We start from the raw sequence: 112,043 nt of genomic DNA, 5'->3' as shown, positions 1-112,043 counted from the left end.
CGGCGACTTGGGTGATATCCGCCACGTCAATATCACCAACATCGGCGCGTCATGGGCCAACCCCGCCTCGCGTCCCAAGGGCGATTGGTGGTCTGACGCCGCCATGGGCGGTGGCCGGATGGGGGCCAATGGCTCGCACCAAGTCGATATGCTGCGCTGGTGGTTGGGAGAGCCGACTTCGGTGATCGGGCAGGCGCTGACGATCGTGCCGGATCGGGTCTGCAAGAACACTGGAGAGGCGTGGACAGCCACCGCGGATGATCTGTCCCACATGACGCTGGAGATGAAATCGGGCGCGTTGGCGCAGATCTTCATGAGTGGCGTTGCCGCCGCCAACATGGGTAACGAGACGCAGGTCTTTGGTAGCAAGGGCACCATCACCCTGTCCAATAGTGATGAGAAACTGTACTTCGCCAAGGCCGGTGAAAGCTTCAAGGATATCAGCGTTGAAGATCCGAATGCCTCGCTGGACGGGCTGAACAAAGGCATCTGGAACGTCTCGGTTCTGGCCGCCCTGCAAGAATTGTGCGGCGCGATTGCCGAGGATCGCGGGCTGGCCCGTGGGGCCAGCTTCGTGGACGGTTTGCGCAACCAGATGGTGGTGGACGCGGTCTTTGCCTCGACGAAAAGTCGGAAGTGGGAAGACCTCGACATGGACGGCGCGGTCTGATGCCGGCGTTGTCGGATCAGAGGGTTGTGATTACTGGGGCTGCGCAGGGCCTCGGGGCTGCCATTGCCCGCGTTTTCGCGGGCCTCGGCGCGGACCTTGTGTTGATGGATGTGGACGCCGCCGGGCTTGAGGCGGTCAACGCACAACTCGCAGATACAGCCACCGTAATCGCCGTCGATCTGGCTGATGCGGCAGCGACCGAGCGTGCCATCGCGGCAATCCCCGGTCCGGTAGATACGCTGATCCACAACGCCGCTATCTTGCGCCCGGAGCCTTTGGAAGAGGTCAGCCTAGCGACCTTCCAGGCAACGATGGACGTGGGCATTCAGGCCGCGTTCCAATTGTCCAAAGCGGTTTGGCCCACGATGAAAGCCAACGGCGGGGCGCTGATTTTCGTGTCTTCGCAATCGGGGATCAAAGGCTTTGTGGATGAAACCGCGTATTGCGCGGCGAAACATGCGCTTGAAGGTTTCTCCAAATGTCTCGCCATGGAGGGCGAGGGGCAGGGCATCGTGTCATGCACAATCACCCCCGGCAAAGCCATGCACACCCCCATGTCCGAGCGGAACTATCCCCCCGAATTGAAGGCGCAATGGATCGAGCCAGAGGCGCTTGCGCCCGCTTTCGTCCACATCGCCACCTCCCGCGACGCGTCCCTGAATGGTCAGCGATTGAACGCGTGGGAATTGTCGCAGGAGCATCCCCTATGAAAGACATCTACGACTATATCGACGCCCATGCTGACGAATTCGTCGCCGATTTGCAGGCGTTTGTGCAGCAACCCTCGATCTCGGCGCAGGACATTGGCCTTCGTGAATGCGCCGCACTGATCAGCGACATGATGCACCGCGACGGCCTTCCGGCGGAGTTCCATGAACTCGAAGAAGGCCCGCCCGTCGTTTACGGCGAAGTGCCCTCCAAATCGAAAAAGACGCTGCTGTGTTACTCTCACTACGACGTGCAGCCGCCCGAACCGATCCAGGCATGGAGCCACGGCGGCCCATGGTCCGGCGCGGTGGTCGACGGCATCCTTTATGGCCGCGGTGCCACCGATAACAAATCCGGCGTCCTCGCCTTCAACAAAGCCGCGAAAGCCTTCCTTGCTGTGCGCGGCGAGGTGCCCGTGGGGCTCAAACTTCTTATAGAAGGAGAGGAGGAGATCGGCTCGCCAAACCTTGGGCCATGGGCAAAAGCCAATGCCGAGATGCTGGAGGCTGACGGGATGCATTGCCTCGACGGCTCGCTCGAGATCGGGGTGGACGTGCCGGACGTTTCGCTTGGTCTGAAGTCGGTCCTTTTTGTGGAGTTGATCGCACGTGGCCCACGCACCGATGTGCATTCGCTCAACGCGCCGCTCGTCCCGAACCCAGTGTGGGATCTGGTCCATGCGCTGGCCACGATCATGGACCGAGAAAAGAACATCCTGATCCCTGATTGGGCTGAGGGCATTTATGTGCCCAATGACGAGGATATGGGATATTTGGCCGATAAGGCCGCGCGGATCGACTTCGGCATGCTGAAGGATGAAATGGGGGTCGATGAATTCGCCCTAGGCCGCGACGGCGTGGACGCGCTGAAGGCCCGCACCTACGAGCCGACCGCAAATATCCAAGGCATCACCGGCGGCTATACCGGCAAGGGCACCAAGACGATTGTGCCGTCCGAGGCGCGGGTGCGGATGGATTTCCGCCTGATTCCCAACATCTCGCCCGCCAAGGCGATTGTGAAGCTTCGCGATCATCTCAAGGCGCAGGGGTTCGACAACATCGAAGTGAAGGGCGAAGCGCGCACCGAGGAGCCTTACAAAATCTCGGCCCGCGAAGACATCTCGGTCTCGATCATCGCCGCCGCCCATGAGGTCTACGGAGAGCCGCCGATTGTAAACGGTATCTCGGCCGAAGGCGCGATCCTGAAACATGTGTGGATCCCGTGCGTGCTGACCGGCTTCGCCAACCCCGGCTGTAACCTTCATGCGCCTGACGAGAACATTCACGTCGATAAATACATCCAAGGCATCAAATACGCTGCCGCCATCATGGAACACTTTGGCCGCACCTAAGCGCCCAGTTGCGGCCCCGCCGCGATCCGAACTGCTGAAAGGACCACGGTCATGACCGTCAATATTGCCTTCGACACCTACTACAATTACGAACAGATGACCGCGCATCTACATGCGTTGGCTGATGCCTACCCAAAGCTTTGCAAGCTGACTTCTATCGCCAAGAGCTTCCGCGATCGGGACGTTTGGTTCATGACGATCACCAACCCTGATACCGGCCCCGCGCTGGAAAAGCCCGGTTTCTACATCGACGCGCAAATCCACGCCGAAGAACACGCTACCAGCGCCACGGCGCTCTATGCGTGCTGGTATCTGTTGACCAAATACGGCGAGGATGAAGAGGTGACGCGTTTGGTCGACAGCCAGGTGTTCTACATCATCCCGCGCATCAACCCAGATGGGGCCGAAAACGCGATGACCGCACCCTATCATCCGTGGTGCGGCAACGGGCGTTTCTTGCCCGGCGAAGACCGGATCGAAGGGTTGATCCCGCAAGACATCACCGGCGATGGCTATATCGTCCAGATGCGCGTGCCCGACAGCAAGGGCGAATGGAAATGCGATGATGTGAACCCTGACATCATGGTGCAGCGCGAACCCGGCGAGGAGGGGGGCGAATACTTCCGCCTCTATCCCGAGGGGATGATCCGCAATTACGACGGCGTCCACGTGCATATCGAGATGCAAGAAGACGGCAATATGAACCGCAACTTCCCTACCAACTGGACACCGCAGGAATACGGCGCGGGGCAGTATCCGTTCTCGGAACCGGAAACGGCGGGTATGCGTCAGGTCATTCTGGACCATCCCAACATCACCGGCATGTGCGCCTATCACACCCACGGCGGTATCATTCTGCGCCCTTCTATGTTGCAGCTTGATAGCGAGATGAGCCCGCCCGACCTGTCGCTCTACAAGGCATTGGGCGAGGTCGGTGAACGGCTGACAGGCTACCCCACGATCTCGGTCTATGAGGAATTCACGCCCGACAAATCCAAGGCCCGTCACGGCACATTGACTGACTGGACCTATGAAGAGATGGGCATCATCTCGTTCGGGACAGAATTGTGGGATCTGGAGCGCACGGCGGGCGTTCCGAAAGAGGGGTATTACAACCTCGGGCCACGGGACGCGGCGACACAGCGGCTGGTTCATGATTGGGTGGTGGAGAACGTTGGCGACCACGGCTTCCGCCCATGGACCAAGTTCGATCATCCGCAGCTTGGCCCGATCGAGGTCGGCGGCATGGTCTACATCTGGAGCTACCGTAACCCGCCCGGCAAACTGCTGGAGGAGATCTGCCACAACAACGTGTTGTTCAACCTGCGCCACGCCGCAGCCGCGCCGCAAATCGCGATTGATGACGTGACGGTGGAAGCGCTGGGCGCGGACTTGCACCGCGTCACGGCCGTGGTCTCGAACCACGGGTACTTACCCACCAACCTGTCTGACGTCGCCGTCAAGAACGGTGTGGCAAAGCCGGTGACGGTTGGGTTGCAGTGCGAGGGGGCCGAGTTGGTGATGAACCCAGCCGATGTGAAGCTCGGCAATCTGGCTGGGCGCAACGAGCGTCGCTATGCCTACTCCAACTGGGGCCAGCAATGGTCGCCTGTGACCAAGAAAACAGAGTGGTTGGTGAAGGCCACCGGACCGGACGCCCAGATCACGGTGGAGGCTGTTTCCGAAAAGGGCGGCGCATGCCGTGCGACGGCGAAACTGGGCTGACACGACGTAGAAACAGCGAACTGGCCCGGAAATGAATCGGGCCGGTTATGCGTCGAAGGTTCGATCTGGATGCTACGTGGCGGCAGTTCCCTTGGCGCGGGTGCTCAGGCCACATAAGTGGGGTGGTAAGGAGCACGCCCATGCAGAAATTCTCATTGTTGGACCTTTCGCCAATCCCGGAAGGCCAAACCGCTGCCGATGCGCTGAGCAACACCGTGTCGCTGGCACAGGCAGCTGAAGCGGCGGGGTATCACCGTTTCTGGCTGGCTGAACATCACAACATGCCTGGCATCGCCAGTGCCGCGACGTCGGTCGTGATCGGCCATGTGGCGGGCGCGACCTCTTCCATGCGGGTCGGGGCGGGGGGTATCATGCTGCCCAACCATGCGCCGCTTGTGATTGCCGAACAATTCGGCACGCTGGCCACGCTGTACCCGGCCCGAATCGACCTTGGCCTTGGACGTGCGCCCGGCACGGACATGGCAACGTCACGGGCGCTGCGGCGTCATATGGCGCCGGAAGACAGCTTTCCGCAGGACGTGCAGGAACTGATCCACTACCTTGGCGACACGCCAGCGGATGCCCCCGTGCGCGCCATTCCGGGTGTGGGAACCCACGTGCCAGTCTGGATCTTGGGCTCCAGCCTGTATGGGGCGCAACTGGCCGCGCATCTGGGCCTTCCCTATGCCTTTGCGTCTCATTTCGCACCGGACATGTTGGCCGAGGCTTTGGCAATCTATCGTGCCTCCTTCCAACCGTCGGCGCATCTGGAGAAGCCCTATGCCATGATGGCGGCCGGCGTATGCGCAGCGGATACCGATGACGAGGCAGACTATCTGCGGTCCTCGCAATATCTGGCGTTTGCTCGGCTACGTACCGGAAAGCCCGGCAAGCTGCCCGCACCAACCCATGATCTTGCGTCACAGATACCAGGCGCTGTGATGGCCGGGGTGAAACATGCGTTGTCCGTGTCTGCGACGGGATCGGCGGCGACGGTGAAGCAGCGATTGTCCGGTCTGATTGATACATATCAGCCCGATGAGATCATGGTGACAGGCATGATTCACGACAGCGCCGCACGGGTGCGGTCATTCCAGATCGCGGCAGAGGCGTTGACGGACCTGCGTGTGGCCTAACCAGTGTCGCCCATCGGGCAGCTCTGGCGGCCCGGCTGCGGGTTCGGCGCGAAAATAACGCCATCGGGCCGTTTGTCGTGGCGTGTCCAAATTTCATCGAAGGGGCTAGAAAGGCGGTCGTTTTTCTAGCAATGTCTGCCACCTGTCCCGCGCATTGATGGCGCTTTCAGGGCCTGCCGGTTGGCACAGTTTTGTGCGTCCGGAGCCCCATGAACAGCAAATCAAAAAGGCAAAGGCCAAACCTGCGGGCTGCATTTACGAGATAACTTCTAACAAAGGCTAAGATCCATGTTGACTGTCGGACTACTTGGCGCGGGCCGCATCGCCTTGGTGCATGCAACCGCCATCACCGCTCATCCCGAAAGCAAGTTGGTCGCGGTATCGGATTATTTGCCTGAAAACGCGCAGAAACTGGCCGCGCAGTTCGGCGCTGAGGCACGCAGCACCGAAGAGATCATCGCAGACCCCGCGATTGATGCCGTGCTGATTGCCACACCCACCAACACCCATTCCGATCTGATCGAAGCGGCGACACGGGCCGGAAAAGCCGTGCTGTGTGAAAAGCCTGTCGATCTGTCCCTGGACCGCGCCCGTGCGTGTCTCGCCAACGTAGGAGAGTCGCAACAGCCTGTGATGATCGGCTTCAACCGCCGTTTTGACCCCAACTTTGCGGCCCTCAAGGGCGCATTGGACGCCGGTGAAATTGGCAAGTCCGAGATCCTCGCCATCACGTCCTACGACCCAGCACCGCCGCCGATTGAATACATCAAGGTATCGGGCGGCCTGTTCCGCGACATGATGATCCACGACTTTGACATGGCGAATTTCATCATGGGCGGGCCGCCAGTGACGGTTTCTGCCGTGGGCACCTGCCTTGTTGATCCAGCCATCGGAGAGGCGGGCGACGTGGACACCGCCGCCGTCACGCTGACCTATGCGGACGGGCGCATCGCTGTGATCCGCAACACCCGCCGCGCGGGCTATGGGGATCAGCGGGTTGAGGTGCAGGGCTCGGAAGGGATGCTGCAAGTGGGCAATCTGGGCGAGAACCTGATGGTGAAATCCACCGCAGCAGGCGTTGTAAGCGCCAAGCCAGTGCTGTTCTTCCTTGAACGCTACATGCCTGCCTATGCCGCTGAATGGGGTGCGTTCGTTGCCGCGGCGACCTCGGGCGAGGCGATGCCGGTAACGCTGGAAGACGGGGTCGCAGCCCTGGCCATGGCAGAGGCCGCAACGAAATCTGCGCAAACCGGGCAGCCTGTGAACCTAGCGGATATCTGATCCGGTTGCGTCAGCGCTTTGGCAGATCGGTTCATCTGCCAAAGCGCTCTGGATTACGGCAGCCGCTCAGGCCTTTACTGACAATTCAGCGGCGATGGATTACTCGGGAGGGCAAGCCACAGAGGCAGCCAGATGGTCGATAGCTTAAAGGACAATTCCCAATGCCAGATCTACTTCGCAAACCTTTTGGACGCCACGGGAAGGTGCATGACATCACGCCTGCCAATGCGGGGTGGCGCTATGTGGGCTTTGCCCTGCACCGCCTCCGTGCTGGCGAAACGGTGGCCGAGGCTACGGGCGACCGCGAAGTGATCCTTGTCATGGTCGAAGGCAAAGCCCGGATCGAGGGCGCGGGCCAGGATTGGGGGGAACTGGGCGACCGGATGGACGTGTTTGAAAAAACACCGCCCCATTGCCTTTATATGCCCAACGGCAGCGATTGGCAGGCGCAGGCCACAACCGATTGCACCATCGCCGTTTGCTCGGCCCCCGGCGTCGGCGGGCACGAGGCACGGCGCATCGGCCCCGATGGCATCACGCTGACCGAACGCGGCAAAGGCAGCAACACGCGCTACATCAACAACATCGCGATGGAGGCGGAAGACTACGCCGACAGCCTGTTGGTGACCGAAGTCTTCACCCCGAACGGCCACTGGTCATCCTACCCCAGCCATCGCCATGACGAAGATGATTACCCCAACATCACCTACCTTGAAGAGACCTATTACCACCGCCTGAACCCCAGGGACGGCTTTGGCATCCAACGCGTCTATACCGAGGACGGCACCCTGGATGAAACCATGGCCGTCAGCGATGGTGATGTGGTGCTGGTGCCGCGCGGGCATCACCCCTGCGGCGCGCCCTACGGGTTCGAGATGTATTACCTGAACGTCATGGCCGGGCCGCTGCGCAAATGGCGCTTCATTGCGGACCCTGCCGTGCAATGGATCATGGACCGCGACGCATAGGCGGCTCGGAAACGTCGGGCGGCCACCCTTGGGGATAGCCGCCCGGATAGGCGCTTACAGGCAGTCTGCCAGAGTTTCCGCAAGGTTGCGGATCAACTGAGGGTATAGGTCGGAGCCGAGCTCCAGATCAGAGCCGAGAGGGTCCATGATCCCGGTGTTGGCGGTGGTGCCGTCCAGAACGGTCTCGATCAGGCCCATGTTGAATTGTGGTTCAGCCAAGACGCAGTCCACCCCTTCTGTCGCGATCCGGTGTTGGATTTCAGCAATACGCGCGGGGCTCGGGTCCGACGCGTCGCTGAGAGAGATGGCACCAGAGGCCGGGAAGTCAAAGGTCGTCTCGAAGTACTGATAGGCGTCATGGAACACGATGAAGTTCCCGCCACGCACAGGATCAAGGGTCGCGTTCACCTCTTCCGTTAGTGTCACGATCTCAGACCGGGCGCTGGCGGCGTTGGCAAAGTAGGTGCCCGCGTTGTCAGGGTCCGCCGCAGAAAGCTGCGCGGCGATCACGTTCAACCAAGCGGCTGCATTGTCAGGCGAGAGCCAGACATGGGGGTCATGCGCGCCGTGGTGATGGCCTGCGTGGTCGTCATGATCCTCATTCCCGTGCTCGTCATGATGGTGCCCTTCGTGGTCGTCATGATCCTCGTCTCCATGTGCGTCGTGGTCCCCATCCCCGTGGCTGTGGGCTTCAAACAACGCGCCCTCACGAAATGGCAGCTCGATCGTGCCTTCGGCTTCCATCAATTCGGTCACAACGGCACCGGTGGCGATGGTCTCGATCGCACCCTCCAGCCAAGGGGTCAGGTCAGGGCCAACCCAGAACACGAGATTCGCGTTCTGAAGGGCTGCGGCCTCGGACGGGCGGAGCGAATATTCGTGCGGGCTCGCGCCGGACTGAACGATCAAGTCCGGCGTGCCGACACCTTCCATGACACGGGCGACCAGCGAATGGATCGGGGCTACATCCGCAGCGACATTGGGCACATCGGCAAGGGCCGCGCTGCCCATCAACGAGGCGGACAGCGACAGGGTGAGGAGCGTTCTGGACATCGGCATACTCGTGTGATTGTATAACATTGCAAACCGCATAATTGAAATGTGATAACATGACAAGTCAATCCAGCGACCTTCCCTTGGGCTTTGCGCGGCACGACCATACGGCTTGCGTGGCCGAAGCCGTTGACGCGGCCGAGGACCGTTGCGCCCGTGAAGGTCTGCGCTTCACACCTCAGCGCCGGAAAGTGCTGGAAATCTTGCTTCAAGAACACCGGGCCTTGGGGGCTTACGCCATTTTGGACAAACTGCGCGAAGCGGGCTTCGGCTCGCAGCCACCTGTGGCGTACCGGGCGTTGGAGTTCCTTGTCGATAATGATCTGGCCCACAAGATTGAGAGGCTCAACGCCTTCGTCGCCTGCGCCCATCCCGGCGAAAACCATGCGCCTGCCTTCATGATTTGCCGTCTTTGCGAAACTGTTGCAGAAGCCCAATCTGGTCCTGCCAAGGGCGCATTGGGCGACGTGGCCCGCGCGACCGGCTTCCAGATCGAGCGGACAGTGGTCGAGGCCGAAGGCATCTGCCCCGCATGTGTGGAAAAGGCGTAACGATGAGCGATAATCAAAGCCTCGTGGTCGTCAAAGGCCTGAGCATCAATTATGGGGCAAAGAAGGTTCTGGCTGACGTTTCGCTAGAGGTGTCCGCCGGAGAGATCGTGACAATCGTGGGCCCCAACGGGTCCGGCAAGACCAGCCTCCTGCGGGCCATCATTGGCGCGGTAAGGCCGGTGTCGGGAACGGTCACCCAAGGGCCGGGCCTGCGCATCGGCTATGTCCCGCAGCGTCTGCACATTGACCCGACCTTGCCGATGACCGTCGCGCGGTTCCTGCGCTTGGCGGGCAAGATCGCGGCCCCTGCGGTTGAGGCGGCCCTGACCCAGGCGGGCGTGCCCAACCTTGCTGCCGCGCAGATGTCGCAACTATCGGGCGGCCAGTTTCAACGTGTCATGCTGGCCCGTGCTCTGATCGGTAAGCCGCACCTCTTGTTGCTGGATGAGGCGACGCAGGGACTCGACCAACCGGGCTCTGCTGCGTTCTACCGCCAGATCGAGGCCGTGCGCACCGAGACCGGCTGTGCTGTCTTGATGATCAGCCACGAATTGCACGTCGTGATGAGCGCCTCGGACCGGGTGGTCTGTCTGAACGGTCATGTCTGTTGCGAAGGCACGCCGGATATCGTCGCCTCCGCCCCAGAATACCGGGCCTTGTTTGGCACCGGCACCGGCGGGGCATTGGCGCTGTATCGCCATGACCACGATCATGGCCATGACCATGGCCATAGTGACCACAACGGACACGTTCATTCTGATGCCTGCGGGCACTCCCCTTCCGAGGCAGCTGAATAATGCTTGATGATTTCATGGTCCGCGCCGCCCTTGCCGGTATCGGTGTCGCGATAGCGGCCGCACCTTTGGGGTGCTTCGTGGTCTGGCGCCGCATGGCGTATTTCGGCGATGCCACCGCCCATGCCGCGATCCTTGGGGTGGCCTTGTCCCTTGCCTTGTCGATGTCGGTCTTTGCGGGGGCTTTGGTCGTGGCGCTGGTCATGGCCTTGGTTGTGAATGCGCTGACGGGGCGCGGTTACGCGATGGATACGCTTCTGGGCGTTCTGGCCCATTCGGCATTGGCGTTCGGCCTTGTTGCCGTGTCGTTCCTGTCGGGCATTCGCATTGATCTGATGGCGTATCTTTTCGGCGATATTCTTGCGGTGTCGCGGGGCGATTTGGCGGTGATCTGGGGCGGTGCTGCCCTTGTCGTGGCGCTGATCGGCTGGCGTTGGTCGGCGCTACTGACTGCCACCTTGAATGAGGATTTGGCTTACGCCAGCGGCATCAACCCCAAGCGCGAGCAATTGGTCCTGACCCTTGCCCTCGCCATAACGGTTGCCGCCGCGATCAAGGTCGTGGGCGTGCTGCTGATCGCGGCCATGTTGATCATCCCTTCCGCCGCTGCACGACCCTTGGCGCGGACGCCTGAAAGGATGGCCTTGGTCGCGGCGCTTATCGGTGCGGTTTCTGCGGGGCTTGGCCTGCGGGCCGCATTCGTCCTGGACACCCCTGCGGGGCCGTCGATTGTTTGCGTCGCCGCGTTGATCTTTGCCACGACGAGCTTGCTGCGGGGCATTCGGTCCATGGGGTGACGGGCCCCGACGGCGATGGCGCACACAGACGGAGGGCAACAAAAGGTGTCACCGCTGTGCCGCAGGGATGGGAGATAAATTCCATTCCGCCGGATTTCTTGCGCGACGCCCTCAATAAGTGCTAAAAACGCCACAAATCATCGGCACTACAGCCGTAAAGATAAGAACATACGGGCAGAAAACATGGCTTTTTCACCACGCAGGGCAATTGCCCTCTCTCTTATGGCGTCCCTTTTGGGTGGTGTCGCGCAGGCGCAAGATAGCGGCCTGACGCGCCTTGGCATCGTGCAAATTTTTGACAACGATTGGTTCGGCATGCCTGTAGGTGACCGATACGACCGTTGGCGCACGGGCTCTTATCAGGTCAGCGGCATCTATGGCCGCGACGAATGGGATGGGGCGCTGCCCTATGCGCCCTTCGCCCTGCTGGAGTTCCGGTTCCGGAGCGAGATCATCGCGCCCGACAACCTTGCCGCTCCCGCCGCAGGCGATCGCCGCTATGCGCCGGTTCTGTCGTTCGGTGCGACAACGCACTTCGATTACCGCGGGCTGGACGTATCTGCCGGGCTCGATCTGGCCCTGACCGGGGAGCAGACGGGCCTGATGGACGTCCATGACGGCATCCACCGCACCTTTGGTGGCTCGGACGTGGACCTGTCCAATTTCATGATCGAAGACGGCGTATATCTGAATGCCACGGTCGAAGGCGCACGGTCCCTTGAATGGGGCAATAGCGAAGTCCGCCCCTTTGTGGAGGCGCAGGCCGGATTGGAAACTCTGGTGCGCGTCGGCGCGGACCTGCGGTTTGGCAATTACGACCCCGAGGCCTTTTTGGTGCGTGACGCAACCACGGGACAACGCGTCGTTGCCATCCCCGGCGAAAGCGTCGGCGGTTGGAGTTTCACTTTGGGCGCCGACGCGGCCTATGTCAGCGACTCAGTACTATTGCCCGCCAATGGCCCCGCCGCGGAAGACATGCGGTATCGGGTTCGGGGTGGCGTCGGGCACGGTTTTGGCCCGGTCGACTTCTTTTATGGGGTGACCTACCTCTCGGAAGAGTTCGAGGGTCAGGACGAAGGTCAACTGGTCGGCACACTGTCCCTATTGTTGCAGTTCTGAGGCGCAGAAGACTCACCTAGGCGCAGTTTCGTTAATCAGACTCTTTCCACAGCGAATCACCTCTGTTAGCGTCAGCGACAAGGCCCGGGGATCAACCACCGGGTTACGTCAAAATGACGAGGCAAGGGCATACATATGGGTACGGGCTTTCAGGGCGCGTTCGTGATTGCATGGGCGCAGACCTGCATCGAAGGGTTTCCGGCAGAACCAGAAATAGAACTGGTCGAAGGGATGAGTTGGAGCTGGCATGGTCAGCTAATGCCGTTGGATGGCGATCCGGCGGCCCTGCTTCTCACGGCCAGCCGGGACCAGGATGAGCTCCGTTCCCGTGCGGCGCGGGTGGTGCGCAAACTCTTGCAGCACCCCGCGCCGGGCGCTGTAGAATTCGCCGCTTCAGAAGCGGATCCGTTGTTCCGGGGCGCGTTCATCGTCAGCGATGGCGCAAAGTTTCACACGATTGTTCCGATCCTTCTGGAAGACGGCGCCGCGCCGCTTTTGCTGTTTGCAGGCAACCCGCCGCCCTCGGGGCGCGAATTGACGGTTGTGCACCGCAACGAAGAAACACTGACGCCAACGCCCTCTGATGCGCCCGCCGTGATCTGTTTCACGCCTGGTACGCGCATTCGCACGGAAAATGGCGATGTCGCGATTGAGGATCTGGGCACCGGTGACCGCGTGTTGACCCGCGATAGCGGCCCGCAAGAGGTTTTGTGGTCCGGGCATCGTCGCATGTCTGGCGCGCGTCTCTTCGCGATGCCCGATCAACGGCCCATTCGGATGCGGGCAGGGGCCCTGGGGATCGACCGGCCAGACGCCGATCTGATCGTCTCGCCTGAACACCGCGTGTTGGTCACTGGCCGCGCTGCGATGGACCTTTGGGGCGAGGATGAGGTGCTTGTGCGCGCCGCTGATCTGGTGGGCGATAGCCGTATTACGGTCGATCATTCCCTGCGCGAGACCTTCTATATCCACCTGATGCTGGACCGGCATGAAGTGGTGTGGGCCAACGGCATGGAAGTCGAAAGCTTCCACCCCGGCTTCATGGGGCTGGATCATCTGACCAACCTGCAGCGCAACTCGATGCTGGAGATGCGGCCCGAGCTTGCGGCAAACCCCCATGCCTATGGCGCCCCGGTGCGCCGGATGCTGACCCGGGCCGAGGCCGCGATCCTGATCCATGGCGCACCGACCAAACCGATTGCCGCGCGCTCCATGTATGGCACTCATTGACAGCCCCCCAAGCGCGCTCTAAAGACCGCTCAGATCCCGGCAGAGATGCCGGGGTTTTTATTGGTGTTGGTGGCCCTCGCAAGGGGATCCCTGTCAGAGCTTCGGCTCAGAGGACAACGCCCTTTTAACCGGTGCCTTGCTCGGCCCGAAATACGATGACCAACGACGGTTGGGGCACGCAGGTGTCCGCGACCCGAAAAGTGGGAAACGGTTTTCGGATCAAGTTGCGGAACCACATAAAAAGGAGAACAGCCGTGACCAAACGCACGTCTGCCAAGTACAAAATTGACCGCCGCATGGGTGAAAACATCTGGGGCCGTCCGAAATCCCCAGTGAACCGTCGTGAGTATGGCCCCGGCCAGCACGGTCAGCGCCGCAAGGGCAAGCTGTCCGACTTCGGTCTGCAGCTGCGCGCCAAGCAGAAGCTGAAAGGCTACTATGGCGACCTGACCGAGAAGCAGTTCCGTCGCATCTACGCCGAAGCCGAGCGTCTGCGCGGTGACACCGGTGAATTCCTGATCGGTCTGCTGGAGCGTCGCCTTGACGCCGTTGTTTACCGTGCCAAGTTTGTCCCGACCGTTTTCGCAGCGCGTCAGTTCGTGAACCACGGCCACGTCACCGTGAACGGCAAGAAGGTCAACATCCCTTCCTACCGCGTCAAAGAAGGCGACGTAATCGCCGTTCGCGACAAGTCCAAGCAACTCGCCGTTGTTCTGGAAGCCGTACAACTGGCCGAGCGTGATGTGCCTGACTACATCGACGCCGACCACAACAAGATGACCGCGACCTTCGTTCGCACGCCGCAATTGGGCGATGTGCCTTACCCCGTCGTGATGGAACCGAACCTCGTCGTGGAATTCTACGCGAAGAACTAATCTTCGCCGCCGACGCAGAATTCAGAAAGGCCGCCCCCAACCGGGCGGCCTTTTTCTTTGATACTGGCCCCGCAAGCGGAACCCAAACGTCACCCCAACCGTTCCGTTCGTGAACCGACAGATAGGAGAACGACCATGGCCGATTTGAAACGCGAATTCTGGGACCGTATTGAAGATGTCCGCTCGGGCATGCTGGGGATCAAGGGGGAAGGCCGCTTGGTGCCGATGTCCCCCAAAGCCGACGATGATGCACCGGGTGCATTGTGGTTCATCACTGCTAAAGGCACGGAGTTGGCCCGGTCTGTGGCCGCAGGCCCACGGGACGCACAGTTTGTCGTCGCCGACGATGGCGAGGGGCTCTATGCCGATCTGGATGGCACGCTAGAGCATTCCACAGACCGCGAGGCCCTTGATGAAGCCTGGAGCTTCGTTGCCGACGCATGGTTTGATGGCGGTAAGCACGATGCAGCTGTATGCTTGCTGAAGTTTACCCCATCCAAGGGAGAGGTTTCGGTGACCGAAGGCGGCGGCGCAAAGTTTCTTTACGAAATCGCGAAGGCTCATCTCACCGATGAAACGCCCGATATGGGCGAACATGGCACCGTCACGTTCGCTTGACGCTACGCAATGTGTTCGAAAGGCCGCCCCATCCCGGGCGGTCTTTTTGCGTGGCGTCGGTGTCGGCGTGTCTGACCTTCTCTGCGGCATCGTTGGTTTCTTTTTCAGCCAGCCCCGCTTATGAAGCCAACACTTATTGAAGGGGGTACTCTCATGGCCGAAACGCATCCAGTTTACGCGAAGATTGACGGTCCGATCGTGATGATCGGCTTTGGGTCGATCGGGAAAGGCACTTGGCCCCTGATTGAACGCCATTTCGATTACGACCGCAGCCAGTTTACCGTGATTGAACCCGATGCGCGCCAGCATGACTTCCTGCGCGACCAAGGCCTGTCCTTTGACGCCACGGCACTGAAGCCCGACAATTACCGCGAGGTGCTGGGACGGTTGCTTACGCCCGGCAAAGGCTTCTGTGTGAACCTTAGCGTTGATACGTCCTCTCTTGATCTAATGCGCTTTTGTCGCGAAATCGGCGTGCCCTACATTGATACCGTGGCAGAGCCTTGGGCCGGGTATTACTTCGGCACCACCGACAACGCCGCGCGCACCAATTACGCTCTGCGCCAAGCCGTCCGCGATGAGAAAGCCGCCAACCCCGGCGGCACGACGGCGGTGTCGTGCTGTGGCGCGAACCCCGGCATGGTCAGCTGGTTCGTGAAGGAAGGTTTGCTGACTCTTGCCAAAGACACTGGCCACCAGGTAAATGCTCCGACGACGCGCGAAGAATGGGCCAAGCTGATGCAAACCCTCGGCGTCAAAGGGGTCCACATCGCAGAGCGGGACACTCAGGTCCGCCTTGCGCCGCGCCCCCGCGGGTCGTTCGTGAACACATGGTCGGTGGAAGGGTTTATCTCGGAAGGGTTCCAACCGGCGGAGCTTGGCTGGGGCACCCATGAACCTTGGTTCCCCCCAAACGCCCACCGTCAGGAAACAGGCTGCAAGGCCGCGATCTGGATGGAACGCCCCGGAGCCGTCACGCGGGTGCATACGTGGTGCCCCACGCCGGGGCCGCAGTTCGGCTATCTGGTCACCCATAATGAAGCCGTGTCGATCAGCGATTACTACACCGTCGGCGAAGGTCACGAGCCCGAGTATCGCCCCACCTGCCATTACGCCTACCACCCCTGCGATGACGCGGTTCTTTCCCTGCACGAAATGTTCGGCTCGGGCGAGACCCAAACCACCCACCATATTCTGGGTGAGGACGAGATCGTTGAAGGCATCGACGAGTTGGGCGTGCTTCTTTACGGCCACGACAAGAACGCCCTTTGGTTTGGGTCGCGCCTGTCGAATGAAGAAGCCAAGACCCTTGCGCCGTACCAGAACGCAACTGGGTTGCAGGTCACCAGCGCCGTGCTGGCGGGCATGGTTTGGGCGCTGGAGAACCCCGGCGCAGGCATCGTGGAAAGCGACGAGATGGACCACGCCCGCTGCCTGGAGGTACAACGCCCCTATCTGGGGCCGGTAGAGGCCCATTACACCGATTGGACCCCTCTGCAGGACCGGTGGGAATTGTTTGATGAGGATCTGGATCAGGATGAGCCCTGGGCCTTCCGCAACGTGCTGGCGACCTGATCGGTCGGATCTTCGAAAACCACGCGCCGTCTCTCGCCATTCCCTGCGGATGGGCGTAAGTCGGTGCCATGGCTCTCGGCGACTCCCTTAACACGATGACCCTGGACGAAGGGCGCACGCTGCCCTTCTGGCGGCGGCCCATTGCGCTGTTGGCATTGATGGCCTTCGCCATGCCTGTGGCGTTTTCGACGTGGTCCGCCTTGCTGAACAACTTCGTGGTCGAGGTCGCCAACTTCGATGGCTCGGACGTGGGCTGGTTGCATACGGTACGCGAAATTCCGGGCTTTCTGGCAATCGGAGTCATCTTCCTTCTGTTATTCGTGCGCGAGCAGGTGTTGGGGCTGATGTCCCTTCTGCTTCTGGGCGCGGCCACGGCGATGACGGCGCAGTTCCCTTCCATGGGCGGCCTTCTGATCGTGACGCTGCTTAGCTCCATCGGGTTCCACTACTACGAGACCGTGAACCAATCGCTTCAGTTGCAATGGATACAAAAGAACCGTGCGCCCCAGGTGTTGGGTATCTTGATGGGCGTCGGGTCCGGCGCGACGTTGCTGGCCTATCTGTTGATCATGGCGACGTGGGACACATTCGATCTGAGCTATGATCTGGTCTACTGGGTGTCGGGCGGGGCCACGGCGCTGATCGCGCTGGCCTGCTTTTTCCTGTTTCCCCAGTTCGAAAGCCCGAACCCCCAGAAGAAAGAGATGGTCCTGCGCCGTCGCTATTGGCTGTATTATGCGCTGCAATTCATGTCCGGGTCGCGCCGCCAGATCTTCATGGTCTTCGTGCCCTTCATGATGGTGGAGCGCTACGGTTTCGGCACCGATGACATGACACGCCTGCTGATGGTGGGCTTTGCCGTCAACATGGTGGTCGCCCCCCTGTTCGGGCGGGTGGTTTCCTGGGTCGGAGAGCGTTTCGCTTTGATCGTGGAATACTCCGGCCTTGCGGCGGTGTTCTTGGGCTATATGGCGCTCTATTTTCTGGAACTGGGGTGGATCTTCGCCTCGGTCCTATACGTGCTGAACCAATTGTTCTTCGGGCTGGCATTGGCGATCAAAACCTACTTCCAGAAAATCGCCTCTCCTGAAGACATCGCGCCCACGGCGGCTGTGGCCTTCACCATCAACCATATCGCGGCCGTGTTCCTTCCGGCGGGCCTTGGCTACCTTTGGTTGGTGTCCCCGACATCGGTGTTCGTGGTGGCGTGTGGCATGGCGGCGGTGTCGTTTGTGCTGTCGCTTCTGGTGCCGCGCCATCCGACAACGGGGAACGAGACGGTGTTTTCCCGAGGCGTCGCGCAGCCCGCTGAATAATATCGCCTAAGGCCGACGTCAGATGTCAGTGCCGTTCCGGGGACAAAGGGGCGTGATGTCAAACGCCTGAATGCGGCTGTTGCGCAGGTTGATTTGAAGCTCGCTTTCGCAGCCGGAAACGGCCTCTCCCACTCCGTACAGCTCGGTTGAACGTGTATCGCCAAAGCCGTTGGTGCTGCGCGACGAAAAGCCGATGTGATCCCATGGTTCGATGGGGCTGAATAGCCGCCGCAACCCGCCCGGGCCGACACGCTGGATCAGCGCCGCCGTCATGAGGTCTTCTGCCTCGCCGTATTGCTCTGCCGCTATATGGGTCAGGAATGCGCGAGCAATGGCTACGTCTTCGCGCTGGCCTTCAAATGCTTTCCATCCAAGCGCCCCCATGGCGGCCACAGCCACCAAGGCCAGCGAGATCGGCACGATGGCGCGCCGAAAACCGCCGGGGCGAGGGGCGGGGGGCTGGTTGTCCAGATCAGGCATCGCTGGCGCCACCCCGGCAGAGGGGGGAGATGTCGAAGAAAGTGATAACGCCATCCCGCAGGTCGAACCGAAGTTCGCTTTCGCATCCACTGTCGGTTGTGCCCGTGCCGGTCAGCTCGGTGGAGCGTGACCCGTTGGACGAGGAGAAGCTGATCGAGGGGAAGCTGATATCCGTATAGACCTCCATCCCGGAAAGCAGGTTGGCAAGGTCTTCCACGCTGTGCTGCTCGCGGATCGAGGCGGACAGAAGCGCGTGCGCCTCGGCGGTTTCACCGGCAGCGGCGTGGGTCATGAACAGACGAGACGTCTCTGCGTCATCCTTTTGTCCCTGAAAGCCGAAGTAGAACGCCCCCGCGATGATGATGGCCGCGCCCAGTAACGTCACAAGTAGGCCACGTGGTCCCTTAAGCATCGGTTTTCCTTCCATCCAGATGTTTTCTTATGCCTACACTATTAGGCTGTGCCGCCATATCTGCGGAAATCCACCAGTTAAATCGCGGGGGATTTGCCATGGGCCGCCAAAGCGGCTACCGAACGGCGAAACATCGCATCGGAGCCCCCATGCCTACTTGGACCGCCTTGACCACCCTGCCACAAAAACCCCCCGCTGAAGCTTTGGGGGAAGCCTTGGAGCAGCTAGAGCCCGCGCCCACCGGCGTCGGCGTGTTTGAGATGGAAGACGGCTCGGGCCTGTTCGAGGTGGGCGCCTATTTCATCGAGGCCCCCGATGAGATCGCCCTGGCAATCCTTGCCGCCGCCTATGGTGCGAAGGACTTCGCTGTGTCCGAGATCCCGGAGACAGATTGGGTCGCGCACGTTCGCCGAGAACTGCACCCGGTCGAGGCGGGGCGCTTCTTCGTCTACGGCAGCCACGACGCTGACAAGGTGCCTGAAGGGGCGATTCCCTTGCTGATTGAAGCGGCAATGGCGTTCGGAACGGGGCACCACGGGACCACAAAAGGTTGTCTCGAAGCCGTGGACAAACTGTTTACGGACGGATTTTCGCCACATTCCGTGGCCGATATTGGCTGCGGAACGGCGGTGTTGGCGATCGCTGCGGCGAAGGTTTTGAACCTTCCGGTCATGGCCTCTGACATTGATCCCCAAGCGGTCGATGTGGCCCTTGTGAACGCGTCCGCCAATGGCGTGGCCGGACTGGTTTCCTGCGTGGAGGCGGCTGGTTTCGATCATCCGGCGATTGCGGAGATTGGCCCCTATGACCTTGTTTTTGCTAACATTCTCAAAGGTCCGCTGGTAGAACTTGCCCCCGATGTGGCCTTGCACACGAAAGACGGCGGGTATGTCATTTTGTCGGGTATTCTGAATGCGCAGGCTGATGATGTGATTGCAGCCTACAAGGCGCAGAACCTTGGCTTGCACGCGCGTGATGAGATCGGAGAATGGACGACATTGACGTTGCGGAAGGCGTCCTGAGGGGCGCGCCTCGCGGCGAACCAATACCGCCTAAAAGTTGTCGTATTTATACCGGATCATCGCTATATTCATCCTTGGTGGGGGCAGTTAATGAGTAGAGCTGTCCCAATGGCAAACGAAACAGAACAGTTTAACGATCGCTTGAATCGTATTGAAAACGTCCGACGTCGTAATCGGGGCGGTATGGGTTTTGTTGTCCATCCTGACGGAGTGGTCACATCCATCGGTAAGCCATCATCCAGATTGCGCTTTGGATTCCCGCTGAAAGGTCTCATCTTGGGATTCATCGTGGCAGTTGCCGTGAAATCCTATCTGATGTGGGCGGTTGGATCGGAAGTCTACTCTCTCCAAGTAGAAAGCATGTTGACGGGCCAGGCGTTTGAGCAATTGGCCGCGATGGTCCTCATGCCGGACGCGATCTCGCTTTGGATGGTAGACCGCTACGACGCGATTTACGCATTTGTTCAAGCTGGTCTGGCGGCGGGCGAGCCCGCCTGACGACTTGGTCAGATGTGAAGCGAGCCTTTCGACAAGGCTTGGTCACGGCCTGTGCAATTTGACGTTGCACAGGCCGCTTCCTTTTCCGGGACACAAAAAAAGCGGCTTGGGGATGCACCCCAGCCGCTTTTTACGTTTCAGCTGTTTCAGCCGATTAGCCGTAGTAACGACCATGTGCGATATCGTCGATGTCGCCGCGGCACAGGCCGAGGTCGTCAAGTTCGCGATTGGACAGCGACGACAGCGCTTTACGCGTGACGCGTGCGTCGTTCCAGATTGCGATGCGTGCCACCAGATCGGAGAGCACACGTGTTACATTGAAGCCTGCGCCGAGAGGGCGATTGGTGATCGAGGCCATAGGTCTCATCCTTTCCAGTTCGTGTTGGTAGAAGTGACGGGGGATAATTCCGTTCCGCCGATGAACCGCAGATAGAGATGCGATTTGCCCCAAACAAGCCGATTTTATTGCATGGGTCCCATGCGTTTTCTGCATAGCTGAATTCCAAGTTAACGCGCGGAAAGTAAACGATTAATTTGGGATTTCATGTCGCGAATGAACCCAGGAATGTCGTTATCGGCGCTCAAAAAACCGGCATGTCGAAAACGTACCGGAAAATGTCGAAAACGACCCGCTTTGGGCATCGGTTCTTGGCGATGTTCGCGTTTCGTGCTAATGGAGTGAAAAGCCGGAAACAGGCATACCCACGGGCGGAGCGGGCGACATGCGAATTATTGGGATCGACCCGGGGCTCAGAACGCTCGGCTGGGGGGTGATTGAGGCCGAAAATGGCCGCCTGAGCCACGTCGCCAACGGTCAATGCCGGTCGCAGGGAACCGATTTGGCGCTACGTCTTCTATCGCTTCATACGCAACTCAGCGCCGTTATGGCGCAGTATCACCCCGACGCTGCCGCCGTGGAGCAGACCTTCGTGAACCGAGATGGCGCAGGCACCCTGAAGTTGGGTCAGGCACGGGGCATCGCAATGCTGGTGCCCGCGCAGGCCGGGCTGACCGTGGGGGAATATGCGCCCAACGCGGTGAAAAAGGCTGTCGTGGGCGTGGGTCATGCCGACAAGAAACAAGTGGAACATATGGTGCGGCTGCAACTGCCGGGCTGCGCGCCCGCGGGGCCAGACGCGGCGGACGCGCTGGCGATTGCGATCTGCCATTCGTTTCATGCCGCCACGGCCGGCCGTTTGGCCGCCGCGATAGGAGCAGGGCGATGATTGGGAAGCTGACGGGACGGTTGGACTACAAGGGCCCGGATCACGCGCTGATCGACGTGCGGGGCGTGGGCTACGTTGTGCATTGCTCGGAGCGTACCCTTGCCTCGCTGCCGGGCAGCGGAGAGGCGGTGGCGCTTTATACCGAGATGCTGGTGCGCGAAGATTTGTTGCAGCTTTTCGGGTTCCTAACGCCATACGAAAAGGAATGGCACCGGTTGCTGACCTCGGTGCAAGGGGTGGGGGCGAAGGCCTCGATGGCGATCCTGGGCACATTGGGGCCGGAAGGGGCGGCGAGAGCGATCACTTTGGGCGATGCCACGGCAATCAAGGCGGCTCCGGGGGTGGGGCCGAAACTGGCGCAGCGCGTGGTGATGGAGTTGAAAGACAAGGCACCCGCCGTCATGGCAATGGGCGGCACGCTGGATGCAGCGATGGACGCGGTCGTGGCCGATGACCTGCCCGCGACCGCAACGCCTGCAAGCGCCCCGAAGAAACCGGCCGCAGCCAAACGCCCCGCCTCCAACATGCAGGCCGAGGCGCTTTCGGCGCTACAAAACCTGGGCTACGGCCCCTCCGACGCGGCGCAGGCCGTGGCGCAAGCCGCCGAAGATGCCTCGGACACGCCCGATTTGATCCGCCAAGCCCTGCGCCTGCTGGCTCCGAAAGATTGATCGCCCATGCCCTCGTCTAGCCCCCAAAGCCTTGCAAGGCTTTGTGCAAACCCTTGCAAGGGTTTGCGGCACCCCATGGCCAATGTCGCGCTCGGTTGCCATAAGGTGGCTCCATGACCGAACCTGACCCAACCCTGCGCGCAGAGCGTTTACCCGACGACGACCGCGCCCTGCGTCCGCAATCGCTGGATGACTTCACCGGGCAGGAAGAGGCCCGCGCCAACCTGCGTGTGTTCATCGAGAGCGCCCGTAAACGCGGCGAGGCGATGGATCATGTGTTGTTCCACGGCCCTCCTGGGCTTGGGAAAACGACGCTGGCGCAGATTATGGCGAAGGAATTGGGGGTGGGCTTCCGCATGACCTCTGGTCCCGTACTCGCCAAGGCCGGCGATCTGGCGGCGATCCTGACCAACCTCGAGGCCCATGACGTCTTGTTCATCGACGAAATCCATCGCCTCAACCCGGTGGTCGAGGAAATCCTCTATCCCGCGCTTGAGGATTTTGAATTGGATCTGGTGATTGGCGAAGGCCCCGCTGCGCGCACCGTGCGGATTGAGTTGCAGCCCTTCACCCTTGTCGGCGCCACCACGCGCCTTGGTCTGCTGACCACGCCCCTGCGCGACCGTTTCGGCATCCCGACGCGCCTGAATTTCTACTCCATTGATGAGCTTGACCAAATCGTTGCCCGTGGAGCGCGTCTTGCTGGGATCGAGGCGGACCCCAAAGGCACCGCCGAAATCGCCAAACGCGCCCGTGGGACGCCTCGGATTGCCGGGCGGCTTTTGCGGCGGGTCATCGACTTTGCCGTCGTTGAAGGAAACGGTCGACTGACCCAAGAGATTGCCGATAGTGCGTTGACGCGTCTTGGGGTCGATGTCTTGGGCCTTGATGGGTCGGATCGGCGTTATCTGTCGCTGATCGCCGAAAACTACAACGGCGGCCCTGTGGGGATCGAAACGGTGGCCGCCGCCTTGGCCGAACCACGCGATGCCCTGGAGGAAGTGATCGAGCCGTTTCTGCTACAACAGGGCCTGATTGCACGCACCCCTCGGGGGCGGATGCTGGCCCATAAGGGGTGGAGCCATCTAGGCTTGCCGCAACCGCGAAACGAAGGTTTTATCTAGCGCGTCGCCGTTCGGAAGGTTCGAAACCAGAAATACGGCACCAAAACGATGCGCCCCGAGGAGATCCCCATGACCCGCTTGTTGATCGCTGTCCTTGCAGCCATGCTCTTGCCCGCGCCCACTGTTGCGCAAATGGACTTTCTGTATGACGAGGTCCTCAGCACCCGCTTTGGGGACATTCACGCAGTGGGTTCGGACTATCAGTTTACCCTGTGGCACAATCAAACCCAGTTGCCGTTGCCGGAAAACGCCCGCTGGTGGGTGCAATGGGTCGGTGAGCCCGCGCAGGGGGATATTGATTGGGTGGTGGCGGCGCATCATCACGGCGGCAATTCCTGCGGTGGTGGCTACTATATCTTGCGGGTAAGTGCGTCCGCCGTGGTGCCAAGCCGCGAGATTTCCGACTGCGATGGCCGCTTGATGGATATCCGCTTTGGTGAGGATTGGATCGAGGTTGACCGCTTGGACCGCGATATCGAAGTCGCGCTGACGACAATCCGTTGGCAGGGCGATGCGTATTCCGAAACCGATCACTACGCGCCACGCGAAGCACCGGCGGGGCCGGGGGATGACGTTACGCGGTGGATTGGCGAACATGCCTATTCCATTTTGCAAGACGCCAGCGAGCGGGCGCGTTTCGGCACTGCGATGCAGGTTTGGGAGATGCAGGACCTCGCGATCCGCTTGAGCGTTGGCAACTCTGTGGCGCAGGCCGGAGATTGGGTTGTCGGCACCGGTTGTATGCCCCATGCCTGTGGTCTGGAAATGGGGGCAATTGGTATGCGGATCAGTGACGGTGCGGTGGCCGCGATAATTCGGTCTCATGGCGAAGCAGAGCGGGCGTTCGGCCTTGCCAGTGATCCGGCCTTCCGCGCGGCCGTGGCGGAGGGCTTTTAATGAACGATCCAGCGCAGGTTGAAGCCCTGTTCACCCGGGCCGACGGGCAGTTCCTGTTCGCCCGTTGGGGGCGTCCGATTGTGCCGATTGTCTTCGGCGTGGAAGATAGCACAATCTCGGTCTTCAAAGGCGCGATAGAGGCGGTCGTTGCTTTGGCCGGCCACAAGATGGACGAGCAAGACGCCGAATTGGGCGCGAACCTGATGGTGTTCTTCCTGCGTGATTGGGACGAGTTGACCGCGACGCCCAATCTGGACCGGTTGATCCCGGACGTGACCCCCTTGGTTGCCCGCCTGAAAACGGCGCAGGCCAATCAATACCGTAGTTTCCGTTTCGATGAAGACGGCGCAATCAAGGCCGCTTTCGTCTTCATCCGTATGGATGCCGCCATGTCGCAAGCCGGGGCCGACACAATCGCCCTGTCGCAAATCGTCCAGACGATTGTGCTCTGGAGCGATACGGCGTTCCAGGACGCCTCTCCACTGGCAGTGCTGAAAGAAGACGGCCCCGCCGTGCTCAAGCCCGAGATCGCCGAAGTCATTCGGGCCGCTTACGATCCCGTCTTGCCAGCTTCGGCCACCGACAAATCCCACGCCTTGCGCCTATTCGCCCGGATGGGGCAGGCGCAATGATCCATCGCTGGCCCCTGCGCGTGTACTACGAAGACGTCGATCTGGCGGGCATCGTCTATTATGCAAACTACCTCAAATACCTTGAGCGCGGCCGGTCCGAGATGGTCCGAGAGGCGGGGATTTCGCAACTCGACATGAAGGCGTCGGGTCTTGTTTTTGCCGTGCGCCGGGTCGAGGCGGACTACCTGAAACCCGCCAATTATGACGATGAATTGGTGGTCGAGACGCAACTCGATACGCTGAAAGGGGCCAGTTTTGACATGCCTCAGCGGATTCTGCGCGGTGAAGAAGTGCTGCTTCAGGCCCGGATCAAGGTCGTTATCCTCAACACACAAGGGCGTGCGGCCCGTCTTCCGGCGGATATTCGCGCAAAAGTCACAGCGCTTACGGCAAGTGATGGCCCGTGACACGGAATTATTCGCCATAGCCCTTCCGACCTGCTAAACTAAGGCCCAATTGAGGCGCATCAAAATCAGCGCCCTATCGTGACATACGGTGTTGAGGCCGGGGCAGAGGACAGCAGAAGACTTATGGAAACGGAAACGCTCGCGTTGGCGACTGAGGCGGACTTTACCCTCATCGCTCTTTTCTTTCGTGCAAGCCTGATCGTTCAGTTGGTCATGATCGCTTTGATCGTGGCCTCTGTTTGGGTCTGGGCAATTGCCTTCTCGAAATTCGCCATGTTCCGGCGGTCACGGGCCAATGCGGCGGCGTTTGATGTCGCCTTCTGGTCCGGTGAGCCGCTGGATGAGTTCTATGACAAGGTGGCCGATGCGCCCGGTTCGGCCTCGGAACGGGTCTTCGTGGCGGGGATGACGGAATGGCGTCGGTCCCTGCGCGATGACGGCGCGTTGATCCCCGGCGTGCAGCAGCGGGTGGACCGCTCCATGGACGTCGCTATTGCGCGGGAATCCGCGCGGATGACAAACGGTTTGACGTTTCTGGCAACCACCGGTGCGACCGCGCCCTTCGTGGGCCTGTTCGGCACCGTCTGGGGCATCATGCGGGCGTTCCAGGAGATCGCGATTTCCGGGCAAACGTCCCTTGCCGTCGTGGCACCGGGCATTGCCGAGGCGCTTTTGGCTACCGGCCTTGGCCTTCTGGCCGCGATCCCTGCGGTGATCCTCTACAACAAATTGTCCAACGATGCCGATGGGATCATCGGCACCTATGAAAGCTTTGCAGACGAATTCTCGACCCTGCTGAGCAGGCAGCTGGACTGATGGGCACGTCGGTCGCACAGCGCGGCGGCGGGGGCCGTCGGCGGGGCAGGGGGCGCCGCAGTGCCGCGCGTCCCATGGCGGAAATCAACGTCACGCCATTTGTGGACGTGATGTTGTGCCTTCTGATTATTTTCATGGTCGCCGCCCCCCTGATGACTGTGGGCGTGCCGATTGACTTGCCCGATACCTCTGCCGAAGCTTTGCCGAGTGAGCAGGAAGAACCGCTGACCGTGACGCTCGCCGCCGATGGTCGGGTGATGCTGCAAACCACTGAAGTCGCGCGGTACGAGATTATTCCCCGCCTTCAAGCGATTGCCGCAGAACGCGACAGCCCGCGCATTTTCGTGCGGGCCGATGGGGGCATCCCTTACGAGCAGGTGATGGAAGTCATGGGTGCGCTGAACGCGGGCGGCTTTCGGGAAATCGGTCTGGTCACAGATGCGGGCGGTCCGCGCCTGAATGGCGCCGCGGAAGTAGGGGAGTGACGCGACGATGCGCCGGTCTCTCTATGCCTCTGGACTAGCACACTTGGCACTGCTCGCATGGGTGGTGTTCGGTGGCATGCTGTTTGATCGCAGCCCCGAGGCAGAGTTTCAGGTGACAGGCGTGACGCTGATGTCAGTGGCGGAATTCGACGCGCTGACCAACGCCGCCCCCGCACCCCTGGCCGACGTGCAGCCCGCCGCGCTGGAGCAACCCGCAACGCCCGAAGAAACCTCGGCCCCTGCCGCCGAAGCGCCGCCACCGGCGCAGGACACCCCCGCCGAGACCCAAGCCCCACCGCCCGAGCAAACGCCGGTCCCGGTAGAGCCCGTGCCGGATACCGCTGTCATCGACGACGTAGCCCCCTTGGCCCCGCCCCCCGGGGCGCCGGACGCTCAGGTGTCGCCGACGCCGCGCCCCGACAGCGCGCCGCGCGTGGCCCCCGTCGCAGCCCCGTTGCCTGAACCCGATGTGGAAACCGCCCCCGACGTGTTGGAGCAACCCACCGAACCGCTGGTGGCCGAAGAAACGCCGGTAGAGGAAACCCCGGACACCGCGCCCGAGGAAGCCACAACCGAGATCGTGACCGAAGCGGAGGAGCCCGCCGCAGCACCTCTGGGGCCGACATCATCGCGTCGGCCCACAGCCCGTCCGGCCCGGCCCGCACCGGTAGAAGAACCCGTGGAAGTCGCGGCTGAAACGCCGGTTGAAACCCCGGCAGAGACACCCGCGGCGACCGAAACGCCGTCGGAGGCTGAAACTGACCCCTTGGCTGCTGCCATCGCTTCGGCCGTGGCCGATGCCGTGGCAGCGCCTGATCCGGCCCCTGCGCCCGCCGCGACCTCTGGCCCGCCGCTGTCGCAAGGGGTGCGCGACGGGTTCCGCGTCGCCGTGCAGGCGTGCTGGAACGTCGGCGCGTTGTCGACCGAGGCACTGGGGACGACCGTGGTGCTGGCCTTCGACATGGCCCGCGATGCCCGTCCTGATGCGGGCACGATCCGCATGATTGAATCCTCAGGTGGATCGGATGCCGCCGCCCGCCAAGCCTATGAGGCCGCCCGCCGCGCGATTATTCGCTGTGGTGCCAACGGCTTTGACCTGCCTCTCGAAAGTTACGACCGTTGGAGCCAGATTGAACTGGTCTTCAACCCTGATGGAATGCGCCTGCGATGACCCGATTTGCCCTGATCCTCAGCCTTCTTGCATCCCTTGGCGCGGCGCCCGTTGCCGCCGATGTGGTGCCACAGATGCGCCCCGATGACCTGGTGGAGCGGAACCGCGCCGCGGCTACCGCTGCGGCAGACGTGCAGGAACAAGTCGCGCAAACAGAAGTTGAGGCTGCCACCCCTGATCGCGCCGCGATTGCCGCGCGGATTTCCGGCGCGATCCGCAGCTGCTGGAACGTCACCAACCTGGCCGACGAAGCGTTAGCGGTTCGCATTAACGTCGCGTTCGAGACAACGCCGGAAGGCCAATTGATCCGCGAATCCATCGAAATGACCCATTATGAAAACGGCACCCAAGACGCCGCTGAAGAAGCCCTTGGCGCGGCCTTCCGGGCGATTATGCGCTGTGCGGAAATGGGCCTTGATCTGCCGCCCGAAACGCATCCGATCTGGCAGCGGGTCGAGATGATCTTCGATGCGGCAAGTATGGTGACGCGATGATCCGATTTGTAATTGTATTCAGTATTTTAGCCGCACCGTTGGCGGCACAGACGGCCCTGCAAGACCGGCCGGGGCGGTGGATTGGCAACCCCCGATTGTCAGAACCGTCGGCCACGCCCGCTCCGGTGCTGGAAGCGCCCGCATCCGGTCCGCTTATTTCCGCAGGCCCTGCGTCCGGTCCCTTGTTGGGCGCCACATCGGACCCTGAGCCGGTCATCGTGCTGACGGCTCCTGAAACCTCGATCCTTTTGACGCCGCCGGTTGAGGTTTCAACAGCGGCGCGCCCCGCGGTGCCGGATACCCGGCCCACGCCCCGCCCCGCCCGTGCGGTCGCGGATGTTGCTGTGGAAGAAGAGGTAGAAGTCGCGGCCCTGCCCGTGGACCTCGCGCCAGACGCAGCGGTTGAGGTGGCGTCCGTTGCGTCACTCCCCGAGATGCCGACCGTCGCAGTCACCGTTGAGCCAACACCCGCGCCGGTCGCGGAAGACCCCCCTCTGGAAATTGCCGCGCTTTCCGAGCGCCGTCCCGCTCCGCGCCCCGAGGCCGAGGCTACAGCCGCCATGGCTGAGGCGCTGGCCGCAGAGCTGCAAGCAAGCGCCCACGCGATCACGACAGCAGCGCCCCGCACGGTGCCACAAACCCATGACATCGCCCCGGAAGAGGCCTTGGCACCGGTCTCTTTGATGGATGTGCCCGAAGTGCCGGCGCCAGTCTCTGCCGTTCCCGTGCGCGCTCTGCCCGAGGCGACCGCCCCGATTGTGCCGTCGCCGGTCTTGTCCGCCCCCGTGGTCACCGCGCGAGACCTGTCCGCGCCCGCGGCTGTACCGGTGCTTGCAGCCGCGTCTTTGGTCGCTGCGCACCCAAGCGCTACGACACCGTCGTCGGCCGTCTACCTGTCCACCAGCCCCACCAATGCCCGGCCCGTCGTTCAGACTGTGGCCTTTGTGATGCCGCCCTTGGATCAGGCCCCTATCCTGCCGCGTCTGCATCCTTCAGGGCCTTGGGCGTTGGAGGCAATCGCCAGGCTGGACTCGCCGCAGGTGGCACAGCTTTCTGCGGCGCTGTTACCCGTTGCCAGCCCGCAGCCGGATGCCGTGGCGCGGCTTGGGCGTTCTGCCATGCCGTCCCATGATCCGTTCCCCTTGTCTGCTTTGCCTCCCTCGGCGCTGGCGCAAGGCCCGGACGCGATGGCGCGGACGATCCAACCGCCGTTTCCTTTCGCTGAGGGACACGCCGCCGTTGTGTTCGGGGCGGCACCCGTTGTCCCCGTACGCTCGCCTGTCATGGCCCCTGCGGCCCTGCCCGAAAGGGACGCGCAAGTCACGGACCCGGATGCGCCCGTGGCCTTGCCCGCCCCTGACGCCGGGGCGGTAGCGCGGATGATGGACGATGCGATGATTTGCTGGCGCTTGGCTGATCTGCCCGCAGAGGCGCAATGGGCGCAGCTTTCGGTCGATGTGGCTTTGGACGAGACCAACATGCCCTCGGCCCCCTCCATCCGGCTGACCGGGTTTGCCCATGTCGTGTCTGGCGCCGCAGAGCAGGCCTATAGGGCCGCCCATGCGGCGCTGATGGGCTGTGCCGAGGCCACCGCGCAAGAGGCGGCAACGGCCCCAACGACGCTTATTTTTGATCATAGCGGGGTGCGGATTAGATGACCTGTACCCCATCGGAATTCCTTGAAGGAGGTTACACATGTTGAACCGCCGCACGTTTATTCGCGCCACCTCGGCTTTGACGGCATCCACGGCTCTGCCAAGCTTTGCCTTTGCACAGGCAGGCCCATTGCGGTTGGAAATCACCGAAGGGGTGATTGAACCACTGCCCTTTGCGCTGCCCACCTTTCTGCCCCAGGGCAACGCGGGCGATGTGGCCGCAGACGTCAGCCGAGTGATTGCCGCTGACCTACGCGGCACCGGCCTGTTCCGGCAGATCCCGCAGGATGCCTACATCAGCCAGATCACCAACTTTAGCGCCCCCGTGGCTTATCCCGATTGGCAAGCGATCAACGCGCAGGCGCTCATTACCGGTGAAGTCGAGCTGCGCGATGACGGTCAGATCGTCGTGCGGTTCCGTCTGTTTGATATCTTCAGCCAAGCGCCTCTGGGTGAAGGGTTGCAGTTCGTTGGCCCCGCCGACAGCTGGCGGCGCATGGCCCATACGGTGGCCGATCAGGTCTATTCGCGGATTACGGGCGAGGGGGGGTACTTCGATACCCGCGTCGCTTTCATTGCAGAAGAGGGGCCCAAGAACGCCCGCCTCAAGCGCTTGGCGATCATGGATTACGATGGCGCGAACGTGCAGTATCTCACGGATTCCCGGGCCATCGTTCTGGCCCCGCGCTTCTCGCCGCAGGGTGACCGTATCCTCTATACCAGCTATGAGAGTGGCTTCCCGCAGGTCTACATCATGGACGTCGCCACGGTGCAGCGCCGCCCACTGGAAGCGATCCCGGCGGAAACCATGACCTTCTCGCCGCGCTTCGCGCCGGATGGTCAATCGGTGGTGTTCAGCCTCGTGGATGGGTCTAACACCGATATCTATTCGCTTGATCTGGCAACGGGCACACGCACGCGCCTGACGCAGGCACCGTCGATTGAAACGGCACCGTCGTTCTCGCCCGATGGCAGCGAGATCACCTTTGAAAGCGACCGTTCGGGCGGACAGCAGATCTATGTGATGGCCGCAACCGGAGGGGAGCCGCGCAGGATCTCCGCAGGTACGGGGCGCTATGGCACACCGGTCTGGTCGCCAAGGGGCGATTACATCGCCTTCACGAAACAGGAAAACGGGCGCTTCCACATTGGCGTGATGCGCACCGATGGCTCGGAAGAACGCTTGTTGACCTCGTCCTTCCTGGATGAAGGCCCGACCTGGGCCCCGAACGGTCGCGTCATCATGTTTACCCGCGAAACGCCGGGCGATGATGGGGCACCGGCGGTCTATTCGGTGGATATCTCGGGGCGGAACCTGCAACGGGTCGCAACGCCCGGCATGGCATCCGACCCGGCATGGTCTCCGCTGCAAACGTAATTGGCGCGGGCAAGCCGCCCATGCTATATTGAACAAAACAATAGCTCCGAGGATCAGAGCACATGACTTTTTCTTTCCTAAAACCAACCCTAGTGGTCGCAACCCTTGCCCTTGCGGCCTGTTCCCAAGGCGGCCTGAACGGTGACGTGGATGGTGCAGGCGCAGGGGCTGCCGCGAATGGCATCGGCACCGGCGGCGTGAATGACCCGACAAGCCCCGCCTACTTCAACTCGGTCGTCGGTGATCGCATTCTGTTCGCCGTGGACCAATCCTCTCTGTCGTCCGAGGCGCAGGGCGTTTTGGCGGGGCAAGCGCAGTGGTTGCTGTCGAACCCGGAGTTCACGGCCCTTATCGAAGGGCACGCGGATGAGCAGGGCACGCGGGAATACAACCTTGCCCTGGGCGCACGCCGCGCGTCGGCCGTGCGGGAATACCTTGTGAGCCAAGGGGTGCCAGACTCGCGCCTGCGCACGATTTCTTACGGCAAAGAACGCCCCCTTCAGATTTGCTCGACCGAGGCATGCTACAGCCAGAACCGTCGCGCTGTGACGGTGATCTCTGCTGGTTTGGGGGCCTGATCGCATGCGTCTTGCATTGGCAGTTTGTTGTGCGTTGATCGCGGGGCCTTCGCTGGCCCAGGACAACACGCAGACTTTGGCGGACATCCGGCAGGAGCTGTCGGTGCTTTACGTCGAAATCCAGCGCCTGCGGAGCGAGTTGAATACGACGGGCGGCGCGACGGGTTCTGGGGCCAGCGGCTCGACCTTGGACCGGGTGAACGCGATTGAGGCCGAGGTGACGCGGCTGACATCCCTGACGGAACGATTACAGCTTAACGTCGATAGCGTGGTGCGTGATGGCACGAACCGGATCGGTGACCTGGAGTTCCGCCTGTGCGAATTGGAACCGGGTTGCGACATTGGCTCGCTTGGAGAAACGCCGTCCTTGGGCGGGGTGACGCCCACCTCCGGTGGGGGCAGCACGGCGGCTATTCAGGCAACGCCGTTGCCTTCCACGCCGCAGCCCTCGGGCTTGGCGGTGGCGGAGCAATCGGATTACGACCGGGCCAATGCCGCGTTTGAGGCGGGCGATTACACCGACGCCGCGACGCTGTTTTTGTCCTTCACCGAGACCTACCCCGGATCGCCTCTATCGGCCGATGCCCACTACCTGCGCGGAGAGGCCGAGGCCAATCAGGGCCGTTGGAACCCCGCCGCGCGGGCGTTTCTTGCGGCGTTCTCCGCCGGGCCCGAGGACGCACGGGCACCCACGGCGCTGACCTCTCTTGGGGTGGCCTTGGCGCAGATCGGCCAGCCGGAAGAAGCCTGCCTGACGCTCGCGGAAGTCGCCGTGCGCTTCCCGGGCACGGCGTCGGTTGCCGAAGCGCAGGCCGAGATGGGGCGCTTGGGCTGTCAGTGACCCAAGACCTGCCCCAACACTTCGCCGACCAGATGGGTCGGCTCTTGGGGCCAGAGTTTCCAGAGAAAATTGCCCTCGCTGTCAGCGGTGGGGGCGACAGCATGGCGATGCTGACCCTCGCCCATGGATGGGCGCGGGTGTACGGCGTCGCCCTTCATGTGGTGACCGTCGATCACGGATTGCGGCCGGAAAGCTGCGAGGAGGCCGCGCAAGTGGCCGAGGAGTGCGCCGCGCTCGGGCATCCCCACACGACACTGAACTGGCACTGGGACGGGCAGGGCAATTTGCAAGACGCCGCCCGTCGCGCGCGCCTGCGCCTGATCGGCGACTGGCGCGGGGATATCGCCCATGTCCTTCTGGCCCACACCCAAGAGGACCAAGCCGAAACCCTTCTGATGCGCCTGGTCCGTGGCTCAGGGGTAGAGGGGTTGTCGGCCATGGCGGACACCCGTGGCATGGGCGGCTGGCACATCGTGCGTCCGCTTCTGTCAACGACACGGGCCGCCCTGCGCCACTACATAGACGTGTTGAAAGTGCCTTATGTCGATGATCCCTCGAACGAGGATGCCACCTATGAGCGGGTGCGCATGCGCAAGGCGATTGCCGCGCTTGGGCTCGATGTAGCGGGGCTAAGTGACACCGCGCACCGCATGGACCGGGCCCGTACGGCGCTGTGGGCGCGGGCCGCAGATGTGGCTGCCTCATACGTCACTCAAGGCTCTTTCGGAGATCTGCGGATCGACCGTGATGCTTTCGCGAGGGTGGAGCGTGATACCCAACTTCGCCTTCTGGCGGCCGCCCTTCAGTGGGTGTCCCACGCACCTTATCGCCCCCGTGCCTCTGCCCTTGAAGGGCTTTTGGATCGCGCCCTTGGCGGCGGCGGCGGGACGTTGCAGGGGGCCGAGGTGCGCGTCGGCAAGAGCCACCTTCAAGTCCTGCGCGAGTTTGCGGCCCTCAAGAACACGTTGGCGGCACCGCCCCTTTGGGACGGACGGTGGGAAGTCGCGGGGAAGGGGATTGAGCGCTACTCCCTTCGTGCCCTTGGACCCGACGGATGGGCGCAATTGCCCAAAGATGCGGCCCTTCCTGACGGGCTGTCTTTTCATATCGCCCAAACCCTTCCCGCGCTGTTCGATAACGACCGCCTCGCAGGCTTTGCGCCGGTGAATTTCGGGGCAGAGCACGTCGTGCGATTGTGTTCAGATGAAGGATCATTCGTCGCATCCCTGCTTTCACGTTGAACTCAGCCGCTTACCGCTTATCTTAGAGAAAACGCGTGGGTCTTTCCCGCGCCTTCCCCCGTTTGAGGAGACGTGCCTTGGGCAACGCGAGAAATATCGCATTTTGGGTCATTCTGTTCCTGCTGATCCTGGCTCTTTTTAACCTGTTTTCAGGTGGTCAAAGCCAAGTGAATAGCCGGACCGTGGCCTATTCCGATTTCGTTCAACAAGTTGAAAACGGTAGTGTAATCTCTGCCACACTGGACGGCGAGAACGTGCAGTTTACCACCGGCGAAGGGGCGTTCTCGACCATCGCGCCATCGGACGCGGAAACCACCGCCACCTTGCTGAACAACGATGTCCGCATCGAAGCGCGGGCGCAGCAGCAATCGGGCTTCCTCAGCATTCTGTCCCTGTGGCTTCCGGTGCTTGTCCTGATCGGCATCTGGATTTTCTTCATGAACCGGATGCAAGGCGGCGGCAAAGGCGGGGCGATGGGCTTTGGTAAATCCAAGGCGAAACTGCTGACGGAAAAGCATGGCCGTGTGACGTTCGATGACGTTGCGGGCATTGATGAAGCCAAGGAAGAGCTGGAAGAGATCGTGGAATTCCTGCGCAACCCGCAGAAGTTCAGCCGTTTGGGCGGCAAGATCCCCAAAGGTGCGCTTTTGGTGGGCCCTCCGGGCACCGGTAAAACGCTTCTGGCACGCGCCATCGCGGGCGAAGCTGGCGTGCCGTTCTTCACCATTTCGGGCTCGGACTTCGTGGAGATGTTCGTGGGCGTCGGCGCAAGCCGTGTGCGCGACATGTTTGAACAAGCCAAAAAGAACGCGCCCTGCATCGTGTTTATTGACGAAATTGACGCCGTGGGCCGGTCCCGTGGGGCCGGTTACGGCGGTGGCAATGATGAGCGTGAACAGACGTTGAACCAGCTTCTGGTGGAGATGGATGGCTTTGAGGCCAATGAGGGCATCATTATCGTCGCCGCCACCAACCGCCCCGACGTGTTGGACCCCGCGCTGCTGCGTCCGGGTCGCTTCGACCGTCAGGTGCAAGTGCCCAACCCTGACATCAAGGGCCGGGAGCGGATCTTGGGCGTTCACGCCCGTAAGGTGCCTCTGGGCCCCGACGTCGACCTGCGCATCATCGCGCGCGGCACGCCCGGTTTCTCGGGCGCTGATCTGGCGAACCTGGTCAACGAATCCGCGCTGATGGCAGCACGGATCGGGCGGCGCTTCGTGACGATGGAAGACTTCGAAAGTGCCAAGGATAAGGTCATGATGGGCTCCGAGCGGCGCTCCATGGTGATGACCGAGGACGAGAAAAAGCTGACCGCCTACCACGAGGCGGGCCACGCGGTGGTGGGCCTGAACGTGCCCGACCACGATCCGATCCACAAAGCCACGATCATCCCGCGTGGCCGGGCCTTGGGGTTGGTTCTGTCCCTGCCTGAGCGGGATCAGTTGAGCGTTTCCTACCGCAAATACACGTCCAAAATCGCCATGGCGATGGGTGGCCGTGTGGCGGAAGAGCTGATCTTCGGCAAAGAAAACATCACCTCTGGCGCGTCCTCGGACATCCAGCAGGTGACAAAGATCGCCCGTGCGATGGTCACGCAATTCGGCTACGCGGAAGAGCTTGGCTATGTCGACTACGCCAACGAACAGCAATCCCATCTGGGCGCTTACGGCGGTGGCACCAACCACTCTGCCGCGACCCAGAAGATCATCGACGATAAGGTTAAGGAACTGGTGGAAGAGGGCTACCAAACCGCCAAGCGCATTCTGACCGAGCGGAGCGAAGATCTTGAGCGTTTGGCGCAAGGCTTGTTGGAATATGAGACGCTGACCGGCAACGAGATCACGAAAGTGATCGCGGGAGAGCCATTGAACCGGGGTGATGACGACGATGAAGCGCCAACATCCGGCGGCACCCCGTCGGTAACGGCGATCCCGAAGTTGAAGCCAAAATCCAAGCCTTCCGAGGATATGGAGCCTGAGCCATCCACTTGAACAGGCCCTGTTCCAGATAGAGAAAAATGAAAGCCCCGGCCAAACTGGTCGGGGCTTTTTGTTGGGCGCGATGCGCCGCCATTGGGCCAACCGAACGTCGTTCAACGCCGCGAAAGTCAGGCCCGATGTTGCGGTCGCGTCACCCCATGAATTTTTTGCGGGCTTCTTCCATCTGGCCTTCCATGTCTTTCCAGGCTTTCTGCATCGTGGCCTGCACGTCCTTGGCAGCGTTCATGTTTGCCTTGCCAAGTTCTTCCATCTGCTTTTCGGCAAGCTTGCGCTGATCGTTCAGGGCTTCCATCTGCTTGACCATCTGCGCTTGGCTGGCCTCGCCAGCTTCCTGCATTTTGGCTTGCATCTTGGTCATCTCTGCGGACCAGGCATCCATCTGTGCCTTGGCTTGAGCCATGAATTCTTTTGAATCGGTCATGAACGTATCTCCTGCTAGTTCAAGGGCAGTGTAGCAGGAATTTGGCCGATGTCGCGGATTACACGGTGGCGACGATCGCGATTCCAGCGGACATGCCCAAGGCGAGGCCGGCGTAGATCATGAGGCTGATGGTATGAAGTTGCATGTTATTCCCCAGTTATGTGACTGACCCCAATGTGGGGCCGCTCTATTAACATACGGTTACCACCGTGCTTTTGTTCCATCCCCGTGCACATTTTTCCTTTTGGAAACGTGGGGTCGTGTTGATGACGGGTTGCCCTGCGAAAATGTCGGAATTGGCCCTGTCGCCCACCGTCCGGCTCGTTATAGGCAATCTAGGCACTGTATTTTCGCGCTTGGGAGAGAGCACCATGGGTTACAAATCTGACATCGAAATCGCCCGTGAGGCGACCAAGCGGCCAATTCAAGAGATCGGCGCGAAGATCGGCATCGAAAGCGCCGACCTGCTGCCCTACGGCCACGACAAGGCCAAGGTTAGCCAATCGTTCATCAATTCCGTGCAGGATCGCGACAACGGCCACCTGATTCTGGTGACCGCGATCAATCCAACGCCCGCGGGCGAAGGCAAAACCACAACGACCGTGGGCTTGGGCGACGGCCTGAACCGCATCGGCAAGAACGCGATGGTTTGTATCCGCGAGGCGTCCCTCGGGCCAAACTTCGGCATGAAAGGCGGTGCTGCGGGCGGTGGCTACGCCCAAGTTGTGCCCATGGAGGATATGAACCTCCACTTCACCGGGGATTTCCATGCGATCACCTCGGCCCATTCTTTGCTGTCGGCGATGATCGACAACCATATCTATTGGGGCAATGAACTGGAAATCGACGTGCGCCGGGTTGTCTGGCGCCGTGTCGTTGACATGAACGACCGGGCGCTGCGGCAGATCACGGCGTCCCTTGGCGGCGTGGCGAACGGCTTCCCTCGGGAAGCGGGCTTTGACATCACCGTGGCGTCGGAAGTCATGGCAATTCTGTGCCTCGCCAAGGACCTCAAGGACCTGCAGGAGCGGCTCGGCGCCATGATCGTGGCCTACCGCCGCGACCGCAGCCCCGTGTTCGCGCGCGACATCAAGGCCGACGGCGCGATGACGGTGCTGTTGAAGGACGCGATGCAGCCCAATATCGTGCAGACGCTGGAGAACAACCCGGCGTTTGTGCACGGCGGCCCGTTCGCCAACATCGCGCACGGCTGCAACTCGGTCATCGCGACGTCGACGGCGCTGAAGCTGTGCGACTACGTGGTGACGGAGGCGGGCTTCGGCGCTGATCTGGGGGCTGAGAAGTTCCTCAACATCAAGTGCCGCAAGGCGGGGCTTGCGCCCTCTGTCGTGGTCGTCGTGGCCACGGTGCGGGCGATGAAGATGAACGGCGGGGTCGCCAAGGCGGACCTGGGCGCGGAGAACGTGGAGGCGGTGCAGAACGGCTGCGCCAACCTGGGCCGCCACATCGAGAACGTGAAATCCTTCGGGGTGCCCGTTGTCGTGGCGATCAACCACTTCGTCACCGACACCGAAGCGGAAGTGCAGGCGGTGAAGGACTACGTCGCCTCCCAGGGGGCAGAAGCCGTGCTCAGCCGTCACTGGGAGCTCGGCTCGGAAGGCTCTGCGCCGCTGGCCGAGAAGGTGGTGGAAGTGATCGAGAAGGGTGAAGCGGACTTCAACACGCTCTACCCCGACGACATGCCGCTGGCCGACAAGATCCAGGCCGTCTGCAAGGGCATCTACCGCGCGGACGAGGCGGTGATGGACAAGAAGATCCTTGATCAGCTGAAGCTGTGGGAGGAGCAAGGATACGGTAACCTGCCGGTATGCATGGCAAAAACGCAGTACTCCTTCACCACGGACCCGAACGAGCGCGGCGCTCCGACGGGCTTCTCCATCCCCGTGCGTGAAGTGCGCCTGAGCGCGGGCGCCGGCTTCATCGTCGCCGTCTGCGGCGAGATCATGACCATGCCCGGCCTGCCCCGCAAACCCTCCGCCGAGGCGATCCACCTCAACGACGCGGGCGACATCGAAGGTTTGTTCTGACATGCATGAAGCCCGCGTGACCTGGCAGTCGGACGGTGATTTCGCCGCTAACCGCTACATGCGCGGGCACATGTGGCGCTTTGACGGCGGGGCCGAGGTCCCGGCGTCGGCTTCCCCCTCAGTGGTGCCAGAGCCGTATTCGGACCCTGCCGCCGTGGACCCGGAGGAGGCCTATATCGCCTCCATCTCCTCGTGCCATATGCTGTGGTTTCTGGATTTCGCCCGGCAAGCGGGGCTGGAGCCCACCCATTACGAGGACCGCGCCACGGGCGAGCTAAAGCGCCAGGACGGCAAAACCTGGATCCCACTCGTGGACCTCAACATTCGTGTTAACTGGGCCAACGCCCCTGACGCTGCGACCCACAAAGCCCTTCACGACAAGGCGCACCGCGCCTGTTTCATCGCGAATTCTGTCCGTACAGAGATCGTGGTTAACCTATTAGAGGACGCTCCATGACGGCGAAAATTATCGACGGAAAGGCCTTTGCGGCCGATGTGCGGGGGCAGGTTGCAGACCATGTAACCCGCTTGAAGTCAGATCACGGCATCACGCCCGGACTGGCGGTGGTTCTGGTCGGGGAAGACCCCGCGAGCGAGGTCTACGTCAGCCACAAACACAAGGCGACCGTTGAGGTCGGGATGCAGTCGTTTGAGCATAAGCTACCCGCTGACACGTCCGAGGAAGACCTGTTTGCCTTGATCGACAAGCTGAACGCCGACCCATCCGTCCACGGCATCTTGTGTCAGTTCCCCGTTCCCGATCATCTGGACGAACGCCGCACCGTGGCGCGAATTGACCCGGCAAAGGATGTCGATGGCCTTAGCGTAACCAACGCGGGCCTTCTGTCGAGTGGCGGCGAAGCCTTGGTCAGCTGCACGCCCTTGGGCTGCCTGATGCTGCTGCGGGCCGAGTATGACAGCCTGTCGGGCAAAGACGCGGTCGTGATCGGCCGCTCCAACTTGTTCGGCAAGCCGATGGCGCAACTGCTGCTTGGCGACAATTGCACCGTGACGATCGCCCACTCACGCACCAAGGATCTGGCCGAGGTCTGCCGCCGTGCCGATATCCTTGTGGCAGCTGTCGGTCGGGCTGAGATGGTCCGCGGCGACTGGGTCAAACCCGGCGCGACAGTGATTGACGTCGGCATCAGCCGTGTGTCGCATCCTGAAAAGCCGGGCAAAACCAAGCTGATCGGGGACGTGAACTTTGCCGAAGCAGCCGAAGTTGCGGGCGCCATCACCCCGGTTCCCGGTGGCGTGGGTCCGATGACCATTGCGTGCCTCTTGGCGAACACCGTCACCGCCTGCTGCCGTGCCCATGGGCTGGATGAGCCCAAAGGCCTGACGGCCTAGCCCGCTACACGGGGATCATTGTGCCCTGAAGCAACGCCACATCGCGGAGGCTGCCATCATCGGCCTCCGCCTGCACCGTACAGCGGGTAATTATCAACCTGCGGCCGGCTTTCACGACCTCTCCTGTAGCGATCAGACGACGCCCCGCTGCGGGCGCGATCAGGTTGATCTTCATCTCAACCGTCATCACCTCCGCCCCCTCATCCATAACGCTCAACGCCGCGTAGCCCGAAGCACTGTCACCGATGGCAAAGCTCGCCCCTGCATGGGCGACACCGTGCTGCTGCGAGACCTTATCCGTGATTGGCAATTCCAGAATCACCCGACCTTTTTCCAAATGGTCAAATTTACAGTCCAAAGTTTTCATTAACCCTTGGCGTGCAAAGCTATCTTCTATTTCTTGAATTTTATTTGAGTTCATTTCCGGAAACACGCTGTATTCTTCAGAGGGGTTGATCGGGCTCGCATTCCACGAGTATGTTCGTTGAACTTCTAACTGCCAAGAGCCAATAATTAAGATGAAATCAATTGGATCGGGCGTACCGAACAACACCCGACGGGACTGGATCGTCCGCGTGGGTGTGGCTTTACTGGCCAGCATTTTAACTGCACTTATCGGACCATTTGGAACTTACGCGGATTTTTCATTTTCCGAGCGTTTGATCTATTGGGGCGGGATTATAATGGGGCTCTTGGTGCCCGTTTATTTTCTCCGAATGCTCGTTTACCGGCATGTTTCCGGACCGCCATGGCGCGTAGATATGACGGCAGTCGCCGTTTTGTCGGTTACTCTGGGTCCGGTAGTGTGGCTCTTTAATATTTATGTGATGGGCTTTCGAATTAACCAGCCAATTATGCTTTTTCAACACGTCGCCATGATGGCGATGATTTGTGCCGTGCCCGTCTGCGTCCGCGCCTACCTACGGTGGAGCGTGCGCCGCATTCAGTCAGAGCAAGCAAATGATCCACCCCCCGTGCCAGAGCTTACTGTCGTCCAAGCGGCGTTTATACAGCGACTCGACCCAGACAAACGCGGCAATATTCGGCGCGTATCGGCTGATGACCACCAGGTGCATGTGTGGACAGAGCTTGGCAATTCCAAGGTGCGCATTCGGTTCAGTGACGCCCTGAAAGAACTGACGGAATTTGAAGGCGCGCGCATTCATCGGTCCCATTGGGTTGCGTTCAGTCGCATTGAACGGGTGGAACAAGAAGGGCGGCGCTTCGTGGCGCGGCTCGTTTGTGGTGCGCAACTACCCGTCAGCCAGAAGGGCTTGGAAACATTGCAAAAAGCGGGCGTGGTCAACCATTCTGGCGCAGATCAGGCCTGGCGAACTGCCTAGCGTTGAAGGGGCAGTGCCCTTGGGGTCGGGCCGGTCAGGATCGTTTGCGCCTCCGGGCCGATTAACGTCGTTAGCGGCGCTTGGTGGCAGAACAGGCCGCCGGTGTAGGTGCCGTAAGCGGGCAAAATCAAGCGTGAGTCATCCACCAAAAAGCATCTCCGGGTAATCGTTCGTCCTTTGAGCCGAAGCCGGGTCTTTGGGTGGTAATGGCCCGAAACTTCACCAGATCCTGTGGGGTGCGCGATATGCCGGAAGGTCAGCGGGCCAAGGGTGAACTCGGCCAAATGCTCCCCCGTCAACTCAACCGGGCCAGGGTCGTGATTCCCCTCGATCCACAGCCACCGCCGCCCCGCCAAAACGGGGGCAAGCCGTTCAGACACAACGCTTTTTGTGGCCTTTGCGGCAGTCAGATCATCAAAGCTATCACCAAGACAGATCACGGTTCTGGGCGTGGTAAATGCGATGTCTTCCAGCAACCGGTCAAGGGTCTCGATCACCTCATAGGGGGGCAAAATGGGCCCGCCGCGCCGTGCGGTTCGCTCGGCCTTGCCCAAATGCAGATCGCTCACGATCAGCGTGCTCTCACCAGGCCAATGCAACCCGCCCGAAGGCAACGCGCAAAGCTCGGCACCGCAAAAGGAGAAGGAGAGCGTGTTCATGCTTCGTTCATATCTTTGTGATCGCTCTCAACGCAAGTCTTAAGGGTTTGATCCAAACGCCAAACCTGCCGTCTGCATTAACCGTTCGGTTTCCTCCTCCAGTAGCCGTTCGTTGGCAGCACCGCTCACGGACACGCGTCCCATTTCCAGCATCATCGGCGCAGCGAGGGGGCTGACACGGTCCAACCGGCAATGATCAATTCGGCCCGCGACCCGCTCCAGCATCCCTTCAATCCGCGAGAAATCCACTAGGCCTCGCATGGCCTCAGTCCGGGTGATGTACAGCATGATGTGATCGGGGTCATACTTGCGCAGCGTGTCATACAGAATGTCGGTAGAAAACGCCGCCTGCCGTCCGGTTTTCCGTTTCCCGTTGGGGGCCATGCGATCCACAAGGCCCGCAATCACGGCGCTGCCTTTAAACGTTTTCTTCATGACAGAGGTATCCGCCAGCCAGTTCTCCATCGACGACATCAGGGTGTCCCGGCTGAAAAGAGGCTTAGGATCAATAACTTCGTCCAGCCCCCAAATCATCGTCGCATAGTCGGTGGCGACAAAGCCCAAGGGATGCAGCCCAAGGGTTTCCATCCGGTGCGTCAGCAAAAGCCCCAACGTCTGTTGCGCGTTCCTGCCGGCAAACCCGTAAGCCACCGTATAGGCGCGGTCGTCATGGGCGAAGGTTTCAACAAGCAAACGGTCTTTCTCTGGCAGCTGGGAATATTGGCGCTGCAAATGCAGCCATTCTCGGGTGTGGCCGGGCAGCTCGGGCCAATCGTCCTGGCGAAACATGGTTAAGATGCGGTCACTGAGCTGAGTGGAGGTCGCAAACTTCGTGCCGGAAAATGTCGCAATTCGGGGTTTCTTCTGAGCCGTGCGCGACACCTCAACCGTCATCTCCCGCAGGCCCTCAAACCGAACGATCTTACCGCCGATCAAAAAGGTGTCCCCCGGTCGCAAGGTCGAGGCGAAATACTCCTCCACTTCCCCTAAGGGCTTGCCACCCCTATTCTTTTTCATCCGCACAGGCATCTTCTCGGAATCGATGATGGTTCCGATATTCATCCTGATCCGCGTGGTCGCCCGCGGATCGCGCAGCCGATACTCGCCGTCCTTTTCAATAAGCCGCTGCCACTGATCGTAAGCCCGCAGCGCATAGCCCCCCGTCGCCGCGAAATCGAGACAGCGCTCAAACGCCTCCCGCGACAGGTCGCTGTAAGCGCCGGCGGTGGTGACCTCCGCAAACAGCGCGTCGGCAGTGAAAGGCCCGGCGCAGGCGCGGATCAGGATATGCTGGCACAACACATCGAGGGGGCCAGTATGGTCCGTATCGCCGTCCAACGTGCGCGCCCGCACCGCTTGCAATGCGGCGACACATTCGATCACCTCAAACCGATTTGCAGGCACGATCAACGCCTTGGACGGCACATTATAGCAGTGATTGGCACGCCCTATGCGTTGCACCAGCCGTTTGACGTTCTTCGGCGCCCCCACCTGGATAACCAAATCCACGTCGCCCCAATCAAGCCCCAGATCGAGACTCCCGGTGCAGACAATCGCTCGCAATTGCCCGGCGACCATCGCGGCTTCCACCCTCTCCCTCTGTTCGCGCGACAACGCCCCGTGGTGGATGCCGATAGGGGTCTGCTCGTCATTGGCGAGCCAGAGGTTATGGAAAAAGATCTCCGCCTGCGCGCGTGTGTTGTGAAAAATAAGCGTGGTTTTATGGGCCTTTACCTGCTCCAACACGGCATCCATCGCGTATCTTCCTCCGCCTCCGGACCACGGTGGCGGCACATCGGTGGACAGCATGGCGATGTCGGGATCGGGGCCCGGATCGGCCTGCAAAACCGCGCAAGGGTCCGGGTGCTTGGCCAAGATCCGCGCCACCGCGTGCGGGTCTTCTACCGTCGCCGACAGGCCTACTCGCCGCAATCCGGGCGCAAGAACGCTTAGTCTCGACAGCGCCAACATTAGCTGATCGCCGCGCTTGCTCTCGCTAAGGGCATGAATTTCATCAACAATTACGCGCTTCAGTCCCTTAAATGTCCGCCCTGCATCTTCGTAAGAGGTCAACAACGCAAGGGATTCTGGTGTGGTCAAAAGGATATGCGGCGGATCGGCCCTCTGGCGTCGTTTGCGACTGGCGGGTGTATCTCCGGTGCGATCCTCAATCCTGATCGGCAGGCCCATTTCCGCCACCGGACCCGACAGATTTCGCTTGATATCAGCGGCTAACGCCTTGAGAGGACTGATATAAAGCGTGTGCACCCCCTCATGGGTGCCATCCGCCAACTCTGCCAACGTCGGCAAAAAACCCGCCATTGTCTTGCCCCCGCCCGTGGGTGCGATCAGCAGTTGGCATGGCTCTCCCGCCAACTCCAGCATATCGCGCTGATGGGGGTGGATCGACCACCCTCGGGCGCTGAACCATTCTTCAATCTGGGGGGGGAGGGGCGCTGTCATTCACCATAGATAGGGCGCAATACGCGCCACGTCATCCGCCAATGGGGTATATCAATGGTATATCAATCTGCCCCACATGCGCGCCGCCAGCGACGGCTCACAACGCTCCTGCTTCATCTTGGCAAATACAACTCATCCCGCACGCAGCCAAGCCGAGCCACCACATGCCTACTTGCGCCCTAATGAACGATCTTCTCTTCGCGCACGTATAGGTTCTCCCACGCGCGATCGATGTACTCGGGGGTCATGTGATACGGCTCCCCCTCAAAATCGCAAATCGCCCGAATCTGGTCGCACAAAAACACCGGATGGTAGTTCGCATAGACGTTGTCGATTGTCGGGTAACGCACCTTCAGCATGTGGATCAGCGATTTCTCATCCAGCGGGATACCCTTCTTCTTCGCAACCATGGCGAAGATTTTCAGGAACTGCTCCTGGTTCGGCCCGTCAATTTTCACCTTGAAGAAGATCCGACGCAGGGCAGCTTGGTCGAAAATCTCATTGGGGTGGAAGTTGGTTGAGAACACCACCAGCGTATCGAAGGGCACTTCGAACTTCTCACCCGATTGCAGCGCGAGGATGTCGTAGTTGACTTCCATCGGGACAATCCAGCGGTTGATCAGCGTCTGGGGCGGTTCTGCCTGTCGGCCAAGGTCGTCCACGATAAATACGCCCCCGGTGGATTTCAGTTGCAAGCTGGCCTGATAGGTCCGCGATACGGCGTTGTAGTTCAGGTCGAGCATCGAAAGGCTCAATTCGCCCCCGGTCATCACCGTGGGGCGCGTACACAGAATGTAGCGCGTATCGAAGCGGGACGCATTCTTCCGCAGGGGGCTTTGCCCCTCGGCGTCGGCGGTCTCTGCCACGGGGGTGTGCACAATCGGGTCAAACAGGGTAATCACCTGCCCCGCATAGCTCAGCGCATGGGGGACATAGATGTTGTCGCCCATGGCCGCACGAATACCTTCCGCGATGGAGGATTTACCGTTGCCAGGCGGGCCATACATCAGCACGGAGCGGCCGGAGCCTACGGCGGGCCCAAGCTGGTCAATCAGCCCGTCGGGCAAGATCAAATGCCCCATAGAGGCTTCTAGCATCGGGCGGGTCAGCTTCACGTCACGTATCGACTGGCGCTTCACCTGAATCTTGTAGTCTTCCAAGGGTACCGGCATCGCACCGTAGTATTCGGACTGCGAAAGCGCATCCAATGCGCGGGCCTTGCCGCCGTCGGTCAGCTGAAACCCCATCTCGTTGGACGAGGTCGCGTGCAACGTCCCCGTCGCCTGCAAAAATCCCATATCGCGCAGCATATCAATGAGTTGCGTGGTCAGCGGGATCGGCAAGCACACGGCCTTCGCGATCTCGGAGGTTTGTTCCACGTTCTTGCGAAAGATCGTCTTCAACAGGATGTCGCGCATCATCACGATGGTCAGCCCGGTGTCCTCCAACTTGCGGAGGGCAGGGGGGGCGAAGCCGGGATCGGCGGCGTTCGTTTGCATATTCATCGGCAAGGGCCTTCGTGCAAAACAGGGATAGGTCCGCGCCCCGGTGTCAGGGCGCGGCAATAGTCAGACGCCAGAGGCAAAGCCCATGGCGAGGTAAACGATCAGCGCCCCCGCAAGGGCGACGCCCATGGGGAACAATTTGCCCTGTTCCCAGCTGGACCAATGGGACGTGGCGCGGCGCACCGCGGGGACACGACCGGCGGAGCGGTGCGTGATCCACGACCCAACCAGCACAAGGCTGAACAGAGCAAGGAAAAACAGATAGTCCCCCGGCGCAATGAACGGCGCCATGGCGGCAGCGAATTTACTGTCGCCCGCGCCGACCAGCCCGAGGGAGGTAATGACAAAGCCCGCCACCAGGACGATCCCAAGGGCGGCCAAACGCCAAAGGTACGCGTCCATCGGCAAGATGATCAGGCCAACCACAAGGAACACAGCGGTCAGGGCCAGAACGGCCACATTGGGAATGCGCATTTGGCGCAGGTCCGACAAGGCCACCCAGATGCAGATCGGGAAGGCGAGGGGGAGGAACCACATCGCCTCCTGGCTGGTAAGCGTGAGCGTCATAGCGACCTCCGAATTCAAGCGTTGAGCGCGCGGAGCGCTTCAACGGCAGCTTCAAAATGCTGCGGGTGGGTATCAATAGCCTCGTTCAGCAGGCCCCGACCTTCGTCCACATCACCGCGGCGAATGGCGGACAGGGCGGCGGTGTGCAGCAATTGCGCCCGCTCGATCTGGGTCATGTTGATCAGCGGAAGCGCATAGTTGCCCTGCGCCGCACGGGCGAGCACGAGGTTGTTCTTGGCGGTAAAGAGCTCCGGATCATAAGAGATAGCCCGCACGAAAAGTTCTTCGGCGCCCGCGTAGTCACCGCGCGTCAGGTGCGAATAGCCCCAGTTGTTATAGACATTCGCAGGCCGCGTCGTCAGGCCAGCCGCCGTTTCATAGAAGCTGTCGGCACGGTCCCAATCTTCTTCGCTGTCCGCGATCATCGCCTCCAGACGGTAGCGTTCATAGGTTTCAAACGTGGGCGGCGTCGCATCAAGCTGCGCCTGCGCCCCGTCCCAATCGCCGGTGCGGATCAAAGCATCGGCATAATCCACGCGGTCCTGGTCCATGGCGCCATCATGGCTGATGACCGTTTGCCAAACCGTTAACGCCTCGGCCGCCCGCCCGGCACGCACAAGGCTGGTGCCCAATCCACGCTGCAAATCAATGCGGTCGGGGTCTTCATTCACGGCCCGGCGGAAATAATCGACCGCCTCATTGGGCGATGCCGCGCTGAGCATAATGTCAGCGAGGTTGGTTTCATCAATGACGTTAAGAGGGTCGAGCGCGCGCTCGACATCGGCATCGGTGGTGTTACACGCAGCGACGGCCGCGACGGCGATAGCCGCCGGAATTAACCGGAGGGTTCGGATCATGCTCTGCCTCATTCAATGGACGCAGGTCTGGTGCCGCGCCTTCATTTTATTAAACCGTAGCCCTTACAGCGAAGATTGCAGGGTATAGCGCCCGCCGCCCCGCCGGATCAGACCCGGTCGATTATGCTCGTTCTCTTCAATGTATACCTGATTTTCCATTCGCGCGATAGCGAGGCGTAAGTTGTCGCGGATCGTTTCCGAACTGCCACTATCGAGCGCGAAGGCTTGCTCTAAGATGCGCCGCGCCTCCCCATATTCGCCCTGTTCGATAAGGACTGCCCCCAAGTTGTTGAGTGCGGGCACAAAATCTTGTTGTCGTTGAAGCGCGGCGCGGAATTGTTCTTCGGCCTGCCCCAAACGGCCCAAAGCAAGGTTCGCTGCGCCAATTGCGGTGATGATATCGACGCTTAACCCATCCTCAACGCCGGCCCGGTAATACGACCGCAAGGCCAGCTCATATTCGCCAGCTTCCATCAAACGGTCCCCCGCGATCAGGCTATCAAGGCTGTCATCAATCCGTCCAACACTGGGGGGCGCATAGATTTCATCATCCCCCGCATCCAGCCGAGGGGTGAAATTGCACGCGGCAAGCGTGATCGTCAGAAAGAATAGGGGCGCGTGCTTAAGCACATTCTGCCTCGTCTGTAAAAACTGCTCAGGCGCCACCATAGGGATGGTGACGCCTGTTGGCTAAAGGTTTTTACGCGGGCCTGCCCTTAGCGGCCAAGGTCCGTGGCAATGCCGTAGATCGAGGGGCCGATCAGGATTACCAGAAGTGGTGGCACACAGAACATCATGGTGAACAGCGTCAGTTTGGTGGGCAGTTTGTTGGCCTTTTCCTCGGCCCGCATCACGCGCTTGTCGCGCATCTCGTCGGCGTAGACTTTCAGCGCCTCGGCCACGGATGTACCGAAGGTCGCGGATTGGATCAGCGTGGTGATGAAAGAGTTCACGTCCTGGATGCCCACGCGTTCACCCATATCGCGGAGCACCTTGGTTTTGTCTTTACCGGCTTTCATCTCGTAGGAAACGATCTCGTATTCCTCGGCCAGGGCGGGGTAGGAGGGTTTGATTTCACGGGCCACTTTAATGATCGCCTGATCGAGCGATTGTCCGGCTTCCACACAGACCAGCATCAGGTCAAGCGCGTCGGGGAAGCCCGCGTTAATCTGTTCCTCGCGGGTTTGCATCCGCTTGGTGATCCAATACTTCGGGGCGTAATAGCCCGCGAGACCGGGGATCAACACGATCAGAACCGAGTTCTGGGCCGAGCCGCCGCCACCGGACACCATCACGTAAAGCGTGCCCAGAAGCAGGCCGCCGATGCCAAGGGCCAGCTTGGCGAAGTTGAACATCTGGATCGACGATTTGGACCGATAGCCCGCCCGGATCATCATCAACTGCGTTGCAGAAAGTTCTTCTTCGTCCGTGGGTTCCAGATATTGGGCGAAGCGGTCCAGCTTCTCGTTCTTGCCGCCAATCCGTAGGCCGTTCTTCTTGTCGTCCGTCACATCGCCGCGCGATTCACGCAGCTTTTTGTAGGGATCCTTTTGCTTCTTCATCAGCGTTGGCAACGCGACGAGGCACAGAAGGACGCCAAGGCCGCCGACGGCGATCAGGGGACCCAGTTCACCAAATTGTTCAACCAAGAGGCCATTGGCTTTGTCGAAAAGGCTACGGAGGAATTCCATCGGACTGCTCTTTCAGGTTGGGGCGGCTGCCTTGTGAAGGCGTGACGTGCGTCGCTTCGCCCGCTGCGGGATATTCAGACTTTGATGTTCACCAGCATGCGCATGATGGCCATGTTCAGGCCAAGGGCCACGGCCACGCCTGCACAGGCGGGAATGAAGACGGGGGTGCCGATTACCTCGGCGTAATAATCGGGTTGCATCACGTTGATGCCGATAAGCGCCAAAATGGGGAAAACCGACAGGAAGTTGCCGGACCATTTGGCCTCAGCCGTGATGGCTTTCACCTTGCGGAACAGCTTGAAGCGGGCCCGGATCACATTGGCGAGGCCCTGAAGGATCTCGGCCAGGTTACCGCCAGAGGTTTGCTGAATACCCACAGCAACGGCGAGGAAGCGCAAATCCTGGATGCCAAGGCGGTCGGCCATGGCGCGGATGCTTTCGGCGACATCGCGGCCATAGGCGGCTTCATCGGCGATAATGCCCAATTCGGACGCGATGGGGTCAGACATTTCGCGCGCCACGGTGTTGATCGACGATACAAAAGGGTGACCCACGCGCAGGGAGCGAACCATCAGTTCCACCGCGTCGGGAAGCTGTTCCTCCAGCAAGGCGATGCGCTTCTTCGCGGTCGAGTTGACCCAGAAGAACACGCCGCCCACGCCCATACCCACAGAGCACAGGGCGCTGATTGGCAGGGAAGCGGTGGTGAGGATTTGCAGCAAAAGGAACGCGGCAACGGTGGCACCCAACATCACCAGCATCAACTGGTTTGGCGTGAAGGCGATGTTCCCCTTCTGCGCCTTGTCGGCGATCAGCGTGTAGAACGGCAGGGAAATGCCGCCCTTGTGCTGGTTCATCTCCTTGCGAAGCTTTTCCAGCACGTCTTCGCGGGAATTGCCCTTCTCGAGCATGGTCAGGCGGCGGTTTACACGGGCATTCAGGCTGATCGCCTTGCCGAAGATGGCAAGATAGACGCCGTTCACCAGCATGATCACACCGACGAAAATGCCGATATAGATGAGAGGTTCGATAGACAGTTCCATCGTGGGTCGTCCTTGTTGCTTTGGCCTTACTGGGCCGCGATGGGTTCATAGATCGACGCGGGCAAATCGTAGCCCCACTGCCGGAACCGCTCGGAATAATGGGACCGCACACCGCAGGCGGTGAAATGGCCAAGAATTTTGCCGTCAGGCTGAAGCCCAGTGCGTTGGAAGCGGAACACTTCCTGCATGGAGATCACTTCGCCCTCCATCCCCGTCACCTCGGTGATGGAGACCATCCGACGAGAGCCGTCCTGCAGGCGCGAGGCCTGCACGATCAGGTGCACAGCTGCTGAGATCTGGGCGCGAACCGCCTTTAGCGGCATCTCGATGCCCGCCATGGCGACCATGTTTTCCAAACGCGAACAGGCGTCACGGGCGTTGTTGGCGTGGATTGTGGTCATAGAGCCATCGTGGCCCGTGTTCATGGCCTGCAACATGTCGATAACTTCTTCGCCGCGGGTTTCCCCCACGATGATCCGGTCAGGACGCATCCGCAGGGCGTTTCGCAGACAGTCGCGCTGTGTCACGGCGCCCTTGCCTTCCACGTTCGGCGGACGGCTTTCCATCCGGCCCACATGAACCTGTTGCAGCTGGAGTTCAGCCGTATCCTCGATCGTCAGGATGCGTTCGGAGTTGTCGATGAAGGAAGACAGCGCGTTGAGCGTGGTGGTTTTACCCGAGCCCGTACCGCCCGACACAATCACGTTCAAACGGCACGCCACGGCGGCCTGGATGTAGGCGGCCATTTCTTCGGAAAACGCGCCGAATTTCACCAGGTCATCAATGCCCAGTTTCTCTTTCTTGAACTTACGAATGGAGACGAGCGACCCGTCCACAGCCACCGGCGGCACCATGGCGTTGAAACGAGAGCCATCTTTCAGACGCGCATCGACGTAGGGGTTGCTTTCGTCCACCCGGCGACCCACGGCGGAAACGATCTTGTCGATGATCCGCAGCAGGTGGCGTTCGTCCTTGAAACGCACATCGCTGAGTTCCAGCTTACCCGCGCGTTCCACGAACACCCGGTTGGGGCCATTCACCAGAATATCGTTAACGGTGTCGTCTTTCAGAAGCGGTTCCAGCGGGCCGAGGCCGGTGACCTCGTCGAACAATTCAGTGTTCAGGGTCTGGCGATCTTCTCGGTTCAGCACGACACCCATTTCACCAAGCTGCTCGCTGGTGATGGAGGTGATTTCGGCGCGAAGCTCGGCTTCTTTGGCGCCTTCCAGCGCCGACAGGTTCAGGTTGTCGAGAAGCCGGTGGTGCATCTCGGTCTTCACTTCATCCAGACGCAGACGGCGCTTGCGGTCCTTGTCCTCGCCGCTGGCGGCCGCAGGCGTCGGCACCGCGGCCACGGGGCCGGGCTTGCGGGCGACTTTGGGTGCAGGCGCTGCGGCTTTGGGGGCGTCGGGCGCTGCGGCTGCGGCTGCGGCGGGGGCCGGTGCCGGGGCGGCTTTGGCGGCCTTGGTCACTTCGCTGATAGGCGCAACGCCAGCGCCATTGCCGGATTTCTTGTACTTGGAAAACATCGCGTTACCCCTTCGCTTTCGCGCCGGTCGCCATGGCTTTGTAAAGCCCGTCGGTCAGCTTCATGATTTCCTTGCGTAAGGGGTTCTTCTTCGCGGCTTCGGCCAATGTTTCACCGTTGTCGCCCGCCTGCATGACGGCCTTGCCCCCTTCGGGAAGCAGGGTGGAGAACTTGACCCCAAGGCCATCGGCCATCTTTTTCATCCGGTTCTTGCCGTTCAAATCGGTCATGCCCGGCGCGCGGTTCAAGACGTAGTGCATCTTGTCCAGCGCCAGCCCTTCGGATTTGCACGCCTCGATGAAACGCATGGCGTTCTGGGCTGAACGCAGGTCCAACTCCATCGTGGTGAAATACACGTCCGCACGGTCCAGGACGGTTTCCGTCCACATCACCATCGTCTGAGGCATATCAATGACAACGATGTCAAAGGACTGCGCGGCAAGATCAATGACCGCGTTCACTTCATCAGGGCCGATCAGATCCAGCGGAACGATCTCGGCCGGGGTGGTGAAAACAGCCAGCTTTTCCTGATACGTCACAAGCGCCTGCTTGAAGCCGTCGTTGTCCATCGACGCTGCATCCTGCAACAACTCCAGAACAATGCCGCGGCGGGGCAGGTCCAGATAGGTCGCGACCGAGCCGTGTTGCAGATCAAAATCCAAGACACAGACCGAGGGCGGGTTTTTCTTGTCCGCATGGGCCAATTCCCACGCCATGTTTACCGCAAGCGTTGTCGCGCCGGTGCCGCCGGCAAGGTTCTGCACGGCGAAAATGGCGGATTGCCCATCCATGCGCTGACCTGTGGCCGCCGTGGGAGCGGCGGGGGCGGGAACCTCGGCGATGGGGGCGGGTTCGGGCGGACGTTTTGCGTTGGCGATCTTTTCGATCGCGTCGTGCAACGCGCCTTCGGCAAGGGGGTAGGGGACGAAATCATCCGCGCCAAGGCGCAACAATTCGCGCAGGCCAGCGGTGGAGAGGTTTTCGGGGACCAAGATTACGGCGACATCCTTGGCGCGGGCGGCGTGAATAACCTCTCCCACGCGGCCAAGGTCCACTTCATCCTCTTCGCGCACAGCAAGAGCGATGAACTCCAGCGTGCCTTTGTCCAACGCATTGATAAAATCGCGGGCCTCGTCAAAGCCCAGGTCGCCCCATGCTTCGCCAAGCTCTTTTTCCATGTCTTCGATCAGAAGACCGAAGTGATGAACTTTGCTCGAAACCGTGCACGCCACAATAGGCGCTGGTTCAGAGTGTAATGCCAATCCGCTACTCATTCCTCAAATCCCACATCTGCCCGGACTTCCCGGGTCGTTGCTATTCACGGGGCGTTTTTATCTGCTCGAACACGCCGTCCGTGATTCCATCGGATCCGCTGCGCCTTCGGCACGTGGGACCTTCTCGAGGATGAACTTGACCGCAGAAAGCGGCAGGAATGGGACACAAATGAGGGAATACGTTTACAATTCGCGGGCTTTCACTGGTTTGTCTCCAAACGAAAAACCGCGCCGAGCGATGGCTCGACGCGGTTTTTGTTTTTGTTTCAGTACCTTATCGGGTTTGCGCAGGGTATTTCTACTCTGCTGCGGCTCCGCCACCACCGGAACCACCCGCGCTTACGCTACCGGAACGATAGGTACGGTAGATGATTTCAGCGTAGCGACCATCAAGGACAAGGGGGTCGTTTTCCAAGAACCCGGTAACCTCTGTCACCGTGCGGCGGTTGCGGCGTTCTTCCCCGTCCGTGGCCACGATTGGCTGGCTTTCACCCAAGGAAACAAGGGCTTGCAAGCGACTACGGCTGATGCCCTGGCTGACCAGATAGTTCACGGCGGCCCGTGCCCGGCGACGACCAAGGCGTTGGTTGTAGCTGTTGGAACCGACCGCATCGGTGTGCCCATAGACCGAGAATCGCACTTCGGGGAAGTTCCGGATAAATGCGGCCTGTTGGTTCAGGATATTGCGGGCGACCGCATCCAACTCGGAGGAGTTGAAGGCGAAGTTGATCGTTGTGGGCACGGTATTGGCGAAGCGTTCGCCCAAGATTTCGGCCCATCGGATATCGCCGTTATGCACGCCGATATTGTTGCGTGTGGGTTGGCCGAACGTGCCGTTCTGGTCCAGGTGCGCCCCAAGGGGCCGCCCGGTTTCAACGGTAAGAGATCCGCAAGCCGTCAGGGCCAAAGTGGACCCCAGCGTCGCAAGAACAGCACGGCGGGAGTGGCGTTGATGTGTCATGGTCAAGTCCCTCTCAGTCCAACACGTAGCCGTAAGAGCCGGAGAAGTCTTGTTGAGCGACCTCTCCTGCCGCGGTGCCGGGGGCGGGGCCTCGGCCTTCGACGTGACCGCCAAAGAACAACTCGCTTTCGGTCGGGATACGCACACGGTCGGTGGGCAGCGCCAGAGCCTCGCCGTTGACCGGGCTTACCAGATGCGCCGTGACGATAATCACCAGCTCCGATTGCTCTCGTTGATAGGACGAGGACCGGAACAGCGGCCCAAGCACCGGAAGATCGCTGAGCCATGGCACAGCACCAACCGAGCTGCGGAAGTCATCTTGCAACAAGCCCGCAATGGCAAAGCTGTCACCGTCACGCATTTCCACCGTGGTCGTGGCCGAGCGGGTGTTAACCGCAGGGGCACCGGTGGCGGCGATGATCTCACCGATCGAAGAGATCTCGGCGTTCAGCGCAAGGTTGATGATGCCGTCAGTGACAACGGTGGGGGTGAAGGCCAGCTGGACGCCGAAGGGTTTGAATTCAATCGTCGTACCACCCGATTCCGATTCCGTGGGCACCGGATATTCGCCGCCCGCAAGGAAAGAGGCCGTCGCACCGGAAAGCGCCGTCAGGTTCGGTTCGGCCAAAGTGCGCACGAGACCATTAGATTCAAGCGCTTCAAGAAGAACCGACAGTTGCAAACCACCCGCCGAGAAGCTGACGCCAAGCCCGCCGGTACGGCCACTTAGGCCCGCGCCGATACCGGACGCTCCGAAGCTTGTGGGGCCACTGGCGCTGCCGGTGCCGAGGGTCATGCCAGCATCAGAAGTGGAGCCGCCAATCCCGAGGGAGGCTGACAATTCCTGCCGCACGGTGCGCTGCATTTCCGCGAAGCGTACCTGCAACATCACCTGTTGCTGTCCGCCCACCATCATCAGGTTGGACACACGGCCCGGTGCATAACGCTCGGCCAGTTCCATGGCGCGATCGACGGCGAAGGAAGAGCCGACAGTGCCCGACAGCACGATGCCATCATTGGCGGTGCGCACCTCGACGGCGTCGCCGGGAAGAATTTCTCGCAGACGCTCGCGCAGTTCGGCCACATCGGGGACGACCTGAATTTCGACGTTGGCAATGAGGGACCCATCGGCTCCCAGCAGCGTCATCGTCGTCCGCCCGGGCGCGCGGCCCAGGACGTAGATGGAGCGTTCAGAAAGTGTCGCGATATCCGCAATGGCCGGGTTGGCGACGGAAAGCTCTGCAAAGAGCATCTCTGCCTCAACAACGACAGCGCGGTTCATCGGCACCCGTAGGGTACCGGTGCTTTCGCCCTCTACAACACGCAGGCCTTGGGCCTGAGCTGAGGGAATTGGTTGGATAAGAAGTGTTGCCGCACCCAGAAGGCACGCGCGCAATATACCAGTAATACTCATTGTGACCTGCCTCTATGCCACGGTGTAAGGCGTTGTCCAAATGGCCGCCCTTTGGGGCAACATGCCTCATTTCCTCTTTTCACGCAAGAATCATGGCGTTGTGGCGTGACGTTCATGTGCCATATCCACAACGGTTGCGATTTATCCACATGAATAAAGGCGCCCGCGGCGGGAAGCCGGGGCGCCTTGGTGGGCTGTGGATAAAGTGTGTAGCGTCAGTTCACGCAGGGAACTTGGGTGATGACAACTTCAGCGCCGCGACGGTTGCGAACGGTGCAAACACGAGGCCCATCGGAGGCCACCACTTCGACCTCACCCAGAAGCGCAGAGGTCGAAACTTCGACTTCGCCTTGCTCGGTGTCATCGTTCACGCCAACCAGCGCCAGCGTCAAAGAGCCGGAGCCCTGGGCTTGCGTGAGAGCGGCCACATCTTCAGGCCGCGCCGTGACGGTGATGGTCCGCGCGATGGTCGGGCTGTTGCGCTGTTCATCGGCGATCTGGTCGATTGCGATCAACTGCACGTTGGCCCGGATCAGGCGGGTTACGGTATCCCCGTTGCGGCCAGGGCCGGTCCAGTAAACGTCCACACGGTCACCGGGACGCAGGAAGCCGGACACGCCCGAGTTCACGTCGACACGCAACGCAATGGCGCGCATCCCCTCTTCCAGGCGCGAGGCAACGCCCGCGTCTTCACCGGGGGCGGTGACTTTGGCCAGAAGGATCGGCTCGTGCTGTTCCATCATCCGAATGACAGTGCGCGGCTCGTCCCCGTCGGCGGGAAACAGGTCTTCCATCGATGTGAACGCGCCAAAGGGGACGTGCTCGGCCGGCCAACGGATAAGTTGGACATCCTCCGGGGTCAGGCGCTCTCCGTAGCGGAGCTGCCTGTTGACCACGACCACCTCGACGGTGGGAAGGATTGCATCGCGCTGTTCGGCCAGCGCGGTCTGATATTGGTCAAAACGATCTTTGGCGATTGAAACGGCAAAGCCGGCCAGGCCGACGCCAACGGCAAGGACTAGAATGAAAACGATACGCATGTTGCCCACCTCGTAATTTAACTGCCCGTGCCGGGACAATCCCGGCAACAAAGCTGGCTACACCCCGCGTTTGTTGCGCAGGAATCGGGCGAAAACATGGTGGCGTTACGGAATGACCGTGGCGCGGCCACTTTGGCCCCTGGCGCAGACCTGGCCGACCTCGGGATTGCCCCGAAGGGCACCCGAGGCGGGCAAGGCGCGCATTATTGAGTTTCGGTGAACGTCGTGTTGCCCACGAATGGATCGGTCAGCGGATCTGTGTCCGTCAGGCCTTGGCCAATATCGGTAGAGAGGTTCTCAACACCGCCCGAGACGACAGACATGACAGCCAAACCAAGGCCCACGAGGGCGGCGGTCAGGACAACCCAGTCAACCGTGACGGCGCCAGATTCGTTAAGGGCGAAATTCGTGATGTGCGACAGAGCCATTATAGGAACTCCCATTTTGTCAGTGAGAAAATTGCCGATCCGTTCGGAAGGAAGGACCGAGGCGCGTTCTGCACCGGCGCTGTTCGATGAGCGCAGGGAATGTTTGGCGGGAAACTGGGGGCAAGAATGTGGCAGGGGTTCGTTCGCGGACGCCCGTTTCCGTAAGGCTTTAGTCGATTTTTCGGGTCTTGTGGGGCCGAGCCCCCCCAAACGAAAACCGCCGCGCTCTGGGGGAGCGCGACGGTTACGTAAATCAGCAGTAGGTGCTGAAATTAGTCGTTTCCAGATTATTCAGTTGGAACAGCGAACGCTGGGGCAGTGTGGTCGGTCAGCAGCTGGGTGTTGATGTCGCCCGAGAGGTCTTCAACACCGTTGGACACAACGGCCATGACGGCCAAGCCGAGACCAACGAGAGCAGCGGTCAGAACGACCCAGTCAACGGTCACGGCGCCGGATTCGTCTGCTGCGAAGTTTTTGATGAAGTTAGTCATGGTAGTCTCCAATTTGATAAAAGTTGTTCAGTTCCAGGTTGCGGTTCCCGTTGTGGGCCGCTGCCCTTGGGATGAGTATTGTTTGATGGTTAATCGGGGCGGGAATGGGGCGTCTGTGCGCAATTTATGAGAAACTTGGCGGGTTGTTTTAAGGCAGCGCCAGATAAGGCCGGATCGGCTACCCGTCATCGTCAACGAATCTCACGCGGGCTTCAGAAAAGGGCTGTACGGCAAACGAAAACCGCCGCGCTCTGGGGGAGCGCGACGGCTACGTAAATCAGCAGTGGATGCTGAAATTAGTCGTTTCCAGATTATTCAGTTGGAACAGCGAACGCTGGGGCAGTGTGGTCGGTCAGCAGCTGGGTGTTGATGTCGCCCGAGAGGTCTTCAACACCGTTGGACACAACGGCCATGACGGCCAAGCCGAGACCAACGAGGGCTGCGGTCAGAACGACCCAGTCAACAGTCACGGCGCCGGATTCGTCTGCTGCGAAGTTTTTGATGAAGTTAGTCATGGTAGTCTCCAATTTGATATAAGTTGTTCAGTTCCAGGTTGCGGTTCCCGTTGTGGGCCGCTGCCCTTGGGATGAGTATTGTTTGATGGTTAATCGGGGCGGGAATGGGGCGTCTGTGCGCAATTTATGAGATACTTGGCGGGTTGTTTTAAGGCAGCGCCAGATAAGGCCGGATCGGCTACCCGTCATCGTCAACGAATCTTACGAGGGCTTCAGAAGAGGGCTGAACGGCAAACGAAAACCGCCGCGCTCTGGGGGAGCGCGACGGCTACGTAAATCAGCAGTGGATGCTGAAATTAGTCGTTTCCAGATTATTCAGTTGGAACAGCGAACGCTGGGGCAGTGTGGTCGGTCAACAGCTGGGTGTTGATGTCGCCGGACAGATCTTCAACACCGTTGGACACAACGGCCATGACGGCCAGGCCGAGACCAACGAGAGCAGCGGTCAAAACGACCCAGTCAACGGTCACGGCGCCGGATTCGTCTGCTGCGAAGTTTTTGATGAAGTTAGTCATGGTAGTCTCCAATTTGATAAAAGTTGTTCAGTTCCAGGTTGCGGTTCCCGTGTGGGCCGCTGCCCTTGGGATGCGTACTGTTTGATGGTTAATCGGGGCGGGAATGGGGCGTCTGTGCGCAATTTATGCGAAACTTGCCGGGTTGTTTTAAGGCGTCTGTTTGGGGCATGATTCAGAAATTGGCGCTCTGACAACTGGCGAAGACCAGTAAAACAAGGCGTTTTGAGCAGTTTTACAGGTGATCCATGATCAATCGGATAGTGTGGAGGACCGCTTTTGCGGTCCTTTTGGGCAACTCTGCCGTCGCGCAAGAAAGCGAAATTCGCTTTGTCCGCGCCCCGGAGGCCGGGCAAACGGGCCCGCGCATTAATATTCAGATCACCGAAGAAGATATGGTGCGGCAGGGCGCGCCGGCAGCGGAAGTGCCCGCTTTGGACGAGGTGGCCGCCGCGATCGCGCCTGCATCTGACGGGGCGTCGGCGTGGTTCTGGGCCGCGGTGCCAAGCCAGATGCCTGCCGATCCGGCGCGATTCTGGGCCGCGCAGGAGCATTTGGCCCAAGCCCCCGAGGCCAGCGGTCTTGGCGCGCCGCGTCTGGATACCGTCAGCCGGATCGCCGCCAGTCACGGCCGAGAGATCTTGGCCGCCACCATTGGCACGCAGGTCTCTCCTGCTTTCGCGCTGGCGGTCATCGCCGCAGAAAGTGCCGGGCGCGTGGATGCGGAAAGCGGCGCGGGGGCGCAGGGGTTGATGCAACTGATCCCCGCCACGGCTGAACGCTTCGGCGTCACCGACGCCATGGACCCGGCCCAGAACATCGCCGGAGGCGTGGCTTACCTCGATTGGCTCATGGAAACCTTCGACCGAGATCCGATTCTGGTGCTGGCCGCCTATAACGCCGGCGAAGGCGCGGTCACACGGGCAGGCGGCGTGCCCGAGTATGATGAGACCCGCACCTATGTGCCCCGTGTCTTGTCCGCTTGGGCGATGGCCCGGGGCCTGTGCAATACGCCGCCCGATCTGGTGTCGGACGGCTGCGTTTTCCAGATGATGAACTAGGCTTCAGGCGGCAGAGGTCGGGTCACGCCGGATTCTGCGATGGCCACAAACGTGAAGTCGCCCTCGGTCACGAGGATTTTCTCACTCGTGCGCTGACGCCGAACCCAAGCCTCGATATGCATGGTCACCGAAGTGCGGCCCGTCGCCGTGATCTGGGTGTAGACCGAGAAGAGATCCCCCACCAGAACCGGCGCGTGGAAGCGCAGCGCTTCAATCGCAACGGTGGCGCAACGTCCTTGGGCGCGGTCAATGGCGGTGGTGCCAGCTGCGATGTCCATCTGGCTCACCACCCAGCCGCCAAACACGTCCCCGCCCGCGTTGGTATCGCCGGGCATGGGAACGGTTTGCAGGGTCAGCGTGCCTTGGGGGCAGCGCGGTTCAGACAATCGTGGCCTGCGTGGCGGCGCGCAGCTCGTCTTCGGTGACGCCCTCGGCGGTCTCAACGATCTTTAATCCGCCCTCGACCACATCCATCACGCCAAGGTTGGTGATGATCCGGTCCACGACGCTTTTACCGGTCAGCGGAAGGGTGCATTCGCGCAGCACCTTGCTGTCGCCGTGTTTATTGGTGTGGTCCATTACCACAACCACCCGGCCCACGCCCGCAACCAGATCCATCGCGCCACCCATGCCCTTGACCAGCTTGCCGGGGATCATCCAGTTGGCGAGGTCGCCGTTCTCGGCCACCTCCATTGCCCCAAGGATTGCCATGGCGATCTTGCCGCCCCGGATCATGCCGAAGGACTGAGAGCTATCGAAGTAAGAGGTATGCGGCAGCTCGGTGATCGTCTGCTTGCCTGCGTTGATCAGGTCTGCGTCTTCTTCACCTTCAATCGGGAAGGGGCCCATGCCAAGCATCCCGTTTTCCGACTGTAGTGTCACCTCGATCCCGTCGGGGATGTAGTTGGACACCAACGTCGGGATGCCGATGCCAAGGTTCACATACCAGCCGTCCTGAAGCTCTTGCGCGGCACGGGCGGCCATCTGGTTGCGGTCCCACATAGGGTATCTCCTTCGGACTAAGGGTAAGCGTATTAACGTGTTGCACCGATTGCTATCGCAAAGGCGTTGAAAAGCGAAGCACCGAAATTGGCGTTCATATGGCGGTGATCGTTGAGCAAGCGACCCTCGGCCCGGAAATCCATCGATCCAAGCCCATAGGGCTTCTTTGTCAGAAACGGGGCGGCGATGGTTTCGTCGGGTTGCGGTACGAAAATCATGTCGCGGGCGGCCAAGGCGCGGGTCAGGGCAGAGCGGTATAGGGCATGCAATTCGTCGGCGTGGGGGTGGCTGGCCATGGACGCATAGGGTTGCTGGTGGTGGTCGCCTTTGGGAACAACCGCCGTGGTGGGGTAGGGCGCGAGGGCGACATACAGGGGGCGGGTGCCGAACTGCGCCCGCAGGTGGTCGGCGCGGGCGGCAATCGCCTCGTCCATGGTGGCATGGAGGGCGGGCAGAGACAGCAAATCGCGGCCCGTGCGTGTGGGCCAATCGGCAACGTCATAGGACAGCGCCGTCCATAGGGTGGAAGGCATGCCGATGGTGTCGCCAATCACGAGGATGTCGGAGAAGGGCGCGAGATCAAGGGTCGCCGCGCCGTTCACCCGCCGGGCCAGTTTCATCGCGGCGTGGTCAGACCGGTCCGGGCCAAAGGCGCCATCATTGGTGCAGGCGCCATCAAACTTGCCGCCGGACAGGCCGTAACAGGTCAGCGCGAGGGTGGGGTGGGTAGATGCAATTCGGTCTTGGGCGTATTTCACCGCGCCAATGTTGGATGTGCCGATGACGGCGACTTTGCGAATCGGCGGTGTCATTTCGCCTCCGACGGGGCGAAAGCGTCCAAGAGGATATCTTCGCAGATGGCGTCATCCTCGGGCGGGGAGTTTGGGGCAGACGGCTCCTCAGCCGCTGCCGCGTCTTCCTCGCCGCGCAAACCGTGGGCGGATAGGAAGCATTGCATGATCTGGGCGACGATCTCGGGCCGGACAGAGCGTAGATCGTCGGCGAAGACGCTTTGCGGATGAGCAGGCGAGGTCACCAATTCGTAGCTGGGGAAGTAATCTATCCGCTCGCTGCTGTCGGCCAGCATATCGCAAATCACGCGCAACACGGACTTGGAGCGTACGGTGGCGGGCAATACGTGATCGCCTGAGGCCGTGGCCGCCAACGGAACAGGTGACACGGTCAGCAGCCACTTCAGGTCTGGGTTGATCGAGGCCAAAGCCTCTTCCAGCGCGGTGAAGTCTTCGATGATGTCAGCCACGCCGTAGTTGGCAAAACGGAAGACGTCGGGGTCGTATTGGCCTGCGATGGTGCCCGGCGCCGTGGGGTAGACGGTGCCGGATTCGCGATGTTCCCATGCCTCTGTCAGGCCTAGGGTGAAGACGATCACATCTGCCTCTTGCAGGGCGCGGGCCAAAGCCGCCAGATGTTGCGCCCGCATTTCTTGTACCAAAGCCTCGGACGCGAGCCCTTCCGGTTCCACGCCGGGGCGTTGCGCATCCCAAAAGCGCCCGCCCTTCTCCCACACCGGCAGGGCCGGTTTGGCGCCGTCCATTTCTTCGACCAATTGGCGGAACTGTTTGACCGTGTAGATATTGCCGAAACGCGCGGAATAGACGCCGTAGCCAAAGCGCTTGGCGGTTTCCGGCGGCAGGCCGCGTCGGGCGGGTTCGGCATCTATCACGTTGATGCCAGCGCCCTTCATTGCCGCGCCCACATGCTGCGCGAAGCATGACCCTGCGGTGAAAACCTTGGTGTCTTTGGTGACGGCAAACTTGGGGCGATAGATGTCGGCCGGAAAGGGCGAGGCCCCCGCCACACCGCCCCGCCAAAATGCGCGGGCTGCAAGGCCGCTGTAGGGAGAGCCGGTCACGATGCGCCCCCTTGCATTTGGGTGAACAGCATCAGGAAACCGTCAGGATCTTTGATGTGAAATTCGCGGGTGCCATAGCTTTGATCGAACGGCGCACGCACGCGCCCTTCGGGGAGATCCGCCAGACGCGGGGCGATCTCGGTCCAATAGCCGTCCAGATCATCCACCCACATCTGGGCCGAGATATTGTTGGCCGTCGCAGCCAGCGCCGCTTCATCTGCGGCGTTTACAAAGGCCACCATCAGCGCCCCACGGCGGACCAAGCCATAGCCGTCGTCCGCTTTCCCGACTTCATGGGTGAAGCCGAGCCGTTGCGTGTAGAACGCAAGGCTCGTCGTCAAGTCAGACACCGGCACGATTGGCGAAGTGCCAGAAACGCCCGGTGTGGCGCGCATTTACGCCGCCCGTACCGTCCGCTGCTCGATCCGCTTTTCGTGCTCGCCCTGGATCATCCGGTGCACGTAAATGCCCGGCAGGTGGATGGCGTCGCCGTCCAGCGTGCCGGTTTCGACGATCTCTTCTACCTCCAGGATGCAGACCTTGCCGCACATTGCCGCCGGAGGGTTGAAGTTGCGCGCGGTCTTGCGGAACACGGCGTTGCCGGTGGCGTCCGCTTTCCATGCCTTCACGATCGAGACATCGGCGAAGATGCCTTCTTCAAGAATGTAATCCTGGTCGCCCCAGGTCTTCACCTCTTTGCCTTCGGCAATCACAGTGCCGACGCCGGTCTTGGTGTAGAAGCCGGGGATGCCAGCGCCGCCGGCCCGCATCCGCTCAGCCAGGGTGCCTTGGGGATTGAACTCCAGCTCCAGCTCGCCGGAGAGGTACTGGCGCATGAATTCCGCGTTTTCGCCCACATAGGACGACATCATTTTCTTGATCTGGCGTGTCTCCAGCAGTTTGCCAAGGCCAAAGCCGTCCACACCTGCGTTATTGGAGGCGACCGTGATATCCTTGGTGCCCGCCGCGACGATGCCGTCGATCAGCAGTTCGGGGATGCCACACAGGCCAAACCCGCCGGCTGCGATCAACATGCCGTCGAAAAGGACGCCATCCAGCGCCTCTGCTGCTGAGCCATAGACCTTTTTCATGCGTATATCCCCTGAAGTGCTGCTTTGCGGCGCAAATTGGCTGAGGGGGACGGCTAAGTCAACGACGCTTACGCCGGAGGGGGCCCGCCCCCCCTTTGTCAGAGATCGAGGGTCTCGGCCATCTCGGCGATCAGGTCGGAGACGTAGCGATTGAAACGCTCGTTCGGTTGCTGGCCTTCAAACTTTGCCTGAAACGGATCAGCGGCATGGATGTCGCTACCGGACATGGTTTCCAGAACACCATGTCCGAGGAAGGGCACGTGGGCTTCAGAATAGCCGCCTTCATGGGCCATCATCAAACGGCCATCGCAAAGGTCGGCGGCGGCGGCCATGGTCATTTCCGTCATGGCGCGGAAGGTGTCGCCGCCGGTGATCATCCGGCTCAGCGGGTCCACAAGCGAGGCATCGAAGCCGCAAGCCACCACAATCGCGTCGGGCTGGAATGCGTGAAGCGACGGGATCACGAGGCGCTCGAAGGCCTCAATATAGCCTGCGTGTCCGGTGCCGGGCGGCAGGGGAATGTTGAGGTTATACCCCACACCTCCGTCCGAGCCGCGATCGGCGAAGTCGCCACTATCGAGCGGGTAGTTGCGTTCTTGATGCAGCGAAATCGTCAGCACGTCATCCCGGTCGTAGAAGATCGCCTCGGTCCCATTGCCGTGGTGCACGTCCCAGTCGATCACGGCGACACGGTCGGTCAGCTTGTGGGTTTGCGCCGCCTCAATCGCGATGGCGAGGTTGGCAAGAAGGCAAAACCCGTTGGGAAAATCCGGCAAGCAATGGTGGCCGGGGGGGCGCGACAGGGCGTAGGCGTTGTCGACCTCGCCCTTCAGAGTCGCAAAAAGCGCCGCCTTGGCAAGGCCCGCTGACAGGCTCGCGATCTCGAACCCGTCGGGGCCGAAGGGGGTGCGCAGGCCCAGTTCTCCGCCGCCCTCGGCTGATTTGGCCTTGAAGGTTTCGATATAGTCGCGCGGGTGAACGCGCAGCAGGTCTTCTTCTGTCGCGACGGGGGCATGACGGGTGGCGAGTTCGCCCCAAAGGCCCGTGACATGAAGAAGGTTCACAAGGCGGCGCTTGGTTTCGGGGTTCTCGGGCAGACCGCCCCCCGGCTGCACCAGACCGCCCACAGGCAACAGGCCCGCGTAATTGCCGCCGGAATGCCAGAAGCAGCGTTCATCCCAGAAAAATCCTGTGGTCATGGGCAGTTCCTTCGGTTCGAGGGAGGCTTGGTGCCAGGCGGTTACGTCTGGTCCCGCGCCAGTTGGTAAGCCCCTTCGGGCAGATCGAGGGCAGCGGCAAGGTCACGGACCTGGTCCAATGACAGCGTGATCGTACGCACCTGATCGCTGCGCGGATCCACCTGTTGCAGGGTCACACATTCATCAAACGCCGAGACGATCACGTCTTCCTGCAAGGGCAGTTCGCCCTCATCCACGAGGGTGACAACAGTGGCGTCGAATTCATGCTCAATGGTAAACATGGGGGTAGGTTATGGGCGCGGAGTGGGGTTGCCAAGCCTCTCTCTGCGCAGATGCATCCGGTAAAGGATCGGGGCCGCAACCCGGTCATAGAGTAGCGCAAAGAATGCCCCCACCACGGGAAGTCTCACGGTGCGCGCCATCCAGCGCAGGCTCGGCAAGTGATCCCAGATCGCGGCGAAGGCGTCGATCCCCGCGATCACCTGGCCACCGGGCAATCTCGCGTGCAGACGGCGGGTGGCTTGCGTTTCGGTCAGCGCCCATTGGGTTGTGTCGATGCTGTTCACATCCACAAACACCAAGGGCGCATGGGCCGCCTTGGCGCGGCGGGTGTAGTGCCGCATTTCTGCCCGACAGATGGGGCAACGGTCATTATAAAAGATGCGCGTGCTTTCCATGGTCTGAGTATAGCCGTTCTTACGGCTCTGTGAACGGGAATGCTCTGGACGCCGGGGCGGGTGCAGCTAGTGTTAAGGCCACCCTGCCGGAGACTTCGATGCGCGCCCTTATCCCCCTTCTGTCCGCTCTCGCGCTCAGCGCCTGTGTCACAACCACGCCAACCGTGAACGGCGGCGGTGGTAGCGTGGCGGTGCCAGAGAGTGTCCCCGTTTCCGTCGCCCGCGCGGTAGAGGTCACACGGCGGATGGAGCCGGTGGCCGAACAAATGTGCCGGACCCAAGCGCCGCTGCTCAACTGTGATTTCGAGTTTCTGGTTAATCGTGATCCCCGCGCCGGGGTGAATGCGTTCCAGACGATCAACCGTGAAGATGGGCGACCGATCATCATCCTGACCCTCGGCATGATCAGAACGGTTCGGAACGACGACGAACTTGCCTTCGTTATCGGCCATGAGACCGCCCACCACATCGCCGAGCATATCGGCCAGCAACAGGCGGCAGCCCGTGCGGGCGCGGAGGTGTTTGGCACAACCGCGCAGCGGCGTGGCGCAAGCAGGCCGGAGATCATCGCAGCTGCGCAGCGGGGGGCAATGCTGAGCACCTCGGAATTCAGCCAAAGGGCCGAGTTGGAGGCCGATAGCCTTGGCACGATCCTGACCTGTCGTGCAGGCTTCGACCCTGTCGTAGGTGCGCGTTTCTTTAGCCAATTGCCCGACCCCGGCGCGCGGGTCTTTGCCACCCATCCGCCCAATGCGGCGCGGATCAGAACGGTGAGCGAAGCGGCTGCACGTTGGTGTTGATTGAAGGGGTCGTAAGCGACCGAGGCTCCAAATACGCGGTCTCGGGCGGGGTCGTGACGGACCGCGCGGGCGTGGATGCGTTCCTGAAAGAGCTTAAACGCAAGAAGAAATACGCCAAGGCGACCCATAACACCTGGGCGGTCTTGCTGTCCGACGGACCGCTGAAAAACGACGACGGAGAGGGCGGCGCGGGCCAGGTGATCTTGCAAATGCTGGAGCGTGAAGACCTGCGCAATCACGTGGTTGTGGTCACGCGCTGGTACGGGGGCAAACACCTGGGCGGCGACCGCTTTCGCCACGTCGCCACCTGCGTGCGCACTTATCTAGAGGCGCTTTAGGCGGTTGGTGTCCCCCAAAGGTCGTAATCGCTGGCTTCGTCTACCTCGACCGTGACCATGTCGCCGGGCTTCAGGTGCTCAAACCCTTCGTCGATGAACAGGTTGCCGTCGATTTCGGGCGCGTCTGCCGTGGTCCGGCAGGTGGCGCCTTCTTCGTCCACGGCGTCCACCAGCACTTGCATGGTGCGGCCCACTTTGGCTTGCAACTTGGCCTCGGAAATCGCTTGGGCCTTCTCCATGAAGCGGTCCCAACGGTCTTGTTTGACCTCGGCTGGCACGTGATCTGGCAGCGCGTTGGACCGCGCGCCATCGACGTTTTCGTACTGGAAGCAGCCGATGCGATCCAGTTGCGCTTCGTCGAGCCAATCCAGAAGGGTCTGGAACTCGGCCTCGGTCTCGCCGGGGTAGCCGACAATGAAGGTGGAGCGCAGGGTGATATCGGGGCAATCAGCCCGCCACGCCCGGATCTCATCAAGCGTACGAGACGCCGCCGCAGGCCGCGCCATGCGTTTGAGCACATCGGGGTGGGCGTGTTGGAACGGGATATCCAGATAGGGCAGCAACCCGTTGGCGGGATCGGCCATCAGGGGGATCAGCTCGCGCACATGGGGGTAGGGGTAGACGTAATGCAAGCGCACCCAAGCGCCCAGGGTGGCCAGATCACGAGACAGACCAAGGATCGGAAACTTCTCGTCTCGACCCTTCCAGTCAACGCCATAGGCGGAGGTATCCTGAGAGATGATCAGCAGCTCTTTCACGCCACTTTCCACCAGTTTCTCGGCCTCGCGCATCACCGCTTTTTGAGGGCGAGAGGCGAGCTTGCCCCGCATGTCGGGGATGATGCAGAATTTGCACTTGTGGTCGCAGCCCTCGGAAATCTTCAGATAGGCATAGTGGCGCGGCGTCAGCTTCACGCCCGCCGCAGGCAGCAGATCAACAAACGGATCGGGCGACGGCGGCACGGCCCCGTGGACGGCATCCAAGACCTGTTCGTATTGTTGCGGTCCGGTGACGGCCAGAACCTTGGGATGGGCACCGGTGATATACTCCGGCTCCGCCCCCAAACAGCCCGTGACGATAACTTTGCCGTTGGCCTCCAACGCCTCACCAATGGCATCGAGGCTTTCAAGTTTGGCGCTATCAAGGAAGCCACAGGTGTTCACAATCACCGCTTCGGCCCCGGTGTAATCGGGGCTGATCGCATAGCCCTCGGCCCGCAGGCGGGTCAGGATGCGTTCGCTATCCACCAAGGCCTTGGGGCAACCGAGCGACACCATGCCGATACGGGGCTGACCGGGGCGGGCATCATCGGGCACGCGGGCGCGGGCCAAGTCGGGGCGGAGAAGGGGTGGGTTCTGGCTCATGCCTTGCCAGATAGCCGCTGCGCGATGCCAAGGAAAGGCCCGCGTGGATCGGCAAAGCCTTGCCGTTTGTGCAGGTTTTGGATGTGCGAAGCGCCTCAACCGCGATAGGCTGGGGGTATTGAGCAAGTAAGGCCCAGAAAATGCGGTGGATATTCAGAATTTTGGGCGCGGTCGTCGTCCTGTTGTTTTTGGCTTTGGGCACGATTTTGCTGATCCCCGCCGAGCGGATCGCAGAGATTGCCAGTGACCGCATCACCCAAGCCACGGGGCGGTCGGTGACGATCAGCGGAGAGGCGCGGCCAACGCTGTGGCCTGACTTGGGCATCGTGATCGAGGGCCTGCGCGTCGGAAACCCCACATGGGCCGGAGCCGCCCCGATGATCGAGGCAGAAAGGGTCAACGTGGGCGTGGCGTGGCGCGGCTTGTTCTCGGGCGATATTCAAGTGCAGCGGGCGGTGTTTGAGGGGGCGCAGATCCTGCTGGTTCGCGCCGAGGACGGGCGCATGTCCTGGGATATGAGCGACGCAAGGGGCGGAGCCGCGGCCAGCGAAGGCGAAGCCAGATCAATGCAGATCGGCTTTGACGAGGCGATTATCCGAGGCGCCCGCGTGCGCTATCTGGACCGCGAAGGCGGGGCCGATTGGGACGTGTCGCAACTGGACGCCACCGTGCGCCTGCCCGACGCGGGCGGCCCGGTCGCTTTGGAAGGGGACGCGCAGGTCAACGGCGTGCCGCTGATGCTGGAGGCCACGATCGACGGCGCGTCTGGACTGCTGGCCGGGGAAGCCCGCCCGGTGGTGGCCACGCTGCGCTGGCAGGGCGGGTCCATCGGGTACGAGGGCGCGTTTGCGCTGGACGCCACTGCCCAAGGCGCGATGAACCTGAGTGCCGAGGATTTGGCCCCGCTGGTGGCACTGGCGGGCGGGGCTATGCCTGAGGTGCCGGAAGGTTTGGGCCGCAGCCAGATCGCCGTCTCGGGCGATGTGCGGCTGTCACAGGAAGGATCGCTGCACCTGCGCGAGGGCTTGGTGAGGTTGGATGACACCCTGCTGAGCGTCGCCGCCGATTTGGTGCCGGGAGAGGACCGCCCCATGTTGCGCGGCACGATCACCGGCGGAGAGATCGCCTTGCCGGGCCTGTTGGAAGCCCGCGATGACACGCCAGAAGCGGGGGAAGGCTGGCCGAGGGATATTATTGACGTGTCTGGCCTGTTTACCACTGACGCTGACCTGACCGTCCGCGCCGATAATCTTGATCTGGGCGCTGTGGCCCTGAGCGATATTGACCTGCGGGCCCGGATCAACCGGGGGCGGTTGGTGTTCGATATCGCCTCGATCCGCACTTACGAGGGACAGTTGGCGGGACAATTCGTGATCAACGGACGCGGCGGCCTGTCGGTGGGCGGCGATCTGATCCTATCCGACGTGGCGCTACGCCCGCTGCTGACCGCGATGGCGGAATATGAACGCATGGAGGGGACGGGATCGGCCTCGCTCGAATTTCTGGGGGTCGGCAATGATCTGCACACCATCATGGATGGGCTAGAGGCCGAGGGCGACGTGGCCCTGGGGCAGGGCGCGCTATTGGGGCTCGATCTGGGTGGGATGTTGCGCAATTTCGATCCCTCGTTTCAGGGGGAGGGCCAGCGCACGACTTATGACCGGGTCACCGCAGATTTCATCGTCCGCGACGGCGTATTGCAGAACGAAAACCTGTTGCTGGACGCCCCGTGGGGCGAAGTGCGTGGCGCGGGAGAGGCTGATTTGGCGGCCATGACGGTCGATTACACGCTGATCCCCGGCGTGCTGCGCGACGCCGATGGGGTGGCAACGGTCCGCGTGCCGATTGCTGTGACCGGACCATGGGCCGCGCCGGTGATCGGCCCGGACTTGGCGCTGTTGGCCGAGATTGAACTGGCCGAGGAAACGGCCCGCCTGGAGGCCGAGGCCCGCGCGGCGCTGGAGGCCGAAGAAGACCGCCTGGAAGAACTGGCGCGGGACGGCGCGAATGAGCTACTGGGCACCGATATACAGGCGGGCGATAGCCCTGAAGACATCGAACAACAGCTGACCGATGAGTTTATCCTCGGCGTGGAGCGGTTGATTTTCGGCAATGGAGTTGAAAGCGAATGAGAGCGATTTGCGTGATGGCCCTATGTGTGGCGCTGGCGGGCTGCGGCGGTGGTATCCTGGGCTTTGGCGGAGGCCGAGACGAGGCCCCCACGGTGACGCGTGGGCAACCGGACCTCTACCCCGGCGAGACCGCTGAAATGCGGGCGTTGGTTATCGAATATGCTGACCGGCACGACATCCCCACGGCGCTGCTTCACCGGGTGATCCAGCGCGAAAGCGACTACCGCGCCAATGCCCGTAACGGGCCCTACTATGGCTTGATGCAAATTTTGCCGGAAACGGCGGCGCAGATGGGCCATCGGGGTAGCGCCAATGACCTGTTGGATGCCCGCACCAACCTTGAATACGCAGGCCGCTACCTGCGCGGGGCGTGGTTGCTGAGCGATGGGGACATCGACACCGCCATCGGCTGGTATGCGCGTGGCTACTACTACGAGGCCCGCGACCGCTGTATGTTGGTGGAAACCGGTCTGCGGGACCGAGAGGTCAACCGCGCCTGCCGTTAAGGGCCGTCAAGGTATGTGACGGGCCGGGAGCGACGCTGTTTGGCTGAAGCCAAAAACGCCCCGCCCGCCGTCCCAAAACAAAAGAGCCCGCGAATTTCGCGGGCTCCCGAGGTGTTCAGCGGCGACGGTCCCGGCGAGAGGACATGGGCTGGAACGCCACGCCCACATGGGCCTCGCAGTAAGGTTTGCCTTGTTGCACCGGCAAGCCGCAGAAGTAGAAATCATCTGTTGCCGGGTCGCCGATGGGCCATTTGCACACACGCTCGGTCAGGTCCATGAGGCTGATCTTTTTGGCGTGTTTCTCAACCTCGGACACTTTTGCAAGCGCCTCTGGGCTGATCTCGTTGGCCGAGGGTTGCGGCGGCAGGGGCTGGCCTGCGGGCGCGATAGGCTTGCGCAGGGGCATGATGTTGGTGCGCGGCGCAGGCGCGGCGGCGGGAGCCTCGGCCGCCTTGGGGGCGGGGGCTGGCTCTGCCTTGGGCGCAGGTTTGGGCGCGGGGGCGGCCTTTGCGGCCGGCGCTTCTTTTGCCGCGGGGGCGGGCTTGGATGGCGCAGAGGTGCCGCCGCCGCCCGAGCGGTTGGACAGGCCCAAGCGGTGCACTTTGCCGATCACGGCATTGCGCGTCACGCCGCCCAATTCTTTGGCGATCTGGCTGGCCGACTGGCCCTCGCCCCACATTTTTTTTAGCGTCTCAACCCGTTCATCGGTCCAGGACATAGCTGTGCCTTCCGGTCTATCGTTCCGCCACACGCGGCATTGGTTTATAAACGTGGGCTTATGGCGCGGGTGTTCCGCGATTTGAAGACCTATTGTGGGGGTCCGCGGGGCCGAGGGCAAGGTGGTGCAGGTGGTTTTGAGCGCAAGAGAGGGTGTGAGCATGCGAAAATTGGTTCGGTCACTGGGAATCGCGTTCGGTCTGGCGGGATCTGCAGCGGCACAAGACGTGCCACCGGCGTCGCCGCAGGAAATCGCGACACAGTTGGTGGCGCTGCGCAACGTGCCCGGCGCGGCGGCGGGTTGGGTCACGGCGGAGGCGATGGAAGTCGGCGTGGCAGGTACCCGCGTGGTGGACGGGGAAGACGCCGTGCAGGTGGGCGACGCCTGGCACGTGGGGTCTATCACCAAAGGCATGACCGCCACATTGGCCGCAAGGATGGTAGAGGCGGGCGCGATCACATGGGACACACGCATCGGCGCGGTTCTGGGCGATGCTTTCCCCGAGATGCACGCGGATTGGCACGGCACGCCGCTGCGCGCGCTGCTCTCCCACCAATCGGGCATGGCGGCAAACTTGCCTGGCGCCTCAGCGGCGGATCTGGGCGAAGGACCACGCCACGACTACGTGGCCGAGATGCTATACAGTCCGCCCGAAACGGCCGTCGGCGAATTCGTCTATTCAAACGCGGGCTACGTGGTGGCGGGCGCAATGCTGGAGGCTGTCGGCGGCGCCCCGTGGGAAGAGCTGATGCAGGAGCATGTTTTCGGGCCGCTCGGCATGGAAAGCGCCGGGTTCGGCCCGCCCCAAGGCGAGGCGATTGAGGGCCACGCCACACGCCTGCTGCGCGGTGTGCGGTCTGCGGGGCAGGGGCCCGAGGCCGATAACATCCCCGCCATGGGCCCTGCGGGGCGGGTGCACCTGAGCGCAGGCGATATGCTGCGCTATCTGCGGGCGCATTTGGTGCGGGACGAAAGCTTCCTCAGCCCGGCCACATGGGAGGTGCTTCACTCAGCGGCGGGCGATCGCGGTTACACAGACAACATCGAAGGCTACGCGATGGGTTGGGGGGTGGACGAAGACGGGAGCCTTGTTCACGCAGGCTCTAACACGTTTTGGTATGCGGTGGCTTACATTGACCCCAGTGCTGGCGTCGCGGTCTTCGCGGCGACGAACTCGGGTGATCTTCGTGCCGTGGCGGAACCTGTGGACGGCGCGCTCAGGGCTGTGCTTGTGGGGCACTGATCGGGGCCTGCGGGGGCTTCCCGGCCCGCGCCTCTCTCCATGCCAGAAGGGCGGCGCCTGCGACAATGATCGCGGCCCCCAGATAGGTGAGCCCGGTGGGAGCGACGCCGAAAATGGCAAAGTCATAGGCCGCCGCGAAGATCAGCGTAAGGTAAGAGAACGGCGTCACAAAGCTGGCGTCGGCGCGGGCCATGGCGTTCACGAAGCAGGCCTGTGCGGTGGCCATCACCACCCCCAAACCCGCCAGTCCTGCCCATTGCGCCATGGTGGGCGGTTGCCAGAACGCCACCACTGCCAGCGTGGCGATGCCCACGCCGAGGCCGTTGTTGATGAACAGGATCTGCAACGGGGCCTCGCGCCCTGAAAGGCGTTTGATGAACGTCAGCTCCAACCCCAACGCCATGGCCGCGCCCAAGGCCAGCAAGGCGCCCGGCGCAATTGCGCCCGCGCCGGGGCGGATCAGGATCAACGCGCCGGTAAAGGCAATCGCGGCAGCCAGCCAGCGCCATTTGCCGACTTTCTCTCCGAGAATCGGAATCGCCAGGATCATCCCGAACACCGGGTTCAGAAACGAGATCGCCGTTGCATCCGCCAAAGGGATCATCGCCGCAGCAGCAAACATGCAGGTCACGCCGGTAAATCCCGTTACGGTGCGCCCGATGTGCAACCCCCAAGAGGGCCGCACAAAAGCGGGCCGCATCACCGCCACCACACAGGCAATGGTGATCCAGGCAAACAGAAACCGCCCGTGGCTGACTTGCAGCGGATGCAGTGCCGGGCCAAGGACGTCGGTGCCAAGGGCCTTGGCGATCAGCGTCGTGGCCGCGATGAATGCCGTGGCGCTGAGGATAAAAATGACCGCCAGACGCGGCGCGGGCGCGGTAAGGCCGGTGGGCGTTTCTTGCGGGACAGAGGGGGGAGCGGACACGGCGATCTCCGACGAGGTGCCATGGTGCGATGACCCATTTTGGGGGGCGGTGCAAGGTGCTCTTGCAGTTGCCACCGGGCGGACACATCTTTGAGGTGACGCAAGGGAAGGTTCGCCGTGAAACGGATTGTGATTTTATGCGATGGGACTTGGAACCATTCCGACGCCAAGGACCCCACGAACGTGGTCCGACTGGCACGCGCCATAGCCGCAACCGGGACCGACGGTGTGCCTCAAATCCCGATCTATGTGGAGGGCGTGGGCAGCGGGCGCGGCGTGACGGCGATGGCGCGTTTCACCGATAGATTACTGGGCGGCGCCTTCGGCTGGGGTCTGATGGATAACGTCATCGAGGCGTATCGCCATTTGGTGTTCATGCATGAGCCGGGCGATGAGATTTACATATTCGGTTTCTCCCGTGGAGCATTCACGGCACGTTCCTTGGCGGGTTTCGTGCGATCAACCGGGATCGTGGATCGTGACCGATTGCATCTGCTGCCCGAGGCGATTGAACGTTACCGGCGGCGTGACGACGACACGACCCACCCCGGCTCGGACGCAAGCCACGCCTTCCGTGCAAAGCTATCGTTGCGGGTGGTTACCAGCGAGGCAGAAGCAGACTACCGCGCCGTTCAAGGGATGCCCGAGGCGCCGCTCATCAACATTGCCTATCTTGGGGTGTGGGACACGGTGGGTGCCTTGGGTGTACCGAACCATTTGGGGCTCGCCTCGCTGCTCAATGGGGGGAGTTACAGCTTCCACGATGCTGACCTGTCGAGCCTTGTGCGCGCCGCCCGTCACGCCATTGCTCTGGATGAAATGCGCCCCAGTTTCGCGCCGACAAGGTGGAATAATCTGGACCGCTTGAACGCCGGCCGCACCGACGATGCCGCCCCCTACAAGGAGCTGTTCTTCGCCGGGGATCATGGATCTGTGGGCGGCGGCGGAGATATCGTGGATCTCTCCAACATCACCTTGGAGTGGATCGCAGAGGGCGCGAAAGCAGCGGGGCTTGGGTTGGACCCGGTCCGGATGGAGGCCATTCGCGCCGCGCAAGATCCCACCGGGCCGCTGCACAATTTCAGCAACCCCGAACCATCATTCATCCAGAAAATGATGCGAAGGCGTAAGGTGGATCGCGCAGGGCCCATGAGGTTGGATGAAATTCACCCGGCAGTGCATCAGCGCTGGTCCATGGAGGCCAAAAGTGCGGCCTTCAAACCCTATCGTCCCGGCAGCCTCAAGCGGCTGGAGCCGGACTTGATTGCGTACCACGCCCCCACAATGGAGGGCGAAAGCCCGCCTCGTGCAATTGTCTGATCAGGCGCCCAGGCACCAGCGCATGATGGCTTTCTGGGCGTGCAGACGGTTCTCGGCCTCGTCAAAGACGACAGAGCGGGGGCCGTCGAGAATGGCATCGGTGATTTCCTCGCCCCGGTGGGCGGGCAGGCAATGCATGACCATGGCGTGGTCAGGGGCGGCAGCCATCAAACCTTCGTTCACCTGATAAGGGCGCAGCAGGTTGTGGCGCCGCTGACGAGAGCTTTCGGCATCGCCCATGGAGACCCAGGTATCGGTCACAACAAGGTCGGCATCGGCGACTGCTTTGGCGGGGTCACGCTCTATCCGGACGTCTTGGCCCGCGTTACGCACCGCACCGATCAGCGCGTCTGGAGGATCAAGTTGGGCAGGGCCAGAGAAGGTGAAATCAAACCCAAACGATGCCGCGGCATGGAGGAAGCTCTGCGCGACATTGTTGCCATCGCCCATCCACGCCACGCGCTTGCCCTTGATCGGGCCACGGTGTTCTTCAAACGTCATGACATCGGCCATGATCTGGCAAGGATGAGAGTTATCGGTTAGGCCGTTGATGACCGGCACGGTGGCGTGTTCGGCCATCTCATGAAGGATATCCTCGCCGAAGGTGCGGATCATAATCAGGTCCACGTAGCGAGAAAGAACACGGGCAGTGTCTGCAATCGTTTCGCCATGGCCGAGCTGCATTTCCGCGCCCGACAACACGAGCGACGTGCCACCCATCTGACGCACGCCCACGTCAAAGGACACCCGGGTCCTGGTCGAGGGTTTTTCGAAAATCAGCGCTACGACGTGGCCTTCAAGGGGGAGGTCATCATCGAGCGTGCCTTTGGGGCGGCTGCCCCGGGCGGTTTTCATTCGTGCGGCACCGGAAAGGATATCGCGAAGGGCAGAGGGGTCTGTGGTATGAATGTCGAGAAAATTTGGCATGGTATGTCGCTTGTGGCTGGCGGACGCGCCGGGGGGCCAGCCCCCCGGACCCCCCGGGAATATTTGAAGAACGAGGAAGGTGTTAGGCGGCGCGTGCCTCAAGCGCCGTGGCGGCTGCGTCGAGGCGGTCAATGCCTTGGGAGATTTCCGCTTCGGTAATGGTTAGGGCGGGAAGGATGCGCAGGGCGTTGTCGGCCGCGGGCACGGTGAGGACGTCGTGCTTGTAGCCCTCGGCCACCACATCGGTGGGGGGGACCTTGCAGCTGAGGCCGAGGATCAGGCCTTGGCCGCGGACGCTCTCGAAGATGGTGGGGTGAGCGGCAACGAGTCCTTCGAGTTTCTGGCGCAGGAAGCCCGCCTTGGCGTTGACGGCTTCCAGGAAGCCCTCCTCGGTGATTACATCCATCACGGCGCCGCCGACAGCGCAGCCCAGGGGGTTGCCGCCATAAGTGGACCCATGGGTGCCTGCGGTCATGCCCTTGGCGGCCTTTTCCGTGGCCAAAAGCGCCCCGAGGGGGAAACCGCTGCCGATGCCTTTGGCAACCAGCATGATATCGGGGGTGATCCCCGCCCACTCGTGCGCAAAGAGTTTACCCGTACGGCCTACGCCGCATTGGATTTCATCAAGGATCAGCAGGAGCCCGAGTTCATCGCACAAGGCGCGGATGCTCTTTAGCCGTTGATCGGAGAACGGCCGAATGCCGCCTTCACCCTGGATCGGCTCCAGCATGATGGCGCCGATGTTCGGCTGCGAAGCTGCATCGCGCAGGGCCTCGTCGTCGATATCGAAGGGCAGCGTTTGGAAACCATCGAGAAGGGGGCCGAACCCCTTGGTCAGCTTCTCAGATCCCGCCGCAGAAATCGCCCCGAGGGAGCGCCCGTGGAACGCCCCTTCAAATGTCAGGATGCCAATCCGTTCAGGGGCGCCGGTTTCAGTTCGGTACTTCCGGGCCATCTTGATGGCAAGCTCTGCCGCCTCGGTGCCCGAGTTGCAGAAGAAGACGGTGTCGGCGAAGGTGTGCTCCACCAATTTCTCGGCCAACGCCTTTTGTTGCGGCACCTCATAAAGGTTCGACGTGTGCCATAGAGCGTTGGCTTGGTCCGTCAACGCGCCAACGACTTTCCGGTGTCCATGGCCCAAGGACATTACGGCAATGCCACTGGCAAAATCGAGAAAACGTCGCCCGTCTGCTTCCACCAGCCAAGAGCCTTCACCTTTGACGAAGGACAGATCTGCGCGGGAATAGCTTGGTAGGACTGGCGAAATCATTGGCCGGACTCCATGGGTGTTGAGACAAGCGCCTGTGTTGCACTGACGTAGCGTTGTAGTCAATTCACCGATGCTTATGGGGTCAAGTGCCGGGCTTGATGGTGGCGGGCATGATCAGACAAGTGGTGGAGCCCGTGGCGTAGAGCTTACCCGTCTCTGCATCTCGGATCGTGCCCTCCGCGACCCCAGTGCTGCGTCCACTATGGGAAACCACGCCGTCGGCCACGATCTCTCGTCCTACAGGGATCGAACGGGTGATATTAACCTTGTATTCCAGAGTCGTATAAATGCTTCCCCTCGGTACCTTCGTCATCACCGCGCAGGCCATAGCACTGTCCAATAGCGTACCATACCACCCGCCATGCACCGTGCCCAACGGGTTGAGCGTTTCAAACGACGGGGTCCCCCGGAACGCCACGCGCCCTTCCTCGACTGCGTCCAACATATAGCCAAGGGTGCGCCCGATCGGTGGGTTCGAAATGTCACCCCGCAAAATCGCTTGCATGAACTCCAACCCTGAACGCGTTAGAGTCTCCTCCATCGTCGGCAAATCCGCCGGCTCTCGGGCAAAAAAGGGCTCTCCCATGGGCGTCTCCAATATGGCTCTCGCCATAGCGCCACGCTCCTTGTCAAAGCGCAACCCATGCCTTCACCTTGGCCATACACCTCTGGGGGTGGGTGGCCTTCAGGCCGCCAAGGGGGCTAGCCCCCTCTACGCCACCTCGGCCAGCGCTACCTTTGGAACGACGCCCAAGGCCGCGCAAACATCCCGGGTCAGCTCGGGCCGGTTCAGCGTGTAAAAATGCAACTGCTCCGCGTCGCCCTCTATCAGATCGGTACACAACTCGGTGCAGATCGCCGTGGACAACAAATCCGCCCGATCATCGCGGATCGCGCTGGCATAGGCGTCATCCAACCACTGCGGAATAACCGTGCCGCAGGCGCTGGCGAAGCGGCGCGCGCGGGGCCAGTTCTCAATCGGCAGGACGCCGGGCAGGATCGGTGCGTTGATCCCGGCGGCGGTGCAGGCATCGCGGAACCGGAAGAACGTATCTGCCTCGAAAAAGAATTGTGTGATCGCCGAAGTGGCCCCCGCATCAATCTTACGTTTCAGATAATCCACGCATTCCTGCATCGATCCGGCCTCGGGGTGGGGATCAGGATAGGCGCCGACGCGGATCTCGAATTTGCCCGTCTTGGCCAGAGCTTCGATCAATTCGACCGATGATCCGAACCCCTCGGGATGGGCCTTGAAACCATCCGCCCCCTTCGGTGGGTCGCCGCGCAACGCGACGATCTGCGAAATACCGGCCTCGGCATATTGCTCTGCGATCTCCAACGTCTCCGTTCGTGTCGCATCAACGCAAGTCAAATGCGCGGCCACAGGCACGCCGAAATTGGCGTCAATCGCGGTGACGGCCTCGTGGGTCAACTTCCGAGTCGTGCCGCCCGCCCCGTAGGTGACGGACACGAAATCGGGCTTCAGCGGTGCCAGAACACCAAGGGTTTCCCAAAGCTTGAACGACCCCTCCAACGACTTGGGCGGGAAAAACTCGAATGAGACGGCAGGTTGGGTCATGACGGAAAGGGTCCTTGATATGTCGCAACGGGATGTCGCATAGATGACGCCAATCAGCAAATTCATAACTCTCATCATCAACATGAGTTTCATATGCATATCGAGTTCCGCCACCTGCGTACGATCAAAGCCATCCATGAGGAGGGCGGCCTGGCGAAGGCCGCTGACAGCCTGCACATTACCCAAAGTGCGCTGAGCCATCAGATCAAGGGGCTGGAAGATCAAGCGGGGCTCGAGCTTTTCATCCGCCGTTCCAAACCCATGCGCTTGTCACCAGCCGGGATGAAGATGCTGCGCCTCGCCGAAGAGGTCCTGCCCCGCGTAGCGGCCCTGGAGGAAGACTTCACCGGATTGCGAGCCGGTAAATCCGGGCGACTCCACATCGCGATCGAATGCCACGCCTGTTTCGATTGGCTGCTTCCGGTGCTGGAGGCCTTCCGCCAGACATGGCCCGACGTAGACGTCGATATCCGCCCCGGCTTGCAATTCGAGGCGCTTCCCGCCCTCAACCGCCAAGATGTGGATATGGTCGTCTCCTCGGACCCGGAGGATATCTCCGGCACCGATTTTACCCCTCTGTTCGACTATGAGCCCGTCTTCGTTTGCGCCGCCGATCATCCTTTGGCCTCCAAACCCTTCATCGCAGCCGAGGATTTCGCCGACCAAACGCTGATCACCTACCCCGTGGACCGACCGCGCCTTGATGTGTTTAGCCAACTGCTGTTTCCAGCAGGGATCGAGCCCAAAGCCGTGCGCCAGGTGGAGCTTTCTGCCGTGATCTTGCTACTTGTGGCATCGGGCCGCGGCGTGTCGGTTCTGCCCGATTGGGTCGTTCGCGACGCCGCGGGCAGCCAGTCCCTTGTCACCAAGTCCCTGACTGAAACCGGCCTGACCCGCCGCCTCTACGGCGCGACAAGGTCCGAGGACACAGCGAAACCCTTCATGTCCCACGTCCTGAAACTCTGCAGAACCGAGCCGCCAAAACTGCAACGGCGCGCCTAGACCGCCCCAGACCTTTGCAAAGGTCTGGACAAACTCTTGCAAGAGTTTGGTGCGCCCCTTGGCACGGGCAGGTACGAGGTCTATAGGATCGCGCCTGACTTAGAAGGAAATCCGATGCAAGGCTCCGCCAATCTCAACGTGATGATCAAAGCCGCCCGTATGGCGGCGCGCTCATTGCAAAAAGACTTCCGTGAAGTCGAGCAGTTGCAGGTCTCGTCCAAGGGACCGGGCGACTTCGTGAGCCGCGCGGACCGGGCGGCGCAGCAGGTTATCAAGGAAGAACTGATGGCCGCGCGTCCCAATTACGGGTTCCTTGGCGAGGAAGAGGCCGAAATCATCGGCAAAGACCCCACCCGGCGCTGGATCGTTGATCCCCTCGATGGCACCACCAACTTTCTTCACGCGATGCCCCATTGGGCGATTTCCATTGCTCTGGAACACAAAGGCGAGATTGTCGCCGGCGTGGTCTATGACCCGGCCAAGGATGAGATGTTCTTCGCCGAAAAGGGTGCGGGTGCTTGGTTGAATGACACGCAACGTCTGCGGGTCTCGGCGCGCAAACGGATGTCTGAGGCTGTTTTTGCCGCAGGCTTTCCCCCCGATGGCGGTCGCTACCTGCCCGGCGTCTTGCGAGACTTGGCACGCTTGATGCCTTTGTGTTCCGGGATGCGCCGCAACGGGGCCGCCTCTCTGGACCTCTGCTGGGTCGCGGCGGGGCGTTTCGAAGGCTACTGGGAATACAACCTGAAGCCTTGGGACATCGCGGCGGGTATCCTGATCGCCCGTGAGGCTGGCGCCTTTGTGGAGCCGATCCGCGAAGATCAGTCGTTGCTGGAAGACGGCCACCTGATCTGCGGCACTGAAGCGATCTTTGATCAATTCGCCAAAGTCATCCGTACGCGGGACTAAAGCGCGGGCCTTAGGGCCCCCAATTGCCACAAATCCCACAAAACACGCAGGAAGCCGCGGGCCCCTTGGGGCTGCGTGCTACCTTGCGTAGCCGCGGTCGTAGATGACCTGCTGCGCGATGCCTGCGGCCAGCAGGTACACCGATGTGACCGTGACCACTGCCGTCAGAACCGGGTTCGATGCGAAATCCGTCCAAGCCGCATAGGCGATAGACGTCACCCAAACCAGCGCGACGGGAAGCGACACGAAGCGCCAGCGTGCGGTGCGCACGGGGTGGACAAACTTCAGGTTCAGGAATTGCGCCGCCGACAGCACCAGAACGATGCCAAGGATCACCGGAGGGGGCGGCACGATTACCAATGTGGCCAAGGCCACCATGTTCCAACAGCCTGGAAACCCTCGGAACGACTTGTCCGCCGTCTTCATGCGCGTATCGGCAAAATAGAGCGATGAGGCGAAGGGGATCAGCAATACAACAAGCCAGCCCGGCCAGCCCGGCAACAGGCCAGAGCCATAAATCGCATAGGCCGGGATCATCACATAGGTGAGGAAGTCGATGATCAGGTCCAGAAGCACGCCGTCAATGACGGGCGCGTTGGTCGTCACGTCGTAGCGCCGGGCCAAGGGGCCGTCTATGCCATCCACAATGAACGCCACAGTCAGCCAGATCGTCATCATCGCCCAATCTTGTTGGGCGGCTTCCAGAAGCGCCAGCATCGCAAGCGACGCCCCGGCGGCGGTAAACAAATGTACGGAGTAAGCTCTAAATCGCATGGCAGCTTCGATGCCCTTTTGTGGCCGGGTTTGCAAGCTTCTGTGATCTGACGGAAAAAAACATCACGCCTTGGGATGGGCGGCGTTGTAGACCTCCAACAGGCGAGCAGTATCCACGGCCGTGTAGGCCTGTGTCGTGGAAAGGGAGGCATGACCCAGAAGTTCCTGAATGGCCCGCAGGTCGCCGCCCGCATCCAGCAGATGGGTGGCGAAGGAATGGCGCATTGCATGGGGCGTGGCGGTTGCGGGCAGGCCAAGCTGCATCCGGGTCTTCTCCATCACCAAAGCCACGGCGCGGGGGCCAAGAGCCCCCCCTCGGATTGCGCGAAACAAGGGCGTTCCGGGGGCAAGATCATGGGGGCAGAGGCGGGCGTATTTCGCTGTCGCCTCTTGGGCAGCGGGCAGCACCGGCACCTCTCGCTCTTTTCCGCCCTTGCCGGTGATGCGTAACACGCCGGGCAGTTGAGCGTGGGCGGCGTCAAGGCCAAGCGCCTCGGAAATCCGTAAGCCGCAGCCGTATAGCAGCGTGACCACAGCCATGTCTCGGGCCTGAACCCAATCGCGTTCGTCCTGATCCGCAACGCCTAAGATCATGTCCTTTGCGCCGCCTTCCGTCAGAGGGCGGGGCAGGCGGCGGATGTGTTTGGGTGCGCGCATGGATAAAACGGCAGTGGCATCAAAGCCGTCACGATCTGCCCACCACTTGTAGAACGCTTTCACGGCCGACAACCGCCGCGCCAAAGACCGCGCACCCACATCTCGGGCCCGTTGCGCCGCCATCCAGGCCCGCAAATCGCGCGTCTGCAACCCGCGCAGCCCCGCGGGGCCGGGGGCACCGCCCAGATGGTCTGCCTGAAAGGCCAGGAATTCTCTGACATCGGCGGCATAGGCCGTCAACGTGGCCTTGGCCCGCCCGCGCACGCCGCGCAGGTGGGTCAGCCACGCGTCCAGCAAGTCCCGGACCGCTGGGGTCAGGGACAGGCTCAATCGAGCCAGCCGCGCATGAGGCGCTCAAAGGCACCTGCAAAGAAGGTCAGCAAATCAGTCCCTTGGGAGGGGCGGAACTGATGCGGGTCTTCGGCGCCCATGACCAACAGGCCGGGCAGGCGGCCTTCGCCCAGATCAAGGGTCAGGCACGCTTCGGAGTGAATCCACCGCGACGCCTCACCGAAAATTCGTTCCGCATCTCCGCCCACTTGCCGCAGGCTGACTTGGCGGTGGGGCACATCGCGCCCGCCGGTAACGTAATCTTTGACGAAGCCGGGAGCCACAACGGTCAGCACGTCTTCCAACTTCTGCACCTTGGGGGCCTCGGTCTCGGTCGCTTCGGCGCTTTCCAACACCAACCGCACCCGGTCCACGCGCAGAATGCTGGCGATGTCGGTGCCCAGAAGCGTCAGGAATTCGGTGAATTCCTTGGCGTCCAACATGCGGATGATGGAGCGGTGGATTTGATTGGTGCCCGCAAGATTTTCGTAAGCCGCCGCAATGACAGAGCGGTGCGTGTCTTCCAGCCGATCCAAGCGATTTTGCAAACGCTCCATCGCAATACCGCGCATATCAACGATATTGCCGCCCATCTGACGGTCGTTGGCGGCGATCAGCGCGCGCATCAGGTCGCGATCTTCGAGGATCAGTTCAGGGTCCGCCAGCGCCCGGTCGCGCCAGTCAGAATCAGGTCCATTCACAAGGGAATCGAGCGGGGCTTCCGCCTCGGTGCTGCTCATTAATACTGCCTCAACTTTTTTATCGTTAGGGTCAGCTTATACCGCAGCCCGCACATATTGCGCGAAAAATTTGCCGAAGCCCGCCAAACTGTGTCCGCCCGGCCTCAGATCGCGGTGCCGCCGGGTCAGGCGGGGCGGAAGTTCAGGGCAAGTCCGTTGATGCAATGGCGCATGCCCGTGGGGGCGGGGCCGTCGTCGAAAACATGACCAAGGTGGCTGCCGCAGCGGCGGCAGTGGCACTCCGTCCGCACCTGGAAGATCGAGCTGCGGTCTTCCATCGTGCCAATGGCATTGGGCAAGGCTTGGGTGAAACTGGGCCAACCGGTGCCGCTGTCGAACTTATGTTCGGCGGCATAGACTGGCAGATCACAGCCACCACACAGGAAATTGCCCGCGCGGTTTTCGTCGTTCAGGGGGCTGGTATAGGCGCGTTCCGTTTCGGCTCCGCGCAGGATGGCATATTCCGCATCGCTCAGAAGATTGCGCCATTCTGCATCGGTTCGGGTTATTTCAAACGGGCCTTCGGCAAGGGACGTGGCGGCGCCGGGGCGCACCATTGCGCCCAATGTGACAGCGGCGGAGCTGGCGAAGAGAAAAGCGCGACGGTACATGGAAATTCCTCCGAATAAGGGAACTGGAAAGGCAGTAGCGGGGCAACTGAATGCGCGCAGACAGGGATGCCCTGTGATCGAGACACCGCGCCCCAGCCGCTGCCCATCAGGTATACAGGGCCGGGGCGCGGATTGATCGGCAGCGTTTACCCGGAGGGCAACAGCACGGTGTCGATGACGTGGATCACGCCGTTGGATTGGTCGACATCGGCGATCGTCACCGTAGCCATGCGGCCCTGCTCGTCCTCGATCATGATCCGGCCGTTGGACATACGTGCCGTAAAGACACAGCCACCGACAGTTTCGATCGGATGCGCGCCTCCGTCATCGGCAATCATGCCACCGATGGCAGAAGAGAAAGCCTCGGCCGCCACAACGTGACAGGTCAGGATCTGTGCAAGGCGACCGCTGTTGCGGGGCTCGAGCAGAGCTTCGACGGAACCCGCGGGCAACGCTGCGAACGCGTCATCGGTCGGAGCAAAGACGGTGAAGGGGCCGGGGCCGGCAAGCGTCTCGACAAGGCCCGCCTCGGTCACGGCAGCCACAAGCGTGGTGTGGATCGGAGAATTAACCGCGTTCTCTACGATGTTGCGCTCGGCCAACATCGGCGCGCCACCGACGGTGGGATTGGATTGCGCGGAGGCTGCCACGGCGCCAGCCAGAATGAAGGCGGCGGCGCCGAGGGCCGTGGTTGCTTTGGTCGTGATGGACATGAAGTTCTCCCTTTTTAGCAGTCGGCCTGAATGCCGATGATGCTAAGAGCCACGATGGGGGCGGGAGAAAGTTTCAGGTCCGAGGTAACGTCTTCGTTACACGATGCTTTGCCCGGTTTTGGCCCAATCGGCCATGAAGGCATCAAGGCCTTTGTCGGTCAGCACGTGGTTGGCCATTGCCTTGATGACACCGGGAGGGGCCGTTGCCACGTCGGCACCGATCAAAGCGGCGTCTTTCATGTGGTTCGCGGTACGGATGGACGCCACGAGAATCTCGGTATCGAAACCGTAGTTGTCGTAGATCTGGCGAATTTCGGCGATCAGATCCATGCCGTCGATGTTGATGTCATCCAGCCGCCCCACGAACGGGGAAATAAATGTCGCGCCGGCCTTGGCCGCCAAAAGCGCCTGATTGGCCGAGAAGCAAAGCGTCACGTTAACCATGCGGCCTTCGCCGGACAGCACCTTGCAGGCCTGAAGTCCGGCCCATGTGAGCGGCACCTTGATGGCGATGTTTTCGGCGATCTTGGCCAGCTCGCGGCCCTCGGCGATCATGCCATCGGCGTCCAGCGCAACGGTCTCGGCGGAAACCGGGCCATCAACAAGGTCGCAAATCTCGGCGGTGACTTCCTTGATGTCGCGGCCAGATTTCATGATCAGCGAAGGGTTGGTTGTAACGCCATCCACCATGCCAAGGCCGTGCAGTTCACGGATCGCATCAATATCGGCGGTATCCACAAAGAATTTCATAAGGCTGGTTCCTTTCAGGAGGATTACGTGATGATTTAGCGGCCTTCTACAACAACCAGGTGTGGCCCGAAAGCCGTGGACGAGCATTTTGACGAAGGCGACTTGGTGGGGGTTCTGACGGCAGAGCCCTTGGATCGCGTGCTTGATTACAAAGCGCCTGCGGGCGGCTGTTGGCTTGGGGCCTATGTCGAGGTGCCACTGGGGCCGCGCAAGGTGTTGGGTGTTGTCTGGGGGCCGGGGCGTGGCGATTGGGATATCGCGAAGGTCCGCAAAGTAAACCGTGTTCTGGACGTAGCCCCCATGCGTCTGGAAATGCGAGAGTTTCTGGAGAAATCCGGTGCCTACACGCTGACGCCGATGTCGCAGATGTTGCGGCTGGCCACCCGCGCGCCGGGCCTGTCGGACCCGCCATCGATGCGCAAGGTCTACCGTTTGGGCCAAGGCGCGCCGGACCGCGTGACGCCCGCGCGGACCCGCGTGATCGAGACCTTGGTGGAATACGGCGGCCTTGGGTTTACCTTGAAAGAACTCAGCGATCTTGCGGGCGTCACGTCCTCGGTCGTGAAGGGGCTGGCGAAACAGGGCGTGGTGGAAGAGGTCGATACCCCCCGCGATGCCCCCTATCTGACGCTGGACCCAAGCCTGCCAAGCAAGGAATTGACCGACGATCAGGCCGCCGCCGCCGGGCAGTTGCAAGAGGGGTTGGCCGCGCGCCGTTACGGCACCGTTTTGCTGAAAGGCGTGACCGGATCGGGCAAGACGGAAGTGTATCTGGAAGCCGTCGCGGAATGTCTGCGCCAAGGGCGGCAAGCGCTCGTTTTGCTGCCGGAAATCGCGCTCACGTCCGAGTTCCTGACTCGTGTGAAGGCGCGTTTCGGGGCGGAGCCCGCCGAATGGCACTCTGGCGTCACCATGACCGAGCGCCGCCGCTGCTGGCGCATGGTCGGCCAGGGCGATGCGCAACTGGTGGTTGGGGCAAGGTCTGCGCTGTTCCTGCCCTACCGAGACCTTGGCTTGATCGTCGTGGATGAGGAACACGACACCTCCTACAAGCAAGATGAAGGGGCCAGCTACAACGCCCGTGATATGGCGGTTTTACGCGCGTCGTTGAACGACGCTCAGGTGGTTCTGGCCTCGGCCACGCCCTCGCTCGAGTCATGGGCGAACGCCGAGGCGGGCAAATATACGCGGTTGAACCTCGTGTCTCGGTTCGGGCCGCAGGACTTGCCGGAAATGGCCGCCATCGACATGCGGTCCGAGGATTTGCCGGGCTCGTCGTGGCTGTCGCCCAGTTTGCAAAGTGCGGTGGGGGCAAGGTTGCAGGCGGGCGAGCAGGCGCTGTTGTTCCTCAACCGTCGCGGCTATGCGCCGGTGACGCTCTGCCGGGCCTGCGGGGAAATGGTCGGCTGCGATCATTGCGACGCGCGAATGGTGGAGCACCGCTTTCAGAAACGCCTGATCTGCCACCAATGCGGCGAGACAAAACCGATGCCCGAGGCCTGCCCGTCGTGCGAGGTGGAAGGCAAAATGGCCGCCGTAGGCCCCGGCGTGGAACGTATCGCAGAAGAAGCCGCCGCCGCGTTCCCAGACGCGAAAACCGCGATCTTGTCGTCGGACCTGTTCGGCTCTGCCCGCGCGTTGAAGCAACAGATTGAGGAGTTGGCTCACGGCGATACCGACTTGATTATCGGCACACAATTGGTGGCCAAGGGACACAACTTTCCCCGGCTAACCTTGGTGGGTGTTGTGGATGCGGATTTAGGCCTGCAAGGCAGCGACCTGCGCGCCGCCGAGCGAACGTTTCAACTGATGCGACAGGTAGCGGGCCGGGCGGGCCGCGCGGACAAGCCGGGGCAGGCGTTGCTCCAGACATTTCAACCCGAACACCCGGTGATCCGGGCGATTCTTTCGGGCGATGAGGAAGGCTTCTGGCGCACCGAAGCCGCTGAGCGGGACGCGGCGGGCATGCCCCCTTTCGGACGGCTTGCCGGGATCGTCATTAGCAGCACCGAGGCCGCCGCCGCCTTTGATCTGGGCACCCATTTGGCCCGCAACGACACGCCGATCCGCGACGTGGGCGGCATCGTCTACGGGCCTGCGCCCGCACCCATTGCGCGGGTGCGCGGACGGCACCGGGTGCGGCTTCTGGTCAAGGCCCCCAAGGGCGTGGCCCTGCAACCGGCGCTAAGCCGTTGGACGCATGGGTTAAAACTGCCCGGACACCTGCGTCTGTCCATCGACATCGACCCGCAGAACTTCTTTTGAAAACGGTTCCCCCGCGCGGGCGTGCGCGTTAGAACCTTTCGAAACCGTAAACGGATACGAACATTATGACCGCGCCCAAGATCGCCCCGATTCGCCCGCAACCCGGCATCCTCGACATTGCGCTGTATCAGGGCGGAGCCTCGAAGATCGCGGGCCATGCGGCGCCGTTGAAACTCTCCTCGAACGAGAACCCTTTTGGGCCGTCACCCGCCTCCGTGAAGGCGATGGCTGACGCGGCGGCGATGGCGCACCGCTACCCCTCCATCGACCACGCGGACTTGCGCGGCGCGATTGCGGAAATTTACGGCCTGCAAGCCGACAACATCATCTGCGGCGTGGGCTCCGACGAAGTGATCCACTTCCTGTGCCAAGCCTACGCCGGGCCGGGGGACGAGGTGCTTTATACCGAACACGGCTTCGGCATGTATCCGATCGCCGCCAAGGCCGCAGGGGCCACGCCCGTTGTGGTGGCCGAGGACACCCGCCGCGTCGATGTGGACGCGCTTATTGCGGGGATCACGCCCGCCACGCGGTTGATCTTCATCGCCAACCCCTCCAACCCCTGCGCCACGATGCTCGACAACGGCGAGATCACGCGCCTTGCCGACGCCTTGCCCGATCAGTGTCTGCTGATCCTGGACGGGGCTTACGTGGAGTTCGCGGAGGGCTACGACGGCGGCAAATCCTTGGTGGAAGCCCGCGACAATGTCGTGATGACACGTACGTTTTCAAAGGTTTACGGGCTTGGGGGCCTGAGGGTGGGCTACGGTTACGGGCCGCGTCATGTCATTGATACGCTCAACCGTATTCGCGGGCCATTCAACCTTAGCGCAATGGCGCTTGCCGGGGCCGAGGCCGCCGTGCGCGATGTGGATTGGGTGGCGGAATGCCTGCGCATCAACGCCGAGGAACGCGCCCGTCTGGTGGGCGGCTTGCGGCAGTTGGGCATTGCTTGCGATGACAGCCACGCCAATTTCGTGCTGGCCCGCTTCAAGGATGAAGCTGCCGCCGACGCAGCCGACGCGCATTTGAAAACCGATGGCATTATTGTGCGCGCGCCCAAGTCCTATGGGCTACCCGATTGTTTGCGGATCACCGTGGGACGGCCCGAGGATAACAGCCGCGTTTTGGCGTCCCTCACCACGATGGTGGCGGCATGAGCGTGCTTTACAACCGCGTCGCATTGATCGGGCTTGGTTTGATCGCAGGCTCCATGGCGCATGCCATGCGCCGCGCGGGTCTGGCGGGCGAAATCGTCGGCACGGCGCGGTCCGCTGAAACCCGCGCCATCGCGGCAGAGATAGACCTGTGTGACCGGATCACCGACACAATGGCCGAGGCTGTGGCGGGCGCAGACCTTGTCGTGTTGGCGGTGCCCGTGGGCGCAATGGCCGCCGTCGCGGCAGAGATTGCTCCGCATCTGGCGAAGGGCGCTACGGTCACGGATGTGGGCTCGGTCAAGCAGGCGGTTGTCGATGCCGTCGGCCCGCATCTGCCCGCCCATGTGCATTTCGTGCCCGGCCACCCGTTGGCGGGCACCGAGTATTCAGGGCCTCATTCGGGCTTCGCCGAGCTTTTTGAAAACCGCTACGTGTTGCTCACCCCGCAGCCGGACACCGACACCACGGCCACAGCGCGGTTGCGCGCGCTTTGGGAAGGCTGCGGCGCGCTGGTGGAAGAGATGGAACCCGAGCGACATGATCTGGTGCTGGCCGTGACCTCTCATGCGCCGCACCTGATTGCCTATACGATGGTGGGCGTGGCCGATGATCTGCGCCGTGTGACGGATCAGGAGGTCATCAAGTATTCGGCCACGGGTTTCCGTGACTTCACCCGGATTGCCGCGTCAGACCCGACGATGTGGCGTGACGTGTTTTTGTCCAACAAAGAGGCTACACTGGAAATTCTAGGTCGCTTCACCGAGGAATTGTTCGCCCTGCAACGGGCGATCCGCAAAGGGGACGGCGATCATCTGCACGCCTATTTCACCCGTACCCGCGCGATTCGGCGCGGCATTATCGAGGCCGGACAAGATACGGATGCCCCCAATTTCGGACGTACGGTGACGAAGAAGGAAGACAAGTCATGACCCTCCGTCGCGTTCTATCTGTTCTGGCCGTTCTGACCGTCGCGCCCACGGCGCCTTGGGCGCAATCGGCAGAAGTGCGGGTGATTACGGCTACCGACCTTGCGCCCGGCGTATCGAGCAGACCCGCTGCGCGTCCGGGCAGCGGCATCCCGGTGCCGTCGAGCGTGGGGCCGGGCGCAATCGCCGCAGCAGTGCAAGGCGCTGATGTCGGCACTGTGCCCGCCGGAGAAGCCCCGGCACCAGAGAGGCCGCGCGGCATTACCGGCTTGTTCCGTCCACGCGGGGAAACCACCACCGTTGCCGGAAGGGGCGGGGCCAGTGGCGGCTCGACCTTGGCGATCACTCAATCCCTGCGCCCGCTTTTCCGCCCTGAGGGGCTTGAGGAACGCGTCCGCGCCGCCGCAACCCGCAACACGCCCGGCCGCGTGGCACAGCCGGGGCGCAACACCGGCACTTTGTGCGGTGTCGTCGGGTTGCAGGGCGAAGAGATCGAGTCTGTGACCGGCCGGATCAGCGGCTGCGGCATTCCCAATGCGGTGCGTCTGCGCGTCGTCCACGGGGTTGAGCTGACGACGCCCGCCACCATCAACTGCACCGCCGCCCAATCCCTGAGCGAATGGGTGCTGGACGCCGATGAGATCATTGGCGGCACTGGCGGCGGCATGGCGAATATGCGGGTCATGGCGTCTTACGCGTGCCGCACGCGGAACTCTCGACCCGGCGCGCGCCTGTCGGAACATGCGACCGGCAATGCGATTGATATCGGCGGCATCGGCCTGCAAAATGGCACTGAACTCAGCGTGTTGAGCGATTGGCGCGGCGGCAATGCCACGGTCATGCGCAACCTGCACGAGGCCGCCTGCGGCACTTTCGGCACGGTTCTGGGGCCCGAGTCGGACCGCTTCCATCAAGACCACTTCCACTTCGATGTGGCCTCTTACCGATCCGGCGCCTACTGCCGTTAACGCAGGCGCAGGCTTGGGGCGGGCCCAATGGGCAACGGGCCGACAAACATGCGCCCGTTGGAAAAAGTCAGCGTCGCGTCGATGTTTTCGGGGCGGCCTGTCATCCCGGCCAAGACCTGCAACATAGCCTCAGCGGTGGCGCGAATACGGTCGGGCACGATGCCCGCGTTGCTGGCCAGATCGACCATTGCGGCCCAATTTTCGGCCCTTACCGAAAGCTCGCCTTCCGGGATGCCACCGGGGGTAACTTCCAACGTTCCTGTGGCGCGAAACAGCATATCGCCCCAAGCCATGCTGACGTCGTCAATATCCAATGCAGTCACTTGTGGGCGGGCGCGTTCCACTGCGTCCATGTCCCATGGCGCATCGAAAGTTGCTGTCGCGCGAACCTCGGCAAATTGGATCGTCTCAGGCAACAGACCGGCCGGGTCCAACCGCGTGCGCCATACTTGAGGCGGCACCATCGCGGCGGCCCGCGCGGACAGGTCATAGGTCGTGTCAGTGCCCTCAACCCGCGCCACGTTCAGCGTGCCTTCCTGCCATCGCGTTTCCCACCCTTCGCTAGAGGTGACGTGTAACGCCCCGGTTTCGGCGGTCATTGCGTCCAACGCGAAGCGGTTGGTGGGCTGCACATCCAACATGGCAGACACATGCAGGTCTTCCGTGTCGGGCGACGCCACGGTTAACCTTTCAAACGGAGATGCAATGATCTGCGCGGCGGGCCATCGCGCTGTGATCCGGTCAAGACGGAAGACGTCTTGCTGCAACTCCAAAGAGGCGACCGACCATGCTAGACCAGTGCCGGGGTCTGCCAGCTCTACATCTTCGAATAATATGGTGAACCGAAGCGGGAAGCCGCCGACCGAGATGTCGGACGCGTTCGCCACCCATCCATCGGCACGGCGATCGTCCATCCAGCGTGTCGCGGCGGTTTCGGTCAGCATCGCGCCGCCGCCCCAAGCGACAATCGCCAAACCCGCCAAAACCACAATCCCGATCAAAATCCGCTTCATCGCTCTCCCCTTCTGGAACTCTATCGCCTATAGCGACGGGGCACGACAAGGACCATCGCATGACCTCTGCTCTCTGGGTATTCGGATACGGATCACTTTTGTGGAATCCGGGCTTTTCCGTCGCTGAAACGCGCGTCGCTCGGTTGGAGGGGTGGCATCGGTCATTCTGCATGACCTCTATCCACCATCGCGGGACCGAGGATGACCCCGGTCTGGTCCTGGCCCTGGATGCGGCGAAAGACGCCTGTTGCGACGGTTTGGCCCTGCGCGCGGAGCCGGGCACAGAAGAAGCCACACTGGCCTACCTACGCGAGCGAGAGCTGATTTCTTCCGCCTATATCGAAGCGCGGTTGCCACTTCGGTTCCGCGACGGGACGGTGCAGGAAGACGTGCTGACCTATGTGATCAACCGCGACCACGTGCAATACTGCCAACACCCGCTGGAGCGTCAGGCGCGGATCATTGCGGACGCGGTCGGCGGGCGCGGGCCGAATGACGAATACCTCTACAATACCGCCGCGCAGCTGACTGAACTGGGCATCGGTGACGCCGACCTGGAGGCGCTGGTGGACATGGTTCGCACAATGAAAGCCCCCGCCTGAGGCTTTTGTTGGCGTGAACCCCTGCATCTGTGTATAGTCGCCGAGACAAGTCAAAAGAGCGGTTGAGACAAACCCCATGGCGAGCAGCAGAGAGGGCGCAGGAGCCGCCCGTTTCACACGACCCACGCAGCAGATTGTTCTGATGCTGATCATCCTCGCCCTTGTGGTGGCGGGGGGTATTTTGGTGTGGCCAAGGGTGCAGGACGTGTTCCTGACCTCGCCTTACTTGAACGGCACAATTGGTGTCGTTTTCGTGGTCGGCGTCTGTGCCACATTCTTCCAGGTCATCCAATTGTTCTCCTCGGTCGCTTGGATCGAGCAGTTGGCGGGCGGCTCGAAAGCCGACAATGACGATACGCCGCCGCGCCTTTTGGCAGCGATATCCGGCGTCGCGCGGTTGCGCGGATCACGGACGCAGGTGACGCCCGCCTCGGCCAAGTCGATCCTTGATAGTGTCGGTGCGCGGATGGAAGAAAGCGGCGACATCACGCGCTACATCGCCAACCTGCTGATCTTCTTGGGCCTTTTGGGCACATTCTTCGGCCTCGCCACGACCGTTCCTGCGGTGGTGGAAACCATCCGGTCCCTGCAACCCACCGACGGGGAAGAGGGGCTTGCCGTCTTTGGCCGCCTCATGGACGGGTTGGATGACCAATTGGGCGGCATGGGCACGGCCTTTGCCTCGTCGCTTCTGGGCCTTGCGGGATCGTTGGTTGTGGGCCTGCTAGAGCTTTACGCGGGCCACGGCCAAAACCGTTTCTACCGCGAGTTGGAAGAATGGCTGGCCTCCATCACCCGTGTCTCGTTTTCGGGGGACGGAGACGGGGCGATTGATAAAGCGGCCATTGCGACGGTGCTGGATCATATGGTCGATCAGATGGACACGCTGCAATCGCTGTTCGCCCAATCTGAAACCCGCCGTGCCGCGACCGAGCAACGGGTGCTGACCCTTGCCCAAAGCATTGACGGGCTGACTGAACGCCTGGGGCCGGGGCAGGTGTCGGCGACCGAACGTCTGGCCACGGCGCAGGATCGTTTGGCCGCCGCATTGGATGGGATGGCAGCAGAGCAGGGGCTTGATGACGAATCCCGCAACAGGTTGCGGTCCATCGACGTGCAATTGTTCAAGATGGCCGAGGAAATCGGGGCCAGCCGCGATGCAGAAATCATGGGCCTTCGCGGTGATATGGCGCAGTTGACCGAGGCGTTGCAGGCCCTGACCCAAGCCGCCCGTGCCCCCGCCGCAGCCCGAGCGCGGCAGCGCGGGGACGGCTAGGCCATGGCCTTTCATCGCGGCAGCAAACAAGGCATGTCCGGGGCGATTTGGCCCGGCTTTGTGGATGCGATCACGGCGCTGTTGATGGTGATGATTTTCGTGCTGACCATCTTCATGGTCATGCAATACGTGCTGTCGGAAGAGATCAGCACCCAGGACGATGAACTCAATTCCCTGACTGCGCAGGTAAACCAACTGGCCCAAGCCTTGGGGCTGGAAGAGGCCCGCGCCGGGCAATTGGAATCGCGGGTCGCGACGCTTTCCGGCTCCCTCTCCGACGCAGAGGCAGAAGCCGCCGCGCAAGAGGCATTGATTGCAACGTTGACGGCGCAAAGTGCCACGCAATCGGCGCAGATCGTGGCGTTTGAAGAACAGGTTGCGGGGCTGTTGGCGCGGAACTCGGATTTGGCGGCAGGGCAGGCGCAGACAGAGGCCGAACTGGCCGAGGCGATGACCCAGGCCGAGGCCTTGAACCTCGCGCTGGCCACGGCCCGATCCGAGATTGACGAAGCCTCCGAAGCCGCAAGGTTGGCAGCGGCCCGCCGCGAGGCGCTGGAGGCGTTGATCGCGGATCTGGAGGCCGAAGGGGCCGCCCGCGAAACCTCTCTGGCCGAGGCTTTGGCCGCTTTGTCGTCTACCTCATCCGAGTTGGAGGCGCGTCAGACCGCGTTGACCCAAGCCCTGACCGCGCTGGCCGGGGCCGAAACCCGCAACGCGCAACTGGCGGGATCGCTGGTCGATAGCGACCGGTCCCTGACAGCGGCTTTGGCCGCGCTGGCCAGTGGTGACGAGCAAACCGAAGAACTTCTCTCTCGCCTGCAAGGGGTTGAGGGGGAACTGACCGAAGCAGAGACGGCGCGATTGGCGGAAGCCGCCGCCGCCGAGGCCCTGCGCCTGCGTCTGGCAGAAGCGGAAGCGGAACTCTCCGAAGAAGAGGCCGCGCGCCTTGCTGATCTTGCTGCCGCCGAGGCATTGCGGGCGCGTTTGGGTGATCTGCAAGCAGCCCTTTCCGAGGAAGAAGCCGCGCGTCTGGCCGAAGCCGCCGCCGCCGCCGCCCTGCGCACGCAATTGGATGCCACAACCGCCACCCTGTCCGAAGAAGAGGCGGGTCGTTTGGCAGAGGCCGCCGCCGCCGAAGCACTGCGTCGCCGTCTGGAAGATGCCGACGCCGAGTTGACCGCCATGTCGCTGGCCTTGGAGGAACAGCGCCAGCGGGCCGAGGATACCTTGACGTTGCTGGCCGCCGCCGATGCCGCCCGTGACGATCTGGCGACGCGCCTTGCCGGCGCTTTGGCGCGTGCGGATGAGGGGCAGGGGGAGGCGGCGTCCCTTGCCGATGCCCTTGCCGCTGCCCGATTGGAACTGGACCGGGCCGAGGCCGCGCTTTCCACACAGAACGGCGAAATGACAGAGTTGGAACGGCAATTGGCCCTCACGCTGTCGCGCCTTGAAAGCGCCGAGGCCAGCGCCGCCGCCCGGGTTGCCGAACTGGAGGCCACCATCGCCGCGTCCGAGGCCCAGGCCGCAGAAGCCGCCAATACAGCCGGAGATTTGACCGCCCTGGAGGCGCAACTGGCCGCCGCCCTCGCGGCGCGTCAATCGACGGAAACGGCCTTGGCCGAAGCGCTGTCCGATGCTGAACGCCGCGATGCCCTTCTGGCGCAGGCCAATCAAGAGCTTGAAGCAACCCAAGCCCAATCCACGCAAAGTGCGCAGCAGGTGGCCCTGTTGAACGAACAGGTCGCGGCGTTGCGGGCACAATTGGGCTCGCTCCAGTCGCTGCTTTCCCTGTCTGAGGACCGCGATGAAGAGGCGCAGGTGCAGATTCAGGCCTTGGGCTCCAGGCTCAATACGGCGCTGGCACAATTGGCCGCCGAAGAACGCGCCCGTGCCGAACTCGAGGCCGCCGAGGTGGCGCGTCTGGCCGCCGAAGCGCAGGAATTGGAGCGCTACCGTTCGGAATTCTTCGGGCGTCTGCGCGAGTTGCTGGAGGGCCGTGAAGGGGTGCGGATCGAAGGGGATCGTTTTGTGTTCTCCTCTGAAGTGCTATTCGAAGTGGGCTCGGCCGACCTTGCCGATGAAGGGTTGGCGCAAATCGAAAACGTGGCCGAATTGCTGTTGGAGATCGCCGAAGACATCCCCGAAGCGATTGACTGGATCATCCGCGTGGACGGTCATACCGACGACCAGCAACTGCGCGAAGGGGCGGCCTACGCCAACAATTGGGAACTCAGCCAAGCCCGCGCCTTGGCCGTGGTGCTCTACATGAGCGAACAACTCGGCATTCCGCCGCGCCGTCTGGCTGCTACCGGGTTCGGAGAACATCGCCCGATTGCCTCGAACGCGACGGCGTCGGGGCAGGCGGCAAACCGGCGGATCGAGCTGAAGCTGACCGAGCGCTAATTCACTGAAATCAGAGTGGTCGCACTGTCGAGGAGCACGCCCTCTCGGCCTAACGTGATGGTGCCTGTGTATTGTCCCGGCGCAATCGGTTCGCGTATCCGGCGCCCCGTGGCCCGGAAAAGCTGCGCTTGGGTCGCATCCAGAGCGATCTCTTGGGTGTGAAACACCGTGCCATCGGGGGCGGTGATGGTGGCGGTGACGATATCGCCCGCGCGCCCGCCGTGGAAAAAGCCCCAAATAACGACGGCATCGGCATCGGTTGTTAGCGTGGCGGCATCCGCCGTGCCTTCCCGGATCGCATCAAATTCCGGCACGGCCTGGGCAAAACCAACGCTCAGGATGCCACCTTGGGCCAATGGCACCGGCTCGGCCCAAAGAGGCGTGGCATCTTCGCCGCAGGTGGCGGTGCCGGTCGGGGCGAAGGGGTCAACTACCTGCCCCCCATGGCGCAGGGTCATATGGAGGTGGGGAAACTCGGTGCTTCCCGAAAAACCCATCTCACCCAAAGGGTCTCCGCCAGCGACCACGTCCCCGGTGCGGACCAGAACGGAGCCTTGGGCCATGTGGCAATACTGGGTTTGCCAGCCGTTCTCATGCTCGATCACCACCCCGTTTCCGCAGTCCTGGCCCTCAGGAAAGCCGCCAATACCCGTGTCTGGCACGCTGTTGCGGGTGCCAAGGATGGTTCCGGGGGCGGCGGCGAGGATCGGGATGCCTGCTGCCAAAGCCTCCATATCCGGGGCGCGGATGTCGGTGCCGCTATGGCCATCATAGGTCATCGGACCGCAGGTGAAGTCCCGAGCGCCGGGGCCGGGATCGTGGTCCATCATTTGTTGGATCATGCAAGTTTCGCCCAATTCGCAATCGACCGGAAACGTGAGAGCGGGGGCATCCTGCGCGGCGGCTGGAAGGGAGGAGAGTATAAGAACGATCAACGCGCGCATGGGGTGCTTTCGGAAACGGACTGTACCAGAGGAACCCTAGAACACTGACACAGGAAGGCTAAGGGAAACCGGCGACCAGAGGGATGTGCCAAAGCAAAAGGGCCGAGGAATGATCCTCGGCCCATTGGGATTTTCATCGATGCGCTGACATCAATCGGCGGTCAGAAGCGGCGGCTTCTTCTTGGGCGAAAGGCGGGGGCTGCCCGCTTCATCCACCCGCAGGTCAATGGCCCCATCCTTGACGCCGACCTTCACGTTGCCGCCTTTGGCAAGTTTGCCAAACAACAGCTCTTCCGCCAGAGGTTTCTTGATGTGCTCCTGGATCACGCGGCCAAGGGGACGCGCGCCCATGCGATCATCGTAGCCTTTGTCCGCCAGCCATTCGGCCGCCGGTTTCGTCAGTTCGATCGTAACATTGCGGTCCATCAGTTGCGCTTCCAATTGCAGCACGAACTTTTCGACCACCTGCAAGATGACGCTCTTGGGCAGGGCACCGAAGGAGATGACCGCATCCAGACGGTTGCGGAATTCCGGCGTGAACGTGCGTTCAATCGCGGCGGTGTCTTCGCCTTCACGGCGATCACGGTTAAAGCCAATAGCGGCTTTCGCCTGTTCCGCCGCACCCGCGTTGGAGGTCATGATCAGCACCACATTGCGGAAATCGACCGAGCGTCCGTTGTGATCCGTCAACGTGCCGTGATCCATGATCTGGAGCAGGATGTTGAACACATCGGGGTGCGCTTTTTCGATCTCATCCAACAGCAGCACACAATGGGGATGCTGGTCGATGCCGTCGGTCAGAAGGCCACCTTGGTCAAAGCCCACATAGCCCGGAGGGGCACCGATCAGGCGGGACACCGCGTGTTTCTCCATGTACTCGGACATGTCGAAACGGATCAGTTCCACGCCCAGGGTGTCGGCCAACTGCTTGGCGACCTCGGTTTTACCCACCCCTGTGGGGCCTGCGAACAGGTAGTTGCCGATGGGCTTCTCAGGCTCCCGCAGGCCGGCGCGGGCCAGTTTGATGGAGGAAGACAGTGCCTCAATCGCCTTGTCCTGCCCGAAGACAACCCGTTTCAGGGACACTTCAAGGTCTTTCAGCACGATGGCGTCATCCTTCGACACGTTCTTGGGCGGAATGCGGGCGATCTTGGCGACCACATCTTCCACTTCCTTGGTGCCAATCGTCTTGCGACGCTTGCTTTCCACCACCAGATGCTGCGCCGCGCCCGCTTCATCAATCACGTCGATCGCGCTGTCGGGCAGCTTGCGGTCGTTGATATAGCGAGAGGCCAGCTCCACCGATGTCTTGATCGCATCGGCGGTGTATTTCACCCCGTGATGCTCCTCAAAATACGGTTTTAGCCCTTTGAGGATCTTCACCGCGTCATCTACCGAAGGCTCTGCCACGTCGATCTTCTGGAAACGCCGCGACAGGGCGCGGTCTTTCTCGAAGTGTTGGCGGAACTCTTTGTAGGTGGTGGAGCCCATGCAACGCAGGCCGCCGCCTTGCAGCGCGGGCTTCAGCAGGTTGGAGGCATCCATCGCCCCACCCGACGTCGCGCCCGCACCGATAACGGTGTGGATTTCGTCGATGAACAAAACCGCGTCCGGGTGGTCTTCAAGCTCTTTCACCACGGCTTTCAGACGCTCTTCAAAGTCGCCACGATAGCGGGTGCCGGCAAGCAGTGCGCCCATATCGAGCGAATAGATCGTGGCGCCTTCCAGCACTTCGGGGGTCTCCCCCTCTACGATCTTCTTGGCCAAGCCTTCTGCAATCGCCGTTTTACCAACGCCGGGATCCCCCACCAGAAGCGGGTTATTCTTGCGGCGGCGGCACAGCACTTGAATGCAACGCTCCACCTCGGACGCGCGGCCAATCAGCGGGTCGACATCGCCCTTGATCGCCTTGGCGTTCAGATCGACGCAGTACTTCGCGAGGGCTGATTCCTTTTCTTCCTGCACGGCTTCTTCTTGCAGGTTGGGGGATGCGGAGCCTTCATCTTCGGCCCCGGTCACCGGACGCGCTTCGCCGTAGCTGGGGTCTTTGGCGACCCCGTGGGCGATGAAATTGACCGCGTCATACCGGGTCATATCCTGCTCTTGCAGGAAATAGGCGGCATTCGACTCACGCTCGGCGAAGATGGCGACCAGGACATTGGCCCCGGTCACTTCGGTCCGGCCCGAGGATTGGACGTGGATCGCGGCACGTTGGATCACCCGTTGGAAGGCAGCCGTTGGCACAGCCTCGGACCCTTCAACATCGGTTTCAAGCGTCGACAGATCATCGTCGATGAATTTGGACAGCGTGTCGCGCAGCACGTCGATATCAACCGAGCAGGCCTTCATGACCTTTTGCGCGTCGGGTTCATCAATAAGCGCGAGAAGCAGGTGCTCCAACGTGGCCAATTCGTGGCGACGTGCGTTGGCGTTGGCCAAAGCGGCGTGGATGGCCTGTTCCAGTGTGTTCGAAAAAGACGGCACTATCTGTGCTCCTTTCGTCTGCATCGAGGCGGGCCGTAACCCATCGCTCGATCGTGGCCTCATATAGTTAAATTTTGCTTTCCACGGGCAGGTTTCAAGCAAATTCGCATCAACACAGCGTGTTTCGACCAAGATCGTCGGGGAAAACGGCCTTTGTTTCGATCTAACGCCTTGGTGTTTATGACTTTTCTGTCTTTCGCCTAGAACGCATCTTTTTGAGCGCGGATCTGGGTGAAGACACGGACAGGGTCCGCGCCGGTCAGGTTAAGGGTGGCAGCGATGGCGGGTTGGTCAGCCCGCAGGAAGGGGTTCGTGGCCAATTCCTCGGCCAGTGTCGAAGGGACGGTCGCCTCACCGGCCGCACGGGCAGCGGTGATGCGCGCTACCCGAGAGATAAGGTCTGGATTGTCCGGTTCAATAGTTAACGCAAACCGCGCATTCGACGCGGTGTATTCATGGCCGGAATACACAATCGTGTCAGCGGGCAGGGCGGCCAGCTTTTGAAGGCTGTCATACATCTGTGCTGGTGTGCCTTCAAACAAGCGCCCACAGCCCAGGGCCATCAAGCTATCGGCAGTGAAAGCGGCCTTGGCGGCCGGAAAGTGGAACGCAATATGCCCAAGCGAATGGCCGGATACATCCAGCACCGCGCCCGACAGCGTGCCGATGGCGACCGTGTCCCCTTCGGACACCGCATGATCCAACGGCGGCAGGCGGTGGGCATCGGCAGCACCGCCCCAAACCTTCGCGCCGGTGGCGGAGACAAGCGCCTCGACCCCATCAATATGGTCCCAATGGTGGTGAGTGATGAGGATGTCGGACAGGGTCCAGCCGCGGGTCTGGAGCTCGGCCAAAATCGGCGCAGGCTCAGGGGCGTCGATGCAAGCGGTCGCGCCGGTTGCCGGATCATGCAGAAGGAAGGCGTAGTTGTCTTCAAGGCAGGGGATGGTGATGATCTGCGGATCGGCCATGGTCTTTACGCTCTCTTCAGTTAAAGATTTGCCCAGTAGCCTGCGATGTGGGCGATAGGTATGCAATCGGCTTTTAAGGGGAGCACATCGCCGTGCATTTGGATGTCATTGATCTGCGGCAGTTCTACTACCGCACGCGGCTGGGGCGGATTGCTCAGAAAGCGGTGCGTGAACGCATGTTGGGGATGTGGCCCTCGGCCAAGGGCGAAACCGTGGTGGGCTTTGGCTTTGCGGTCCCCCTGATGCGCCCCTATCTGGCCGACGCGCAACGGGTCATCGGCGTGATGCCCGCGCAGCAGGGGGTGATGCCTTGGCCTGCGGGGATGGATAATGTCTCACTTCTGTGTCGTGAGGGGTTGTGGCCCGTTCAAACGGGACAGGCGGATAAACTGATTTGTCTGCACGGGTTAGAGACGTCTGAGCATCCCGCGTCAGTTCTGGACGAATGTCAGCGAGTTCTGGCACCGGGCGGGCGGGCGATGTTTGTGGTGCCCAACCGGATGGGTCTTTGGGCCCGGCGCGATGGGACGCCATTCGGTTTTGGGCGGCCCTATTCCCTGGGCCAGCTAGAGGCGCAGTTAGAGGCGTTCGACTTCATCCCCCAACGCCATGCCGCCGCGTTGTTTGCACTTCCGTCGCCGAAACGGTTCTGGTTGCAATCCGCCGACATGCTGGAGAGCCTCGGTACCAAGCTCATCCGTAATCGCGCCGGGGGGGTCATTTTGATCGAGGTCTCCAAACGCATTCCGGCCCGTCGCAAACCGGGCCTTGCAGAGCGGGTAAGCCGCCCCTTGCGCGTGCTGGAAGGCAGCCCGCAGCCCGTGGGCGTGTCGGGGAGACACGTTGGATGATCTGCATTCCCTACTTTAGCGGTGCCGGTCACACGGCGCTTTTGGCGCGGGCTATTGCCGACGGCGCGGGGGACGCGCGGGTGATAGACGTGGAAGCGATCCGGCCCGACGATTGGGCTGCACTGGACGCGGCCACGGCCATTGCCTTCGGGGCGCCGACCTACATGGGGTCCACCGCGGCGCGATTTGATCAATTCCTTGAAGAGGTCTCGGGCCCGCGATGGCACACGGGCCAATGGCGCGACAAGCTGGCGGGCGGTTTCACCGTGGCGTGCCACCCCTCGGGGGACAAGGGATTTGCCTTGCAGCGGCTGGTGACCTTCGCGGCCCAGATGGGCATGATCTGGGTCGGGCAGGCCGAGATCGGCACCCCGGTGATCGAGGATCGCCCCGGCATCAATCAAGACGGATCGTGGCTGGGGCTGATGGCGACCGATGCGCAGGCCCCGGACAGGCTTCTGGACGCCTTGGATCTGGAAACGGCCCGCCTGTACGGCGTGCGTCTGGCCGGTGCCACGCGACGTTGGCAGGCCGGGGCGGGGGCGTAGTGCCACGGTGCGCGCGAAACCATCGGATACCCCCACCTTCTGTGCGAATTTGGTAGGGCGTCTTCATTAAACCGTTAAGAATCGCCAAATTGGGCCGCGCATTTTTAACGGGCAAACCGCCGCACCGCAGAAATTTCCACTCAACGCCCTGTTTTTATTAAGTTTGTCGGCAAATCCGCCTCTTTTCAGGACGGTTGCAGCAATTCAAACCCTCTGCTACATCACGCTCGATTTACCGGGGAACGGGCGGATTGGGCCGCCCTGACACGTCATATCGAGAGGCATCACCACGCTTCCCGACCACTGGACGTGCATATGAAAGGGTTGATGTGAGCGAACCTGCTTCGATCTCGACCGGCATTGCCGCGCGCTACGCGACCGCGATGTTTGAGTTGGCCTCTGAGGCCAAAGCGCTTCCAGCGCTGGAGGGGGACGTCGATGCACTCGACGCGGCTCTTTCCGAAAGTGCTGATCTGCGCGATCTAATCCACTCACCGATCTACAGCCGCGAGCAAACCGCTGCGGCGATTGGTGGCGTGGCGGATGCAATGAATTTGCAGGCGATGACCGGCAACACATTGCGCCTGATGGCCGAAAAGCGCCGCCTGTTCGTTCTGCCTGCGCTGCTGGCGGAATTGCGGACGCGCATTGCCGATCACAAAGGCGAAGTGACCGCCGAAGTGACCTCGGCCAAAGCCCTGACGAAAACACAACTGGACAAGCTTACCAAGTCGCTCAAGGCGCAGGTTGGCAAGACCGTGACTGTTAAAGCGACCGTGGATGAGGACATCATCGGCGGTCTTGTTGTAAAAATTGGCTCGAAGATGATCGACACGTCGGTCCGCTCCAAGCTGAACGCACTCCAGAATACGATGAAAGAGGTCGGATAATGGCTATCCAAGCAGCTGAGATTTCTCAGATCCTCAAAGACCAGATCAAGACGTTTGGGCAAGACGCCCAGGTGGCCGAAGTTGGTCGGGTTCTGTCTGTGGGCGACGGTATTGCCCGTGTCTATGGCCTCGACAATTGCCAAGCCGGTGAGATGGTCGAATTCCCCGGTGGCATTCAGGGTATGGCCCTGAACCTTGAAGCAGACAACGTAGGTGTTGTTATCTTTGGTTCCGACCGGGACATTAAAGAGGGCGACACGGTCAAGCGGACGAACTCCATCGTGGACGTTCCTGCGGGCGACGAGCTTCTGGGCCGCGTTGTTGACGGTCTGGGTAACCCGCTGGACGGCAAAGGTCCGATCAACGCTTCTGACCGTCGCATCGCCGACAGCAAAGCGCCCGGCATTATCCCTCGTAAGTCGGTGCATGAGCCGATGGCGACAGGTATCAAAGCCATCGACGCGATGATCCCCGTTGGTCGTGGCCAGCGCGAGCTGATCATTGGCGACCGTCAGACCGGTAAGACCGCTGTGGCGCTCGACACCATCCTGAACCAGAAGTCCTACAACGACGCCGCTGGTGATGATGAAAGCAAGAAACTTTACTGCATCTACGTTGCCGTGGGCCAGAAGCGCTCCACTGTGGCGCAGTTGGTGAAGAAGCTGGAAGAAACCGGCGCGATCGAATACACGATCGTTGTGGCCGCGACCGCTTCCGACCCTGCGCCCATGCAGTTCCTCGCGCCTTATGCGGCGACCGCCATGGCCGAGCACTTCCGCGACAACGGCCGTCACGCGCTGATCGTGTATGATGACCTGTCCAAGCAGGCCGTGTCCTACCGTCAGATGTCCCTGCTTCTGCGTCGCCCACCAGGCCGCGAAGCCTATCCTGGCGACGTTTTTTACCTGCACTCTCGTCTGCTGGAGCGGTCCTCGAAACTGAACGAGGACAACGGTTCCGGTTCCTTGACGGCTCTGCCGATCATTGAAACCCAAGGTGGCGACGTTTCGGCGTTTATTCCGACCAACGTGATTTCGATCACCGACGGCCAGATCTTCCTTGAGACGGAATTGTTCTTCCAGGGTATCCGCCCTGCTGTGAACACCGGTCTGTCGGTTTCGCGGGTTGGCTCCTCGGCTCAGACCAAGGCGATGTCCTCCGTTGCGGGTCCGGTGAAGCTGTCGCTCGCCCAGTATCGTGAGATGGCCGCGTTTGCTCAGTTCGGTTCCGACCTTGATGCTTCCACCCAAGCCCTTCTGGCCCGTGGTGCGCGTCTGACCGAGATGATGAAGCAGCCCCAGTATTCGCCGCTGACCAACGCCGAGATCGTGACAATGATCTTCGCGGGCACCAACGGTTTCCTCGACAAGCTGCCCGTCGCTGACGTAGGCCGCTTCGAGGAAGGTCTTCTGAACCACATGCGCTCCAACAAGAAGGACGTGCTGGACTGGATCACGAACGAAGATCCGAAGATCAAGGGTGATGCAGCCGACAAACTGAAGGCAGCTATCGAAGAATTCGCCTCCGATTTCGCGTAAGGGAGATTTGGCATGCCCAATCTCAAGGACCTAAAAAACCGGATCGCGTCGGTCAAATCGACCCGCAAGATCACCAAGGCGATGCAAATGGTCGCCGCTGCAAAACTGCGCCGTGCGCAGGAGTCAGCGGAGATGGCGCGTCCCTATGCGGATAAGATGGAGGCCGTGATGAGCGGCCTCGCATCTGCCGTTGGCAATTCCGAGGGCGCGCCGCGTCTTCTGGCTGGCAATGGCCGGGATCAAGTTCACCTGCTGATCGTCATGACGGCAGAGCGGGGCCTCTGCGGGGGCTTCAACTCTACCATCGTGCGTAAAGCCCGTGCCCACGCCGAAACGCTTTTGGCGGCAGGTAAAACGATCAAGATCCTGACCGTAGGCAAAAAAGGCCGCGAACAGATCAAGCGCGACTATGCCGATCATCTGGTCGGTCATGTCGATCTGTCCGACGTCAAACGCATTGGGTATTCCAATGCCGCTGAGATCGCCTCAGACGTTCTGGCCCGTTTCGACGCCGATGAATTCGACGTTGCGACAATCTTCTTCAACCGCTTTCAGTCGGTGATCTCTCAGGTGCCTACGGCAACTCAGATCATCCCCGCCGTGTTCGAAGCAAACGAAGAGGCAGAGCCTGCAACGCTGTATGAATACGAACCCTCGGAAGAGGCCGTGTTGGAAGACCTTCTTCCCCGCGGGATCGCCACACAGATCTTCACCGCACTGCTCGAAAATGGTGCGTCTGAACAAGGGGCGCGGATGTCTGCTATGGACAACGCAACCCGGAACGCAGGCGACATGATTGACCGGCTGACCATCGAGTATAACCGCTCGCGTCAGGCCGTCATCACCAGCGAGCTGATCGAAATTATCTCGGGCGCTGAAGCGCTTTAACGACGGAGACACCACATGGCTAATGCAGTCGGTAAAATTACGCAGGTCATCGGCGCTGTCGTTGACGTTCAGTTCAACGACACCCTGCCGGAGATCCTGAACGCCTTGGAAACCACAAACGACGGTAAGCGTCTGGTTCTCGAGGTTGCTCAGCACCTTGGCGAAGGTACGGTTCGTACCATCGCGATGGATTCCTCCGAAGGTCTTGTCCGTGGTCAGGAAGTGACCGACACGGGCGGTCCAATCACGGTTCCAGTGGGCCCCGGCACATTGGGTCGTATTCTGAACGTTGTGGGCGAGCCCGTTGACGAAGGTGGCCCTGTCACCTCCGACGAGCGTCGCGGCATCCACCAGGACGCACCAGACTTCGCCGACCAGTCCACCGAGGCCGAAATCCTCGTGACGGGCATTAAGGTTGTGGACCTTCTCGCGCCTTACTCCAAAGGTGGTAAGATTGGCCTGTTCGGCGGTGCCGGCGTGGGCAAAACGGTTCTGATCATGGAACTGATCAACAACATCGCGAAGGTGCACTCGGGTGTGTCCGTGTTCGCGGGCGTTGGTGAGCGGACCCGTGAAGGGAACGACCTTTACCACGAGATGATCGAATCCGGCGTTATCGTTCCCGATAACCTCGAAGAGTCGAAAATTGCGCTGGTTTACGGCCAGATGAACGAGCCTCCCGGTGCGCGTATGCGGATTGCTCTGTCCGGTCTGACGATCGCGGAACAGTTCCGTGACGCAACGGGCGCAGACGTGTTGTTCTTCATCGACAACATCTTCCGCTTTACCCAAGCCGGTTCCGAGGTTTCCGCCCTTCTGGGTCGTATCCCTTCCGCTGTGGGCTACCAGCCAACACTGGCCACCGACATGGGTACCATGCAGGAGCGTATTACATCGACCACACGCGGTTCGATTACCTCCATTCAGGCCGTTTACGTGCCTGCGGATGACCTTACCGACCCCGCGCCAGCAACCACCTTTGCTCACCTGGACGCGACGACCGTTCTGTCGCGTGCCATCTCCGAGCTTGGCATCTATCCAGCGGTTGACCCGCTCGATAGCTCCTCGCGTCTGATGGACCCAACGATTGTTGGCGACGAGCACTATCAGGTTGCCCGTGACGTCCAGGGTATCCTTCAGCGCTACAAGTCGTTGCAGGACATCATCGCCATTCTCGGCATGGACGAACTGTCTGAAGAAGATAAGCTGACCGTGGCCCGTGCCCGTAAGATCCAGCGCTTCCTCTCGCAGCCGTTCGACGTGGCGAAGGTCTTCACCGGTTCCGACGGCATTCAGGTGCAGCTGGAAGACACGATTGCCTCGTTCAAGGCAGTTGTTGCGGGTGAATACGATCACCTGCCCGAAGGCGCGTTCTACATGGTTGGTGGCATCGACGAAGTGATCGCCAAAGCCGAGAAAATGGCAGCGGAAGCCGCCTAATCCAACGGCGGGAAAAATCCCGCCCTACGGGTCGCCTGCAAGGGCACCGTGGGGCGGGGTTCAGCCCGCCATTCGCACTATGACTGGAGGCCGACATGGCAACCATGCAATTCGATCTTGTTTCGCCCGAGCGGCGTTTGGCCTCTTTCGAGGTCAACGAAGTGCAGATCCCCAGCGCAGACGGGGACCTGACAGCGATGCCAGATCACTCGCCCATGATTACCACATTGCGCCCCGGCATCTTGAAAGCCACGGGTACGGACGGCGAAAAGTCCTACTTCGTCACCGGTGGTTTCGCGGATATCGCGGGTCCGTCGGCGACGATTCTGGCCGAAATGGCCTTGCCGATCGAGGAAGTTGAAGCCCCCTTGGTGGAAGAACTGATCTCTGCGTCCGAGGCCCGTGTTTCTGTGGCAACGGGCGGTGCTGCGGATGTGGCTGCGAAGTACCACGCAGACCTGACATCCACGCTGGACACGATCATCGGCCGCTGATCTCGGTCGAGTATTTGACTTTAGCGCCCTCGGTTTCATCGCCGGGGGCGTTTTTGTATCAGCTTTCAAGAAAATAATCCGTTGGATTTATTTTTTACGGCATCCCCATGGAAATCCGCGTATCAACAGGGCGTAACGCCACGATGATGATATGAAACGCTTCAAAAACAACCTCATCGCTGTCGACCAAGGGTCCAGCGTCATGTTCTCGGATTTTGCCAACAACGGCCCCATGTGGACCGGTGATGGCCCCCGTGAGTCTGTGACAGAGGTTGAGTTTGCGGAAGCGTATCTGGAACCTCCCATGGTGCATGTCTCGATCTCCATGTGGGACACAGGCGGCGATACAAACCAACGCGCGGATTTGCGGGTAGAGAGGATCACCCAAACCGGCTGCGCTTTGGTGTTTCGCACATGGGGCGATAGCCGCATCGCCCGAATCCGGGCTGACTGGATGGCGATTGGCGAAGTCCCCGACGAGGATGCTTGGGACGTCGTTTAGCTCCATAAAAGCATGGGCCGGTTTGGTCTTTGGATGCCAAGACGCGACCACGCGCCTGACATGATCCTTGCCAAGAGGCGTGTGCCGACGGGAACCGGGATCACGCCCCTGCAAGGACGTCATTGCTCCGGCCTTTGGGGTCGCGATTTTGCCCATCAAAGGATGGAGCATGGTGATTCACCCGACCCGACCCAATTCGGCAGGCGATAGGCGATGAGGCGAAGAGCATCGCTCGATGTGTTGAACGCCGTTCATTAATTTGCAATGGTGCAGTGCAGACCTTGAAAGGCGCTCCTATGACCCCGGTGATCGACACCTCGAAGCAAGGGCGTATCCTTTGGACGATTGTTGCGGCAACCCTGTCAGGGGGGCTCTCTGCTGCCGCGCTGACCCCGGTAATGGACAAACTACAAGGGCTTGGCCTGGACGACTTGCTCGGGTTGCTTGTTAGCTTCGCATCCACCGCCGGGATCGCCTTTGGCTTAGTCGGCGGAGCGTTGCTGCATGTATTCGCAAAGCAACGCGCCGTTGTCAGCTTGTTGTTCCTGGTCACCTCAATGGCGGGCATCGCAGGGGCGGTCTATGTGGCGATCATATTCTTTGACCATGCCGACCCGAGTTTCATCCTACCCTACGGTCTCGCAAGCCCCGTGGGCACGCTGTCAGTGGCGGTCCCTTTGGCCTTCGTGGCACGATACAGAGCCCCATGGACGTGTATCGGCTTGGCAACGCTGTTGCCGACGGGGTGGGCCATTGGCGTGGCCGCCTTCTTTGACCACGATGTCGCGCTGGAATTTGCGGGCCTTTCCGCGCTCTATATTGGTTGGCAGGCGCTGTTGCTTGCGGTCTTCGTGCTCTCGCCAAAGGCGGCAAGGGCGGAACCCACGTCTCAGGGTTCCGCCTTGGGGTCTTAGCGGCCCCACATGCCGTTGGGGTAAAGGCTCTCGTAAATCGGAACCAGTGACGCCGTATCGAACAGCGAAGAAACCGACGTGCCATGCCAGACATTCAGGATCGACTGCGCAAACATCGGCGCGGTCGGGACGACGCGAATGTTGGCGCAATTGGTGACGGCCTCTGTTGCCTCAATCGTGTCGGTGATGACCAGCGATTTCATGACCGAGTTCGTGACCCGCTCCACCGCGGGGCCAGACATGACGCCGTGGGTGATGTAGGAATGCACTTCCAGCGCACCGGCTTCCATCAGCACTTCGGCGGCTTTGCACAGGGTGCCCGCGGTATCGCAGATGTCATCGACGATGATACATTTTTTGCCGCTCACGTCTCCGATCACGGTCATGTCGGCCACTTCGCCAGCCTTCTCTCGGCGCTTGTCAACGATGGACAGGGGCACGCCGATCCGGGTTGCCAATTCCCGCGCCCGGGCCACGCCCCCCACATCGGGAGACACGATCATGACATCGCTCATATCGCCGCCAAACTGGTGCAGAATGTCCAACGCGAAGATCGGAGAAGCGTAGAGGTTGTCCACCGGAACATCGAAAAAGCCCTGGATCTGCGCTGCGTGCAGGTCCATGGTCAGAACCCTTTCAATCCCGCCAGAAGCGATCATGTTGGCGACCAGCTTGGCAGTGATTGGCGTGCGTGCCTTGGTGCGGCGATCCTGGCGGGCGTAGCCGAAATAGGGGATCACCGCCGTAATGCGCGAGGCCGAGGACCGGCGCAACGCGTCGGCCATGACCAGCAGTTCCATCAGGTTGTCATTGGCAGGACGCGAGGTGGGTTGGATGATGAACATGTCCTCGCCGCGAACATTCTCGTAGACCTCTACGAAGATTTCGCCGTCGTTGAATCGTTCGACTCGGGCATCCACAAGGCCCACTTGCAGGCCCCGGTGCATCGACATGCGTCGTGCAATGGATTCCGCCAAAGTCTTGTTCGCATTGCCAGAAATGAGTTTTGGATCTTGTGCAGCCATAGTCAATAGTCCCCGAGATGCGGGGTGTCGCCCCGTCCCCACGTGGCCACCCCCTGAGCTGTTGACACCCCCTAGCACTCAGCCCACCTTCCGCGAAAGCCTAAATGGGCATACAACCACCGGAAGGGGGCCAAGATGGCACATATCGATTACTACTTTGCCACGTTCTCACCCAACGTCTATCTCGCTGGCACGCGGATGGAGGCGGTCGCCGCCAAACATGGGGCCAGCGTCACCTACAAGCCGCTGGATCTGATGGGGCTCTTCGCTGCCACGGGCGGTGTGCCACCCGGTCAACGCCACGAAAGCCGCCAGGAATACCGCCTGCAAGAAATGCGCCGCCAAGCGGCAAAGGTTGACCTGCCGATCAACCTGCAACCGATGTTCTTTCCCACAAACCCGGCGCCCTCATCCTATGCCTTGATTGCCGCGCAAAAGGCAGGCGGCGGCAATCTGGGTGCGCTCACTTTCGCTCTGGCCCGGGCCTGTTGGGCGGAAGAACGCAACATTGCCGAAGATGACGTGATCCGCGCCGCCCTGGAAGGCGCTGGCTTTGACGGTGATCTGGTCAACAGTGGCTTGCTGTCCGGCGCCGAGGTCTATGCCCGCAACCTGGAAGAAGCGATCACAGCAGGAGCCTTCGGCGCCCCCTTCTACATCGTCGACGGGTCCGAGCGTTTCTGGGGCCAGGACCGTATTGACGATCTCGATACCTACCTCTCTTCCCTGACATGAGCGTCAGACACTGGGGCAGCGGGCCGGAAACGGCGCTGCTGCTCCATTGCACCTTGGCTCAAGGCGGCGCTTGGGGGCCCATGGCCCGCCACCTGCGCGACCGCTTCACCATGATCGCGCCGGATTTGCTGTCCCACGGGAACGGCCCCACCCATGACGCGTCGTGTGACTTCCATGACCAAGCCACAGCCGAGGCGGCCACCCATCTGCCCCAAACACCCACACATCTGATCGGTCATTCCTTCGGCGCCGCCATCGCCCTGCGCCTCGCCCTCGATCACCCGGCGCGCGTCAAATCCCTCACCCTGATCGAACCGGTCCTGTTCTGCGCCGCCACGGGTCCCGGCCGCGCCGCCCATGATGCCCTCACCGCCGATATCCCCGCCCTTTTGGCCCGTGGTGACAAATCCGCTGCCGCCCGCATCTTCCTCTCGCTGTGGGGGACAGAGCCCTTTGACGCCATGGCACCGGCCCTGCAATCCTACGTCACGGACCGCATCTGGGTTCCCGTTGCCTGCGAGCCCGCCTTGGCCTCGGACACCGCCCATCTGCTCCCCCGCTTGTCGCGCCTGCAAACCCCAACCCTATTGCTACAAGGCGACCGCTCTCCCCCCGTCATAGCCGAAATATTGACCCGCCTCGCGAAGGATATCCCCCACGCCCGTTACCAATTCATTCCCAACGCGGCCCACATGGCCCCGCTTACCCATCCCCAACTCACCGCCGCTGCAATCTCTCGCGGGCTATAAGTGCGCCTTCATCTTGGCCCATACACCTCCGGGGGTTTGGGGGCTGGCCCCCAATGAAGGGAGCGTTTGGGGGCTGGCCCCCAATGAGGGACGCGTCTGTCAGCTGGCCCCCGGTGATGATGTCTTCTAAGCGCTGCCCCCCAATTCCCCGCGCTTCCGCGCAAACCGCCCATTCTCCCCCGCCCAGAATGACCCGCCCCTTGCACTGCACCGTCGCCTGACGCATCTAAGACAGGGTAACGAAAGGCATCTCCATGGCTCTGCCCGTCCGGCAACAAGCTCTCTATTGGTCCGCCTCTGCGGTGGTCTTCCTTCTGCTCCTTTGGGTATTGGGAAACGTCATCATGCCCTTCCTTGTGGGTGGGGCGATCGCCTATTTCCTTGATCCCGTAGCCGATCGGCTGGAGCGGATGGGTTGTTCTCGCGCCATTGCCACGACGATCATTTTTGTCTTCCTGATCCTCGGCGTCGTCACCATCACCCTGGCGATTGTGCCGCTTCTGGTGCAGCAAACCTCCGGCTTGATCGAGGCCGCTCCGGGCCTGTTTGACAACCTTCGCACCTTTCTGACCGAACGCTTCCCCAACGCCTTCGATGAAGGCTCCCCGATCCAGACCTCTCTCATCAATCTGGGGGAGACGATCCAATCGCGCGGGGCCGAGCTTCTTCAGACCGTCCTCTCCTCAGCCGCGAGCGTCGTGAACGTCATCGTCTTTATCGTCGTTGTGCCCGTGGTGGCTTTCTACATGCTGCTGGACTGGGACCGGATGGTGGCCCGGATCGACCAGCTTTTGCCGCGCGACCATGCCCCCACCATCCGCCTTCTGGCGGCCCGCATCGACCGCACGCTGGCCAGCTTCGTGCGCGGGCAGGGGACCGTTTGCCTGGTGCTGGGGACGTTCTACGCCGTGGCGCTGATGATCGTCGGTCTGCAATTCGGTCTCGTGGTTGGCCTCATCGCGGGCCTTTTGACCTTCATCCCCTATGTGGGCGCGCTGGTGGGGGGGGTTCTGGCCATCGGTTTGGCGCTGTTCCAGTTCTGGGGCGAATGGCCGTGGATCTTCAGCGTCATCGCCATCTTCATGATCGGCCAGGCGCTCGAAGGCAACGTGCTGACGCCCAAGCTCGTCGGCTCCTCGGTCGGGCTCCATCCGGTTTGGCTGATCTTTGCCCTGTCGGCATTTGGCACGGTCTTCGGCTTTGTGGGGATGCTCGTCGGTGTCCCTGTGGCCGCCGTGATCGGCGTGCTCGTGCGCCACTTCGTGGAACGCTACCAAGAGGGGATGCTTTACCAAGGGACCGCGGCCCGAGACACGACCGAAGAAGACGCCTGATGCCGCAGCAACTGACCTTTGACCTCCCCCTTCGCCCGGCGATGGGGCGGGATGATTTCTTTGTCTCTTCGGCCAATGCCGGGGCGGTATCGCAGATCGACGGGTGGCAGGGCTGGCCCCTGTCGAAACTGGTGCTCTGCGGCCCCGCCGCGTCGGGCAAGACCCACCTGGCCCATGTGTTCGCTCAGGCAGCCGGTGCCCGGATCGTTGCCGCCCGAGACGTCGCCGCGAATATCGAGAGCTTGGCAGAGGCCCCCGCCCTTGTGGTCGAGGACGCAGACACAATCTGCGACGACGCTTCAGCGGAGGAGGGGGTGTTTCACCTTCACAACGCCATGTTCCACCGCAATGCGCCGCTTCTGTTCACAGCCCGCAAACCCCCGTCCCGGTGGGGAACGAAGCTGCCCGATTTGGCCAGCCGTCTGGCGCAGGCAGGGCTTGCGACGCTGGAGGCCCCCGACGACGCGTTGTTGATGGCAGTCATGATGAAGCGCGCGTTTGACCGTAAACTGCCCCTGTCGCCGCAAATCCTGAACTATGCAGCCCCAAGGTTGGAACGCTCCTTTGCTGCCGCCGATGCCTTTGTGGCCCGTGTCGATGCCCTGTCGCTGAGCGAAAAACGCAAGCCCTCCCTGTCCCACGCCCGCCAAGCCCTGTCCGATGCAGACCTTGCGTCCCCCGCCGATGATACGTCATCGTGA

Annotated in this window: 117 protein-coding genes (1 of these 117 running past the window's edge); 67 read left to right on the top strand and 50 right to left on the bottom strand. The window is 61.4% G+C overall.

Annotated features, from left to right (window positions below; translation table 11 throughout):
- The 7 genes from AADW23_RS00585 to iolB all read left to right on the top strand — a co-directional run.
- Positions 1-670, top strand: partial view of a Gfo/Idh/MocA family oxidoreductase gene (locus AADW23_RS00585; protein ID WP_341862593.1) — the 3' portion only. The gene continues 413 nt to the left of window position 1, outside the view; only the last 670 of its 1,083 coding nucleotides appear in the window; its start codon lies beyond the left edge, outside the window; its stop codon occupies positions 668-670.
- Between the two features lie 26 nt (positions 671-696).
- A complete protein-coding gene (locus tag AADW23_RS00580; protein WP_341862592.1) occupies positions 697-1,380 on the top strand; it encodes an SDR family oxidoreductase in 684 nt (227 codons plus the stop codon).
- Complete coding sequence (locus tag AADW23_RS00575) at positions 1,377-2,729, top strand: M20/M25/M40 family metallo-hydrolase (RefSeq protein WP_341862591.1); 1,353 nt, start codon at positions 1,377-1,379, stop codon at positions 2,727-2,729. Before AADW23_RS00580 ends, AADW23_RS00575 begins: the two co-directional genes overlap by 4 nt.
- Before the next feature lie 51 nt (positions 2,730-2,780).
- Complete coding sequence (locus tag AADW23_RS00570) at positions 2,781-4,454, top strand: M14 family metallopeptidase (protein WP_341862590.1); 1,674 nt, start codon at positions 2,781-2,783, stop codon at positions 4,452-4,454.
- A 140-nt stretch (positions 4,455-4,594) separates the two neighbouring features.
- Positions 4,595-5,590, top strand: coding sequence for an LLM class flavin-dependent oxidoreductase (locus AADW23_RS00565; RefSeq protein ID WP_341862589.1), 996 nt, complete (start codon positions 4,595-4,597; stop codon positions 5,588-5,590).
- Between the two features lie 288 nt (positions 5,591-5,878).
- Positions 5,879-6,871 carry an inositol 2-dehydrogenase gene (gene iolG, locus AADW23_RS00560; RefSeq protein ID WP_341862588.1) on the top strand — a complete coding sequence of 331 codons (993 nt, stop codon included), beginning with the start codon at positions 5,879-5,881 and terminating at the stop codon, positions 6,869-6,871.
- A gap of 161 nt (positions 6,872-7,032) precedes the next feature.
- Positions 7,033-7,839, top strand: a complete 807-nt coding sequence (iolB, locus tag AADW23_RS00555; RefSeq protein WP_341862587.1) for a 5-deoxy-glucuronate isomerase — start codon at positions 7,033-7,035, stop codon at positions 7,837-7,839.
- A 54-nt stretch (positions 7,840-7,893) separates the two neighbouring features.
- Here the strand turns inward: iolB and AADW23_RS00550 are convergent, their stop codons facing one another.
- Positions 7,894-8,892, bottom strand: a complete 999-nt coding sequence (locus AADW23_RS00550; protein WP_341862586.1) for a zinc ABC transporter substrate-binding protein — start codon at positions 8,890-8,892, stop codon at positions 7,894-7,896.
- A gap of 56 nt (positions 8,893-8,948) precedes the next feature.
- Between AADW23_RS00550 and AADW23_RS00545 the strand changes: the two genes are divergently transcribed.
- The 9 genes from AADW23_RS00545 (at position 8,949) to AADW23_RS00505 (ending at position 17,767) form a co-directional block, all read left to right on the top strand.
- On the top strand, positions 8,949-9,443 hold the full coding sequence (locus tag AADW23_RS00545; RefSeq protein WP_341862585.1) for a transcriptional repressor: 495 nt from the start codon (positions 8,949-8,951) through the stop codon (positions 9,441-9,443).
- 2 nt (positions 9,444-9,445) lie between these two features.
- A complete protein-coding gene (locus AADW23_RS00540; RefSeq protein ID WP_341862584.1) occupies positions 9,446-10,240 on the top strand; it encodes a metal ABC transporter ATP-binding protein in 795 nt (264 codons plus the stop codon).
- Complete coding sequence (locus AADW23_RS00535) at positions 10,240-11,034, top strand: iron chelate uptake ABC transporter family permease subunit (RefSeq protein WP_341862583.1); 795 nt, start codon at positions 10,240-10,242, stop codon at positions 11,032-11,034. Before AADW23_RS00540 ends, AADW23_RS00535 begins: the two co-directional genes overlap by 1 nt.
- A gap of 183 nt (positions 11,035-11,217) precedes the next feature.
- Complete coding sequence (locus tag AADW23_RS00530) at positions 11,218-12,153, top strand: lipid A-modifier LpxR family protein (protein WP_341862582.1); 936 nt, start codon at positions 11,218-11,220, stop codon at positions 12,151-12,153.
- A 135-nt stretch (positions 12,154-12,288) separates the two neighbouring features.
- Complete coding sequence (locus AADW23_RS00525; protein ID WP_341862581.1) at positions 12,289-13,383, top strand: Hint domain-containing protein; 1,095 nt, start codon at positions 12,289-12,291, stop codon at positions 13,381-13,383.
- Between the two features lie 254 nt (positions 13,384-13,637).
- A complete protein-coding gene (rpsD, locus tag AADW23_RS00520) occupies positions 13,638-14,258 on the top strand; it encodes a 30S ribosomal protein S4 (RefSeq protein ID WP_341862580.1) in 621 nt (206 codons plus the stop codon).
- A 135-nt stretch (positions 14,259-14,393) separates the two neighbouring features.
- Positions 14,394-14,876: a pyridoxamine 5'-phosphate oxidase family protein gene (locus AADW23_RS00515; protein WP_341862579.1), complete on the top strand. Its 483-nt coding sequence runs from the start codon at positions 14,394-14,396 to the stop codon at positions 14,874-14,876.
- A 153-nt stretch (positions 14,877-15,029) separates the two neighbouring features.
- The gene (locus tag AADW23_RS00510; RefSeq protein ID WP_341862578.1) at positions 15,030-16,451 is read left to right on the top strand and encodes a saccharopine dehydrogenase NADP-binding domain-containing protein; all 1,422 of its coding nucleotides are present in this window, start codon (positions 15,030-15,032) and stop codon (positions 16,449-16,451) included.
- 68 nt (positions 16,452-16,519) lie between these two features.
- Complete coding sequence (locus AADW23_RS00505) at positions 16,520-17,767, top strand: MFS transporter (protein WP_341862577.1); 1,248 nt, start codon at positions 16,520-16,522, stop codon at positions 17,765-17,767.
- Positions 17,768-17,785: 18 nt separating this feature from the next.
- On the opposite strand, the gene AADW23_RS00500 is transcribed toward AADW23_RS00505, so the two are convergent.
- Both AADW23_RS00500 and AADW23_RS00495 read right to left on the bottom strand, forming a co-directional pair.
- On the bottom strand, positions 17,786-18,247 hold the full coding sequence (locus AADW23_RS00500) for a hypothetical protein (protein ID WP_341862576.1): 462 nt from the start codon (positions 18,245-18,247) through the stop codon (positions 17,786-17,788).
- Positions 18,240-18,659 carry a hypothetical protein gene (locus AADW23_RS00495; RefSeq protein ID WP_341862575.1) on the bottom strand — a complete coding sequence of 140 codons (420 nt, stop codon included), beginning with the start codon at positions 18,657-18,659 and terminating at the stop codon, positions 18,240-18,242. The genes AADW23_RS00500 and AADW23_RS00495 overlap by 8 nt, the downstream gene beginning before the upstream one ends.
- A 149-nt stretch (positions 18,660-18,808) precedes the next feature.
- Between AADW23_RS00495 and AADW23_RS00490 the strand changes: the two genes are divergently transcribed.
- Both AADW23_RS00490 and AADW23_RS00485 read left to right on the top strand, forming a co-directional pair.
- Positions 18,809-19,681 (top strand): 50S ribosomal protein L11 methyltransferase, encoded by an 873-nt coding sequence (locus AADW23_RS00490; protein ID WP_341862574.1) that lies wholly within the window; start codon positions 18,809-18,811, stop codon positions 19,679-19,681.
- A gap of 108 nt (positions 19,682-19,789) precedes the next feature.
- Positions 19,790-20,179, top strand: a complete 390-nt coding sequence (locus AADW23_RS00485; protein WP_341862573.1) for a hypothetical protein — start codon at positions 19,790-19,792, stop codon at positions 20,177-20,179.
- A 154-nt stretch (positions 20,180-20,333) separates the two neighbouring features.
- On the opposite strand, the gene AADW23_RS00480 is transcribed toward AADW23_RS00485, so the two are convergent.
- Positions 20,334-20,537 carry a DUF1127 domain-containing protein gene (locus tag AADW23_RS00480; protein WP_341862572.1) on the bottom strand — a complete coding sequence of 68 codons (204 nt, stop codon included), beginning with the start codon at positions 20,535-20,537 and terminating at the stop codon, positions 20,334-20,336.
- 364 nt (positions 20,538-20,901) lie between these two features.
- On the opposite strand from AADW23_RS00480, the gene ruvC reads away from it, so the two are divergent.
- The 16 genes from ruvC (at position 20,902) to ftsH (ending at position 35,786) form a co-directional block, all read left to right on the top strand.
- Positions 20,902-21,405 carry a crossover junction endodeoxyribonuclease RuvC gene (gene ruvC, locus AADW23_RS00475; protein WP_341862571.1) on the top strand — a complete coding sequence of 168 codons (504 nt, stop codon included), beginning with the start codon at positions 20,902-20,904 and terminating at the stop codon, positions 21,403-21,405.
- Complete coding sequence (ruvA, locus tag AADW23_RS00470; RefSeq protein ID WP_341862570.1) at positions 21,402-22,076, top strand: Holliday junction branch migration protein RuvA; 675 nt, start codon at positions 21,402-21,404, stop codon at positions 22,074-22,076. Before ruvC ends, ruvA begins: the two co-directional genes overlap by 4 nt.
- Positions 22,077-22,189: 113 nt before the next feature.
- The gene (gene ruvB, locus AADW23_RS00465) at positions 22,190-23,200 is read left to right on the top strand and encodes a Holliday junction branch migration DNA helicase RuvB (RefSeq protein ID WP_341862569.1); all 1,011 of its coding nucleotides are present in this window, start codon (positions 22,190-22,192) and stop codon (positions 23,198-23,200) included.
- A gap of 69 nt (positions 23,201-23,269) precedes the next feature.
- Positions 23,270-24,097, top strand: a complete 828-nt coding sequence (locus tag AADW23_RS00460) for a hypothetical protein (RefSeq protein ID WP_341862568.1) — start codon at positions 23,270-23,272, stop codon at positions 24,095-24,097.
- Positions 24,097-24,729 (top strand): hypothetical protein, encoded by a 633-nt coding sequence (locus AADW23_RS00455; protein ID WP_341862567.1) that lies wholly within the window; start codon positions 24,097-24,099, stop codon positions 24,727-24,729. Before AADW23_RS00460 ends, AADW23_RS00455 begins: the two co-directional genes overlap by 1 nt.
- A complete protein-coding gene (ybgC, locus tag AADW23_RS00450; protein WP_341862566.1) occupies positions 24,726-25,136 on the top strand; it encodes a tol-pal system-associated acyl-CoA thioesterase in 411 nt (136 codons plus the stop codon). The genes AADW23_RS00455 and ybgC overlap by 4 nt, the downstream gene beginning before the upstream one ends.
- A 123-nt stretch (positions 25,137-25,259) precedes the next feature.
- Positions 25,260-25,952 carry a protein TolQ gene (gene tolQ / locus AADW23_RS00445; RefSeq protein WP_341862565.1) on the top strand — a complete coding sequence of 231 codons (693 nt, stop codon included), beginning with the start codon at positions 25,260-25,262 and terminating at the stop codon, positions 25,950-25,952.
- Positions 25,952-26,437 carry a protein TolR gene (gene tolR / locus AADW23_RS00440; protein WP_341862564.1) on the top strand — a complete coding sequence of 162 codons (486 nt, stop codon included), beginning with the start codon at positions 25,952-25,954 and terminating at the stop codon, positions 26,435-26,437. Before tolQ ends, tolR begins: the two co-directional genes overlap by 1 nt.
- Positions 26,438-26,480: 43 nt before the next feature.
- Positions 26,481-27,608, top strand: a complete 1,128-nt coding sequence (locus AADW23_RS00435; RefSeq protein ID WP_341862563.1) for a hypothetical protein — start codon at positions 26,481-26,483, stop codon at positions 27,606-27,608.
- A complete protein-coding gene (locus AADW23_RS00430) occupies positions 27,605-28,102 on the top strand; it encodes a hypothetical protein (protein ID WP_341862562.1) in 498 nt (165 codons plus the stop codon). The genes AADW23_RS00435 and AADW23_RS00430 overlap by 4 nt, the downstream gene beginning before the upstream one ends.
- Positions 28,099-29,760, top strand: coding sequence for a hypothetical protein (locus tag AADW23_RS00425; protein WP_341862561.1), 1,662 nt, complete (start codon positions 28,099-28,101; stop codon positions 29,758-29,760). The genes AADW23_RS00430 and AADW23_RS00425 overlap by 4 nt, the downstream gene beginning before the upstream one ends.
- 37 nt (positions 29,761-29,797) lie before the next feature.
- Positions 29,798-31,135, top strand: a complete 1,338-nt coding sequence (tolB, locus tag AADW23_RS00420; protein WP_341862560.1) for a Tol-Pal system beta propeller repeat protein TolB — start codon at positions 29,798-29,800, stop codon at positions 31,133-31,135.
- A gap of 62 nt (positions 31,136-31,197) precedes the next feature.
- Positions 31,198-31,713, top strand: a complete 516-nt coding sequence (gene pal, locus AADW23_RS00415; RefSeq protein WP_341862559.1) for a peptidoglycan-associated lipoprotein Pal — start codon at positions 31,198-31,200, stop codon at positions 31,711-31,713.
- Positions 31,714-31,717: 4 nt separating this feature from the next.
- Positions 31,718-32,554, top strand: coding sequence for a tol-pal system protein YbgF (gene ybgF, locus AADW23_RS00410; RefSeq protein ID WP_341862558.1), 837 nt, complete (start codon positions 31,718-31,720; stop codon positions 32,552-32,554).
- Positions 32,551-33,795 (top strand): tRNA lysidine(34) synthetase TilS, encoded by a 1,245-nt coding sequence (tilS, locus tag AADW23_RS00405; RefSeq protein ID WP_341862557.1) that lies wholly within the window; start codon positions 32,551-32,553, stop codon positions 33,793-33,795. Before ybgF ends, tilS begins: the two co-directional genes overlap by 4 nt.
- Before the next feature lie 77 nt (positions 33,796-33,872).
- Positions 33,873-35,786 carry an ATP-dependent zinc metalloprotease FtsH gene (gene ftsH / locus AADW23_RS00400; RefSeq protein ID WP_341862556.1) on the top strand — a complete coding sequence of 638 codons (1,914 nt, stop codon included), beginning with the start codon at positions 33,873-33,875 and terminating at the stop codon, positions 35,784-35,786.
- A gap of 139 nt (positions 35,787-35,925) precedes the next feature.
- Here the strand turns inward: ftsH and AADW23_RS00395 are convergent, their stop codons facing one another.
- Positions 35,926-36,216 (bottom strand): hypothetical protein, encoded by a 291-nt coding sequence (locus AADW23_RS00395; protein ID WP_341862555.1) that lies wholly within the window; start codon positions 36,214-36,216, stop codon positions 35,926-35,928.
- 371 nt (positions 36,217-36,587) lie between these two features.
- On the opposite strand from AADW23_RS00395, the gene AADW23_RS00390 reads away from it, so the two are divergent.
- From AADW23_RS00390 to folD, 3 genes are read left to right on the top strand one after another with little or no spacing between them, the layout of a single operon-like run.
- Entirely contained in the window at positions 36,588-38,264 is a 1,677-nt protein-coding gene (locus tag AADW23_RS00390) for a formate--tetrahydrofolate ligase (RefSeq protein ID WP_341862554.1), read from the top strand.
- 1 nt (position 38,265) lies between these two features.
- Complete coding sequence (locus tag AADW23_RS00385) at positions 38,266-38,721, top strand: OsmC family protein (RefSeq protein WP_341862553.1); 456 nt, start codon at positions 38,266-38,268, stop codon at positions 38,719-38,721.
- On the top strand, positions 38,718-39,617 hold the full coding sequence (gene folD, locus AADW23_RS00380; RefSeq protein WP_341862552.1) for a bifunctional methylenetetrahydrofolate dehydrogenase/methenyltetrahydrofolate cyclohydrolase FolD: 900 nt from the start codon (positions 38,718-38,720) through the stop codon (positions 39,615-39,617). Before AADW23_RS00385 ends, folD begins: the two co-directional genes overlap by 4 nt.
- 4 nt (positions 39,618-39,621) lie before the next feature.
- Here folD and AADW23_RS00375 read toward each other — a convergent pair whose 3' ends face one another.
- Complete coding sequence (locus AADW23_RS00375) at positions 39,622-40,218, bottom strand: PaaI family thioesterase (RefSeq protein WP_341862551.1); 597 nt, start codon at positions 40,216-40,218, stop codon at positions 39,622-39,624.
- A gap of 160 nt (positions 40,219-40,378) precedes the next feature.
- On the opposite strand from AADW23_RS00375, the gene AADW23_RS00370 reads away from it, so the two are divergent.
- Entirely contained in the window at positions 40,379-40,960 is a 582-nt protein-coding gene (locus AADW23_RS00370; protein ID WP_341862550.1) for a LytTR family DNA-binding domain-containing protein, read from the top strand.
- On the opposite strand, the gene pdeM is transcribed toward AADW23_RS00370, so the two are convergent.
- The 17 genes from pdeM to AADW23_RS00285 form a co-directional block, all read right to left on the bottom strand.
- Positions 40,957-41,619, bottom strand: a complete 663-nt coding sequence (pdeM, locus tag AADW23_RS00365) for a ligase-associated DNA damage response endonuclease PdeM (RefSeq protein WP_341862549.1) — start codon at positions 41,617-41,619, stop codon at positions 40,957-40,959. The two genes, AADW23_RS00370 and pdeM, sit on opposite strands and share 4 nt — an antisense overlap.
- 39 nt (positions 41,620-41,658) lie before the next feature.
- Positions 41,659-44,082 (bottom strand): ligase-associated DNA damage response DEXH box helicase, encoded by a 2,424-nt coding sequence (locus tag AADW23_RS00360; protein WP_341862548.1) that lies wholly within the window; start codon positions 44,080-44,082, stop codon positions 41,659-41,661.
- A 179-nt stretch (positions 44,083-44,261) separates the two neighbouring features.
- The gene (locus tag AADW23_RS00355) at positions 44,262-45,587 is read right to left on the bottom strand and encodes an ATPase (RefSeq protein WP_341862547.1); all 1,326 of its coding nucleotides are present in this window, start codon (positions 45,585-45,587) and stop codon (positions 44,262-44,264) included.
- Positions 45,588-45,650: 63 nt separating this feature from the next.
- Positions 45,651-46,154, bottom strand: coding sequence for a prepilin peptidase (locus AADW23_RS00350; protein ID WP_341862546.1), 504 nt, complete (start codon positions 46,152-46,154; stop codon positions 45,651-45,653).
- 14 nt (positions 46,155-46,168) lie between these two features.
- The gene (locus AADW23_RS00345; protein ID WP_341862545.1) at positions 46,169-47,011 is read right to left on the bottom strand and encodes a tetratricopeptide repeat protein; all 843 of its coding nucleotides are present in this window, start codon (positions 47,009-47,011) and stop codon (positions 46,169-46,171) included.
- A 63-nt stretch (positions 47,012-47,074) separates the two neighbouring features.
- On the bottom strand, positions 47,075-47,641 hold the full coding sequence (locus AADW23_RS00340) for a tetratricopeptide repeat protein (protein ID WP_341862544.1): 567 nt from the start codon (positions 47,639-47,641) through the stop codon (positions 47,075-47,077).
- A gap of 86 nt (positions 47,642-47,727) precedes the next feature.
- Positions 47,728-48,702 carry a type II secretion system F family protein gene (locus tag AADW23_RS00335; RefSeq protein WP_341862543.1) on the bottom strand — a complete coding sequence of 325 codons (975 nt, stop codon included), beginning with the start codon at positions 48,700-48,702 and terminating at the stop codon, positions 47,728-47,730.
- 74 nt (positions 48,703-48,776) lie between these two features.
- Positions 48,777-49,745, bottom strand: a complete 969-nt coding sequence (locus tag AADW23_RS00330) for a type II secretion system F family protein (RefSeq protein ID WP_341862542.1) — start codon at positions 49,743-49,745, stop codon at positions 48,777-48,779.
- Between the two features lie 26 nt (positions 49,746-49,771).
- Entirely contained in the window at positions 49,772-51,274 is a 1,503-nt protein-coding gene (locus tag AADW23_RS00325) for a CpaF family protein (protein ID WP_341862541.1), read from the bottom strand.
- A 4-nt stretch (positions 51,275-51,278) separates the two neighbouring features.
- Positions 51,279-52,451: an AAA family ATPase gene (locus tag AADW23_RS00320; RefSeq protein ID WP_341862540.1), complete on the bottom strand. Its 1,173-nt coding sequence runs from the start codon at positions 52,449-52,451 to the stop codon at positions 51,279-51,281.
- Between the two features lie 394 nt (positions 52,452-52,845).
- The gene (locus AADW23_RS00315) at positions 52,846-53,508 is read right to left on the bottom strand and encodes an OmpA family protein (RefSeq protein ID WP_341862539.1); all 663 of its coding nucleotides are present in this window, start codon (positions 53,506-53,508) and stop codon (positions 52,846-52,848) included.
- A gap of 13 nt (positions 53,509-53,521) precedes the next feature.
- Complete coding sequence (locus AADW23_RS00310; protein WP_341862538.1) at positions 53,522-54,922, bottom strand: type II and III secretion system protein family protein; 1,401 nt, start codon at positions 54,920-54,922, stop codon at positions 53,522-53,524.
- A gap of 215 nt (positions 54,923-55,137) precedes the next feature.
- The gene (gene cpaB / locus AADW23_RS00305) at positions 55,138-55,962 is read right to left on the bottom strand and encodes a Flp pilus assembly protein CpaB (RefSeq protein ID WP_341862537.1); all 825 of its coding nucleotides are present in this window, start codon (positions 55,960-55,962) and stop codon (positions 55,138-55,140) included.
- Positions 55,963-56,165: 203 nt separating this feature from the next.
- Positions 56,166-56,390: a hypothetical protein gene (locus tag AADW23_RS00300; protein WP_341862536.1), complete on the bottom strand. Its 225-nt coding sequence runs from the start codon at positions 56,388-56,390 to the stop codon at positions 56,166-56,168.
- A gap of 287 nt (positions 56,391-56,677) precedes the next feature.
- Complete coding sequence (locus AADW23_RS00295; RefSeq protein WP_341862535.1) at positions 56,678-56,881, bottom strand: hypothetical protein; 204 nt, start codon at positions 56,879-56,881, stop codon at positions 56,678-56,680.
- Positions 56,882-57,192: 311 nt separating this feature from the next.
- Positions 57,193-57,396, bottom strand: coding sequence for a hypothetical protein (locus AADW23_RS00290; RefSeq protein ID WP_341862535.1), 204 nt, complete (start codon positions 57,394-57,396; stop codon positions 57,193-57,195).
- A 311-nt stretch (positions 57,397-57,707) separates the two neighbouring features.
- Positions 57,708-57,911, bottom strand: coding sequence for a hypothetical protein (locus AADW23_RS00285; protein ID WP_341862535.1), 204 nt, complete (start codon positions 57,909-57,911; stop codon positions 57,708-57,710).
- Positions 57,912-58,156: 245 nt separating this feature from the next.
- On the opposite strand from AADW23_RS00285, the gene AADW23_RS00280 reads away from it, so the two are divergent.
- Complete coding sequence (locus AADW23_RS00280; protein ID WP_341862534.1) at positions 58,157-58,969, top strand: lytic transglycosylase domain-containing protein; 813 nt, start codon at positions 58,157-58,159, stop codon at positions 58,967-58,969.
- Here AADW23_RS00280 and AADW23_RS00275 read toward each other — a convergent pair.
- From AADW23_RS00275 to AADW23_RS00235, 9 genes are all read right to left on the bottom strand, one after another.
- Positions 58,966-59,355 carry an acyl-CoA thioesterase gene (locus tag AADW23_RS00275; RefSeq protein ID WP_341862533.1) on the bottom strand — a complete coding sequence of 130 codons (390 nt, stop codon included), beginning with the start codon at positions 59,353-59,355 and terminating at the stop codon, positions 58,966-58,968. The genes AADW23_RS00280 and AADW23_RS00275 overlap by 4 nt on opposite strands.
- Positions 59,348-59,971, bottom strand: coding sequence for a 3-oxoacid CoA-transferase subunit B (locus tag AADW23_RS00270; RefSeq protein ID WP_341862532.1), 624 nt, complete (start codon positions 59,969-59,971; stop codon positions 59,348-59,350). The genes AADW23_RS00275 and AADW23_RS00270 overlap by 8 nt, the downstream gene beginning before the upstream one ends.
- A gap of 32 nt (positions 59,972-60,003) precedes the next feature.
- Positions 60,004-60,783 (bottom strand): hypothetical protein, encoded by a 780-nt coding sequence (locus AADW23_RS00265; RefSeq protein WP_341862531.1) that lies wholly within the window; start codon positions 60,781-60,783, stop codon positions 60,004-60,006.
- Positions 60,780-61,844 (bottom strand): GSCFA domain-containing protein, encoded by a 1,065-nt coding sequence (locus AADW23_RS00260; protein ID WP_341862530.1) that lies wholly within the window; start codon positions 61,842-61,844, stop codon positions 60,780-60,782. The genes AADW23_RS00265 and AADW23_RS00260 overlap by 4 nt, the downstream gene beginning before the upstream one ends.
- Positions 61,841-62,239, bottom strand: a complete 399-nt coding sequence (locus AADW23_RS00255; protein ID WP_341862529.1) for a VOC family protein — start codon at positions 62,237-62,239, stop codon at positions 61,841-61,843. Before AADW23_RS00255 ends, AADW23_RS00260 begins: the two co-directional genes overlap by 4 nt.
- Positions 62,240-62,935, bottom strand: a complete 696-nt coding sequence (locus AADW23_RS00250; RefSeq protein ID WP_341862528.1) for a CoA transferase subunit A — start codon at positions 62,933-62,935, stop codon at positions 62,240-62,242.
- Positions 62,936-63,033: 98 nt separating this feature from the next.
- Positions 63,034-64,134, bottom strand: coding sequence for a class II histone deacetylase (locus tag AADW23_RS00245; RefSeq protein WP_341862527.1), 1,101 nt, complete (start codon positions 64,132-64,134; stop codon positions 63,034-63,036).
- A 41-nt stretch (positions 64,135-64,175) separates the two neighbouring features.
- Positions 64,176-64,415, bottom strand: coding sequence for a hypothetical protein (locus AADW23_RS00240; RefSeq protein ID WP_341862526.1), 240 nt, complete (start codon positions 64,413-64,415; stop codon positions 64,176-64,178).
- 9 nt (positions 64,416-64,424) lie between these two features.
- A complete protein-coding gene (locus AADW23_RS00235) occupies positions 64,425-64,811 on the bottom strand; it encodes a DUF393 domain-containing protein (protein ID WP_341862525.1) in 387 nt (128 codons plus the stop codon).
- A 98-nt stretch (positions 64,812-64,909) separates the two neighbouring features.
- On the opposite strand from AADW23_RS00235, the gene AADW23_RS00230 reads away from it, so the two are divergent.
- The gene (locus tag AADW23_RS00230; RefSeq protein WP_341862524.1) at positions 64,910-65,611 is read left to right on the top strand and encodes a M48 family metallopeptidase; all 702 of its coding nucleotides are present in this window, start codon (positions 64,910-64,912) and stop codon (positions 65,609-65,611) included.
- Positions 65,602-65,949, top strand: a complete 348-nt coding sequence (locus AADW23_RS00225; RefSeq protein ID WP_341862523.1) for a YigZ family protein — start codon at positions 65,602-65,604, stop codon at positions 65,947-65,949. Before AADW23_RS00230 ends, AADW23_RS00225 begins: the two co-directional genes overlap by 10 nt.
- On the opposite strand, the gene rimO is transcribed toward AADW23_RS00225, so the two are convergent.
- On the bottom strand, positions 65,946-67,313 hold the full coding sequence (gene rimO / locus AADW23_RS00220) for a 30S ribosomal protein S12 methylthiotransferase RimO (RefSeq protein ID WP_341862522.1): 1,368 nt from the start codon (positions 67,311-67,313) through the stop codon (positions 65,946-65,948). The two genes, AADW23_RS00225 and rimO, sit on opposite strands and share 4 nt — an antisense overlap.
- Before the next feature lie 140 nt (positions 67,314-67,453).
- On the opposite strand from rimO, the gene AADW23_RS00215 reads away from it, so the two are divergent.
- Together AADW23_RS00215 and AADW23_RS00210 are read left to right on the top strand one after the other, a co-directional pair.
- Positions 67,454-69,445: an AsmA-like C-terminal region-containing protein gene (locus AADW23_RS00215; RefSeq protein ID WP_341862521.1), complete on the top strand. Its 1,992-nt coding sequence runs from the start codon at positions 67,454-67,456 to the stop codon at positions 69,443-69,445.
- Positions 69,442-69,951, top strand: coding sequence for a transglycosylase SLT domain-containing protein (locus AADW23_RS00210; RefSeq protein ID WP_341862520.1), 510 nt, complete (start codon positions 69,442-69,444; stop codon positions 69,949-69,951). Before AADW23_RS00215 ends, AADW23_RS00210 begins: the two co-directional genes overlap by 4 nt.
- 115 nt (positions 69,952-70,066) lie before the next feature.
- Here AADW23_RS00210 and AADW23_RS00205 read toward each other — a convergent pair whose 3' ends face one another.
- Positions 70,067-70,669 (bottom strand): GcrA family cell cycle regulator, encoded by a 603-nt coding sequence (locus tag AADW23_RS00205; protein ID WP_341862519.1) that lies wholly within the window; start codon positions 70,667-70,669, stop codon positions 70,067-70,069.
- Between the two features lie 160 nt (positions 70,670-70,829).
- Between AADW23_RS00205 and AADW23_RS00200 the strand changes: the two genes are divergently transcribed.
- Positions 70,830-71,912 (top strand): serine hydrolase domain-containing protein, encoded by a 1,083-nt coding sequence (locus AADW23_RS00200; protein WP_341862518.1) that lies wholly within the window; start codon positions 70,830-70,832, stop codon positions 71,910-71,912.
- On the opposite strand, the gene AADW23_RS00195 is transcribed toward AADW23_RS00200, so the two are convergent.
- On the bottom strand, positions 71,887-72,777 hold the full coding sequence (locus tag AADW23_RS00195) for a DMT family transporter (protein WP_341864361.1): 891 nt from the start codon (positions 72,775-72,777) through the stop codon (positions 71,887-71,889). The two genes, AADW23_RS00200 and AADW23_RS00195, sit on opposite strands and share 26 nt — an antisense overlap.
- Before the next feature lie 180 nt (positions 72,778-72,957).
- On the opposite strand from AADW23_RS00195, the gene AADW23_RS00190 reads away from it, so the two are divergent.
- Positions 72,958-74,160: a DUF2235 domain-containing protein gene (locus AADW23_RS00190; protein WP_341862517.1), complete on the top strand. Its 1,203-nt coding sequence runs from the start codon at positions 72,958-72,960 to the stop codon at positions 74,158-74,160.
- On the opposite strand, the gene argF is transcribed toward AADW23_RS00190, so the two are convergent.
- The 4 genes from argF to metF all read right to left on the bottom strand — a co-directional run bounded on the left by argF (position 74,161) and on the right by metF (position 77,936).
- The gene (gene argF, locus AADW23_RS00185; RefSeq protein WP_341862516.1) at positions 74,161-75,087 is read right to left on the bottom strand and encodes an ornithine carbamoyltransferase; all 927 of its coding nucleotides are present in this window, start codon (positions 75,085-75,087) and stop codon (positions 74,161-74,163) included.
- Positions 75,088-75,169: 82 nt separating this feature from the next.
- Positions 75,170-76,357: an aspartate aminotransferase family protein gene (locus AADW23_RS00180; RefSeq protein ID WP_341862515.1), complete on the bottom strand. Its 1,188-nt coding sequence runs from the start codon at positions 76,355-76,357 to the stop codon at positions 75,170-75,172.
- A gap of 82 nt (positions 76,358-76,439) precedes the next feature.
- Positions 76,440-76,970: a PaaI family thioesterase gene (locus tag AADW23_RS00175; RefSeq protein WP_341862514.1), complete on the bottom strand. Its 531-nt coding sequence runs from the start codon at positions 76,968-76,970 to the stop codon at positions 76,440-76,442.
- A 99-nt stretch (positions 76,971-77,069) separates the two neighbouring features.
- Positions 77,070-77,936: a methylenetetrahydrofolate reductase [NAD(P)H] gene (gene metF / locus AADW23_RS00170; RefSeq protein WP_341862513.1), complete on the bottom strand. Its 867-nt coding sequence runs from the start codon at positions 77,934-77,936 to the stop codon at positions 77,070-77,072.
- Positions 77,937-78,029: 93 nt separating this feature from the next.
- Here metF and AADW23_RS00165 point away from each other — a divergent pair, with 93 nt between their 5' ends.
- Together AADW23_RS00165 and AADW23_RS00160 are read left to right on the top strand one after the other, a co-directional pair.
- On the top strand, positions 78,030-78,938 hold the full coding sequence (locus tag AADW23_RS00165) for a LysR family transcriptional regulator (RefSeq protein ID WP_341862512.1): 909 nt from the start codon (positions 78,030-78,032) through the stop codon (positions 78,936-78,938).
- Positions 78,939-79,052: 114 nt separating this feature from the next.
- Positions 79,053-79,847 carry an inositol monophosphatase family protein gene (locus AADW23_RS00160; protein ID WP_341862511.1) on the top strand — a complete coding sequence of 265 codons (795 nt, stop codon included), beginning with the start codon at positions 79,053-79,055 and terminating at the stop codon, positions 79,845-79,847.
- 78 nt (positions 79,848-79,925) lie between these two features.
- Here AADW23_RS00160 and AADW23_RS00155 read toward each other — a convergent pair whose 3' ends face one another.
- From AADW23_RS00155 to fsa, 6 genes are all read right to left on the bottom strand, one after another.
- Positions 79,926-80,621 carry a CDP-alcohol phosphatidyltransferase family protein gene (locus tag AADW23_RS00155; RefSeq protein ID WP_341862510.1) on the bottom strand — a complete coding sequence of 232 codons (696 nt, stop codon included), beginning with the start codon at positions 80,619-80,621 and terminating at the stop codon, positions 79,926-79,928.
- Positions 80,622-80,684: 63 nt separating this feature from the next.
- Positions 80,685-81,608, bottom strand: a complete 924-nt coding sequence (locus AADW23_RS00150; RefSeq protein WP_341862509.1) for a tyrosine recombinase XerC — start codon at positions 81,606-81,608, stop codon at positions 80,685-80,687.
- Entirely contained in the window at positions 81,605-82,348 is a 744-nt protein-coding gene (locus tag AADW23_RS00145; RefSeq protein WP_341862508.1) for a DUF484 family protein, read from the bottom strand. The genes AADW23_RS00150 and AADW23_RS00145 overlap by 4 nt, the downstream gene beginning before the upstream one ends.
- A gap of 125 nt (positions 82,349-82,473) precedes the next feature.
- Positions 82,474-82,959, bottom strand: a complete 486-nt coding sequence (gene msrB / locus AADW23_RS00140) for a peptide-methionine (R)-S-oxide reductase MsrB (RefSeq protein WP_341862507.1) — start codon at positions 82,957-82,959, stop codon at positions 82,474-82,476.
- 146 nt (positions 82,960-83,105) lie between these two features.
- Entirely contained in the window at positions 83,106-83,672 is a 567-nt protein-coding gene (locus AADW23_RS00135) for a fasciclin domain-containing protein (protein ID WP_341862506.1), read from the bottom strand.
- 96 nt (positions 83,673-83,768) lie between these two features.
- Positions 83,769-84,422 (bottom strand): fructose-6-phosphate aldolase, encoded by a 654-nt coding sequence (gene fsa, locus AADW23_RS00130; protein ID WP_341862505.1) that lies wholly within the window; start codon positions 84,420-84,422, stop codon positions 83,769-83,771.
- A 75-nt stretch (positions 84,423-84,497) separates the two neighbouring features.
- Here fsa and AADW23_RS00125 point away from each other — a divergent pair, with 75 nt between their 5' ends.
- From AADW23_RS00125 to AADW23_RS00110, 4 genes are all read left to right on the top strand, one after another.
- Positions 84,498-86,687, top strand: coding sequence for a primosomal protein N' (locus AADW23_RS00125; protein ID WP_341862504.1), 2,190 nt, complete (start codon positions 84,498-84,500; stop codon positions 86,685-86,687).
- Between the two features lie 65 nt (positions 86,688-86,752).
- A complete protein-coding gene (gene hisC / locus AADW23_RS00120) occupies positions 86,753-87,847 on the top strand; it encodes a histidinol-phosphate transaminase (protein WP_341862503.1) in 1,095 nt (364 codons plus the stop codon).
- Positions 87,844-88,776: a prephenate/arogenate dehydrogenase family protein gene (locus tag AADW23_RS00115; protein ID WP_341862502.1), complete on the top strand. Its 933-nt coding sequence runs from the start codon at positions 87,844-87,846 to the stop codon at positions 88,774-88,776. The genes hisC and AADW23_RS00115 overlap by 4 nt, the downstream gene beginning before the upstream one ends.
- Positions 88,773-89,741, top strand: coding sequence for an extensin family protein (locus tag AADW23_RS00110; RefSeq protein ID WP_341862501.1), 969 nt, complete (start codon positions 88,773-88,775; stop codon positions 89,739-89,741). Before AADW23_RS00115 ends, AADW23_RS00110 begins: the two co-directional genes overlap by 4 nt.
- Here the strand turns inward: AADW23_RS00110 and AADW23_RS00105 are convergent.
- Entirely contained in the window at positions 89,738-90,754 is a 1,017-nt protein-coding gene (locus AADW23_RS00105) for a DUF2125 domain-containing protein (protein ID WP_341862500.1), read from the bottom strand. The two genes, AADW23_RS00110 and AADW23_RS00105, sit on opposite strands and share 4 nt — an antisense overlap.
- Positions 90,755-90,813: 59 nt before the next feature.
- Here AADW23_RS00105 and AADW23_RS00100 point away from each other — a divergent pair, with 59 nt between their 5' ends.
- From AADW23_RS00100 to AADW23_RS00090, 3 genes are all read left to right on the top strand, one after another.
- Entirely contained in the window at positions 90,814-91,356 is a 543-nt protein-coding gene (locus AADW23_RS00100) for a gamma-glutamylcyclotransferase (RefSeq protein WP_341862499.1), read from the top strand.
- Positions 91,357-91,432: 76 nt separating this feature from the next.
- Positions 91,433-92,632, top strand: a complete 1,200-nt coding sequence (locus AADW23_RS00095) for a biopolymer transporter ExbB (protein WP_341862498.1) — start codon at positions 91,433-91,435, stop codon at positions 92,630-92,632.
- Between the two features lie 3 nt (positions 92,633-92,635).
- A complete protein-coding gene (locus AADW23_RS00090; RefSeq protein WP_341862497.1) occupies positions 92,636-95,035 on the top strand; it encodes a peptidoglycan -binding protein in 2,400 nt (799 codons plus the stop codon).
- On the opposite strand, the gene AADW23_RS00085 is transcribed toward AADW23_RS00090, so the two are convergent.
- From AADW23_RS00085 to gloB, 3 genes are all read right to left on the bottom strand, one after another.
- Positions 95,032-95,877, bottom strand: coding sequence for a M23 family metallopeptidase (locus tag AADW23_RS00085; protein WP_341862496.1), 846 nt, complete (start codon positions 95,875-95,877; stop codon positions 95,032-95,034). The two genes, AADW23_RS00090 and AADW23_RS00085, sit on opposite strands and share 4 nt — an antisense overlap.
- Before the next feature lie 252 nt (positions 95,878-96,129).
- Complete coding sequence (gene clpA / locus AADW23_RS00080; protein ID WP_341862495.1) at positions 96,130-98,463, bottom strand: ATP-dependent Clp protease ATP-binding subunit ClpA; 2,334 nt, start codon at positions 98,461-98,463, stop codon at positions 96,130-96,132.
- Between the two features lie 200 nt (positions 98,464-98,663).
- Positions 98,664-99,434 carry a hydroxyacylglutathione hydrolase gene (gene gloB, locus AADW23_RS00075; protein WP_341862494.1) on the bottom strand — a complete coding sequence of 257 codons (771 nt, stop codon included), beginning with the start codon at positions 99,432-99,434 and terminating at the stop codon, positions 98,664-98,666.
- Between the two features lie 92 nt (positions 99,435-99,526).
- Here gloB and AADW23_RS00070 point away from each other — a divergent pair, with 92 nt between their 5' ends.
- From AADW23_RS00070 to AADW23_RS00030, 9 genes are all read left to right on the top strand, one after another.
- Positions 99,527-100,285 carry a methyltransferase domain-containing protein gene (locus tag AADW23_RS00070; RefSeq protein WP_341862493.1) on the top strand — a complete coding sequence of 253 codons (759 nt, stop codon included), beginning with the start codon at positions 99,527-99,529 and terminating at the stop codon, positions 100,283-100,285.
- Entirely contained in the window at positions 100,282-100,833 is a 552-nt protein-coding gene (locus tag AADW23_RS00065) for a flavodoxin family protein (RefSeq protein ID WP_341862492.1), read from the top strand. Before AADW23_RS00070 ends, AADW23_RS00065 begins: the two co-directional genes overlap by 4 nt.
- Before the next feature lie 329 nt (positions 100,834-101,162).
- Complete coding sequence (locus AADW23_RS00060) at positions 101,163-101,723, top strand: F0F1 ATP synthase subunit delta (protein ID WP_341862491.1); 561 nt, start codon at positions 101,163-101,165, stop codon at positions 101,721-101,723.
- Positions 101,723-103,261 (top strand): F0F1 ATP synthase subunit alpha, encoded by a 1,539-nt coding sequence (atpA, locus tag AADW23_RS00055; protein ID WP_341862490.1) that lies wholly within the window; start codon positions 101,723-101,725, stop codon positions 103,259-103,261. The genes AADW23_RS00060 and atpA overlap by 1 nt, the downstream gene beginning before the upstream one ends.
- A gap of 12 nt (positions 103,262-103,273) precedes the next feature.
- A complete protein-coding gene (locus AADW23_RS00050; protein WP_341862489.1) occupies positions 103,274-104,149 on the top strand; it encodes a F0F1 ATP synthase subunit gamma in 876 nt (291 codons plus the stop codon).
- A 15-nt stretch (positions 104,150-104,164) separates the two neighbouring features.
- Positions 104,165-105,589, top strand: a complete 1,425-nt coding sequence (atpD, locus tag AADW23_RS00045) for a F0F1 ATP synthase subunit beta (protein ID WP_341862488.1) — start codon at positions 104,165-104,167, stop codon at positions 105,587-105,589.
- A 95-nt stretch (positions 105,590-105,684) separates the two neighbouring features.
- Entirely contained in the window at positions 105,685-106,083 is a 399-nt protein-coding gene (locus tag AADW23_RS00040) for a F0F1 ATP synthase subunit epsilon (protein WP_341862487.1), read from the top strand.
- A gap of 151 nt (positions 106,084-106,234) precedes the next feature.
- Entirely contained in the window at positions 106,235-106,585 is a 351-nt protein-coding gene (locus AADW23_RS00035; protein WP_341862486.1) for an H-type lectin domain-containing protein, read from the top strand.
- A 296-nt stretch (positions 106,586-106,881) separates the two neighbouring features.
- On the top strand, positions 106,882-107,499 hold the full coding sequence (locus AADW23_RS00030) for a hypothetical protein (protein ID WP_341862485.1): 618 nt from the start codon (positions 106,882-106,884) through the stop codon (positions 107,497-107,499).
- On the opposite strand, the gene AADW23_RS00025 is transcribed toward AADW23_RS00030, so the two are convergent.
- On the bottom strand, positions 107,496-108,524 hold the full coding sequence (locus AADW23_RS00025) for a ribose-phosphate pyrophosphokinase (RefSeq protein ID WP_341862484.1): 1,029 nt from the start codon (positions 108,522-108,524) through the stop codon (positions 107,496-107,498). The genes AADW23_RS00030 and AADW23_RS00025 overlap by 4 nt on opposite strands.
- A gap of 135 nt (positions 108,525-108,659) precedes the next feature.
- Between AADW23_RS00025 and AADW23_RS00020 the strand changes: the two genes are divergently transcribed.
- The 4 genes from AADW23_RS00020 (at position 108,660) to AADW23_RS00005 (ending at position 112,043) form a co-directional block, all read left to right on the top strand.
- A complete protein-coding gene (locus AADW23_RS00020; protein WP_341862483.1) occupies positions 108,660-109,259 on the top strand; it encodes a 2-hydroxychromene-2-carboxylate isomerase in 600 nt (199 codons plus the stop codon).
- Positions 109,256-110,008 carry an alpha/beta hydrolase gene (locus tag AADW23_RS00015; protein WP_341862482.1) on the top strand — a complete coding sequence of 251 codons (753 nt, stop codon included), beginning with the start codon at positions 109,256-109,258 and terminating at the stop codon, positions 110,006-110,008. Before AADW23_RS00020 ends, AADW23_RS00015 begins: the two co-directional genes overlap by 4 nt.
- Before the next feature lie 254 nt (positions 110,009-110,262).
- Positions 110,263-111,342, top strand: coding sequence for an AI-2E family transporter (locus tag AADW23_RS00010; RefSeq protein WP_341862481.1), 1,080 nt, complete (start codon positions 110,263-110,265; stop codon positions 111,340-111,342).
- Complete coding sequence (locus AADW23_RS00005; RefSeq protein WP_341862480.1) at positions 111,342-112,043, top strand: DnaA/Hda family protein; 702 nt, start codon at positions 111,342-111,344, stop codon at positions 112,041-112,043. Before AADW23_RS00010 ends, AADW23_RS00005 begins: the two co-directional genes overlap by 1 nt.

It is taken from the genome of Gymnodinialimonas sp. 57CJ19 (genome assembly GCF_038396845.1).
Lineage (GTDB): Bacteria > Pseudomonadota > Alphaproteobacteria > Rhodobacterales > Rhodobacteraceae > Gymnodinialimonas.
Note: the sequence above shows the minus strand (reverse complement) of the source record. Positions and strands in the feature narration are given on the sequence as shown.

Bases quoted from the DNA above. Each gene is read 5' to 3' on its own strand.
- AADW23_RS00575 (WP_341862591.1), top strand. From the start codon at position 1,377: ATGAAAGACATCTACGACTATATCGACGCCCATGCTGACGAATTCGTC.
- AADW23_RS00570 (WP_341862590.1), top strand. From the start codon at position 2,781: ATGACCGTCAATATTGCCTTCGACACCTACTACAATTACGAACAGATG.
- AADW23_RS00565 (WP_341862589.1), top strand. From the start codon at position 4,595: ATGCAGAAATTCTCATTGTTGGACCTTTCGCCAATCCCGGAAGGCCAA.
- iolG (WP_341862588.1), top strand. From the start codon at position 5,879: ATGTTGACTGTCGGACTACTTGGCGCGGGCCGCATCGCCTTGGTGCAT.
- iolB (WP_341862587.1), top strand. From the start codon at position 7,033: ATGCCAGATCTACTTCGCAAACCTTTTGGACGCCACGGGAAGGTGCAT.
- AADW23_RS00550 (WP_341862586.1), bottom strand. From the start codon at position 8,892: ATGTCCAGAACGCTCCTCACCCTGTCGCTGTCCGCCTCGTTGATGGGC.
- AADW23_RS00545 (WP_341862585.1), top strand. From the start codon at position 8,949: ATGACAAGTCAATCCAGCGACCTTCCCTTGGGCTTTGCGCGGCACGAC.
- AADW23_RS00540 (WP_341862584.1), top strand. From the start codon at position 9,446: ATGAGCGATAATCAAAGCCTCGTGGTCGTCAAAGGCCTGAGCATCAAT.
- AADW23_RS00535 (WP_341862583.1), top strand. From the start codon at position 10,240: ATGCTTGATGATTTCATGGTCCGCGCCGCCCTTGCCGGTATCGGTGTC.
- AADW23_RS00530 (WP_341862582.1), top strand. From the start codon at position 11,218: ATGGCTTTTTCACCACGCAGGGCAATTGCCCTCTCTCTTATGGCGTCC.
- AADW23_RS00525 (WP_341862581.1), top strand. From the start codon at position 12,289: ATGGGTACGGGCTTTCAGGGCGCGTTCGTGATTGCATGGGCGCAGACC.
- AADW23_RS00515 (WP_341862579.1), top strand. From the start codon at position 14,394: ATGGCCGATTTGAAACGCGAATTCTGGGACCGTATTGAAGATGTCCGC.
- AADW23_RS00510 (WP_341862578.1), top strand. From the start codon at position 15,030: ATGGCCGAAACGCATCCAGTTTACGCGAAGATTGACGGTCCGATCGTG.
- AADW23_RS00505 (WP_341862577.1), top strand. From the start codon at position 16,520: ATGGCTCTCGGCGACTCCCTTAACACGATGACCCTGGACGAAGGGCGC.
- AADW23_RS00500 (WP_341862576.1), bottom strand. From the start codon at position 18,247: ATGCCTGATCTGGACAACCAGCCCCCCGCCCCTCGCCCCGGCGGTTTT.
- AADW23_RS00495 (WP_341862575.1), bottom strand. From the start codon at position 18,659: ATGCTTAAGGGACCACGTGGCCTACTTGTGACGTTACTGGGCGCGGCC.
- AADW23_RS00490 (WP_341862574.1), top strand. From the start codon at position 18,809: ATGCCTACTTGGACCGCCTTGACCACCCTGCCACAAAAACCCCCCGCT.
- AADW23_RS00485 (WP_341862573.1), top strand. From the start codon at position 19,790: ATGGCAAACGAAACAGAACAGTTTAACGATCGCTTGAATCGTATTGAA.
- AADW23_RS00480 (WP_341862572.1), bottom strand. From the start codon at position 20,537: ATGGCCTCGATCACCAATCGCCCTCTCGGCGCAGGCTTCAATGTAACA.
- ruvC (WP_341862571.1), top strand. From the start codon at position 20,902: ATGCGAATTATTGGGATCGACCCGGGGCTCAGAACGCTCGGCTGGGGG.
- ruvA (WP_341862570.1), top strand. From the start codon at position 21,402: ATGATTGGGAAGCTGACGGGACGGTTGGACTACAAGGGCCCGGATCAC.
- ruvB (WP_341862569.1), top strand. From the start codon at position 22,190: ATGACCGAACCTGACCCAACCCTGCGCGCAGAGCGTTTACCCGACGAC.
- AADW23_RS00460 (WP_341862568.1), top strand. From the start codon at position 23,270: ATGACCCGCTTGTTGATCGCTGTCCTTGCAGCCATGCTCTTGCCCGCG.
- AADW23_RS00455 (WP_341862567.1), top strand. From the start codon at position 24,097: ATGAACGATCCAGCGCAGGTTGAAGCCCTGTTCACCCGGGCCGACGGG.
- ybgC (WP_341862566.1), top strand. From the start codon at position 24,726: ATGATCCATCGCTGGCCCCTGCGCGTGTACTACGAAGACGTCGATCTG.
- tolQ (WP_341862565.1), top strand. From the start codon at position 25,260: ATGGAAACGGAAACGCTCGCGTTGGCGACTGAGGCGGACTTTACCCTC.
- tolR (WP_341862564.1), top strand. From the start codon at position 25,952: ATGGGCACGTCGGTCGCACAGCGCGGCGGCGGGGGCCGTCGGCGGGGC.
- AADW23_RS00430 (WP_341862562.1), top strand. From the start codon at position 27,605: ATGACCCGATTTGCCCTGATCCTCAGCCTTCTTGCATCCCTTGGCGCG.
- AADW23_RS00425 (WP_341862561.1), top strand. From the start codon at position 28,099: ATGATCCGATTTGTAATTGTATTCAGTATTTTAGCCGCACCGTTGGCG.
- tolB (WP_341862560.1), top strand. From the start codon at position 29,798: ATGTTGAACCGCCGCACGTTTATTCGCGCCACCTCGGCTTTGACGGCA.
- pal (WP_341862559.1), top strand. From the start codon at position 31,198: ATGACTTTTTCTTTCCTAAAACCAACCCTAGTGGTCGCAACCCTTGCC.
- ybgF (WP_341862558.1), top strand. From the start codon at position 31,718: ATGCGTCTTGCATTGGCAGTTTGTTGTGCGTTGATCGCGGGGCCTTCG.
- AADW23_RS00395 (WP_341862555.1), bottom strand. From the start codon at position 36,216: ATGACCGATTCAAAAGAATTCATGGCTCAAGCCAAGGCACAGATGGAT.
- AADW23_RS00390 (WP_341862554.1), top strand. From the start codon at position 36,588: ATGGGTTACAAATCTGACATCGAAATCGCCCGTGAGGCGACCAAGCGG.
- AADW23_RS00385 (WP_341862553.1), top strand. From the start codon at position 38,266: ATGCATGAAGCCCGCGTGACCTGGCAGTCGGACGGTGATTTCGCCGCT.
- folD (WP_341862552.1), top strand. From the start codon at position 38,718: ATGACGGCGAAAATTATCGACGGAAAGGCCTTTGCGGCCGATGTGCGG.
- AADW23_RS00375 (WP_341862551.1), bottom strand. From the start codon at position 40,218: ATGCTGGCCAGTAAAGCCACACCCACGCGGACGATCCAGTCCCGTCGG.
- AADW23_RS00370 (WP_341862550.1), top strand. From the start codon at position 40,379: ATGACGGCAGTCGCCGTTTTGTCGGTTACTCTGGGTCCGGTAGTGTGG.
- pdeM (WP_341862549.1), bottom strand. From the start codon at position 41,619: ATGAACACGCTCTCCTTCTCCTTTTGCGGTGCCGAGCTTTGCGCGTTG.
- AADW23_RS00360 (WP_341862548.1), bottom strand. From the start codon at position 44,082: ATGACAGCGCCCCTCCCCCCCCAGATTGAAGAATGGTTCAGCGCCCGA.
- AADW23_RS00355 (WP_341862547.1), bottom strand. From the start codon at position 45,587: ATGAATATGCAAACGAACGCCGCCGATCCCGGCTTCGCCCCCCCTGCC.
- AADW23_RS00350 (WP_341862546.1), bottom strand. From the start codon at position 46,154: ATGACGCTCACGCTTACCAGCCAGGAGGCGATGTGGTTCCTCCCCCTC.
- AADW23_RS00345 (WP_341862545.1), bottom strand. From the start codon at position 47,011: ATGATCCGAACCCTCCGGTTAATTCCGGCGGCTATCGCCGTCGCGGCC.
- AADW23_RS00335 (WP_341862543.1), bottom strand. From the start codon at position 48,702: ATGGAATTCCTCCGTAGCCTTTTCGACAAAGCCAATGGCCTCTTGGTT.
- AADW23_RS00330 (WP_341862542.1), bottom strand. From the start codon at position 49,745: ATGGAACTGTCTATCGAACCTCTCATCTATATCGGCATTTTCGTCGGT.
- AADW23_RS00325 (WP_341862541.1), bottom strand. From the start codon at position 51,274: ATGTTTTCCAAGTACAAGAAATCCGGCAATGGCGCTGGCGTTGCGCCT.
- AADW23_RS00320 (WP_341862540.1), bottom strand. From the start codon at position 52,451: ATGGAAAAAGAGCTTGGCGAAGCATGGGGCGACCTGGGCTTTGACGAG.
- AADW23_RS00315 (WP_341862539.1), bottom strand. From the start codon at position 53,508: ATGACACATCAACGCCACTCCCGCCGTGCTGTTCTTGCGACGCTGGGG.
- AADW23_RS00310 (WP_341862538.1), bottom strand. From the start codon at position 54,922: ATGAGTATTACTGGTATATTGCGCGCGTGCCTTCTGGGTGCGGCAACA.
- cpaB (WP_341862537.1), bottom strand. From the start codon at position 55,962: ATGCGTATCGTTTTCATTCTAGTCCTTGCCGTTGGCGTCGGCCTGGCC.
- AADW23_RS00300 (WP_341862536.1), bottom strand. From the start codon at position 56,390: ATGGCTCTGTCGCACATCACGAATTTCGCCCTTAACGAATCTGGCGCC.
- AADW23_RS00295 (WP_341862535.1), bottom strand. From the start codon at position 56,881: ATGACTAACTTCATCAAAAACTTCGCAGCAGACGAATCCGGCGCCGTG.
- AADW23_RS00290 (WP_341862535.1), bottom strand. From the start codon at position 57,396: ATGACTAACTTCATCAAAAACTTCGCAGCAGACGAATCCGGCGCCGTG.
- AADW23_RS00285 (WP_341862535.1), bottom strand. From the start codon at position 57,911: ATGACTAACTTCATCAAAAACTTCGCAGCAGACGAATCCGGCGCCGTG.
- AADW23_RS00280 (WP_341862534.1), top strand. From the start codon at position 58,157: ATGATCAATCGGATAGTGTGGAGGACCGCTTTTGCGGTCCTTTTGGGC.
- AADW23_RS00270 (WP_341862532.1), bottom strand. From the start codon at position 59,971: ATGTGGGACCGCAACCAGATGGCCGCCCGTGCCGCGCAAGAGCTTCAG.
- AADW23_RS00265 (WP_341862531.1), bottom strand. From the start codon at position 60,783: ATGACACCGCCGATTCGCAAAGTCGCCGTCATCGGCACATCCAACATT.
- AADW23_RS00255 (WP_341862529.1), bottom strand. From the start codon at position 62,239: ATGCGCGCCACACCGGGCGTTTCTGGCACTTCGCCAATCGTGCCGGTG.
- AADW23_RS00250 (WP_341862528.1), bottom strand. From the start codon at position 62,935: ATGAAAAAGGTCTATGGCTCAGCAGCAGAGGCGCTGGATGGCGTCCTT.
- AADW23_RS00245 (WP_341862527.1), bottom strand. From the start codon at position 64,134: ATGACCACAGGATTTTTCTGGGATGAACGCTGCTTCTGGCATTCCGGC.
- AADW23_RS00240 (WP_341862526.1), bottom strand. From the start codon at position 64,415: ATGTTTACCATTGAGCATGAATTCGACGCCACTGTTGTCACCCTCGTG.
- AADW23_RS00235 (WP_341862525.1), bottom strand. From the start codon at position 64,811: ATGGAAAGCACGCGCATCTTTTATAATGACCGTTGCCCCATCTGTCGG.
- AADW23_RS00230 (WP_341862524.1), top strand. From the start codon at position 64,910: ATGCGCGCCCTTATCCCCCTTCTGTCCGCTCTCGCGCTCAGCGCCTGT.
- rimO (WP_341862522.1), bottom strand. From the start codon at position 67,313: ATGAGCCAGAACCCACCCCTTCTCCGCCCCGACTTGGCCCGCGCCCGC.
- AADW23_RS00215 (WP_341862521.1), top strand. From the start codon at position 67,454: ATGCGGTGGATATTCAGAATTTTGGGCGCGGTCGTCGTCCTGTTGTTT.
- AADW23_RS00210 (WP_341862520.1), top strand. From the start codon at position 69,442: ATGAGAGCGATTTGCGTGATGGCCCTATGTGTGGCGCTGGCGGGCTGC.
- AADW23_RS00205 (WP_341862519.1), bottom strand. From the start codon at position 70,669: ATGTCCTGGACCGATGAACGGGTTGAGACGCTAAAAAAAATGTGGGGC.
- AADW23_RS00200 (WP_341862518.1), top strand. From the start codon at position 70,830: ATGCGAAAATTGGTTCGGTCACTGGGAATCGCGTTCGGTCTGGCGGGA.
- argF (WP_341862516.1), bottom strand. From the start codon at position 75,087: ATGCCAAATTTTCTCGACATTCATACCACAGACCCCTCTGCCCTTCGC.
- AADW23_RS00180 (WP_341862515.1), bottom strand. From the start codon at position 76,357: ATGATTTCGCCAGTCCTACCAAGCTATTCCCGCGCAGATCTGTCCTTC.
- AADW23_RS00175 (WP_341862514.1), bottom strand. From the start codon at position 76,970: ATGGCGAGAGCCATATTGGAGACGCCCATGGGAGAGCCCTTTTTTGCC.
- metF (WP_341862513.1), bottom strand. From the start codon at position 77,936: ATGACCCAACCTGCCGTCTCATTCGAGTTTTTCCCGCCCAAGTCGTTG.
- AADW23_RS00165 (WP_341862512.1), top strand. From the start codon at position 78,030: ATGCATATCGAGTTCCGCCACCTGCGTACGATCAAAGCCATCCATGAG.
- AADW23_RS00160 (WP_341862511.1), top strand. From the start codon at position 79,053: ATGCAAGGCTCCGCCAATCTCAACGTGATGATCAAAGCCGCCCGTATG.
- AADW23_RS00155 (WP_341862510.1), bottom strand. From the start codon at position 80,621: ATGCGATTTAGAGCTTACTCCGTACATTTGTTTACCGCCGCCGGGGCG.
- AADW23_RS00145 (WP_341862508.1), bottom strand. From the start codon at position 82,348: ATGAGCAGCACCGAGGCGGAAGCCCCGCTCGATTCCCTTGTGAATGGA.
- msrB (WP_341862507.1), bottom strand. From the start codon at position 82,959: ATGTACCGTCGCGCTTTTCTCTTCGCCAGCTCCGCCGCTGTCACATTG.
- AADW23_RS00135 (WP_341862506.1), bottom strand. From the start codon at position 83,672: ATGTCCATCACGACCAAAGCAACCACGGCCCTCGGCGCCGCCGCCTTC.
- fsa (WP_341862505.1), bottom strand. From the start codon at position 84,422: ATGAAATTCTTTGTGGATACCGCCGATATTGATGCGATCCGTGAACTG.
- hisC (WP_341862503.1), top strand. From the start codon at position 86,753: ATGACCGCGCCCAAGATCGCCCCGATTCGCCCGCAACCCGGCATCCTC.
- AADW23_RS00115 (WP_341862502.1), top strand. From the start codon at position 87,844: ATGAGCGTGCTTTACAACCGCGTCGCATTGATCGGGCTTGGTTTGATC.
- AADW23_RS00110 (WP_341862501.1), top strand. From the start codon at position 88,773: ATGACCCTCCGTCGCGTTCTATCTGTTCTGGCCGTTCTGACCGTCGCG.
- AADW23_RS00105 (WP_341862500.1), bottom strand. From the start codon at position 90,754: ATGAAGCGGATTTTGATCGGGATTGTGGTTTTGGCGGGTTTGGCGATT.
- AADW23_RS00100 (WP_341862499.1), top strand. From the start codon at position 90,814: ATGACCTCTGCTCTCTGGGTATTCGGATACGGATCACTTTTGTGGAAT.
- AADW23_RS00095 (WP_341862498.1), top strand. From the start codon at position 91,433: ATGGCGAGCAGCAGAGAGGGCGCAGGAGCCGCCCGTTTCACACGACCC.
- AADW23_RS00090 (WP_341862497.1), top strand. From the start codon at position 92,636: ATGGCCTTTCATCGCGGCAGCAAACAAGGCATGTCCGGGGCGATTTGG.
- AADW23_RS00085 (WP_341862496.1), bottom strand. From the start codon at position 95,877: ATGATCCAACAAATGATGGACCACGATCCCGGCCCCGGCGCTCGGGAC.
- gloB (WP_341862494.1), bottom strand. From the start codon at position 99,434: ATGGCCGATCCGCAGATCATCACCATCCCCTGCCTTGAAGACAACTAC.
- AADW23_RS00065 (WP_341862492.1), top strand. From the start codon at position 100,282: ATGATCTGCATTCCCTACTTTAGCGGTGCCGGTCACACGGCGCTTTTG.
- atpA (WP_341862490.1), top strand. From the start codon at position 101,723: ATGGCTATCCAAGCAGCTGAGATTTCTCAGATCCTCAAAGACCAGATC.
- AADW23_RS00050 (WP_341862489.1), top strand. From the start codon at position 103,274: ATGCCCAATCTCAAGGACCTAAAAAACCGGATCGCGTCGGTCAAATCG.
- atpD (WP_341862488.1), top strand. From the start codon at position 104,165: ATGGCTAATGCAGTCGGTAAAATTACGCAGGTCATCGGCGCTGTCGTT.
- AADW23_RS00040 (WP_341862487.1), top strand. From the start codon at position 105,685: ATGGCAACCATGCAATTCGATCTTGTTTCGCCCGAGCGGCGTTTGGCC.
- AADW23_RS00035 (WP_341862486.1), top strand. From the start codon at position 106,235: ATGAAACGCTTCAAAAACAACCTCATCGCTGTCGACCAAGGGTCCAGC.
- AADW23_RS00030 (WP_341862485.1), top strand. From the start codon at position 106,882: ATGACCCCGGTGATCGACACCTCGAAGCAAGGGCGTATCCTTTGGACG.
- AADW23_RS00025 (WP_341862484.1), bottom strand. From the start codon at position 108,524: ATGGCTGCACAAGATCCAAAACTCATTTCTGGCAATGCGAACAAGACT.
- AADW23_RS00020 (WP_341862483.1), top strand. From the start codon at position 108,660: ATGGCACATATCGATTACTACTTTGCCACGTTCTCACCCAACGTCTAT.
- AADW23_RS00015 (WP_341862482.1), top strand. From the start codon at position 109,256: ATGAGCGTCAGACACTGGGGCAGCGGGCCGGAAACGGCGCTGCTGCTC.
- AADW23_RS00010 (WP_341862481.1), top strand. From the start codon at position 110,263: ATGGCTCTGCCCGTCCGGCAACAAGCTCTCTATTGGTCCGCCTCTGCG.
- AADW23_RS00005 (WP_341862480.1), top strand. From the start codon at position 111,342: ATGCCGCAGCAACTGACCTTTGACCTCCCCCTTCGCCCGGCGATGGGG.